At 71.7% G+C, this 112,622-nt stretch carries 103 protein-coding genes, 6 tRNA genes, 3 rRNA genes, 1 pseudogene and 1 riboswitch (2 of these 114 only partly in view); of the genes and pseudogenes, 52 read left to right on the forward strand and 61 right to left on the reverse strand.

What is annotated here, in order from left to right:
• Together ACP7TJ_RS14705 and ACP7TJ_RS14710 are read right to left on the reverse strand one after the other, a co-directional pair.
• On the reverse strand, positions 1-63 hold the 5' portion of the coding sequence (locus ACP7TJ_RS14705) for a hypothetical protein (RefSeq protein WP_093768611.1). It extends 537 nt beyond the left edge of the window; the window shows 63 of its 600 coding nt (coding positions 1-63); it begins with the start codon at positions 61-63; the stop codon falls past the left edge of the window.
• A 78-nt stretch (positions 64-141) separates the two neighbouring features.
• The gene (locus tag ACP7TJ_RS14710; protein ID WP_093768610.1) at positions 142-633 is read right to left on the reverse strand and encodes a helix-turn-helix domain-containing protein; all 492 of its coding nucleotides are present in this window, start codon (positions 631-633) and stop codon (positions 142-144) included.
• Positions 634-786: 153 nt separating this feature from the next.
• Between ACP7TJ_RS14710 and ACP7TJ_RS14715 the strand changes: the two genes are divergently transcribed.
• Entirely contained in the window at positions 787-1,863 is a 1,077-nt protein-coding gene (locus tag ACP7TJ_RS14715) for a MerR family transcriptional regulator (RefSeq protein ID WP_367448536.1), read from the forward strand.
• Between the two features lie 73 nt (positions 1,864-1,936).
• Positions 1,937-2,896 carry a GNAT family N-acetyltransferase gene (locus tag ACP7TJ_RS14720; RefSeq protein ID WP_427763453.1) on the forward strand — a complete coding sequence of 320 codons (960 nt, stop codon included), beginning with the start codon at positions 1,937-1,939 and terminating at the stop codon, positions 2,894-2,896.
• 23 nt (positions 2,897-2,919) lie between these two features.
• On the opposite strand, the gene ACP7TJ_RS14725 is transcribed toward ACP7TJ_RS14720, so the two are convergent.
• On the reverse strand, positions 2,920-3,270 hold the full coding sequence (locus tag ACP7TJ_RS14725) for a winged helix-turn-helix transcriptional regulator (RefSeq protein WP_093768608.1): 351 nt from the start codon (positions 3,268-3,270) through the stop codon (positions 2,920-2,922).
• Positions 3,271-3,314: 44 nt separating this feature from the next.
• Here ACP7TJ_RS14725 and ACP7TJ_RS14730 point away from each other — a divergent pair, with 44 nt between their 5' ends.
• On the forward strand, positions 3,315-4,202 hold the full coding sequence (locus ACP7TJ_RS14730; protein WP_427763455.1) for an NAD(P)-dependent oxidoreductase: 888 nt from the start codon (positions 3,315-3,317) through the stop codon (positions 4,200-4,202).
• Positions 4,203-4,314: 112 nt separating this feature from the next.
• Here ACP7TJ_RS14730 and ACP7TJ_RS14735 read toward each other — a convergent pair whose 3' ends face one another.
• Positions 4,315-4,851: a hypothetical protein gene (locus ACP7TJ_RS14735; RefSeq protein ID WP_427763456.1), complete on the reverse strand. Its 537-nt coding sequence runs from the start codon at positions 4,849-4,851 to the stop codon at positions 4,315-4,317.
• On the opposite strand from ACP7TJ_RS14735, the pseudogene ACP7TJ_RS14740 reads away from it, so the two are divergent.
• Positions 4,766-5,056: pseudogene (locus tag ACP7TJ_RS14740) on the forward strand (DUF664 domain-containing protein); the annotation flags it as partial. The gene ACP7TJ_RS14735 and the pseudogene ACP7TJ_RS14740 overlap by 86 nt on opposite strands.
• On the opposite strand, the gene ACP7TJ_RS14745 reads toward ACP7TJ_RS14740, so the two are convergent.
• The 4 genes from ACP7TJ_RS14745 to ACP7TJ_RS14760 form a co-directional block, all read right to left on the reverse strand.
• On the reverse strand, positions 5,057-5,893 hold the full coding sequence (locus ACP7TJ_RS14745) for a carbohydrate ABC transporter permease (RefSeq protein ID WP_093768604.1): 837 nt from the start codon (positions 5,891-5,893) through the stop codon (positions 5,057-5,059). It lies immediately after the preceding pseudogene.
• Positions 5,890-6,921, reverse strand: coding sequence for a carbohydrate ABC transporter permease (locus ACP7TJ_RS14750; protein ID WP_093768603.1), 1,032 nt, complete (start codon positions 6,919-6,921; stop codon positions 5,890-5,892). Before ACP7TJ_RS14750 ends, ACP7TJ_RS14745 begins: the two co-directional genes overlap by 4 nt.
• The gene (locus ACP7TJ_RS14755) at positions 6,918-8,213 is read right to left on the reverse strand and encodes an ABC transporter substrate-binding protein (protein WP_266398423.1); all 1,296 of its coding nucleotides are present in this window, start codon (positions 8,211-8,213) and stop codon (positions 6,918-6,920) included. The genes ACP7TJ_RS14750 and ACP7TJ_RS14755 overlap by 4 nt, the downstream gene beginning before the upstream one ends.
• 64 nt (positions 8,214-8,277) lie before the next feature.
• Positions 8,278-9,504, reverse strand: a complete 1,227-nt coding sequence (locus tag ACP7TJ_RS14760) for an aminotransferase class V-fold PLP-dependent enzyme (RefSeq protein WP_427763458.1) — start codon at positions 9,502-9,504, stop codon at positions 8,278-8,280.
• Positions 9,505-9,728: 224 nt separating this feature from the next.
• On the opposite strand from ACP7TJ_RS14760, the gene ACP7TJ_RS14765 reads away from it, so the two are divergent.
• On the forward strand, positions 9,729-10,424 hold the full coding sequence (locus ACP7TJ_RS14765; protein ID WP_093768600.1) for a FadR/GntR family transcriptional regulator: 696 nt from the start codon (positions 9,729-9,731) through the stop codon (positions 10,422-10,424).
• Positions 10,425-10,443: 19 nt separating this feature from the next.
• Here the strand turns inward: ACP7TJ_RS14765 and ACP7TJ_RS14770 are convergent, their stop codons facing one another.
• From ACP7TJ_RS14770 to ACP7TJ_RS14790, 5 genes are all read right to left on the reverse strand, one after another.
• Entirely contained in the window at positions 10,444-11,271 is an 828-nt protein-coding gene (locus ACP7TJ_RS14770; RefSeq protein ID WP_367534668.1) for a hypothetical protein, read from the reverse strand.
• Positions 11,272-11,398: 127 nt separating this feature from the next.
• Entirely contained in the window at positions 11,399-13,525 is a 2,127-nt protein-coding gene (locus ACP7TJ_RS14775) for a phosphotransferase (RefSeq protein WP_427763459.1), read from the reverse strand.
• A 256-nt stretch (positions 13,526-13,781) separates the two neighbouring features.
• Positions 13,782-14,657, reverse strand: coding sequence for a winged helix-turn-helix domain-containing protein (locus ACP7TJ_RS14780; protein WP_189911402.1), 876 nt, complete (start codon positions 14,655-14,657; stop codon positions 13,782-13,784).
• A 140-nt stretch (positions 14,658-14,797) separates the two neighbouring features.
• Positions 14,798-15,523: an HAD family hydrolase gene (locus ACP7TJ_RS14785; RefSeq protein WP_427763460.1), complete on the reverse strand. Its 726-nt coding sequence runs from the start codon at positions 15,521-15,523 to the stop codon at positions 14,798-14,800.
• Positions 15,524-15,552: 29 nt separating this feature from the next.
• Positions 15,553-16,437: a winged helix-turn-helix domain-containing protein gene (locus ACP7TJ_RS14790; RefSeq protein ID WP_093768596.1), complete on the reverse strand. Its 885-nt coding sequence runs from the start codon at positions 16,435-16,437 to the stop codon at positions 15,553-15,555.
• 209 nt (positions 16,438-16,646) lie between these two features.
• Between ACP7TJ_RS14790 and ACP7TJ_RS14795 the strand changes: the two genes are divergently transcribed.
• Entirely contained in the window at positions 16,647-16,835 is a 189-nt protein-coding gene (locus ACP7TJ_RS14795; protein ID WP_006133950.1) for a hypothetical protein, read from the forward strand.
• A 60-nt stretch (positions 16,836-16,895) separates the two neighbouring features.
• Here ACP7TJ_RS14795 and ACP7TJ_RS14800 read toward each other — a convergent pair whose 3' ends face one another.
• Entirely contained in the window at positions 16,896-17,810 is a 915-nt protein-coding gene (locus tag ACP7TJ_RS14800; RefSeq protein ID WP_093768594.1) for a FadR/GntR family transcriptional regulator, read from the reverse strand.
• A 175-nt stretch (positions 17,811-17,985) separates the two neighbouring features.
• On the opposite strand from ACP7TJ_RS14800, the gene ACP7TJ_RS14805 reads away from it, so the two are divergent.
• Positions 17,986-18,171, forward strand: coding sequence for a hypothetical protein (locus ACP7TJ_RS14805; RefSeq protein WP_093768593.1), 186 nt, complete (start codon positions 17,986-17,988; stop codon positions 18,169-18,171).
• A gap of 150 nt (positions 18,172-18,321) precedes the next feature.
• On the opposite strand, the gene ACP7TJ_RS14810 is transcribed toward ACP7TJ_RS14805, so the two are convergent.
• Both ACP7TJ_RS14810 and ACP7TJ_RS14815 read right to left on the reverse strand, forming a co-directional pair.
• Complete coding sequence (locus ACP7TJ_RS14810; RefSeq protein ID WP_189911398.1) at positions 18,322-19,578, reverse strand: GNAT family N-acetyltransferase; 1,257 nt, start codon at positions 19,576-19,578, stop codon at positions 18,322-18,324.
• A gap of 59 nt (positions 19,579-19,637) precedes the next feature.
• Complete coding sequence (locus ACP7TJ_RS14815; protein ID WP_367548033.1) at positions 19,638-20,273, reverse strand: aerial mycelium formation protein; 636 nt, start codon at positions 20,271-20,273, stop codon at positions 19,638-19,640.
• Positions 20,274-20,450: 177 nt separating this feature from the next.
• Here ACP7TJ_RS14815 and dtd point away from each other — a divergent pair, with 177 nt between their 5' ends.
• Positions 20,451-20,876, forward strand: coding sequence for a D-aminoacyl-tRNA deacylase (gene dtd, locus ACP7TJ_RS14820; RefSeq protein WP_093768590.1), 426 nt, complete (start codon positions 20,451-20,453; stop codon positions 20,874-20,876).
• A gap of 42 nt (positions 20,877-20,918) precedes the next feature.
• Here dtd and ACP7TJ_RS14825 read toward each other — a convergent pair whose 3' ends face one another.
• The 6 genes from ACP7TJ_RS14825 to ACP7TJ_RS14850 all read right to left on the reverse strand — a co-directional run bounded on the left by ACP7TJ_RS14825 (position 20,919) and on the right by ACP7TJ_RS14850 (position 25,575).
• Complete coding sequence (locus tag ACP7TJ_RS14825; protein WP_093768589.1) at positions 20,919-21,884, reverse strand: YgfZ/GcvT domain-containing protein; 966 nt, start codon at positions 21,882-21,884, stop codon at positions 20,919-20,921.
• A 9-nt stretch (positions 21,885-21,893) separates the two neighbouring features.
• Positions 21,894-22,331, reverse strand: a complete 438-nt coding sequence (locus ACP7TJ_RS14830; protein WP_019524010.1) for a Fur family transcriptional regulator — start codon at positions 22,329-22,331, stop codon at positions 21,894-21,896.
• A gap of 70 nt (positions 22,332-22,401) precedes the next feature.
• Entirely contained in the window at positions 22,402-22,977 is a 576-nt protein-coding gene (locus tag ACP7TJ_RS14835) for an FABP family protein (RefSeq protein ID WP_093768588.1), read from the reverse strand.
• 227 nt (positions 22,978-23,204) lie between these two features.
• Positions 23,205-24,059: a hypothetical protein gene (locus ACP7TJ_RS14840; RefSeq protein ID WP_427763466.1), complete on the reverse strand. Its 855-nt coding sequence runs from the start codon at positions 24,057-24,059 to the stop codon at positions 23,205-23,207.
• Entirely contained in the window at positions 24,056-24,850 is a 795-nt protein-coding gene (locus ACP7TJ_RS14845) for a hypothetical protein (RefSeq protein ID WP_401542367.1), read from the reverse strand. The genes ACP7TJ_RS14840 and ACP7TJ_RS14845 overlap by 4 nt, the downstream gene beginning before the upstream one ends.
• Entirely contained in the window at positions 24,847-25,575 is a 729-nt protein-coding gene (locus ACP7TJ_RS14850) for a hypothetical protein (RefSeq protein WP_376725693.1), read from the reverse strand. The genes ACP7TJ_RS14845 and ACP7TJ_RS14850 overlap by 4 nt, the downstream gene beginning before the upstream one ends.
• A gap of 98 nt (positions 25,576-25,673) precedes the next feature.
• Here ACP7TJ_RS14850 and ACP7TJ_RS14855 point away from each other — a divergent pair, with 98 nt between their 5' ends.
• Positions 25,674-26,036, forward strand: coding sequence for a DsrE family protein (locus ACP7TJ_RS14855; RefSeq protein WP_093768583.1), 363 nt, complete (start codon positions 25,674-25,676; stop codon positions 26,034-26,036).
• 5 nt (positions 26,037-26,041) lie between these two features.
• Here the strand turns inward: ACP7TJ_RS14855 and ACP7TJ_RS14860 are convergent, their stop codons facing one another.
• From ACP7TJ_RS14860 to ACP7TJ_RS14895, 8 genes are all read right to left on the reverse strand, one after another.
• The gene (locus ACP7TJ_RS14860; protein ID WP_093768582.1) at positions 26,042-26,302 is read right to left on the reverse strand and encodes a DUF3099 domain-containing protein; all 261 of its coding nucleotides are present in this window, start codon (positions 26,300-26,302) and stop codon (positions 26,042-26,044) included.
• Between the two features lie 70 nt (positions 26,303-26,372).
• Positions 26,373-26,660: a DUF1416 domain-containing protein gene (locus ACP7TJ_RS14865; protein ID WP_004986406.1), complete on the reverse strand. Its 288-nt coding sequence runs from the start codon at positions 26,658-26,660 to the stop codon at positions 26,373-26,375.
• Positions 26,661-26,692: 32 nt separating this feature from the next.
• Positions 26,693-27,538, reverse strand: a complete 846-nt coding sequence (locus tag ACP7TJ_RS14870; protein WP_093768581.1) for a sulfurtransferase — start codon at positions 27,536-27,538, stop codon at positions 26,693-26,695.
• 127 nt (positions 27,539-27,665) lie between these two features.
• Positions 27,666-27,773: a putative leader peptide gene (locus ACP7TJ_RS14875; protein WP_350328463.1), complete on the reverse strand. Its 108-nt coding sequence runs from the start codon at positions 27,771-27,773 to the stop codon at positions 27,666-27,668.
• Between the two features lie 180 nt (positions 27,774-27,953).
• Entirely contained in the window at positions 27,954-28,694 is a 741-nt protein-coding gene (locus ACP7TJ_RS14880; RefSeq protein ID WP_189911394.1) for an LmeA family phospholipid-binding protein, read from the reverse strand.
• Between the two features lie 162 nt (positions 28,695-28,856).
• Positions 28,857-29,918, reverse strand: coding sequence for a hypothetical protein (locus tag ACP7TJ_RS14885; protein ID WP_093768579.1), 1,062 nt, complete (start codon positions 29,916-29,918; stop codon positions 28,857-28,859).
• Position 29,919: 1 nt separating this feature from the next.
• Positions 29,920-30,174 carry a MoaD/ThiS family protein gene (locus tag ACP7TJ_RS14890; RefSeq protein ID WP_093768578.1) on the reverse strand — a complete coding sequence of 85 codons (255 nt, stop codon included), beginning with the start codon at positions 30,172-30,174 and terminating at the stop codon, positions 29,920-29,922.
• A 40-nt stretch (positions 30,175-30,214) separates the two neighbouring features.
• On the reverse strand, positions 30,215-31,102 hold the full coding sequence (locus ACP7TJ_RS14895) for an alpha/beta hydrolase (protein WP_367534672.1): 888 nt from the start codon (positions 31,100-31,102) through the stop codon (positions 30,215-30,217).
• Positions 31,103-31,347: 245 nt separating this feature from the next.
• Here ACP7TJ_RS14895 and ACP7TJ_RS14900 point away from each other — a divergent pair, with 245 nt between their 5' ends.
• The 6 genes from ACP7TJ_RS14900 (at position 31,348) to ACP7TJ_RS14925 (ending at position 36,904) form a co-directional block, all read left to right on the forward strand.
• Entirely contained in the window at positions 31,348-32,127 is a 780-nt protein-coding gene (locus ACP7TJ_RS14900) for a response regulator transcription factor (protein WP_093768576.1), read from the forward strand.
• A gap of 107 nt (positions 32,128-32,234) precedes the next feature.
• Entirely contained in the window at positions 32,235-33,257 is a 1,023-nt protein-coding gene (locus tag ACP7TJ_RS14905) for a LacI family DNA-binding transcriptional regulator (RefSeq protein ID WP_093768575.1), read from the forward strand.
• A 167-nt stretch (positions 33,258-33,424) separates the two neighbouring features.
• The gene (locus ACP7TJ_RS14910; RefSeq protein WP_427763471.1) at positions 33,425-34,405 is read left to right on the forward strand and encodes a S1C family serine protease; all 981 of its coding nucleotides are present in this window, start codon (positions 33,425-33,427) and stop codon (positions 34,403-34,405) included.
• A gap of 99 nt (positions 34,406-34,504) precedes the next feature.
• On the forward strand, positions 34,505-35,239 hold the full coding sequence (locus tag ACP7TJ_RS14915; protein ID WP_093768573.1) for a response regulator transcription factor: 735 nt from the start codon (positions 34,505-34,507) through the stop codon (positions 35,237-35,239).
• Positions 35,236-36,705 carry a HAMP domain-containing sensor histidine kinase gene (locus ACP7TJ_RS14920; protein ID WP_427763474.1) on the forward strand — a complete coding sequence of 490 codons (1,470 nt, stop codon included), beginning with the start codon at positions 35,236-35,238 and terminating at the stop codon, positions 36,703-36,705. The genes ACP7TJ_RS14915 and ACP7TJ_RS14920 overlap by 4 nt, the downstream gene beginning before the upstream one ends.
• A 13-nt stretch (positions 36,706-36,718) precedes the next feature.
• The gene (locus ACP7TJ_RS14925; protein WP_167743531.1) at positions 36,719-36,904 is read left to right on the forward strand and encodes a DUF1737 domain-containing protein; all 186 of its coding nucleotides are present in this window, start codon (positions 36,719-36,721) and stop codon (positions 36,902-36,904) included.
• Between the two features lie 50 nt (positions 36,905-36,954).
• Here ACP7TJ_RS14925 and ACP7TJ_RS14930 read toward each other — a convergent pair whose 3' ends face one another.
• Complete coding sequence (locus ACP7TJ_RS14930) at positions 36,955-38,766, reverse strand: bifunctional metallophosphatase/5'-nucleotidase (RefSeq protein ID WP_427763476.1); 1,812 nt, start codon at positions 38,764-38,766, stop codon at positions 36,955-36,957.
• 171 nt (positions 38,767-38,937) lie between these two features.
• Between ACP7TJ_RS14930 and mshD the strand changes: the two genes are divergently transcribed.
• Positions 38,938-39,864, forward strand: a complete 927-nt coding sequence (gene mshD, locus ACP7TJ_RS14935; RefSeq protein ID WP_427763478.1) for a mycothiol synthase — start codon at positions 38,938-38,940, stop codon at positions 39,862-39,864.
• A 60-nt stretch (positions 39,865-39,924) separates the two neighbouring features.
• Here mshD and ACP7TJ_RS14940 read toward each other — a convergent pair whose 3' ends face one another.
• The 5 genes from ACP7TJ_RS14940 to ACP7TJ_RS14960 form a co-directional block, all read right to left on the reverse strand.
• A complete protein-coding gene (locus ACP7TJ_RS14940) occupies positions 39,925-40,638 on the reverse strand; it encodes an ABC transporter (RefSeq protein WP_380796940.1) in 714 nt (237 codons plus the stop codon).
• A complete protein-coding gene (locus tag ACP7TJ_RS14945; protein ID WP_093768568.1) occupies positions 40,635-42,158 on the reverse strand; it encodes an ABC transporter permease in 1,524 nt (507 codons plus the stop codon). Before ACP7TJ_RS14945 ends, ACP7TJ_RS14940 begins: the two co-directional genes overlap by 4 nt.
• The gene (locus tag ACP7TJ_RS14950) at positions 42,155-43,015 is read right to left on the reverse strand and encodes an ABC transporter ATP-binding protein (protein ID WP_093768567.1); all 861 of its coding nucleotides are present in this window, start codon (positions 43,013-43,015) and stop codon (positions 42,155-42,157) included. The genes ACP7TJ_RS14945 and ACP7TJ_RS14950 overlap by 4 nt, the downstream gene beginning before the upstream one ends.
• A 71-nt stretch (positions 43,016-43,086) precedes the next feature.
• Positions 43,087-43,938, reverse strand: a complete 852-nt coding sequence (locus ACP7TJ_RS14955; protein ID WP_189911385.1) for a zf-HC2 domain-containing protein — start codon at positions 43,936-43,938, stop codon at positions 43,087-43,089.
• A complete protein-coding gene (locus ACP7TJ_RS14960; protein WP_028960247.1) occupies positions 43,935-44,486 on the reverse strand; it encodes an RNA polymerase sigma factor in 552 nt (183 codons plus the stop codon). Before ACP7TJ_RS14960 ends, ACP7TJ_RS14955 begins: the two co-directional genes overlap by 4 nt.
• A gap of 124 nt (positions 44,487-44,610) precedes the next feature.
• Here ACP7TJ_RS14960 and ACP7TJ_RS14965 point away from each other — a divergent pair, with 124 nt between their 5' ends.
• From ACP7TJ_RS14965 to pstB, 10 genes are all read left to right on the forward strand, one after another.
• Positions 44,611-45,036 (forward strand): GntR family transcriptional regulator, encoded by a 426-nt coding sequence (locus ACP7TJ_RS14965; protein ID WP_093768565.1) that lies wholly within the window; start codon positions 44,611-44,613, stop codon positions 45,034-45,036.
• Complete coding sequence (locus tag ACP7TJ_RS14970) at positions 45,033-45,920, forward strand: ABC transporter ATP-binding protein (RefSeq protein ID WP_167743537.1); 888 nt, start codon at positions 45,033-45,035, stop codon at positions 45,918-45,920. Before ACP7TJ_RS14965 ends, ACP7TJ_RS14970 begins: the two co-directional genes overlap by 4 nt.
• On the forward strand, positions 45,917-46,915 hold the full coding sequence (locus ACP7TJ_RS14975) for an ABC transporter permease (RefSeq protein ID WP_380873563.1): 999 nt from the start codon (positions 45,917-45,919) through the stop codon (positions 46,913-46,915). Before ACP7TJ_RS14970 ends, ACP7TJ_RS14975 begins: the two co-directional genes overlap by 4 nt.
• Before the next feature lie 281 nt (positions 46,916-47,196).
• Positions 47,197-49,431 (forward strand): RNA degradosome polyphosphate kinase, encoded by a 2,235-nt coding sequence (locus tag ACP7TJ_RS14980; protein ID WP_367548016.1) that lies wholly within the window; start codon positions 47,197-47,199, stop codon positions 49,429-49,431.
• Entirely contained in the window at positions 49,412-50,689 is a 1,278-nt protein-coding gene (locus ACP7TJ_RS14985) for a CHAD domain-containing protein (protein WP_404715863.1), read from the forward strand. Before ACP7TJ_RS14980 ends, ACP7TJ_RS14985 begins: the two co-directional genes overlap by 20 nt.
• A 21-nt stretch (positions 50,690-50,710) precedes the next feature.
• Positions 50,711-51,151, forward strand: a complete 441-nt coding sequence (locus tag ACP7TJ_RS14990) for an NUDIX hydrolase (RefSeq protein WP_193460581.1) — start codon at positions 50,711-50,713, stop codon at positions 51,149-51,151.
• Positions 51,152-51,359: 208 nt separating this feature from the next.
• A complete protein-coding gene (gene pstS / locus ACP7TJ_RS14995; protein WP_176710942.1) occupies positions 51,360-52,487 on the forward strand; it encodes a phosphate ABC transporter substrate-binding protein PstS in 1,128 nt (375 codons plus the stop codon).
• 130 nt (positions 52,488-52,617) lie between these two features.
• Positions 52,618-53,622 (forward strand): phosphate ABC transporter permease subunit PstC, encoded by a 1,005-nt coding sequence (gene pstC, locus ACP7TJ_RS15000; protein WP_189912795.1) that lies wholly within the window; start codon positions 52,618-52,620, stop codon positions 53,620-53,622.
• A complete protein-coding gene (gene pstA, locus ACP7TJ_RS15005) occupies positions 53,619-54,677 on the forward strand; it encodes a phosphate ABC transporter permease PstA (protein WP_401542387.1) in 1,059 nt (352 codons plus the stop codon). The genes pstC and pstA overlap by 4 nt, the downstream gene beginning before the upstream one ends.
• A 49-nt stretch (positions 54,678-54,726) precedes the next feature.
• On the forward strand, positions 54,727-55,503 hold the full coding sequence (pstB, locus tag ACP7TJ_RS15010) for a phosphate ABC transporter ATP-binding protein PstB (protein ID WP_006136313.1): 777 nt from the start codon (positions 54,727-54,729) through the stop codon (positions 55,501-55,503).
• A gap of 98 nt (positions 55,504-55,601) precedes the next feature.
• Here pstB and ACP7TJ_RS15015 read toward each other — a convergent pair whose 3' ends face one another.
• Entirely contained in the window at positions 55,602-56,600 is a 999-nt protein-coding gene (locus ACP7TJ_RS15015; RefSeq protein WP_093769289.1) for an inorganic phosphate transporter, read from the reverse strand.
• Positions 56,601-56,607: 7 nt separating this feature from the next.
• On the reverse strand, positions 56,608-57,228 hold the full coding sequence (locus ACP7TJ_RS15020) for a DUF47 domain-containing protein (protein WP_093769288.1): 621 nt from the start codon (positions 57,226-57,228) through the stop codon (positions 56,608-56,610).
• Positions 57,229-57,465: 237 nt separating this feature from the next.
• On the opposite strand from ACP7TJ_RS15020, the gene ACP7TJ_RS15025 reads away from it, so the two are divergent.
• Entirely contained in the window at positions 57,466-57,879 is a 414-nt protein-coding gene (locus tag ACP7TJ_RS15025) for a metal-sensitive transcriptional regulator (protein ID WP_427763485.1), read from the forward strand.
• 24 nt (positions 57,880-57,903) lie between these two features.
• Here the strand turns inward: ACP7TJ_RS15025 and ACP7TJ_RS15030 are convergent, their stop codons facing one another.
• Both ACP7TJ_RS15030 and ACP7TJ_RS15035 read right to left on the reverse strand, forming a co-directional pair.
• Positions 57,904-58,089 (reverse strand): hypothetical protein, encoded by a 186-nt coding sequence (locus tag ACP7TJ_RS15030; RefSeq protein ID WP_093769286.1) that lies wholly within the window; start codon positions 58,087-58,089, stop codon positions 57,904-57,906.
• A 117-nt stretch (positions 58,090-58,206) separates the two neighbouring features.
• The gene (locus ACP7TJ_RS15035; RefSeq protein WP_093769285.1) at positions 58,207-59,055 is read right to left on the reverse strand and encodes a hypothetical protein; all 849 of its coding nucleotides are present in this window, start codon (positions 59,053-59,055) and stop codon (positions 58,207-58,209) included.
• Between the two features lie 396 nt (positions 59,056-59,451).
• Here ACP7TJ_RS15035 and ACP7TJ_RS15040 point away from each other — a divergent pair, with 396 nt between their 5' ends.
• Positions 59,452-61,008 (forward strand): FAD-binding oxidoreductase, encoded by a 1,557-nt coding sequence (locus tag ACP7TJ_RS15040; RefSeq protein ID WP_427763488.1) that lies wholly within the window; start codon positions 59,452-59,454, stop codon positions 61,006-61,008.
• Between the two features lie 88 nt (positions 61,009-61,096).
• On the opposite strand, the gene ACP7TJ_RS15045 is transcribed toward ACP7TJ_RS15040, so the two are convergent.
• Entirely contained in the window at positions 61,097-61,804 is a 708-nt protein-coding gene (locus ACP7TJ_RS15045) for a phosphatase PAP2 family protein (RefSeq protein WP_093769283.1), read from the reverse strand.
• A gap of 210 nt (positions 61,805-62,014) precedes the next feature.
• The gene (locus ACP7TJ_RS15050; RefSeq protein ID WP_380873571.1) at positions 62,015-63,025 is read right to left on the reverse strand and encodes an NlpC/P60 family protein; all 1,011 of its coding nucleotides are present in this window, start codon (positions 63,023-63,025) and stop codon (positions 62,015-62,017) included.
• Positions 63,026-63,377: 352 nt separating this feature from the next.
• On the opposite strand from ACP7TJ_RS15050, the gene ACP7TJ_RS15055 reads away from it, so the two are divergent.
• The 6 genes from ACP7TJ_RS15055 (at position 63,378) to ACP7TJ_RS15080 (ending at position 70,496) form a co-directional block, all read left to right on the forward strand.
• On the forward strand, positions 63,378-63,686 hold the full coding sequence (locus ACP7TJ_RS15055; RefSeq protein WP_006136301.1) for a hypothetical protein: 309 nt from the start codon (positions 63,378-63,380) through the stop codon (positions 63,684-63,686).
• A 200-nt stretch (positions 63,687-63,886) separates the two neighbouring features.
• A complete protein-coding gene (locus ACP7TJ_RS15060) occupies positions 63,887-64,687 on the forward strand; it encodes a hypothetical protein (protein ID WP_167743547.1) in 801 nt (266 codons plus the stop codon).
• A complete protein-coding gene (locus tag ACP7TJ_RS15065; RefSeq protein ID WP_427763491.1) occupies positions 64,677-66,002 on the forward strand; it encodes a hypothetical protein in 1,326 nt (441 codons plus the stop codon). The genes ACP7TJ_RS15060 and ACP7TJ_RS15065 overlap by 11 nt, the downstream gene beginning before the upstream one ends.
• Positions 65,999-67,558 carry an SCO6880 family protein gene (locus ACP7TJ_RS15070; RefSeq protein ID WP_427763493.1) on the forward strand — a complete coding sequence of 520 codons (1,560 nt, stop codon included), beginning with the start codon at positions 65,999-66,001 and terminating at the stop codon, positions 67,556-67,558. Before ACP7TJ_RS15065 ends, ACP7TJ_RS15070 begins: the two co-directional genes overlap by 4 nt.
• Before the next feature lie 14 nt (positions 67,559-67,572).
• On the forward strand, positions 67,573-68,982 hold the full coding sequence (locus tag ACP7TJ_RS15075) for an ATP-binding protein (protein ID WP_093769279.1): 1,410 nt from the start codon (positions 67,573-67,575) through the stop codon (positions 68,980-68,982).
• 20 nt (positions 68,983-69,002) lie between these two features.
• A complete protein-coding gene (locus tag ACP7TJ_RS15080) occupies positions 69,003-70,496 on the forward strand; it encodes a type VI secretion protein (protein ID WP_427763494.1) in 1,494 nt (497 codons plus the stop codon).
• Here the strand turns inward: ACP7TJ_RS15080 and ACP7TJ_RS15085 are convergent.
• Positions 70,485-71,048, reverse strand: coding sequence for a GNAT family N-acetyltransferase (locus ACP7TJ_RS15085; RefSeq protein ID WP_189912800.1), 564 nt, complete (start codon positions 71,046-71,048; stop codon positions 70,485-70,487). The genes ACP7TJ_RS15080 and ACP7TJ_RS15085 overlap by 12 nt on opposite strands.
• A 91-nt stretch (positions 71,049-71,139) precedes the next feature.
• Between ACP7TJ_RS15085 and ACP7TJ_RS15090 the strand changes: the two genes are divergently transcribed.
• From ACP7TJ_RS15090 to ACP7TJ_RS15105, 4 genes are read left to right on the forward strand one after another with little or no spacing between them, the layout of a single operon-like run.
• Positions 71,140-72,063, forward strand: a complete 924-nt coding sequence (locus tag ACP7TJ_RS15090; RefSeq protein WP_367448446.1) for an ABC transporter ATP-binding protein — start codon at positions 71,140-71,142, stop codon at positions 72,061-72,063.
• Positions 72,060-72,842: an ABC transporter permease gene (locus tag ACP7TJ_RS15095; RefSeq protein ID WP_427763497.1), complete on the forward strand. Its 783-nt coding sequence runs from the start codon at positions 72,060-72,062 to the stop codon at positions 72,840-72,842. Before ACP7TJ_RS15090 ends, ACP7TJ_RS15095 begins: the two co-directional genes overlap by 4 nt.
• 32 nt (positions 72,843-72,874) lie before the next feature.
• Positions 72,875-74,113, forward strand: coding sequence for a sensor histidine kinase (locus ACP7TJ_RS15100; protein ID WP_367495919.1), 1,239 nt, complete (start codon positions 72,875-72,877; stop codon positions 74,111-74,113).
• Complete coding sequence (locus tag ACP7TJ_RS15105) at positions 74,110-74,772, forward strand: response regulator transcription factor (RefSeq protein WP_367448441.1); 663 nt, start codon at positions 74,110-74,112, stop codon at positions 74,770-74,772. Before ACP7TJ_RS15100 ends, ACP7TJ_RS15105 begins: the two co-directional genes overlap by 4 nt.
• 65 nt (positions 74,773-74,837) lie before the next feature.
• Here the strand turns inward: ACP7TJ_RS15105 and rrf are convergent.
• From rrf to ACP7TJ_RS15125, 4 genes are all read right to left on the reverse strand, one after another.
• Positions 74,838-74,954, reverse strand: a 5S ribosomal RNA gene (rrf, locus tag ACP7TJ_RS15110).
• An 84-nt stretch (positions 74,955-75,038) separates the two neighbouring features.
• Positions 75,039-78,161: ribosomal RNA gene (locus ACP7TJ_RS15115) — 23S ribosomal RNA — on the reverse strand.
• A 300-nt stretch (positions 78,162-78,461) separates the two neighbouring features.
• A 16S ribosomal RNA gene (locus ACP7TJ_RS15120) occupies positions 78,462-79,988 on the reverse strand.
• Together the 16S, 23S and 5S rRNA genes form the textbook arrangement of a ribosomal RNA operon.
• A 549-nt stretch (positions 79,989-80,537) precedes the next feature.
• Positions 80,538-81,086, reverse strand: coding sequence for a MarR family winged helix-turn-helix transcriptional regulator (locus tag ACP7TJ_RS15125; protein ID WP_093768560.1), 549 nt, complete (start codon positions 81,084-81,086; stop codon positions 80,538-80,540).
• Between the two features lie 122 nt (positions 81,087-81,208).
• On the opposite strand from ACP7TJ_RS15125, the gene ACP7TJ_RS15130 reads away from it, so the two are divergent.
• A complete protein-coding gene (locus ACP7TJ_RS15130) occupies positions 81,209-82,477 on the forward strand; it encodes an MFS transporter (RefSeq protein WP_093768559.1) in 1,269 nt (422 codons plus the stop codon).
• Between the two features lie 9 nt (positions 82,478-82,486).
• On the opposite strand, the gene ACP7TJ_RS15135 is transcribed toward ACP7TJ_RS15130, so the two are convergent.
• Both ACP7TJ_RS15135 and ACP7TJ_RS15140 read right to left on the reverse strand, forming a co-directional pair.
• Positions 82,487-84,142: an ATP-binding SpoIIE family protein phosphatase gene (locus ACP7TJ_RS15135; RefSeq protein ID WP_266398503.1), complete on the reverse strand. Its 1,656-nt coding sequence runs from the start codon at positions 84,140-84,142 to the stop codon at positions 82,487-82,489.
• A 169-nt stretch (positions 84,143-84,311) separates the two neighbouring features.
• Positions 84,312-85,691, reverse strand: a complete 1,380-nt coding sequence (locus ACP7TJ_RS15140) for an NAD(P)/FAD-dependent oxidoreductase (protein WP_427763500.1) — start codon at positions 85,689-85,691, stop codon at positions 84,312-84,314.
• 374 nt (positions 85,692-86,065) lie between these two features.
• Here ACP7TJ_RS15140 and ACP7TJ_RS15145 point away from each other — a divergent pair, with 374 nt between their 5' ends.
• Positions 86,066-86,800 (forward strand): TetR/AcrR family transcriptional regulator, encoded by a 735-nt coding sequence (locus tag ACP7TJ_RS15145; RefSeq protein WP_093768557.1) that lies wholly within the window; start codon positions 86,066-86,068, stop codon positions 86,798-86,800.
• 476 nt (positions 86,801-87,276) lie between these two features.
• Here the strand turns inward: ACP7TJ_RS15145 and ACP7TJ_RS15150 are convergent, their stop codons facing one another.
• Positions 87,277-89,400, reverse strand: a complete 2,124-nt coding sequence (locus ACP7TJ_RS15150; protein WP_266398506.1) for an asparagine synthase-related protein — start codon at positions 89,398-89,400, stop codon at positions 87,277-87,279.
• Positions 89,401-90,137: 737 nt separating this feature from the next.
• Here ACP7TJ_RS15150 and ACP7TJ_RS15155 point away from each other — a divergent pair.
• The 4 genes from ACP7TJ_RS15155 (at position 90,138) to ACP7TJ_RS15170 (ending at position 95,174) form a co-directional block, all read left to right on the forward strand.
• Complete coding sequence (locus ACP7TJ_RS15155) at positions 90,138-91,562, forward strand: MFS transporter (RefSeq protein ID WP_093768522.1); 1,425 nt, start codon at positions 90,138-90,140, stop codon at positions 91,560-91,562.
• Between the two features lie 65 nt (positions 91,563-91,627).
• Complete coding sequence (gene lhgO / locus ACP7TJ_RS15160; RefSeq protein ID WP_367463320.1) at positions 91,628-92,851, forward strand: L-2-hydroxyglutarate oxidase; 1,224 nt, start codon at positions 91,628-91,630, stop codon at positions 92,849-92,851.
• Between the two features lie 97 nt (positions 92,852-92,948).
• Positions 92,949-93,785, forward strand: coding sequence for a tRNA (guanosine(46)-N7)-methyltransferase TrmB (gene trmB / locus ACP7TJ_RS15165; RefSeq protein WP_189912620.1), 837 nt, complete (start codon positions 92,949-92,951; stop codon positions 93,783-93,785).
• 63 nt (positions 93,786-93,848) lie between these two features.
• Entirely contained in the window at positions 93,849-95,174 is a 1,326-nt protein-coding gene (locus ACP7TJ_RS15170) for a PrsW family intramembrane metalloprotease (RefSeq protein ID WP_167741471.1), read from the forward strand.
• 106 nt (positions 95,175-95,280) lie between these two features.
• Here ACP7TJ_RS15170 and ACP7TJ_RS15175 read toward each other — a convergent pair whose 3' ends face one another.
• The 5 genes from ACP7TJ_RS15175 to ACP7TJ_RS15195 all read right to left on the reverse strand — a co-directional run bounded on the left by ACP7TJ_RS15175 (position 95,281) and on the right by ACP7TJ_RS15195 (position 99,870).
• The gene (locus ACP7TJ_RS15175) at positions 95,281-96,303 is read right to left on the reverse strand and encodes a M23 family metallopeptidase (protein ID WP_189912621.1); all 1,023 of its coding nucleotides are present in this window, start codon (positions 96,301-96,303) and stop codon (positions 95,281-95,283) included.
• Positions 96,304-96,315: 12 nt separating this feature from the next.
• Positions 96,316-96,473: riboswitch (cyclic di-AMP (ydaO/yuaA leader) on the reverse strand.
• Positions 96,474-96,777: 304 nt separating this feature from the next.
• Positions 96,778-96,851, reverse strand: a tRNA-Met gene (locus ACP7TJ_RS15180).
• A gap of 63 nt (positions 96,852-96,914) precedes the next feature.
• Complete coding sequence (locus ACP7TJ_RS15185; RefSeq protein ID WP_427763504.1) at positions 96,915-98,048, reverse strand: dihydrofolate reductase family protein; 1,134 nt, start codon at positions 98,046-98,048, stop codon at positions 96,915-96,917.
• Positions 98,049-98,134: 86 nt separating this feature from the next.
• A complete protein-coding gene (locus ACP7TJ_RS15190; protein WP_093768528.1) occupies positions 98,135-98,794 on the reverse strand; it encodes a response regulator in 660 nt (219 codons plus the stop codon).
• A gap of 29 nt (positions 98,795-98,823) precedes the next feature.
• A complete protein-coding gene (locus ACP7TJ_RS15195; protein WP_093768529.1) occupies positions 98,824-99,870 on the reverse strand; it encodes a HAMP domain-containing sensor histidine kinase in 1,047 nt (348 codons plus the stop codon).
• 392 nt (positions 99,871-100,262) lie between these two features.
• On the opposite strand from ACP7TJ_RS15195, the gene ACP7TJ_RS15200 reads away from it, so the two are divergent.
• Positions 100,263-100,556, forward strand: a complete 294-nt coding sequence (locus ACP7TJ_RS15200; protein ID WP_093768530.1) for a DUF3040 domain-containing protein — start codon at positions 100,263-100,265, stop codon at positions 100,554-100,556.
• Positions 100,557-100,651: 95 nt separating this feature from the next.
• Here the strand turns inward: ACP7TJ_RS15200 and ACP7TJ_RS15205 are convergent.
• The 4 genes from ACP7TJ_RS15205 to ACP7TJ_RS15220 form a co-directional block, all read right to left on the reverse strand.
• Positions 100,652-100,724 (reverse strand) — tRNA-Lys (locus ACP7TJ_RS15205).
• A gap of 154 nt (positions 100,725-100,878) precedes the next feature.
• Complete coding sequence (locus ACP7TJ_RS15210; RefSeq protein WP_427763507.1) at positions 100,879-103,092, reverse strand: DEAD/DEAH box helicase; 2,214 nt, start codon at positions 103,090-103,092, stop codon at positions 100,879-100,881.
• A gap of 238 nt (positions 103,093-103,330) precedes the next feature.
• Positions 103,331-103,879: a hypothetical protein gene (locus tag ACP7TJ_RS15215; protein ID WP_427763509.1), complete on the reverse strand. Its 549-nt coding sequence runs from the start codon at positions 103,877-103,879 to the stop codon at positions 103,331-103,333.
• 73 nt (positions 103,880-103,952) lie between these two features.
• Complete coding sequence (locus ACP7TJ_RS15220) at positions 103,953-104,303, reverse strand: metallopeptidase family protein (protein WP_043502155.1); 351 nt, start codon at positions 104,301-104,303, stop codon at positions 103,953-103,955.
• A gap of 84 nt (positions 104,304-104,387) precedes the next feature.
• Here ACP7TJ_RS15220 and ACP7TJ_RS15225 point away from each other — a divergent pair, with 84 nt between their 5' ends.
• The 7 genes from ACP7TJ_RS15225 (at position 104,388) to ACP7TJ_RS15255 (ending at position 111,070) form a co-directional block, all read left to right on the forward strand.
• Complete coding sequence (locus ACP7TJ_RS15225) at positions 104,388-106,028, forward strand: metallophosphoesterase family protein (protein WP_427763511.1); 1,641 nt, start codon at positions 104,388-104,390, stop codon at positions 106,026-106,028.
• An 80-nt stretch (positions 106,029-106,108) separates the two neighbouring features.
• Positions 106,109-106,181, forward strand: a tRNA-Glu gene (locus tag ACP7TJ_RS15230).
• A 39-nt stretch (positions 106,182-106,220) separates the two neighbouring features.
• A tRNA-Asp gene (locus ACP7TJ_RS15235) sits at positions 106,221-106,295 on the forward strand.
• Between the two features lie 24 nt (positions 106,296-106,319).
• A tRNA-Phe gene (locus ACP7TJ_RS15240) sits at positions 106,320-106,393 on the forward strand.
• A 94-nt stretch (positions 106,394-106,487) separates the two neighbouring features.
• On the forward strand, positions 106,488-110,468 hold the full coding sequence (gene hrpA / locus ACP7TJ_RS15245; RefSeq protein WP_427763513.1) for an ATP-dependent RNA helicase HrpA: 3,981 nt from the start codon (positions 106,488-106,490) through the stop codon (positions 110,466-110,468).
• A gap of 91 nt (positions 110,469-110,559) precedes the next feature.
• Positions 110,560-110,634 (forward strand) — tRNA-Asp (locus tag ACP7TJ_RS15250).
• Positions 110,635-110,851: 217 nt separating this feature from the next.
• Positions 110,852-111,070 (forward strand): DUF6274 family protein, encoded by a 219-nt coding sequence (locus tag ACP7TJ_RS15255; RefSeq protein ID WP_167741464.1) that lies wholly within the window; start codon positions 110,852-110,854, stop codon positions 111,068-111,070.
• Between the two features lie 436 nt (positions 111,071-111,506).
• Here the strand turns inward: ACP7TJ_RS15255 and bldC are convergent, their stop codons facing one another.
• Together bldC and ACP7TJ_RS15265 are read right to left on the reverse strand one after the other, a co-directional pair.
• Positions 111,507-111,713, reverse strand: coding sequence for a developmental transcriptional regulator BldC (bldC, locus tag ACP7TJ_RS15260; RefSeq protein WP_003949541.1), 207 nt, complete (start codon positions 111,711-111,713; stop codon positions 111,507-111,509).
• 539 nt (positions 111,714-112,252) lie between these two features.
• Positions 112,253-112,622 carry the final stretch of a hypothetical protein gene (locus tag ACP7TJ_RS15265; protein WP_093768536.1) on the reverse strand. Its footprint extends 473 nt past the window's final position, so 370 of the gene's 843 nt are visible here — the last part of the coding sequence; the start codon falls outside the window, past its right edge; the stop codon is at positions 112,253-112,255.

Genomic DNA, 112,622 nt, shown 5'->3' on the forward strand with positions numbered 1-112,622 from the left:
GGCGGCGAAGTAGAGCGGCTTGGGGTCGCTGAGGGTCTTGCGCAGGTCGTCGGTGATGGCCATGGTGAGGGTCCTCCCGGATGTCGTTCTTCGGCTGAGGGTCTGTGTGGTCCGCGGCGCGCGGCCGGCGCCCTGGCCGGCTCAGCCGGCCGTCCGCCGCGGACCGCTGTCGTCGCCTTCGGCCTCGCGGCCGGGGCGCTCGGCGGGTCTGCCGCCCGTGCTGGTGGACGCCTCCGTACCCGGCTCGGGTCCGACGGGATCCACCTCACCGTCTTCGGTGCCCCCGAATCCGTTCTCCTTGCGGAAGGACTCGTAGATCTGGAGGAGCACCTGCTTCTGGCGCTCGGTCAGCGTGGGATCGGCGAGGATCACGGCGCGCGTCTCGACCTCGTCACGGTCGCGCTCGGCGTCGAGGATCCCGGCGCGGACGTACAGCGTCTCGGCGGAAATGCGCAGCGCCTTGGCGACCTGCTGGAGCACCTCCGCGCTGGGCTTGCGCAGCCCGCGCTCGATCTGGCTCAGATACGGATTGGACACCCCGGCGGCATCGGCGAGCTGCCGAAGCGACAGCTGCGCGTTGCGCCGCTGCTCGCGCAGATACTCACCGAGTCCGCCGACGTTCAGGGATGCCATACCCCCACCATGGCGCACCGCGCTAACAATTGCAAGCAACCTGCTTGCAAGAGTGTGCTTGCCCTCCGCGCGGCCCGCTGTTGACCTTCACCTTGGGGGAGCGCCCAGCATCGGTGGGGCCGGGCGACGGGCCCGGTACGAGGAGGGACACGCATGGAGCTGCTGACCATCGGGGCGTTCGCGAAGGCGTCCCGGCTGTCGCCGAAGGCGCTGCGGCTGTACGACGAGCTCGGTCTGCTGACTCCCGCCCGCGTCGACCCGGACACCGGCTACCGCCGTTACGCGCCCGGACAGCTGGAGCAGGCCCGGCTGGTCGCCTGGCTCCGGCGGCTGGGCATGCCGCTCGCCCGTATCCGGCGGGTGTGCGCCCTGGAGGCGGGCGAGGCGGCCGGCGAGATCCGCGCGTACTGGGCGCGGGTCGAGGCCGACACGGCCGCGCGGCGGGACCTGGCGGCCTTCCTCGTCGACCACCTGACCCGGAAGGACCCCACCATGTCCCGCACCACCGCACCCCTCGCGCTCCGTCACGCCGCCCTGTCCGACACCGGACGGGTCCGCGCGAGCAACCAGGACACCGCCTACGCCGGCTCCCGCCTGCTCGCCGTCGCCGACGGCTACGGCGGCGGGGGCGCCCCGGCCGGCGCGGCCGCCGTCGACGCGCTGCGGCGTCTGGAGACGGAGACCGTCCCGGCGGACGACCTGCTGGGCGCCCTGGAGGACGCCCTCGGCCGCGCCGAACAGGCCGTGCACGGCCTCGCCTCACCCGGCGACGACGACGCCGACGCGGGCACCACGCTCACCGCGATGCTGTGGACCGGCTCGCAGCTCGCCCTCGTCCACATCGGCGACTCCCGCGTCCATCTCCTGCGCGACGGGGAGCTGTTCCAGATCACCCACGACCACACGGTGGTGCAGTCGCTGATCGACGAGGGGCGTCTCACCCCCGAGGAGGCCGCCTCGCACCCGCAGCGGTCCCTGCTGCTGCGCGCCCTGGGCCGGGGCGCCGACTCCACGCCCGACCTGCGGCTGCACGACGCCCGCGCGGGCGACCGCTATCTCCTCTGCTCCGACGGCCTGTCCACGGTCGTGCCCGCCGGGGACATCCACCGCGTGCTCGCGGAGGCGCCCGGCCCCGAGGCGGCCGTCCGTGAACTCGTCGGCCTGGCCAACGCGTCGGGCGGTCCCGACAACGTGAGCTGCGTGGTCGCGGACGTGGTGGAACAGGGGTAGGCGTTCCGGTCACCCGTCGGCGGGATCGGCGCGAACCCCCGCACGCCCGGTCCCGCGTCCGGCACGATGAGGCATGCTCCCGGACCACTGGCATCTCACCACCGATGTCGAGGACTTCCTCGCCCGAACCGGCGGCTTCCTGCGCTCGCGCCCCGCCCTGCACACCACACCGCTGACGGACGTCGAGAAGCTGCGGCTCCCCGGCGCGGGCGACCGCGTCCTCGGCCGGCTGGAAAGGGAGGGCGAGGTCCGCGCGGTCTGCTACCTCACCCCGCGCGGCCGACTCGGCCTCACCCCGCTGACCGCCGGCGACGCCGGCGCCCTCGCCGCCCGCCTGGCCGCCCTCGGCCACTCCCCCGCCCAGGTCGTCGCCGACCAGGACACCGCCGACGCCTTCGCCTCGGCCTGGCAGGAGCACAGCGGCGCGGTGCCGAAGCTGTTCTGGCACACGCACCTCTACCGCCTCGGCACGCTCACCCCGCCCCGGCCGCATCCGGAGGGCCGGGCCCATGCAGCGGGGGCGGCGGACCGCGACCTCGTGGTGCGCCGGTGCCGGGAGTTCTGCGCCGAGGTCGGCGAGCAGCCCTCCATCGACCTGATCGATGCGGGCGCCTGGGACCGGTCCCGGTTCGGCGACCGGCACTTCACCTTCTGGCGGACCCCGGACGGCACCCCCGTCTCCATGGCGGCCGTCACCTCGGTCACCGGCGGCATGGTCCGCGTCGACCCCGTCCACACCCCGGCCCGCTTCCGCGGCCAGGGCTACGCGGGCGCGGTGACGGCCGCGGTGAGCCGGGCCGCGCTGGAGGCGGGCGCCACGGACGTCGTCCTCTTCGCGGACCCGGCCAACCCGACCAGCAACGCCCTCTACCAGCGCCTCGGTTACGTCCACCTCACCGACTGCGCCGGGTACCGGTTCACGTACGACGGCCCGGCGGCCGGACAGGGCGGGCAGCACCTCCGACGTACCCACTTTTTTGTGCGTACTTGGCAGGGCGGTGGCGGCGGGGAGAGCCTGGGCGAAGGCGGCTGACGCTTCGGAGGAGGTGGTGCGCGTCAGGAGGCCGGGCGGGACCCGGCCAGCTTCTCCAGGCGGCGATGCCCCCAGTCGGCGAGGGGCCCCAGGGCCTCGGAGAGCTCGCGGCCGAAGGCGGTCAGCGAGTACTCGGTCTTCAGCGGCAGCACGTCGTGCACCTCGCGGTGCACCAGCCCGTCCGTCTCCATCTCCCGGAGCGCCTGGGTCAGCACCTTCTCACTGAGGCCCGGCAGCCGCCGGCGCAGTTCACCGGGCCGCTGCGGCCCGGACTCCAGCAGCCACAGCAGCGCGGTCTTCCATTTGCCGTCGATCACGGCGATCGCGGCGGTCACCCCGCAGACATTGACGTCCCGGGCCCGACTGCGCCCCATGTCCACCCCTTTTGTTGCCTTTGTTCACATACAGGAGTCGCATCATGTCCATGCACCTCGAACAGTCTGCCGTCACCGTGCTCGGTCTGGGGCCGATGGGGCGGGCCCTGGCCGGCGCCTTCCTGGAGGCGGGGCTGCGCACCACGGTCTGGAACCGGACCCCCGGCAGGGACCGCGACCTGCTCGCCCGGGGAGCGTCCGGCGCCCGCTCGGCGGAGGAGGCCGTCGCCGCCTCCCCGCTGACCGTGGTCTGCGTGGTGAACTACGACGCGGCGGACGCCGTCCTGCGGCGTGACGCGGTCGCCGGTGCGCTCAAGGGGCGCACGGTCGTGAACCTGAGCGCCGACACCCCGGAGCGGGCCCGCGGCCTGGCGGACTGGGCGGCCGGTCACGGCGTCCGCTACCTGGACGGCGCGATCATGACGCCCACCACGACGATCGGGACGCCCGCGGCGGTGTTCCTCCACGCCGGCCCTGAGGACCTCTACGAGGAGCACCGGCCCGTGCTGGAGGCACTGGGCGGCACGCACACCCACCTCGGCGAGGAGATCGGCCGGGCGGCGGCCTACGACATCGCCCTGCTCGACATCTTCTGGACCGCGATGGCCGGCTACGCGCACGCCCTCGCGGTGGCGCGGGCGGAGGGGATCACCGCGCGGGAGCTGGCGCCCTTCGCCCAGGGCATCGGCGAGATCCTCCCGCCGATCTTCGAGCAGTCCGCCGAGGAGACGGACCGCGGCAGCTTCCCCGGCGACGGCAATCCGCTCACCTCCGCGGTGTCGTCCATGGCCCACATCGTCCACACCTCCGAGGCGCACGGCATCGACGCGGGCGTGATGCGCGCGGCGGAGGGCATGGCCCGCCGTGCCATCGGGCGGGGGCACGGGGCGGACGGCTTCCTCCGCGTCGCCGAGCTGCTCGGCCGCCGCTGAGGGATGCCTCCCAGGAGGCGGGGGAAAGCGGTGACCTCCGGCGCGGCGCCGGGACCAGACTTCCCGGGTGACGTCGCTGCCCTGGAGTACCGCGGACGCCTGGAGGCGATCCTCAGCTGAGCGCCGGAACGGACGCCCGCGCCCAGAGGACGAGGTCGCTGCTGGTGGCCACCGCGAGGGTCCGGCCGGAGGGCGAGAAGCCGGCGGTCCGGAACTCGGACCAGGAGGCGTGGTGGACGTGCCACCATGTGCCGCCCGGCTCGCCGCGGTGTCCTCCCCCGTCCGCGGAGAGGATCACGCGGTGGGCGGGCCAGTCGGGGCTGACGACGTCCAGGGCCCAGCCGTCGGCTGTGGTGTGGTGCAGGCCGCCGCCGAAGAGGCCCGCGATCCGCACCGGCACGCCCGCGACCGGACCGAGCCCGGGGCAGGCGAGGTCGGGTTCCGCGTCGGGGGTGTCCGTGTCCGGGTCGGGGTCCCGGTCCCGGGCGACGATCTCGCCGGTCGCCGCGTCGAAGAGGCCGTGGCCGGCGGACGACACGGCCATCACCAGGTCCTGACCGGTGCTGCCCCTGGACACGACCGGCACGGTGCCGTGGTGGCCGGCGGACCGCGCCGGGCTGACCCTGCACCACGCCGTGGTCCGCGTCATCGCCGACACCAGCCGGCACGCGGGCCATGCCGACATCCTGCGCGAGCGGCTGGACGGCGCGACGGGCGAGCGGCCGGGCGCCACCAGTCTGCCGTCGGACGATCCGGCCTGGTGGGCGGCCTACCGCGACCGGCTGGAGCGGGCGGCGCGGGAGGCCGCCGGAAACGGGACCGCCGACGGTCCCGGCACCCGCGCCGCCCCCTGATCAGCCCTTCACCGCCCCCGCCGTCAGCCCCTGCACGATGTGCCGGCTGGCGAAGGCGAACAGCACCATCGTCGGCAGGATCGTCAGCACCGCCGCCGCGGACATCGAACCCCAGTCGATGTTGAAGCTGGAGATGAAGCCGTTGAGCGCGGTCGGCACGGTCTTGTTCTCGTCGCTGTTCATCAGCGTCACCGAAAGGAACAGCTCGTTCCAGCAGTTGACGAAGTTGAAGATGAACGCTGCGACGATCCCCGGCCGCATCACCGGCAGCAGCACGCGCAGCAGCGCCCCGAGCCGGGAGAGGCCGTCGATCATCGCGGCCTCCTCCAGCGCGTCGGGGACGTTCTCGAAGAAGCCGCGCAGCATCACCGTGCAGAAGGGGATGCACACGGCGATGTAGACCAGCATCAGGCCGAGCCGGTTGTCGACCAGCCGGAGGTCGGTCATCAGCAGGTACAGCGGGCCCAGCGCGATGAACGACGGGATCATCTGCGTGACCAGGAACGCCATCAGCAGCGCGGACTTGCTGCGGAACTCGAACCGGGCGAGGACGTACGCCGAGAGCGTGGAGATGGCGGTGGCCACCGCGCCCGCGACGGTCGACACGACCAGGCTGTTCACCAGGTACGTGCCGAAGTCCGCCTTGCCGAACAGCCCTTGGTAGTTCTCCAGGGAGAACCGCTCGGGCCAGTAGGCGATCGGGAAGGAGAAGATGTCACCGGGGTCCTTCAGGGACGTGACGGTGATCCAGTACAGCGGGAAGAGGGAGAAGACGAGCCAGAGCCCGAGGAAGGTGAACTTCGTGGCCCGGCCGGCCGTGGTTTCCTTGCCGATCACGCCCGCACCTCTCGCTTTCCGGTCCGTCCGGCGCCCCGGCGGCCGCCGCCCCGCTCCCGCGTCGCCGTCAGGAAGAACACCGCGAACACCAGCAGCACCGCCACCACCAGCAGACCGAGCGCGGACGCCTTGCCGTAGTCGCCCTGCTGCGTGATCTTGATCATCCAGGTGGTCACGATGTGCGTCTCGTTGTTCGGGCCGCCCCCGGTCATGCCGAAGATCAGGTCGGGGAAGTTGAAGATCCAGATGACCCGCAGCAGCACCGTGAGCACCAGCGTCACGCGGATGTACGGGATGGTGACGCGGAACAGCGTCCGCGCCTTGCCCGCGCCGTCCAGCGCCGCCGCCTCGTACAGTTCGTCCGGGATCGACTGGAGCGCGGCCAGGATCATGATCGCGAAGAAGGTGACCCCGTACCAGACGTTGGCGACCAGCACGGCGACCATCGCGGTGTCCGGGTCGGCGAGCCAGGCGACCGGCTCGTCGATCAGGCCGGCCTTCTGGAGCAGGTCGTTGACGACGCCGAACTCGCTGTTGAACATCCAGCGGAACAGGATGCCGATGAGGAACCCGGAGATCGCCCACGGGAAGAAGATCAGCGCCTGGTAGAGCCCGCGGAGACGGAACCTGCGGCGCAGCCACAGCGCCAGCGCGAACCCGATCACCAGCTGCGGCACGATCGAACCGACCACCCACAGCGCGGTGTTGCCCAGCACCGTGCCCCACGCGGGGTCGGTGAAGACCTCCCGGAAGTTCTTGATCCCCACCCACGAGGTGTCCGTGAGGTCGGTCAGGTTCCAGTTCCGGAACGCCATCTGGCTGCCGGCGATCATCGGGTAGTACGTGAACAGCGCCACGAAGACCGCCGCCGGCGCCATGAACGCGGCGATGACCAGACCACGCCGGGTGGTGAACTCCCGCCGCCGGCGCCCCCCGGCGCCCCCGCCCCGGGGCGGGGCGCCCTCCTTGCGTACGGAGGGCGCCGCGGTCACGCCGGACGGGGGCGTGGACGTACCGGACATGGTCACTTCTTCCACTTCTCGGTCCAGTAGGCGTCCCAGCCGGCCAGCAGCTCCTTCGGCGTGAGCTTGCCGAGGATCATCTTCTGCACGTCCGTGTCGGCGCGCTGCTGCCACTCCGTCCACCACGCGACCCCGCGCGGCTGGGTGACGACCAGGTACGTGTCCGGGTTCTCCGTCATGGTGACGTAGCTGGCCCAGGGACCGGTGCGGTAGAACTCGTCCTCGGCCGCCGCCTTCAGGATGGGCACCAGGCTGTTCCCCTTGCTGAACCGCGTCGACGCCTCACCCTCCGAGAGGAACTGCACCAGCTTCACGGCCTCGGCCTTGTGCTTGCTGCCCTCCGCGACACCCCATCCGGCGGTCGCCAGCGGCTGCACGGTCTTCCCGCTCGGTCCGGCGATCAGCGGCGCGGTGCTCCACTGCTCGGCGTCGATCGACTTCGACTCGGAGACGGTGGCGATGACCTCGGGGTCCTGGAGCAGGAACGCGGTCGAGCCGTTGGAGAAGCCCTCCACCATCTCCGGGTAGCCCCACGCCACGGACGACTTCGGCGACGCCTGCTTGAACAGCTTCAGGTACATCTCCATCGCGTCCAGCGCCTCGGGCGCCGAGAAGATGGTCGTGCCGTCCTTCAGGAGGTAGCCGTTGGCCGGGTCGATCCGGTCGGCGACGTACGCCTCGATGGCGGCCGTGGCGTTGCTGTGCGCGTTGGCGCCACCGCGGAAGGCGTAGCCGTACCGGCGCGACGAGGGGTCGTGGATCTTCGACGCCTGCTCCAGCAGTTCCTCCCAGGTGGCCGGGGGCTTGTCGAAGCCGGCCTCCTCGATCAGGTCGGTGCGGTGGAAGAGGCTTAGCCCGTAGAAGCCGTACGGCACGAAGTAGGTGCGGCCCTTGTCGTCCTCGGAGGCGGCGACAGCGTTGTCGGTCAGCGCGTCCCAGCCCTTCCAGCCGGCCAGGTCCTTCTTCATGTCGTACAGCCAGCCGTTGTTCGACCAGGGGCCGACGGTGATGTCGCGGACCTCCAGGACGTCGACGCCGCTGCCCGACTGGAGCATCTGCTGGAGCTTCTGGTCGGCCTGCTCGGTGGGCGGCGAGACCAGGTTGACCTTGATCTTCGGGTTCTGCCGCTCGAAGTCGGCCATCAGCTCCTCGAGCAGGTCGGTGCGGGCGGGGTTGGTCAGGCTCTCCACCATGTTGAGGGTGACCGTTCCGCTCTCACCGGGGCTCATGGTGGAGCAGCCGGTCAGGACCATCGCGGCGGCGGTGCCGAGCGCGAGAGCTGCCGTCCTTCTTCTCATCGTGCTGACCTCTTCCTTGGGTGAACGGGGCGACGGGCGGGGGGAGGTGCGGAGAACGGGGGGATCAGGGGCGGGCGGCGCGGGCCCACTCGCCGAGCACGGGGACGCACCGCTCGGCGAAGTACTCGTAGTCCTCGGCGGTGTTGTAGAGGTGCGCGGACAGCCGTACGTAGCCGACGCCGCCGAAGGCGGTGAACGCGGCCTCGACGCCCAGCTCCGCGGCCGCCCGGTCGCGCAGCGCGTCCGCGGCGACCCGGCTGTCGGCCAGACCGTCCGGCAGCCGCACCAGCCGCATGCCGGGCACCGGCATCCCGACGTCCACGCGAGCGTCCTCGCCGGTCAGCGCGGTGACGGCGGCGGCCACGACCCGCTCGCCGTACCCGGCCAGCTCGTCCATGTGGCGGCGGGCCGCTTCCCAGCCCCAGGTGGTGTCGACGAAGTCCAGCGCGGTCTGCGCGGCCAGGTAGCTGGTGGCGTCGAGCGTGCCCTGCTGGTCGAACCGGTCCGGGTACGGGTCGGGCGCGCCCCAGGAGTCGATCAGGGGGTGGAGGCCGTCGCGGAGCGGGCCGCGGGCGACCAGGGCGGCGGTGCCGCGCGGGGCGCAGGCCCACTTGTGGAGGTTGCCCGCCCAGAAGTCGCAGGCCAGGCCGTCGAGGGGGGCGGCGAGCAGGGCGGGCGCGTGGGCGCCGTCGACGAGGAACGGCACACCGCGCCGGGCCGCCTCCGCGCCGATCCGCTCCACGGGGAGCCGGCGGGCGGTCGCCGAGGTGATCTGGTCGACGACCAGGAGGCCGGTGGCGTCGCCGACCTCGGCCATGACCGCCTCGTACGCCTCCTCCTCGTCCGCGTCGAGCGGCACCCGCGCGGTGCGCACCCGGCCGCCCCAGCGGCGGGCGAGGCGTTCGGCGCCCATGGTGACGGCGCCGTAGCCGTGGTCGGTGACGACGATCTCGCCGCCGGCCTTCGTGCCGAGGCCGGCGTAGACGACGCTGACGCCGGCGCTGGCGTTGGGCACCAGGGCGAGGTCGCCCGCGTCCACGCCGAGGAACGCGGCGAGTCCGGTCCGGGCCGCCGCGATCCGCCCCGGCAGCTCGGGGAACCACACGACCGGCGCCCGCTCCATCTCCGCCCGCAGCGCGTTCTGCCGCTCCTGGGCGACCAGCGGGACGGCGCCGAAGGAGCCGTGGTTCAGGTGGCGCAGGGCGGGATCCAGCGACCACGCGTCCGCCGCGGGCCGGCCGTCGGCCAGCAGCAGGGGGCGGGGCGCGGTGCTGACGTCGGTCTCGCTCACATGACTCCCATCCGCGAGGGACATCGGACCCCCGGGAGACCCGGAGGCCAAGACGTATGATGACTCGGGATGTTGGCATGGTGTTTTCGGCCATGACAAGACCTGTGAGCCACTAGAAATCAGATGACTCTGGAATGTTTCACCCAAGACATCTGATCTCTCGGCCCGCTACAGTGCACTCGGGCGGGGGCGCGGCGGACGCGGCCCGCCAGGGGAGGCAACGGATGTCGGCAGTCGACAAGGCGTTCCACGGCCTGCGCCACATGATCGCCACGGGGCGGCTCGGCGCCGGGGAGCGGATTCCGCCCGAGGCGGACCTCTGCGAGGAACTCGGCGTCTCCCGCGGCTCGTTGCGCGAGGCGGTCCGGATGCTGGCGGCGCTGGGCGTGATCGAGCCGCGCCACGGCTCGGGCACATACGTCTCGCAGCTCCGCCCCGAGGACCTGATCGGCAGTCTCTCCCTGACCCTGCAACTCCTGCCCCTGCCGGGCCTGCTGGAGGTCTACGAGATCCGCCGCGTCCTGGAGGCGCACGTGGCGGCGCAGGCGGCGGCCCGGGCCACCCCTGAGACGGTCGGGACGCTGTTCTCCCTCATCGAGGCGATGGAGGCCACGGAGGACCCGGCGGAGGCGTCCGACCTGGACCACCGCTTCCACGCGGAGATCGCCCGCGCGGCCGGCAACCCCACCCTCGCCTCCCTCCTGGCGGTCTTCCGCGCCCGCTCCCGCAAGTACCAGGTCTTCACCCTCCCCGAAGGCCCCGACCTGCGCCGCAAGAGCGACGCCGACCACCGCGTCCTCGCCACGGCCATCGCCGCCCACGACCCGGGCGCGGCGGCGGGCGCGGCGGAGGCGCATGTGGCGCAGACGGAGCGGTGGTTGCGGGCGCTGGAGCCGCCGGTGGAGGACGAGGACGCCTGAGCCGGGCTGTCCGGCCGGGTCACGCGGCCGCGCTGCGCCGCCAGCTGGGCACGGACGCGAGTGCCCAGAGGTCGTCGAAGTGCTTGTTCCACATCGTCACCACGGGGTCGGATGCGGCGGTGCCGGGCGAGCAGACGTTGAGGTCGGTGGTGTAGCCCTTGGGGTCGTAGTACTCGGGGCCGGTGCGCTGGAGGCGCATGCGTACGGAAAGGTCGTAGAAGCCGTGGAGCACCTGCACCCGGTTGAAAATGCAGATCTTCTGGCCGGGGATACCGGGGTAGAATCGGTATTCGCACCGGACGACCTGTCGTCCGTTCCGGTTGAGCTGGTCCGCAATACCCGACAGGACCCCTTCGTACTCCTCGCATCGTCGTAGCAGACGCTCGCGAAATGCCGGGTCGTCCACGTGCTGTCCATCAGGCCCGACCCGGGCGGGGACAGTCATGGGCTGTTCGAAGTCCGGCACAAGCATCCGTACCAAAACTTCGCGTGTCTGACCCGGGTTGACCGACAGAGCCCGCAGACGGTTGTAGAGCTCGTGTTGGAGTGTCTCCCCCGTGTAGCCGAGGAAACTGATCTCCACCTTGCGCGCCTTGAACGCTTCGCTGACGAAGCCTGCCAAATCGCCGGAGTTCACCAGAGCCGGCGCAGGTGGACGCACGGAGCTGGAGAGATCTTTCACCGCGTCGTACAGCACGTACCCGACCAGGCTGAGCAGAGCTCCGCCGAGGTACGCCTTCCCCTCTATGGCATCCCCCACCGGTGGCACGAATTGAGCGACCAGTCCGGTGACGAAGATTCCACCGAGTATGAAGCGTGTGATCAGCGGCTCGAAACGCTCCTGCATTCGGCGTAACCGCTGTGCCGCACCTCCGTCGGCCATTCAGCTCCCCCGCTCCGGTATGCCGAGCCCCCTCTGGGCATTCCGCTGAAGCCGCCGGCGAACAGACCCAACGGCCTTTGACATGTTCCCTCTAGACGAGAGTCCGAGCAAGGTGGCCGATCGTGACTGTGCGGACAGGAAGGCCGAGGGCGCCGTTGGCGATCGCAAGGGTCACCGTGTAGGAGTCGACCGCGCGGCGCACGTTGGGCGCATCGAGGCCCTCCCCGGTGACGATGCGGTCGAGGTCTATGTACGCGGAACGCACGACTTCCAGGCACCGGTACACCTGCCAGTCCTTCTGCCAGTCACGCGTGCACGCGGGCGGAAGCTTGCGTTCCCAGCGCCGGAACATGCGATCCCGGATCTCCGGGCGGGTCGGGGTGAGGTGCAGGTGCCGGACCAGGTCGTACAGGGGGTCACCGATCAGCGCCATCTCCCAGTCGATGATGCTCAGGCCACCGTCCCGGCGCACCAGGTTCCACGGATTGAGGTCGCCGTGCAGCAGGGACGATTCACGGTGGCTGACATCCTGCCGGGACAAGAGCTGGCGCAGCCGTCCGGCGTCCGGGAGTCCCAGCTGCCGGGCGAGCTGCTGTGTCGTCCTGGGTAGCTCGTCGACGAGGCGGACCAGTTGGTCCTTGAGCCAGCCGTGAAAGCCTGGCTCGACCGCCGTCGGGTCGAGCTGCCTGTAGTCCACCTGGGTCAGAGCGCACAGCTGGTCCACCAGCCCGTCCGCCTCGTGCGGCAGAAGGCCGTACACAGGGTGGTTCGGAGGGCGGTCGATGTCCTCCGGGCCCATGTATGTGTGGATCGCGAAGTGGTCGTTCGCATACGTCTCGCCCAGCGCCAGTACCTTGGGCGCGTTCACGGCGACACCCGCCCGCTCGATGCTGCGCAGCACGGCGTGCTCGCTCAGGAAGTGCGGCTCCCGCCTGGTCACGTCGGGCAGCCTGCGGCGTACAACGACAGGGTGAGGGACATCCGGCACGCGCACCACTGTGTTGAGATGAGCAGTGCCCTTGAAAACCTGGCCGGCCGGGGCCCCGCCTTCGACCGACAGCGCGTCGAGAACGGCCCGCTCGCCGAAGTCGTCCCGCAGCGGCAGACGCCGGTCCGGGACCCATCCGAAGACCTGCGTGCCACGCACCCCGTGCGACGCCAGCCAGCGGAACAGTGCCCGCTCGATCTCCTTCGGCCCGGGCACACTCCGCAGGCCGAGCGGACGCGCGGCCGCACGCAGCGCCCGGTCCACCTCTGCCGTCGCCTCGTCCAGGTTCTTCTGCGAGAACGCCTGCTCGAGGGACCGCGCGGCCCGCATGACGTCCGGGAACACGGACTGCGCGCGCTCGAAGTCGACGTAGTGCTGGAGGTCCTTGGCCAGCCCGTTGACGGCCGCCGGGCGGATGCGACGCATGGCCTCTTCCCAGGCGTCGATCACTTCGGACCACTGGTGATCCGGGTAGTGCATGCGCACCAGGTGGGTCGCCAGGTCGTGGAGGGGGTCGCCGTAGGTCGCCAGCTCCCAGTCGACGCAGATGAGAGGAAGCGTTTCGCCGTAGGTGACGATCACGTTGTCGCGGTGCAGGTCGGCGTGGAGCAGGCTGTACGGCCGCCGCGTCAGGGCAGGGATGCGGTCGGCCAGCCGGACCAAGGCGTCCTCCGGGATGCCCAGCGCCGCGAACAGTCCGCCGAATACAGACCAGTTGGGCCGGCGGATCTGCTCGTCCGCGAGGTGGGCGAGGGTCCGCAGGAACGCCTGGCTGTCGGTGTCGTTGCTCGGCCAGTGGGGCGGCAAGGAAGGCAGGGAGCTGCGTCTGACCCGGGTCATCTGGGCGAGCAGTCCGGCCAGTGCCCGCATGAGCAGGGTGTCCAGGGGCTTTCCGTTGGCGCAGATGCTGGACAGCGGCACGCCGTCCACATAGCTGTGGACGGCGAAGTCGGGGCCCTTGGCGAGGCATTGCGGCACGTGCGGCAACACGTCCTTGACCGCACCGAGGATCTCGTCCTCGTTGTGCCAGGTCCTGATCACCACCGGCAGCGCCTCCGCCCGGCGGATGCGCACCGTCACCGATGTCCCCGGCTCACGGCCCAGCAGGCGCGCCACGGATTCGTCGAGCTCCAGCACGTAGTTCTGGTTGTGATGGCCGCTGGTGGCCGTGCCGTGCTGGGTGGCGTGCCGCACGAAGCCGCGGAGCCGGTCGTCCGGAGAAGTGGGCACCCCGAGGGCCGGTCGGGGAAGAGGTGGTGCGCCCACTGGCCGCTCCGTGACGTACGAGGGAGACACAAATGACGGTAGGCATGCGGCCTCCGTTTCCGCATGCGGAAGTCAACCGCATGGCGTCTGGCGCCGGGCCGGGGGGTGTCACCCGAGTGCCCGAAGGGACGGAAGCCCGTTCCAGTCGCTGATGTGCTCCCTGGTACGAACGGAGGATGAGCTGTGCTCGATCGGTGGCCGGAATCGTACAGCACCACGGTCACTCGGCGAGGTGATTCCAAACCGAGTCGAACCACTGCTGGATGCTGTCCACGAACACGGTCCCGGGAGCCCCGGCATCGGCCGGATCCTTCACGTGGTGGGTGAGGGTCGCGCCCAGTCCCAGCACGTCCAGCGCCCTCACCACCTCACCGTCCCCCAGCTCCAGCCGCCGCTCGATGACCTCGTACATGCCGTGCAACGCCTCGACCGTGTTGAGCAGGTAGAGCTTGAAGGTCGGCGTGAGGGGGGCGTGCCGTACCTGGACGTCGACGGACGGGACCTGCGCCTCGGTCTCCAGGTCCCTGAGCACACCGACAAGGGAGGCCGTGTGCGTCTCGGTGATGGCCCGCAGCCGGGTCCGCATGCGGGAGTCGCTTGGATTCTCCTTCACCCGCGGATACGGCAGCGGAAGTGACGGGTCCGGAAGGAGCATACGGAGCGTGATGCGCTGGGGCGAGATGAAGCCACCGCGGATGCGTTCCGACTGGAGCCGGATGTGGGCGTCGAGGGACTCCGAGGTCAGCGTGTAGACGTCGAGCGTGACCTCCGGCTGCTCGAAGGCCTCGCTGATGAAGGGCGCCAGCGTCACCTGGCCGCGCACGCGTGTCGCCTTGGCCGTCGACGACTGGATGCGCTGCACCTTGACGACCCGCGAGCCGCTGCCGCGCCGCGACTCGATCCACCCCTCGTTCACCAGTTCCCGCAGCGCCCGCTGCACCGTGTCGCGGGAGACGCCCAGCTCCACGGCGAGGGCGCGCTGCGCCGGCAGGAAGGAGTGCAGGGGGTAGACGTGACCTATCCGCGCCCGCAACTCGTCGGCGACCCGCTGGGCCTCCCGCCCGCCGCCGCCTGACTCGCCACCCCGACCGGCCACGACCGGAACGTACCGCTTTCGGTCCACCGGCAAACCAACCGTCCACAACTCCCGTACTGACACAGCTGGTTGGTTAAGGGATCAACCGGGCAGGGCAGACAACCCTCAGGCCAAACAGTCCAATTGGACTGTGAGTTGATTCAGGCCTGACCGGCCTCCCGCACGCACCGCAGCACCGGCTCCAGCGAGTCCACGACGAACCCCGCCCCCGCCTCCCTCAACAGCTTGTTCTTCCGCTCGTTCCGCGCGTACCCCAGGAACGGGACCCCCGCCGCCCGCGCCGCCTGGAAGTCGGACGGCGTGTCCCCGATCATCAGGGCCGTCGGCGGGGCGGCGCCCATCGCGTTCAGCGCCCGGTGGATGCAGTGCGGATGCGGCTTCAGGTACCGGAGTTCCTGGGTGCGGCCGTAGATGTGCGGGGCAAAGCACGGCAGCAGGCCCCGGGACGTCAGGTACTCCCGCACCACCCGCGGCGAGTTGTTCGTGGTGACGGCCAGGCGGGCGCCCACCGCGGTCCAGGTGCGGACCAGCGGATCGGCGTACGGCGTCGGCCTCGCCGAGCCCGCGGCTCTCAGCTCCTCCTGGGTGAGACGTTCCTCAAGCTCCGCGACGAGGTCGCTGCCGGGGTGCCGGCGGTCCACGGCGCGCAGGACGACGTGCGGGTCGAGGGACTCGCGCTCGGACTCGTCGAGCAGCCCGTGCAGCCCCTGCCCCTCCAGCCAGTCCACCAGGTCCCGGGCCACCCGCTCGGCGGAGTGGCCCGCGAACAGCCGGCAGACGGGACCGTCGAAGTCCCACAGCACGACTCGGGCGCCTTCGATCAGGTTCCGCAAGTCCTCCGGTTCCGTCTCGGTCCCGGTGGTCACCGATTCAGTCTGCTGCGTCTCAGAAGTCACTAGGAGAGTGTCAGGTCCGTCGTGATGGTTTCCCAGAGGGCGTCGAACCACTTCTGGGATTCCTCCACGAACGCCTGGTCCCGCCGGCCCGCCCGCTTGGCGAAGGAGAAGAGGAGGGAGGCGGAGCCGAGGGCGTCGTACATCTCCAGGGTCTGGCTCTCCCACTCCTCCTCGCGCCGGGTCAGCATGTAGTAGCCGATCAGCGCCTCCTCGCCGTTGAGCAGGTACAGCTTCACCGGCGGGGTGAAGGGCAGCGCCCGGAAGGACACGTGCACGTCGATGCCGTGCGTGGCGCGCAGCGCCTGGAGGTTGTGCTGGAGCACGCGGGCCTGGGAGTTGCGCTGGGCCAGCCAGCGCTCGTGCACCGGGTCCTCCTCGCCCGCGTCGCGGCCGTCGACCGGCACGGGGAAGGCGAGGTTGATGCGCCGGGACGGCAGCATGATGCGGACGTCGATCGCCTCGGGCCGGATGCGGCCCTCATGGATGTGCCGGACCGGTTCGCCGACCGCCAGCATGAAGCTCTCCGCGGTGAGGCACACGGCGTCGATCCGCACCCGGGGCGTGGAGAACGCCTCCGTCAGCCGGGGCGCCAGTCCCACCATCGTCGGCTGGGGCTCCTCCCGCGCCGGTGCGGGCGCGGCGATCCGGGGCGGGCTGCCCTTGCTGACGTTGCTGAGGAGTCCGTCGTCCTGGAGGGCGCGCAGGGCCTGACGGACGGTGCCGCGCTCCACGCCGAACTCCTCGGCCAGCTCGGCCTGCGTGGGCAGCCGGTCGCCCGCCTTCAGTTCACCCCCGCGGATGCGTTCCCGCAGGATGTCGGCGATCTCCTGGGCCGAGAGCCTGCTGCTGCCGTTCACTGACACGTTCTCCTGGGCCACGACCAAACGCTACAACTTTGATCCATCTAACGGCAGTTGTTTGAAAGTTGTTTATGAGTAGGAGCCAAGTGGGGACAACTCAAGTGGAGTTGGTTGCCAACTTGGCGGAGTTGGCGGAAGTTAGCGTTCCGTTCGTCCGGCCGCCGGCCGTCACCGCCACCGGGCCGCCCGCCCCGTCGCCCCGTTCCACCGTCTCTGCCCGAAGGGGGTCCACCATGCCCGTCATCGCCCTGATCTCCGCCGTCGTCGTCGTCACCGTCGAGCAGCTCGTCCAGTGGAGGTACGGCGCGGCCGGCCTCCTCGGCCTGCTGCTGGTCACCGTGGGCATCCACGCGAACCGGCCGGGCGTCAGCTCCGCCGGAGCGGTGCTGCTGGCGCTGCTCGTGGCCCGCCCCGCCCTGTGACCGGGCCGCCCCGGCCGCCACGGGACCGTGGACGGCCCGACCCGACCCCTGTGGGAGACGTCAGTCCGTGAGCTCCAGCTCCGAACTAATCGTCTCCCACAGTGCGTTGAACCACAGATGGGACTGCTCCACGAAGGTCGTGTCGCGCAGGCCGGCGCCCTGCTCGAAGGCGAACAGCATCGACCGTACGCCCTGCGCGTCGTAGGTCGGCAGGCTCTCCTGGCCGATCAGCGCCTCGCTGCGGGTCACCGTGTAGTAGGCGAACAGCGCCTCGGCGTGGTTGAGCAGATACAGCTTCACCGGCGGGGTGAAGGGCAGCGCCCGGAAGGTCACGCGCACGTCGATCCCGTGCGTCGCGCGCAGGGCGAGCAGATTGTGGCGGAGCACCTGGCCCTGGGCGTTGCGCTGGGCCAGCCAGCGCTCGTGCACCGGGTCGTCGTCCCCCTGCCGCCCGCCGACCGGCACCGGGAAGGCCAGGTCGATGCTCCGGCTGGGCAGCAGCACGCGGACGTCGACCTTGGCCGGTTTCAGTCGCCCCGCGTAGATCTGCCGCAGCGGCTCTCCGATGGCGAGGGTGAGGGACACGGCGGTGAGGCAGACGGCGTCGATCTCCACGTGCTCCGCCTCGAAGGCGGAGGCTATCCGGGGTGCGAGCGCCACCGTGGTGGGCAGCGGCGGTGCCGCGGGGCCCACCGGGGCACGGTCGGCCCGGTCCGCGACGGTCGCGGGCGCCCCTTTGGAGATGTTCGTCAGCAGATGCTCCGACTGCAGGATGCGCAACGCGCCCCGCACGGCCTGCCGCTCGACGCCGAACTCGGCGGCCAGCTGCGCCTGTGTGGGCATGCGCTGGCCCGGCCGCAGCACTCCGGACCGGATCCGGGCGCGCAGCTCGTCGGCCACCTCACGATGCGTCCGCTGTGGCCGCTGTGGCTTCTTCCGTCCATTGACGGAGGCGTGTTCCGGCTCCACGGCCAAACACTACAACTTCTCGCCATCTTGCGGCAGTTCAACGGAGGGTGGTTATAGGACTCTTCCAAGTGGAGATAACTAAGAACAAGTTGGTCACCAACTCGCCCAACCTGGCAGATCCACACAGGGGTTGGCTCACCAGGAGGGCGGCGGGGAGGCCACCGGACAAAGGGGGACCGCCATGCCGCTCATCGCCGTCGTCGTCGCCGCCCTGGCCATCGGGTTCGAGCAGCTCGTCCAGTGGAAGTACGGCCCGATGGGGATCATCGCCTTCGTCGCCCTCACGGTGGGCATCAAGGCGCGCAACACCGTGATCAGCGGCATCGGCGCGGTCATCCTCGTGATGCTGTTCGCCCAGTCCGGCTGACGGCACTCCGCACGGACCGCCGGCCGGGTTCCCTTCCGGAGGGGAGCCGGGAGCCCGCCGACGGGCACCACCACAACCACAACTGAACAGCTCGCTACGGATGCACCAACGCCCACCCGTCACCGGCGGAAGGAGCAAGCGACAGCGCACTCAGAAGATGTCCGGGCACCACGGTCGCCTGGACGTACGCAGCAGGGCGTCGGCCTGACGGGCGGCGCCCGCTCGTTCTTCCCGGACCCGGCCCAGCGCCGCGAGCCGCACCGCCGACTCGTCCCCGAGCCACAGCGTCGCCAGATCCGCGACGTCCAGGGAGAGATCCGGGTGCCCGGCCGTCGGCGCACAGGTCCCGGCGCCGTCCGCCGACGCCTCCAGCCGGTACCGCCCGCCGGTCAGCCCGCTCGCGTCGGCCACCTCCAGCACCAGCGATCCCGCCGTCCCGTACGTCCGCGCCTCCAGCGCCCGGACGACGTCCAGGACGCGCACCCACAGGAAGTCGGCCTGCGTCGTGACGGCGGCGGCGCGCGGGTCGGGCAGGAAGTGCGGAAGCAGGTCGTCCGGGGCGCGGTAGCCGGTCCTGACGGCGACCACCCAGTCGATCGAGCACAGGTACCGCCACAGCGCCCGCTCGGCGGCGGGGGTCACCCCGGTCAGCCACTTCACCTTGGCGGTGTTCAAAGGCTGCTTGGCGTCGCCCCACCGGTCGTCCGTGGTGTAGGCGGCCATGCCCGCGACCTCGCCGTCGGCCGAGCGGTACACCGCGAAGAACGGCTCATGGAACCCCGGCAGGAAGCGCACGGCGCCGGTGGTGAGCTGCCACCACAGCTCGTCGCGGCTCACCGCGCCCGGCTGGGACCGGCGCAGCCGCTCGTGCAGCTCGGGACCGAGCTTGCGGACGTCCTCGGCGTCCACCAGATCGATCCGGCCGCCGTCCTCCGGGCCCGCCCAGCGGGGGTCGAGCCCGGCGCGCGGCACGTCGATCGTCCACTCGGTGGCCCAGGTGGCCGGGCCGAAGCCGTACCGCCCGTAGATCGGGTACTCGGCGGCGATCAGGGTGGCGACGACGTCCCCGCGCTCCTTCGCCGCTGCCAGGTCCTGCGCCATCATCCGGGTCAGCAGCCCGCGCCTGCGGTGGGTCGGGGAGACGGTGACGTTGGTGACCGCGTCGGCCGGCACGACCGCCCCGCCGACCACCGTGAGCTCCTGCGCGAAGGAGCGGAAGGTGGCGACGCACCGCCCGTCGTCGAAGGCGCCCACCGTGCGGCCGGGCGTGAACTGCGCCCGGCGCGCCTCGAGGAACTCCTCGCTCGTGGTCGGCTCCCGCAGGAACCCGATGTTCATGGCCCGGCTCCAGTCGGCGAACTCGGATTCGTCGATGGGGCGTACGTCGATGTCGGCACGGGAGGTCATGGGCCTCACGTTAGGTCGGCGCCCGGGCGGGTGTCGACGCGGTTTCCCCGCCCTCCGCGTCACACCAGCAGGTCGTCGACCTGCGCCTCCCCCTCCCGGTAGCGCCGGGTGATCTCCGCCCCGCACGCGTCGGCGGTGCGCTGCAGCCGCTGCCGCCGGCGCGACACCTGCTGCTCGTACCCCACCAGCCGGCCCATGGCGGCGCGCAGCTCGCCGTCCGTGCGGGCCCCCAGGTCGGAGAGCTCCACCTCGGCGAGCATCTCCGCGGCCAGCCGCCGGTACTCCTCGCTCCGCGGTGTGCCCAGCGTCAGATGGCGGGCGGAGGACCGGTGGCGCGCGGGGGTGTCCCGCAGGATCTCCGGCAGCCGCTTCACGACGGAGGTCTCCCCCGGCGCGACGGCCGCGGGCGCCCCGGCCGGCAGGTCACGCCGGGCCAGCTCCGCGCGCAGGATGTCGATCCGCCCCTGCAGCAGCCTCCGTACATAGCTGAGGTCGGCCTCGTCGCGCTGCGCGTCCCGCCGCCTCGCGCGCAGCTCGGCCAGGCTCAGCCCGGTCAGTCCGTCCTCCGCCCCGTCCACGGGCAGCGCGGGGCTGTCCGTGCGCTGTGTGGGCGGCCGGCGGAACTCCCGCTCCCCGGCGCCCCCTTGGGTCAACGCGACAGCCGCGGACGACTGCCCGGTCCCCGGTGTGCTCATGTGCCTCAACCGTCCCCTCGACCGGCATGTGCCAGCATCGTGCCACCCCGATCGGCCACAATGTGAGCGAGTGGCCCCGATCCGCCCCAGATGGGCGCTAAGGAGTAAAAATAGCCCGACCGGGGTGGATCGCGGGCCGCCGTCGGGCGTCTGTTCGCGGACCGGCATCATGGGCGTATGCGTGCAGTGGTGCAGAGGGTGGACGGCGCGAGCGTCGTGGTGGACGGCGAGACCGTGGGGGAGATCGAGGGCGAGGGCCTGTGCGTCCTGGTCGGCGTCACCCACGAGGACACCAAGGAGAAGGCGGCGCAGCTCGCCCGCAAGCTGTGGTCGATCCGGATGCTGAAGGACGAGAGGTCCTGCAGCGACATCGGCGCCCCGCTCCTGGTGATCAGCCAGTTCACCCTCTACGGGGACGCCCGTAAGGGCCGCCGCCCCACCTGGAACGCGGCCGCTCCCGGCGACCTCGCGGAGCCGCTGGTCGACGAGGTGGTGGCGCAGCTGCGCGCGCTGGGCGCGACGGTGGCGACGGGCCGGTTCGGCGCGCAGATGCGGGTGTCGCTGACGAACGACGGCCCGTTCACCGTGCTGCTGGAGATGTGAGCCTTCGGACGGGAGCCGCACGGGCCTCGCGGGCCGGGCGGCTCAGGGCTCGACGACCGTCTCCTGTGCGGCGGCCGTGTCGCCTGCGAGCAGCCGGGCGTCCACCGGGACGTTCCGCTTCACCAGGGCGAGGGCGACCGGGCCCAGCTCGTGGTGGCGTACGGAGGTCGTGATGAAGCCGATCTTCCGGCCGTCCGGGCCGTCGTCCGCCAGGCGCAGCTCGGTGCCCGGCACGGGCAGGTGCACCTCGCTGCCGTCCAGGTGCAGGAAGACCAGCCGGCGCGGCGGCTTGCCCAGGTTCTGCACCCGGGCGACCGTCTCCTGGCCGCGGTAGCAGCCCTTCTGCAGATGCACGGCGGAGCCGATCCAGCCCAGCTCGTGCGGGATGGTGCGGTGGTCCGTCTCGAAGCCGAGCCGCGGGCGGTGCTGCTCGACGCGCAGCGCCTCGTAGGCGAGGAGCCCGGCGGCGGGGCCCGTCTTCCGCGCGTACTCCTCCAGGTCGCCGCGGGGCAGGAACAGGTCCCTGCCGTACGGCGTCTCGCGCACCGCCACGCCCTCGGGCACCTCGGCGATGGACCCGGCGGGCAGGTGCACCACCGCGATGTCCGCGGTGCGGTCGGCGACCTCGACCCGGTAGAAGAACTTCATCGACTCCAGGTACGCAACCAGCGCCTCCTGGGTGCCGGGCTCGACGTGCGCCCAGGTCGTCTCCCCGTCGTCGACCAGGTAGAGCGCGTGCTCGATGTGGCCGTTGGCGGACAGGATCAGCGCCTCGGTGGCCTGGTGCGGCGGCAGCTCCTGGACGTGCTGGGTGAGCAGCAGGTGGAGCCAGCCGAGCCGCTCGGGGCCGGAGACGGTGACGACCCCGCGGTGGGACAGGTCGACGAAGCCGGTGCCGTCGGCGAGGGCGCGCTGCTCACGGAACAGGTCGCCGTAATGGGCGGCCACGCCTTCGTCCACGCCCTCGGCGGGGACGGCGCCGGGCAGGGTCAGCAGGGGGCTTTTCATACGCCTAGCCTACGACTCGGTAGTTGAAGTCTTCAGGGAACAGTCCTGGCACCGGCCGAAGATCGCGAAGTGCTTCATGTCGGTGTCGAACCCGAAGGTGTCCCGCAGCTTCTCCGTGAACTCGGCGGCCACCTCCACGTCCGCCTCGATCACCTTGGTGCAGTCACGGCAGACCAGGTGCAGGTGGTGGTGGCGGTCGGCGAGGTGGTAGGTCGGCGCGCCGTGCCCGAGGTGGGCGTGGCTGACCAGGCCCAGCTCCTCCAGCAGCTCCAGCGTGCGGTACACGGTGGAGATGTTGACCCCCGACGCCGTCTTCCTCACTTCCACGAGGATGTCGTCGGGGGTCGCGTGCTCCAGGGTGTCGACGGCTTCGAGCACGAGCTGGCGCTGGGGCGTCAGCCGGTACCCGCGCTGCCTGAGGTCGCTCTTCCAGTCGGTGCTCACCACACCACGAGTCTAGGGCCTGGCCCCCGGAACGCTCCGGGGCCGGACGGCCCTGCCCCGGACGCCGGCGTGCCTACTTGAAGAACGCGATGCCGTCGTCCGGCATGTCGTCGGGCAGGGCCTTGGCCCAGCGCTCGACATCCTCCGGGGTGACGACCTTCTTCAGGTGCGCCGACATGTAGGGGCGCAGCTCGACCTCGGGGGTCTGCTTCTCGCCGACCCACATCAGGTCGCTCTTGACGTAGCCGTACAGCCGCTTGCCGCCGGAGTACGGGCCGGAGGCGGCGGTGCGCGCCACGGCGTCCGTCACCAGGTCGATCTGCGGCTTCTTGTCGGCCATCTCGCCGTACCAGATCTCGACGACGCCGTCGTGGCGGACCATGGTCACCTCGACCTTGCGGTCGGCGTCGATGCGCCAGTAGCCGTGCTCCGACTCCAGCGGGCGGACCTTGTTGCCGTCGCCGTCGAGCACCCAGGTGCGCGAGGTGTACTCCAGGAAGTCCCGCCCGTCGTGGGTGAAGGTGACCTCCTGGCCGAAGTTGCACTTCTCGGCGCCGGGGAAGTCGTGCACACCCGCACCTGCCCAGTTGCCGAGCAGGAACGCGAGCGGGACGAGGTCCTTGTGCAGGTCGGACGGGATCTCGATCATGAGGGGTACTTCCTGGTTCGCGGTCAGCGCTGGCCCTGGAACAGCTTCTTCACGGTCAGTCCGGCGAAGGCGAGGACGCCGACGCAGACCAGGACCAGCAGGGCTGAGAAGAAGATCTCCACGGGGTGCTCCTTGAGCGGGGGTGCGAGGGTGTGCACAGGGCCGGCCCCCAGCTTACGCGGCCGGATACGGCACCCGTCGTGCGAGGTGCCGCACCCCCGCGCGGCTCAGCCCAGCAGCTGGCTCTGCAGCACGACCGTCTGCCGGAACGGCACCGCGTGCGCGGTCCCCTTCCGGGACTGCAGCACGACGGCGAGCACGTCGCCGGAGACGAGGTACGCCTGCCGGTCGTGCTCGGCGCCGCGCGGCTCGGCCTCGTCGTACACGGTGCGCTGCACGCCGGCGACCGTGGCAGCCTCCGGGAACGTCTCGTCGCCGACCACGTTCTCCGTCCCGGTCACCCGGTGGGCGGGGCCGCTGTACGGGAACAGCACGCCGTGGAACCGGTCGTCCGCCACGGCCGCGGTGTCGAACCGCAGCAGGTAGATCCGGGTGCGGGTGCCGTCCTCGGTGGTCCAGCCGCGCGCGGCGATGTGCCGCAGGCCCCAGTCGACGAGGCGCTGCCGGAACTCGTCCCGGTCCTCCTTCTCCGCGATCTCCTTCAGGAAGACGTCCGCAGGCAGCCACCCCTGCCCGCCGCGCAGCGCCCTGTTCTCCTTCGCGCCCTTCGGCGCGGGCAGCAGGAGGGCGCGCAGATCGGCGTGGTGGGTGCCGGCCGGGTTGGACTCGGCCTGCGGACCGGGGCTGCCGGAGGGCAGCGGCGGCTTCGTCAGCGGCGGGTAGTCCCAGCGCCCGTCGGACTCCGTCGCCAGGCCGGGCACGTCCGTGCGTTCCATGCGCGTGATCCCGTACGCCGTGCCGGCTGCGGCCACGGCGAACACGACGACGGCGGCGGACCAGCGCAGGGCGGCGCGGAGCCCTCGGCGGTCCTTGCGCAACGCGGGCGGCGCGGCCGGTTCGGCGGGGACCTCCGGCGGCTCGGCCGGCGGGTCCGCGACGGGGGTCTGCTGCTGCTCGGTCATACGGCCTTCCCCGGTTCCTCGATGCGGTCGAGCTGCTCGCGGACCAGGGCGGCGACGCTCTTGGCGTCGATCGGCGCCACGGCGCGCGCGGTAACGGTGACCAGGACGTCACCGACGTGGGCGGTGCAGAACATGGCCTCGATGTCCCGGTCGTCGTCCTTGGGCGGCAGGAAACACGCCGCGTCCTTGTGGCCCTCGATCCTCGGCCCCTTCCGCAGGACGTCCAGGGCCTCGAGGAACTCGGCCTGAGACCGTGCGAGACCGCGCACGGCGGACCGGTTGTCCATCTGCGAGAGCACGACGCTCGCCGTGTAGACGTCGTTCTGGTAGAGGCTCGCCGCCCCGCTGACGTAGCTGCGCATCGCCATGCCGGTGATGCGGCGCCGGTCGATCTCCTTCTCCAGCCGCTTGCGCTGGGAACGCGGCAGACCCTGCAGCGCCTCCTTCTGCAGTGCGGTCGCGCGGGCGCCGCTGAGCTGCGCGTCCGCGCCGAACTCGCCGATGTCGGGCCCCCGCATCCGGCCGTCCTCCCCGTACGGGAGGAGCAGCGAGGCGAGGCCCTGCGGCGCGGGCGGCTCCCCGTCCGCGGGAATGGTCCTGGGCAGCCGCCACGACGGCGCTCCGGGGTCCCGGTCGGCGTTCGCCACGGTCACGGCGGTGATGCCCGTACCGGCGGCGACGGCGCCGGTCAGCAGGACGCCCACGGCCACGAAAACGGCTCGGCGGCGCCGTGACACGGCAGGGCGGTCCGGCTGCTGCGGCCGGCCGGATTCGTCGAGGGTCTCGCTCACAACCGCTCCATCTGCCGCTCGGCCACGTCCATGATCCTCTTCTTGGGGACGGGCTCGCGCCCCGTCACCCACACGCTCATCGCGATGTCCCCGCGCCAGGCGTGCGCCTCGGCGCTGTACTCGGGTGCGAAGCCGGGTTCGATCCCGGGTTCGGTCATGACGTAGGCCCGGCCGTTACCGGTGCCGGGTATCGCCCAGCTGTCGTTCGGCCGCACCTCCGCCCAGCGCTGGGCGTCGTCGGCGGCGTCCGTGGCCGCCGTGTACTCCTCCTGACGAAACTGGGTGAGACGGATCACCACGGTGTATCCGTCGTCCTCCCAGACCGTCATGACCGACCGCCGGAACTCGTCCATGACGAGATCGCCGAACGCCTCGCCGGGCTGTGTCCAGGTCTCGGCGAGGGCGGCGATGTCCAGCCAGCGGACGCCCTCCCTCAGCCACTCCGTGTGCTTCGCACCACGCGGTTTCTTCAACAGCAGCTCACGCAGGTCGCCGTCGGTCCTCACCCGCCGGTCCTGCGAAGCGGGCAGAGGCGCCGGCCCTTCACCCCGGGCCTGTGCGAGCACCGGCTGCGACAGCGGCGGCAGCGGGGTGGGCTCACGTCCGGCCTGGACGAGATAGCCGGTGCAGGTCCCGGCGACCAGGCCCAGCACCAGGGCGGTCCCGATCAGCGCGGTGGTCCGCCCCCTGCGCCGCCGGCCGGCTTCTTCCTCGGTTCGTTCCAAGACGTCCCCCACAAAGAGTGAACGCGCGTTCGGTCCGCGCGCACAGGAGACTCACAGCCGGTGACCGGAGTTGCGGCGATCATGATTACGATTCGGTCATGGCGAAGAAGCTCGTGATCAAGGTGACCGCCGGGGCCGACGCACCCGAGCGCTGTTCTCAGGCGTTCACGGTGGCCGCCGTGGCCGCGGCCAGTGGGGTCGAGGTGTCGCTGTGGCTCACCGGGGAGTCGGCGTGGTTCGCGCTGCCGGGGCGGGCCGCCGGGTTCGAGCTGCCGCACGCCGCTCCGCTGCCGGACCTGCTGGACTCGGTGCTGGCGGCCGGGCAGGTCACGCTGTGCACGCAGTGCGCGGCGCGCCGGGACATCACGGAGAAGGACGTGATCGAGGGCGTGCGGATCGCGGGCGCGCAGGTCTTCGTGCAGGAGGCCATGGCGGACGGCGCCCAGGCCCTCGTGTACTGACGGGCCTACCGGGGCCCCTTCCTGCCGTCCAGCTCGTCCCACCACTCGTCGGACTGCGGGTCGCCGGAGGGGGCGTCCCACCAGCGGTCGTCGGGTCCGCGCCGGTTGGCGACCACCGCGGCGACCGGCGGGATCACCATGGCGACCAGGCACATCGCCACGGCGGCGGGCACCGACCAGAGGCGTACGACGCCCCAGGCCAGGACGAACAGCCCGATGCAGCCGCCCATCAGCACGAAGTAGGCGTGGCGCCTGCGCGCGTACATGTCTCCAGCGTAGGTCCGGGCATGCCGAAGGGCCGCGTCCAGAAGGACGCGGCCCTTCGTACGGGCCTGCTCAGACCGCGATCGCGACCTCGGCCAGGCCGCCCTGCTGGGCGACGACCGTGCGGTCGGCGGTGCCGCCGGGCACCAGGGCGCGGACGGTCCAGGTGCCCTCCGCCGCGTAGAAGCGGAACTGTCCGGTCGCGGAGGTGGGGACCTCCGCGGTGAACTCGCCGGTCGAGTCGAGGAGACGGACGTATCCCGTCACCGGCTCTCCGTCACGGGTCACCTGACCCTGGATGGTGGTCTCACCGGGCTTGATCGTCGAGGCGTCCGGGCCGCCGGCCTTCGCACCGCACATGTCTTACTCCTGAGAGGTCGGTCGGGGTGGGATTACTTGCCGGAGCCGAGCTCGATCGGCACGCCGACGAGGGAGCCGTACTCGGTCCAGGAGCCGTCGTAGTTCTTGACGTTCTCCACGCCGAGCAGCTCGTGCAGCACGAACCAGGTCAGCGCGGAGCGCTCACCGATGCGGCAGTAGGCGATGGTGTCCTTGGCCAGGTCGACGTCCTCGCCGGCGTAGAGCTCCTTGAGCTCCTCGTCGGACTTGAAGGTGCCGTCGTCGTTGGCGTTCTTCGACCACGGGATGTTCTTGGCGCTCGGCACGTGGCCGGGGCGCTGCGACTGCTCCTGCGGCAGGTGGGCCGGGGCGAGCAGCTTGCCGGAGAACTCGTCGGGCGACCGCACGTCGACCAGGTTCTGCGCGCCGATGGCCTTCACGACGTCGTCGCGGAAGGCGCGGATGGACGTGTCCTGCGGCTTGGCCTTGTAGTCCGTCTTCGGGCGCTCCGGCACCTCGTCGCCGGCGACCAGCTCGCGCGCGTCGAGCTCCCACTTCTTGCGGCCGCCGTCGAGGAGCTTGACGTTCTCGTGGCCGTACAGCTTGAAGTACCAGTACGCGTACGAGGCGAACCAGTTGTTGTTGCCGCCGTAGAGGACGACCGTGTGGTCGTTGGCGATGCCCTTGTCGGACAGGAGCTTCTCGAAGCCGGCCTGGTCGACGAAGTCACGGCGGACCGGGTCCTGAAGGTCCTGCGTCCAGTCGATCCGGATGGCGTTCTTGATGTGGTTCTTGTCGTAGGCGGACGTGTCCTCGTCCACCTCGACGATCGCGATGGTCGGGTCGTCCAGGTGTTCCTGGAGCCAATCGGCGTCGACCAGGACGTCGCTGCGAGCCATGCTGTTCTCCTCCGGGGCAGTTGCGGGGGGCGTGCGGGTATGAGGGTGCGCACGCGCCCAGGCCGGGGCGGCGCACGGGTTCCCTCGGCGGGAACGGAGCGGGAATGCGGACGGAAGACGCGTCCGCTCAGAAGGTGCGACAGAGCATGGCGGCGACACGGCACAGGTCCACTGCCCGCCGCTTCGTGAGATCCGCCTGTCCCCTCGGACGGAGGACGCTCGTCTGACACTGCATGGGGACGATCGTAGGGACGGACGAGGGGCCCTGTCACCGGCGTGTCGCATACTGAGACGAGATCGTCCAGCACTCGATACGACGAGCGGGAAAACCGCCCGCCCGAGCGTCCCGAGCCTCCATCGCCCGGCCGCTCCATCTGTCCAGCGGACGTCCCCGTCTCGCCCACCGGACACCCGCCTACCCGGCCAGACGTACGTCCTTCCCCGTCACCGTCACGTCCACGCCGTCCGCGGCCGCCTGGACCTTCTCCAGGCTGATCCCGCCGGGCAGTCCGTCGATCCTCTGCTCGAAGTCGGTGATCCGCCGCACCCGCGACTCGGCGATCTCCACCCCGCCCAGCACCGGCAGCGCGTCCGCCCGCACCCGCACGGTGTTCCCGTCGACGACGGTCACCGAGCTGAGCACGGACACCGGCTCGGGCAGCCTGGTGCCGAGCACGGTGGTCTCCAGTGCGACCTTGATCTTCCCGTTGCCCCCGTCGGACAGCGCCACCACCTCGGCGGTGATGCCGGGCGCCACCTGCGTGGGCTCGGCCTCGGAGGCCCTCAGCAGCTCGTCATAGGCGATGGTCGCCGTGCCGGTGGCGCTGTCGGCGACGGCGGAGCCGAAGTCGCCGGCGAACTCGACGCCGCGCAGGTCGGCCCGGAGGTCGGCGATGCGGAGGGTCCTGCCTCCCTCGCCGGCGCCGGCCTCGTAGTCCGAGATGCCGACCCGCACCTCGTCGAACGAGCCGCCGAGCACCTGGGTGAGGAAGGGGAAGCCCTGGATGTCCACGTCGGGGGTGGAGGCCAGGCCCTCCGAGGCGCGGACGCGGTCGGCGGCCTCGCCCTCGGCGAAGTGGACGGCGACACGGTCGACGATGACGAAGATGCCGCCGAGTACCACGGCGATGACGAGCAGTATTCGCAGTGCGCGCATGCGGAGTCCCCCACCTGTGGTGTGCCCGACGACCGACGGCCGCCCTCACGCGAGCGTAGTGCGGGTGCGGTGGGGGAGCCGGGGATTGTGGATCACCTGTGACAGGGACGCCTCAGGCGACACCGGGCACCGGCGGAGGGCGCCGGACCTCAGCCGAGGACCTCAGCCGAAGACGCGGCCCAGCGCGTAGACGACCGGGCCCGCGGCCGCCAAGGGCAGCGCGACTCCGGCCGTGAAGTGGACGAAGCGGGACGGGTAGTCGTAACTGGCCGCCCTGTGGCCGATCAGCGCGCAGACCGCCGCCCCGGCCCCCATCAGCGCCCCGTCCGACGCCATCCCGCCGACGGCGTACCCCGCTCCGGCCGCCGCCGCCAGCGCGACCACCACCGACACCGCCGTCGCCACCGGCAGAGCCCGCGCGACCGTCGCCGCCGCCACCGCGACCGCCCCCACGACCACCGCGTCCGCGTCCGCCGCGAGATATCCGCCCGCCGCGATCGCCAGCGCCGCCGCGACCACCGTCGCCATCAGGCCGTAGATCCGCTCGTCGGGATCCGCGTGCGAGCGCAGCTGCAGCGCCAGCGACAGCAGCACCCACACGCCCAGCGCCCCCAGGATCACCCCGGGCGACCGGTCCGCGGCCAGCATCGCCGCGTCCGCGACCAGCGCCCCCAGGAACCCGAGCGCGATGCCCTGCCGCGCCGGCCACATCCCGTTGAGCCGGAACCACCCCGCCGCGGTCACGCCCTGCAGCACCACCAGCGGCACGAGCAGCGCGTACGTGCCCAGCGCGGCGCCGCCGGCCAGCAGAAGGCCCAGCACCGCCGTCAGCAGCGCGGGCTGCATCCCGGGCTCGATGACCGGCGACCGCCCCTCGGCACGGGCCCGCTGCGCGTCGGTGACGCGCGTGTTCCCGGCGAGGGTGGCGGGGCCGTACTCCGGCTCCGGTTCCGCGCCGGCGGCAGGAGCCGGCTCCGGGACCCGCACGGGAGCCACGTCCTGGGGCGGCAGGTACGACGTCTCCTCGGCGGCCGCCACCGGCGGCTGCATCTGCGTCTCCCACGTCTGCCCCTGCCACTGCTGCGTGTGCTGCTGATCCGCGTACGGATCGTCGTACCGCTGCCCGGGCCACGCCTGCGGCTGTGACTGCGGCTGCTGGTACGGCGTGAGCGGCGGCTCCTGCGCCCCGTACCCGTAACCCCCGCCGTACGGCTGGTTCGTCATCTCACCCTCCTGCGAACGGCGGAAGCACCTCGACCGTGCCGCCGTCGGCCAGCCGTACCGTCTCATGCGCGCGCTTGCCCACGGGATCACCGTCGACGAGGTACGAACACCTCAGCAGCACGCGAGCGAGCTCGCCGGGATGCCGCTCGCGCACGGCGGCGAGCGCGTCGGCGAGCGTGCCCGCCTCGTACGGCTCCTCGGCCACCCCCGCCGCGGCCTTGGCGGCGGCCCAGTACCGCACCGTGACCTTTGCCATCTGCTGGTTCCTCGATCGGTTGACGGTGAACACGGTCAGGCTAGCCCGCCCGGGCGACCGCCCAGTCCCCGATCCGCCGCAACAGCGGTTCGGGCGCCGCGTTCTCGGCGTGCCCCATGCCGTGCTCGACCCACAGCTCCCCGTGCTCCCCGGCGGCGTCCGCCAGCATCCGGGGATGGTCGAGCGGGAAGTAGGCGTCCTGGTCCCCGTGCACGACCAGCAGCGGCGTCGGCGCGATGCGGGGCACGGCCTCGACGGGGGACAGCGGCACGGGGTCCCACCGGCGGTGGTGGATGCGGGTGCGCAGCCCGTACCGCCCGACCAGCCGTCCGGCGGGCCGGGTCACCAGCCAGTGCAGCCGCCGCATGGGCGCGGTCCCGCGGTAGAACCACCGCGCCGGCGCGCTCACCGAGACGACGGCGTCCACGCCGCCCGCGTCCAGCGCCGCGTGCCGCAGCACGACCGACCCGCCCATGGAGAACCCCACGGTGACCACCCGCGTGTGGCCGAGCTCCCGCGCCCACGCGACCGCCGCGGCCAGGTCGAGCACCTCCCGGTCGCCCACGGTGGACCGTCCGCCGGACCGCCCGTGCCCCCGGAAGGAGAAGGTGACGACGGCGCCGTACCGCGCGAACGCCTGGGCGACGCGCCGCACATGGGGGCGGTCGACGTCCCCGGTGAACCCGTGCGCGATCACGAGAACGAGCCCGCGGGAAACACCGGGTATCCCCATTCCGGAACCGTTTCCCGCACCCTCGCCCGACGGGTCGTATACAACGCCACCCGGTTCGTATACGGAGTCGATCGCCACCCCGTCCGCCGTGCGCAAGAACGTCCGCATGGGCGCGCCGTCCCGTGTCACATTCCGCGTCTCGGAATATGGACGAAGGGTGGATCGCGCCACATGACCTGCCGCATCGGTGCCCATGTCGGCTATTCTGCTGCGAAGAGGACTCGGGCAGTGAAGCCCCCGGGTCCTTTTGTGCTTTCGGAAGCGTTGTATACGAAGGCGGGAAACCGCCGGGTGTACGGGCCGTCGATCGCACGCAGCAATGCCGTAAACGTCCTCGCAGGGACCGAGGAGGAACCAGACGTTATGGGCGAGCTAACCGTGCACGAACGCAGGACGGCCGCGTTCCGGGCGGCCACCATCCGAGCAGGTGAGGCGACCCGATGAGTTCCCTCCTGCTCCTGACCAACGCCCTCCAGCCGTCGACGGAGGTGCTCCCCGCCCTCGGTCTGCTCCTGCACAACGTCCGGGTGGCGCCCGCGGAGGGCCCGGCGCTGGTGGACACCCCCGGCGCCGACGTGATCCTCGTCGACGGCCGCCGCGATCTCCCGCAGGTCCGCAGCCTGTGCCAGCTGCTGCGCTCCACCGGCCCCGGCTGCCCGCTCGTCCTGGTCGTGACCGAGGGCGGCCTCGCCGCGGTCACCGCGGACTGGGGCATCGACGACGTGCTGCTGGACACCGCGGGACCCGCGGAGGTCGAGGCGCGGCTGCGGCTGGCGATGGGCCGCCAGCAGATCGTCAACGACGACTCCCCGATGGAGATCCGCAACGGCGACCTCTCCGTGGACGAGGCGACGTACTCGGCGAAGCTGAAGGGCCGGGTCCTGGACCTGACCTTCAAGGAGTTCGAGCTGCTCAAGTACCTCGCGCAGCACCCCGGCCGGGTGTTCACCCGTGCCCAGCTGCTCCAGGAGGTCTGGGGCTACGACTACTTCGGCGGCACCCGAACGGTCGACGTGCACGTCCGCCGTCTGCGCGCCAAGCTCGGCCCGGAGCACGAGTCGCTGATCGGCACCGTGCGGAACGTCGGTTATCGATTCGTTACGCCGGAGAAGGTGGAGCGCGCGGCCGAGGAGGCGAAGGCGAAGGGCGTCCGGCAAAAGGCGGCGGAAGCGGACGAGACGGCCGCGCAGGCGGCCGACGGCGCCCGGGCGAAGGCCTGAGGGTCGCACGCATGAGCGTCGCGTTCGCGCAGACGAGCCGTTCTCCCGCTGTTCATCCCCTCCGGCACGCCCTGCCCGGAGGGGATATATCCGCGTAGACTCCGCGCGTGGCCAAGGTAACCAGGGATGACGTGGCGCGACTGGCGGGAACGTCGACCGCGGTCGTCAGCTATGTCATCAACAACGGACCCCGGCCGGTCGCCCCGGCCACGCGCGAGCGGGTGCTCGCAGCGATCAAGGAGCTGGGGTACCGGCCCGACCGCGTCGCCCAGGCGATGGCGTCCCGGCGCACGGATCTCATAGGTCTGATCGTGCCGGACGCCCGCCAGCCGTTCTTCGGCGAGATGGCGCACGCGGTGGAACAGGCCGCGTCCGAGCGCGGGAAGATGGTGCTGGTCGGGAACTCCGACTACATCGGCGAGCGCGAGGTCCACTATCTGCGCGCCTTCCTCGGCATGCGGGTCTCGGGCCTGATCCTGGTCAGCCACGCGCTGAACGACCTCGCCGCGGCGGAGATCGAGGCGTGGGACGCCCGGGTGGTGCTGCTGCACGAGCGGCCGGAGGCGATCGACGACGTCGCCGTCGTCACCGACGACCTCGGCGGCGCGCAGCTCGCCGTGCGGCATCTGCTGGAGCACGGCTACGAGTACGTCGCCTGTGTCGGCGGCACGGCGGAGACCCCCGCCGTCGGCGACCCGGTCTCCGACCACGTCGAAGGCTGGCGGCGTGCGATGGACGAGGCCGGCATACCCACCGAGGGCCGCCTCTTCGAGGCCCCGTACAACCGCTACGACGCCTACCGGGTCGCGCTGGACATCCTGTCGGGGCCCAGGCGGCCGCCCGCGATCTTCTGCTCCACCGACGACCAGGCCATCGGTGTGCTGCGCGCCGCGCGTGAGCTGCGCATCGACGTGCCGGGCGAGCTGGCGGTCACCGGGTTCGACGACATCAAGGAGGCGGCGCTCGCCGACCCGCCGCTGACCACGGTCGCCTCCGACCGCCCGGCGATGGCCCGCGCGGCGGTCGACCTGGTCCTGGACGACGGCCTCCGCGTCAACGGCTCCCGCCGGGAGCGGCTGAAGGTCTTCCCGTCCCGGCTGGTCCTGCGCCAGTCCTGCGGCTGCGCGTAGCCGCCGTTGCGCCCGGTGCGGGTCGTCCGTGGCTGAGCGCGCAGTGCCCCGCGTCCCTGAGGGGCGTGCCACCCAAGGCGCGTCCTTATATCGGGCATACACACTTCTGCCGGGCTTCTCAGCCATCCCTCAGAAAGCTCTCATCGTCGGGCGGGACGCTCAACTGCATGAGCGAGAACTCCCGCCCGAGTGGCGTCCCCGAGTACGGTCCGCACCAGGTGAACCCCGAGTGGCCGCCCCCGCCGGCCCACGCTCCGGCCGCCCCGGCGCACCGGCGGCAGCGCGGCCCCGCCAAGCTGCTCGTCGCCGTGGCGATCGTCGCCGCCGCCGTCGGCGGTACCACCGCCTACGGGGTGCAGGAGCTGACCGGCGGCACCTCCGCCGGCGTCACCGCGTCCTCCGCCGCCGGGACCGACGTGGTGCCGGCGTCCCTGAAGGGCACGGTCGCCGGGGTCGCCAAGGCGGTCAGCCCGAGCATCGTGGAGATCAAGGCGGCCTCGTCGTCCGGTTCGGCCACCGGGTCCGGTGTGATCGTCACCGAGGACGGCGAGGTCGTCACCAACAACCACGTGGTGGCCGGCGCCTCGCAGATCCAGGTGCGGACGAACGACGGCAAGAGCTACAGCGCGCGGGTCGTCGGGACCGACAGCGGCAAGGACCTGGCGCTGATCAAGCTGGAGGACGCCTCCGGTCTGAAGGCCGCCACCCTCGGCGACTCCGACGGCGTGCGGGTCGGTGACCAGGTCGTCGCGATCGGCTCGCCCGAGGGCCTCACCGGCACGGTGACCAGCGGCATCGTCTCCGCCCTCGACCGGGACGTCACGGTGTCCACGGACGAGAGCCAGGGGCAACAGCAGCAGCGCGGCGGCGGCTGGCCGTTCGAGTTCGGCGGGCAGGAGTTCAACGGCGACACCGGCGGCTCCACGACCACGTACAAGGCCATCCAGACCGACGCCTCGCTGAACCCGGGCAACTCCGGCGGCGCGCTGATCGACATGAACGGCGACATCATCGGCATCAACTCCGCGATGTACGCGCCGAGCGGCGCGGAGTCGTCCACGGCGGGCAGCGTGGGCCTCGGCTTCGCCATCCCGGTGAACACGCTCAAGGCGGATCTGCCGGACCTGCGGGCCGGTGCGGGCGGCTGACGCACGGGCCGGGAAACGTGCGAGGCTGAAGATCCGACAGCCCCTCCCCTCCCCCGCCGCGCCCCCCGCGCGGCGCGCAGACGAAGGACCCGCCAGCCGATGAGCCCCGCAGACGGCGACCGTGCCCCGCAGCGCATCCTGATCGTCGACGACGAGCCGGCGGTGCGCGAAGCACTCCGGCGCAGCCTGGCCTTCGAGGGATACGACACCGAGGAGGCCGTCGACGGCGTGGACGCCCTGGAGAAGACGGCGGCCCGCCACCCCGACCTCCTCGTCCTCGACATCCAGATGCCCCGGATGGACGGTCTGACCGCCGCCCGCCGTATCCGCGCCACCGGCGACACCACGCCGATCCTGATGCTGACGGCCCGGGACACCGTGGGCGACCGGGTGACCGGTCTGGACGCCGGGGCGGACGACTACCTGGTGAAGCCGTTCGAGCTGGACGAGCTGTTCGCCCGGATCAGGGCGCTGCTGCGGCGCAGCTCGTACGCGGCGGCGGTGGCCGCGTCCGCCGGGACCGACGACGTCCTCACCTTCGCCGACCTGACCATGAACCTGGCCACGCGGGAGGTGGCCCGCGCCGGACGCCCGGTGGAGCTGACCCGCACGGAGTTCACGCTGCTGGAGATGTTCATGGCGCACCCGCGCCAGGTGCTCACCCGCGAGCAGATCCTCAAGGCGGTCTGGGGCTTCGACTTCGAGCCGTCGTCCAACTCGCTGGACGTGTACGTCATGTACCTGCGCCGCAAGACCGAGGCGGGCGGCGAGCCGCGCCTGGTGCACACGGTGCGGGGGGTGGGGTACGTGCTGCGGCAGGGCGGCGCGGAGTGACCGGACCGGTGCGCCGATTCCGCGCCCTGCCGATCCGGGCGCGGCTGTCGCTGCTGGTCGCCGCGGCCGTGGCGTTCGCGGTGGCCGCGGTGTCGGTGACCTGCTGGTTCATCGTGCAGGGCAAGCTGTACGAGCAGGTCGACGAGGATCTGAAGAAGGCGACCGTGCTGCAGGGCCCGCAGCGGGTGGACGAGATCCGCAGCGCCCTCACCGACTGCACGGACACCCCCCGCGACAGCGGCGCGGGCGGCTTCCAGTACACGTACTCGCAGGTGGTCAAGGACGACGGCACGGTCTGCCTGTTCCCCAGCTCGGTGGGGAGCGTGAAGGTCACCGGGCCGGACCGCAGGGTGATCGAGAACGCGGGCAGCGGGTCCCGCGGCATCTTCCGCGACGGCACCGACCAGGACGGCGACGCCGTCCGGGTGCTGACCCTGCCGCTGGTCATCAACGACCCCTCCACGCTGACCAGCACCCATGCGGCCGTCATCGTGGCGGTCCCGCTGGAGGGCACCCTGTCCACCCTGAACGACCTGGCGCTGATCCTGCTGCTGGTCTCCGGCGTCGGGGTGCTCGGCTCGGCCGCCGCGGGTCTCGCCGTGGCCCGCACCGGACTGCGCCCGGTCGACCGGCTCACCGAGGCCGTGGAGCATGTGGCCCGCACCGAGGACCTGGGCGTCCGCATCCCGGTGGAGGAGGAGTCGGAGGACGAGATCGCGCGCCTGTCGCGCTCCTTCAACTCCATGACGTCCGCGCTCGCCAGCTCCCGCGACCTCCAGCAGCAGCTCATCGCGGACGCCGGGCACGAACTGCGCACGCCGCTCACCTCGCTGCGCACCAACATCGAGCTGCTGACCCGCAGCGAGGACACCGGGCGGCCCCTCCCGCCGGCCGACCGCAAGGCGCTGCTCGACTCGGTGAAGGCGCAGATGACGGAGCTGGCCGCGCTGATCGGGGATCTCCAGGAGCTGTCCCGCCCCGACCCGGATCAGCAGACGGGCCGCGTGGAGATCGTCGCCTGGCAGGACGTGGTGGAGGCGGCCCTGCGCCGGGCCCGGCTGCGCGGCCCGGAACTGACCGTCACGGCCGACCTGCGTCCCTGGTACGTGCGGGCCGAACCGGCGGCGCTGGAGCGGGCGGTGGTCAACGTGCTGGACAACGCGGTGAAGTTCAGCCCGCCGGGCGGCACGGTCGAGGTGCGGCTCGCCGACGGCGTGCTCACCGTGCGGGACCACGGCCCCGGCATCGCGGCCGACGAACTCCCGCACGTCTTCGACCGGTTCTGGCGCTCCCCCGGCGCCCGCGCCCTGCCCGGCTCCGGTCTCGGGCTGTCCATCGTGGCGCGCACGGTGCAGCAGGCGGGCGGCACGGTCGCGCTCACCCCGGCCGAGGGCGGCGGCACCACCGCCACCATCCGCCTCCCGGGCGCCCCGACCCCTCCGCCGGAGGTTCCCGGCGCCCCGTGACACGCTGGGAGGCATGGCGAATCCCCCGGACGGGCTGCCCGTCTACCGCGTACTGACCGGGCCCGACGACTCCGCCTTCTGCCGGCGGGTCAGCGAGGCGCTGGACCTGGGATACCGGCTGCACGAGGGGCCGTCCGTGACGTTCGACGGGGAACGGGTGATCGTCGCGCAGGCGGTCGTGTGGGACGTCGAGGGCTGAAACACCAAGGAGGGCCGGTGCACGGCACCGGCCCTCCTTCGTCGTGCGGGTTACTTCACGATCGTGATGCGGTCCGCCGCCGGCGGGGCCAGCGGGGAGCCGGCCGAGGAGTGGGCGGTCAGGTACTGCTCCAGGGCCGCCAGGTCGTCGTCGCCGACCAGGTCGTCGGCGCCCTGGCCGAGCGTGGTGAAGCCGTCGCCGCCGCCCGCGAGGAAGCTGTTCGTCGCGACGCGGTAGCTCGCCGACGGGTCGATCGGCTCGCCGTTCAGGCGGACGGAGTCCGTGACGACCCGGTCGGCGCCGGACTTGGTCAGGTCCAGCGTCCAGGTCAGCCCGTCGGACACCTGGAGGATCTTCGGGGCCGCCTCGTTGGAGCCGCTGACCTGCTCCTTGAGCGCCTGGATCAGCTGCGCGCCGGTGAAGGTCTGCAGGTTGACCGTGTTGGCGAAGGGCTGGACCGTGAAGGCCTCCGCGAAGGTGACCACACCGTCGCCCTCACCGCCGCTCGCCGCGTAGGTCAGGGAGGCGCGGATGCCGCCCGGGTTCATCAGGGCGAGGTCGGTCTCCGGGTCCAGCGTGCGGGCGTACGCCAGTTGCGCGTCGGCGATCAGGTCGCCCAGCGGGGACTCGGTGCCGTCCTTGACGATGTCGCCGGAGATGTAGCCGATCGGGCGGCCGCCGATCGGGGCGGCGAGGGTGTTCCACTTGTCGATCAGGCGGGTGATGTCGGGCGCCTTGCGGACGTCCCGGGACACCACGTGGTTCGCGGACTTCACGGCCGTACGGGCGATGTCGCCGGTCCAGCGGTCGTAGGTCAGCGTGGTGTCGGTGTAGAGGCGGCCGAAGGACGCGGCGGAGGTGACCGTGCGGGGGTTGCCCGCCGGGTCCGGGATGGTACAGACGTACGCGTTGTGGGTGTGGCCGGTGACCAGCGCGTCCACGTCGGGCGAGACGTTCTCGGCGATGTCCGCGATGGGGCCGGAGATGCCGTCGCCGGCGCCCGGGGCGTCGCAGTCGTAGTTGTAGCTCTGCGAGGCCGGGAAGCCGCCCTCGTGGATCAGCGCCACGATGGACTTCACGCCCTGGCGGCGCAGCTCCTCGGCGTACTTGTTGATCGTCTCGACCTCGTCCTTGAAGACGAGGCCCTTGACGCCCTCGGCGGACACGATGTTCGGGGTGCCCTCGAGGGTCACGCCGATGAAGCCGACCTTGACGTCCTTCTTCTCCCACACCCAGTACGGCTCGAGGAGCGGCTTCTCGGTCTTCTCGTCCAGGACGTTGGCCGCCAGGTACGGGAAGTCGGCGCCCTGGAACTCCTTGGCGGTGTAGCAGCCGTCCGTCGGGTGGCAGCCGCCGTTCTGCAGGCGGGACAGCTCCGCGGCGCCCTCGTCGAACTCGTGGTTGCCGACGGAGGTGACGTCCAGTTCGAGCTTGTTCAGCGCCTCGATGGTGGGCTCGTCGTGGAACAGGCCCGAGAGCAGCGGGGAGGCGCCGACCATGTCGCCGCCGGCCGCGGTGATGGAGTACGCATGGCCCTTGCGGGCCTGGCGCAGATGCGTCGCCAGGTAGGCGGCGCCGCCCGCGTCGACGGTCTTCGTCGTGCCGTCCGGCTGGAGTTCGGTGACCCGGCCGGAGGAACCGGTGGGCGGCTCCAGGTTGCCGTGCAGGTCGTTGAAGGACAGCAGCTGCACGTCCTGGTAACGGCCCGGCAGGCGGCCCTCGCCGTGCTGCTCGCCCGCGCTCGCCGACCCGGGCAGGGCCGCGGCGGCCAGCGCACCGACGGTGAGGGCACCGGCGGCGGTCGCGAAGAGACGGTTCGTACGGCGTCTGCGGCGCGGGTGCGCCGGGGATGAGGCTGGCATACGCCCCCCTGTCGGTGCGAGTGGGTACCGGCGCAGCCTAGAGTCAACGCGCGTAGCGCGACAGGGGCTTCCGGGTTACAGCCTGGTTTATCTTTCGCCGCCGCTGCCGCCGCGGTCCGTGCGCGGCACGCTGCCGCCCCCTTGTCGCGCCGTCCCCTTACCCTCGTACGCATGACCAGCGACGCGTTCTCCCGGCCCGGCCGCCCCCGTTCGCTCCAGACGTACACCGCGCTCGACCAGGCGCAGGTCGACGCGGTCCTCGCGCTGCTCGACGAGGCGGCGCGCTCCGACGGCCGGCAGGCCGTGTCCGAGCAGGGCCGGCTGCAACTGCGCGGCGGCGAGCGGGAGGGCGTCTCGCATCTGCTGCTGACCGTCGACGAAGAGCTCGTCGGGTACGCCCAGTTGGAGGACACCGACCCGGTGGAGCCGCCCGCCGCCGAGCTGGTGGTGCACCCCTCGTACCGCGGGCAGGGGCACGGGCGTGCGCTCGGCACGGCGCTGCTCGCCGCGTCGGGCAAGCGGCTGCGGGTGTGGGCGCACGGCGGGCACTCCGCCGCCCGGCACCTGGCCCAGGTGCTCGGGCTGACGCTGTTCCGCGAACTACGGCAGATGCGACGCCCGTTGGCGGACCTGGACCTGCCCGACCCGGCGCTGCCGGAGGGCGTCACCGTGCGCACCTTCGCGCCGGGCCGGGACGACGCGGCCTGGCTCGCGCTGAACGCCGCCGCGTTCGCCCACCACCCCGAACAGGGCTCCCTCACCCAGCGGGACCTCGACGACCGCAAGGCCGAGCCGTGGTTCGACCCCGCGGGCTTCTTCCTGGCGGAGCGCGACGGACGGCTGGTCGGCTTCCACTGGACCAAGGTGCACGCCGAGGAGGGCCTCGGCGAGGTGTACGTCCTCGGCGTCGCCCCCGACGCCCAGGGCGGCGGACTCGGCGGGTCGCTGACGACGATCGGCCTCAGGCACCTGGCGAACCAGGGCCTGCCCACCGCGATGCTGTACGTCGACGCCGACAACAAGGCGGCGGTGTCCGTCTACGAGCGGCTGGGCTTCGTCACCCATGAGACGGACCTGATGTACCGGACGGAGACCTGAGCGGGTGGGAACTCGTCCTCAAACGCCGGACGGGCTGGAATCGCCGGACCGTCAGGTCGTTCAGTTCCGCGTCTCCCGGGAGGTGGCACCAGCTCTTCGAAGCGTCCGCCTGCGGGCCGGTTCCGTGCAGCACACCGCGGCCGCCAGGAGCGCCGCGCACAGCAGCAGCCGCCAGTGTCCGTGGCCGTCCGCCCAGCGCGGGTCGCCGGGCACGGTGAACAGCGCCCAGTCGGCGGGGGTCAGCAACGGCGCCAGGACGCCCGTCACGAGCAGGGACGCGGCAACGCCCTGACCCGGCCGGTCGGCGCCCAGGCGGCGCACCGCGAAGGCCGCGCCGGCCAGGGCGAGCGCGAGGGCCGTCGCCGCCTCCACGGTGACGTCCCCGGCCGGGGGGCGCGCCTCCTCCGGGACCAGCAGCACGGCCGCCGTCCACCACGCGGCGGCGGGCGGAAGCACGAGCGCGCACCGCAGCGCGTGCCGCAGGACGCGGCGCACGGGCACGGCGGCGGTGGTCTGCCGGGCCGGGTCGTCCAGCAGGAACGCGGCGCCCAGCGCGCAGCACAGGGCGGCGGCCCGCAGGGCGTTCACCCCGGCCCACGGGGTGACCTCGCCGCCGGACAGCCGGGGCACCGCGGCCGCCAGCAGCCCGAGCGCCCCGCCCGCGGCCAGCGCCCGCCAGGGCACGGTGCGGGCGACGGGGCGGACCAGCGTGAGAAGGGCGCCCCGCCGGGCCTCGCGCACCGGGGTGTCCCCGGCCGCCCGGATTCCGGTCACCGGCACTCGTTCTCCCCCTCCGGCTTCTCCAGGCCCAGCACCTGCGCCACGCGGTCCGTCGTCACCTTCGGGGCGGTCAGCTCGGCCCAGCCGGCCTTGACCTTCGCGGCGGCCCTGTCGCGGGGCAGCTCCAGCAGTTCGCGCAGCAGTTCCGTCTGAGCGGAGGTCATCCGCAAGGGCTCCGTCCGCGAGACGACGATCGCCGAGCCGGTGTCGCTGTCGTCGATCCGCACCCGGCGCAGGTCCGCGACCGGGTCGGGCCGGCCGGCGAGGGCCAGCCACATCACGGTGACCGTCCGGCCGTCGCACAGCTCGCCCGCCGTGGCCTCGGACCCGGTGACCAGCACACCGGCCACCGCCACCGCGAACTCGGGCACCCGGTTGCCGCCCCAGGCCGTCCCGACGGTCACCTCGCCGGGGCGGGTGAGCGGGGCCAGCGTCGCGTCGGCCTCCAGGCCGTAGCGCGCCTCGACCCGCTGCCGTACGACCAGCGGGCGGTGCCGCGCGTCGCCCCCGGCCAGGGCGCGCACGTCGTCGACGGCCGCCGCCCAGGCGCCGGTGCGCGGCTCCCACTCGGGGAAAGCGCAGTACGTCGTGGCGTCCCGTTCGACGCAGGTGTGGAGCTTCTCGGGAGTGACCGAGGCTTGTACGCGCGCCTCGGTGACGGTCTCCGGCACGCCCCGGGACTGGCCCACCGCGCCGACCAGGGTGAGCGCCACGGCCCCGGCGGCCGCGGCCCGCGCGGTGCGCAGCCGGGCGCCGCCGGACAGCAGCACCGCCGCCGCCATCAGGGTCAGCGCGAACCCGCCCAGGTACAGGGCGTGCCACGCGGCGGGGCGGCCGATCAGGTCGGAGGGCAGGGTGACGACGCTGTACTCGCCGACGGACGGCATCAGCCACCGCGTCCAGCCGTCGGGGGTGAAGCCGGTGAGGAACGTGGCGAGGAAGAGCAGCAGGACGATCAGCAGCGGCGCCGCGAAGGGCGCGGTGACCAGCAGGGCCAGCAGCACCCCGAACCCGCCCAGGAGCAGCACGGACAGCGGGCCCACGAGGAGTTCGGCCGGCGAGCCGTGCCCGACCGCGCCCGGCTTGAGCGCCTCCCAGGCGAACTGCCCGCCCACGCACACCGCGGTCACCAGGGCCGCCGCCCCGACGGACAGCAGGTGCGCGACCGTGCGCCCCCACCGCGGGAGCACCAGCACGGCGAGGTGCCGTTCGGTGTCGTGGCGCCGGGAGCGCAGTACGGCCTGGTTGACGCTCAGCAGCACCGCCAGGCCGACCAGCAGCGGCCCGTCCTGGGTGGCGCGGTCGGCGTCCTGCAGCGCGGGGAAGCCGTCGAAGGAGACACGGGTGCGCCACACGGTCCACGCGACGTACACCGTGAAGGCCACGAGCACCGGCACCCGGGTGAGGAGCTTGCGCGTCTCGAAGCGGGCGAGGGCGGACACGGCCGCCCAGGAGGCGCCGGGCGGGGACGTCACGGGGGCCGGGGCCGGCGCCGTGGTGGTGGCCGTGGTCATGCGGTCACCTCCGCGGCCGCGCCGTCCAGGGTGAGCAGGTAGCCGTCCTCGAGGGTGGGTTCGAGGAGGTCGGCGCCGGGGGGCGGGTCCCCCACGTTGCGGAAGGTGCCGAGTCCGGTGCGCCAGCCGGCCAGGGCGCCGGGGTCGCGGCCCTCGCTGCTCCACACGCGTCCCGCGGCCCGTGCGGTCAGCTCGGCGGGGGTGCCGTCGAAGCGGACGGTGCCGCCCGCGAGAACGACGACCCGGTGGCAGAGCATCGCCACGTCCTCGGTCTGGTGGGTGGACAGCAGCACGGTCCGGCCCTCGCCGGCGGTCGCGATCAACTCGCGGAACCGCATGCGCTGTTCAGGGTCGAGGCCGACGGTGGGCTCGTCGAGGACGAGGAACGCCGGGTCGCCGGCCAGCGCCGCCGCCAGCGCCACCCGCTGCCGCATGCCGCCGGACAGCTTGCGGATCCGCTTGCCGCGCACGTCGCCCAGGCCGACCTCGTCGAGCACCCGCCGCACCTCGCGGTGGCGGGCGGCGCGGTCGGTCAGCTCCTTGAGGATCGCCACGTAGTCGACGAACTCGAAGGCGGTGAAGTCCGGGTGGAAGCCGGGTGTCTGGGGCAGATAGCCGAGCCGGCGGCGCACCTCCTGCCGGCCGCGCGCGGTGCCGGGGTCGTGGCCGAGCACGGTGAACGCGCCCCGGTCGGCCGGCACGGCGGTGGCGAGGACCCGCAGCAGCGTGGTCTTGCCCGCGCCGTTGGGGCCGAGCAGCCCGGTGACGCCCGGGGACAGCCGCAGCGACACGTCGTCCAGGGCGCGGGTCGCGCCGTAGCGGAGGCTCAGCCCGGAGGCCGAGACGGTGGGGGACATGGGGAACTCCCGTGGCAGGTTGCGGGGGCCGGGGCGGTGGTGCGCCCCGGCCGGGGGGAAGCCGGGCGCGGTCAGACCGCGGGGTCCCGGCACAGGTCGAAGCGGTCCCGGTGCAGGACCAGCAGTCCGGCGGCGAGCACGGCGACGGCCGCCGACACGCCCTGTCCGGCCGCGGTGAACGGGGCGAGCGTCTCCGGTCCGCCGGAGCCGACCGCGTCCGCCGTGACCAGCAGCGCGACCCAGCCGCCTGCGGTCAGCGCGGGCGCGAGGACGGGCCCGAGCCGGGCCGACAGCGCGAGCGCCGTGGCGGTGAGGGCGAGCGCGGGCAGCAGCCAGCCCAGGGCGAGCAGCCCGTACCCGGGCAGGGCGAGCGTGGCCAGGCCGTTCAGGCCGAGCCCGGCGGTCAGCACGGCGACCGTGCGGATCATCAGCAGCCGGAACCCGTGCATCGGCGCGACCACGGCCATCTCGTACGTCGGGTCCATCCGCGGCCCGTACGACAGCGCCACCCCGGCGAGCGGCAGCAGCGGGGCGAGGGCGAGGAAGAGGGTGGGCCGGCCGCCCTCGGTGTGGCCGACGGTGACGGCCACGGTGAGCAGCAGCACCGCCGTCACCGCGCCCAGCCAGGAGCGGCGCAGCGCGGGGGTGGCCGCGAGCAGCCGGGCCGTGTGGTCGCGGACGCCGATCCGGAGCAGCAGCGACTCCAGCAGCCCGGGCCGGGGCGCGTCGAGCTCGGCGTCCAGCCGCTCCCAGCCGGCGTCCAGGGCGACGGGGTCGCCGAGGCCCGCCAGGACGGAACGGCAGTGCGCGCACGCCGTCAGATGGGTGTCCGCCGACCACAGCGCGGGCGCCTCGAGACCGCCCCGCGCGTAGGCCCGCAGGTCCTCCTCCGGCACATGCCAGCGCCTGTCCTCGTACGTCATGCCAGCGCCTCCCGGAGTTGCCTGCGGGCGCGCATGGCCCGCGTCTTGACCGTGCCCGGCGGGATGCCGAGCAGGACCGCGGCCTCACGGGTGGTCAGCCCGTCGACCACGGTCGCCTGGAGCACCGCGCGCAGTTCCGGCGACAGCCGCACCAGGGCGCCGGCGAGGTCCCCGTGCTCGACCCCCGCGAGCACGCGCTCCTCCGCCGACACCTCGTCCCGGTGGCGCAGCCGCGCCAGCGCCTGCCGCAGCCGCCCCCGCGCCCCGGCCCCGCGCAGCGCGTCGACCAGCCGGCGTGAGGCGATCCGCCACAGCCAGCCGGCGGCGTCCGCGCCCGCCGCGTCCTCACGCCAGCGGGCCGTGCCGCGCCACACCGCGAGGAAGGTCTCCTGCACGACGTCGTCGACGAGGGCCGCGTCGGCGCACCGGGTGCGCATGCGCGCGGTCAGCCACGGCGCGTACCGCCGGTACAGCTCCTCGAAGGCGCGCCGGTCGCCGTCGGCCGTGACGGCGCGCAGCAGCTCGCCGTCGCTTCTCATCTCGCTCACGTCTCCTCATCGGACGGGCGGTGCCGATCGGTTCACGGATCCGCGGCCGGATTCCCGGGTTTGACTTTCGCACCCCCCTTGCACCACCCTTTCACTACTCAATTAGTGAAAGGGTGGTGGCCGAGTGGTCGACTACCGCATCGACCGGCGCAGCGGCGTGGCCACCTACGTCCAGATCGTCCAGCAGACCAAGCAGGCGATCCGCCTGGGCCTGCTGGCCCCCGGCGACAAGCTGCCCACGGCCCGCGAGGTCGTGGAGGCCACCGCCGTCAACCCGAACACGGTGCTCAAGGCGTACCGGGAGCTGGAGCGCGAAGGCCTGGTCGAGGCCCGGCGCGGCCTCGGCACCTTCGTGCGCCGCACCCTCGGCGCGGCCCCCGCCGACTCCCCGCTGCGCGCGGAGCTGGAGGACTGGGCCGCCCGGGCGCGGGAGTCCGGCCTGGAGCGGGAGGACGTCGCCGCGCTGTTCACCGCCGTACTCGAGACGCACTACCCGGAGCAGGCCGCGCACCCCGCGCCTGCGCACACCCCACAGGGAGACCCGTCATGACCGTCCCGGCCCTCGAGGCGGACGCGCTCGGCAAACGCTTCGGCCGGCGCTCCTGGGCGCTGCGCGACTGTTCCTTCCGGCTGCCCGCCGGACGCGTGTGCGCCGTCGTCGGCCCCAACGGCGCCGGCAAGTCCACCCTGCTCGCGCTCGCCGCCGGACTGCTCGCGCCCACCGAGGGCACGGTCCGCGTACTCGGCGCGGCCCCGGCCGCCGTCCGCCCCCGGGTGGGCTTCGTCGACCAGGACAAGCCGCTGTACCAGCAGCTCACGGTCGCCGAGACGCTGCGCATGGGCGCCGACCTCAACCCCGGCCACTGGGACGCGGACACCGCGCGCCGGGTCGTGGCCGGCGGCGACCTGGACCCGGACCGGCGGATCCGCGCCCTCTCCGGCGGCCAGCGCACCCGCGTCGCGCTCGCCCTCGCCCTGGGCAAGCGGCCCGAACTGCTGCTCCTGGACGAGCCGATGGCCGACCTCGACCCGCTGGCCCGGCACGAGCTGATGGGCCTGCTGATGGGCGAGGCCGCCGCCCACGGCACCACCATCGTGATGTCCTCGCACGTCGTCGCCGAGCTGGAGGACTCCTGCGACCACCTGCTCCTGGTCGGCGGCGGCCGGATCCGGCTCTCCGGCGAGATCGACGACCTGCTGGCCGCCCACACCCGGGTGACCGCCCCCGCCACGGCGGACCTCGCCCCGCACGACGTCGTCGAGTCCCGCACCACCGGCCGCCAGCTCGGCGCGCTGATCCGCCCGGCCGGCCCGCTGCCCGCCGACTGGCGCACCGGGGCGCCGTCCCTGGAGGACCTCGTCCTCTCCTACCTGCGCAACCCCACGGCCCCCGCCCTGGCACCCGCGCCCGAGACCACGGAGGCCGCCGCATGACCGCCGCCCTCACCACCCCGGCCGCCCCCGCCGCCGCCCGCGTCCCCCGCCAGTGGCGCTGGCTGGCCCGGCTGCACCGCCCGGCCCTGATCTGCGGCGGCACGCTGGTCCTGCTGACCGCGGCGGCGCTGGTGTGGCTCGGCGGGCCGCTCACGGATGCGTCGGCGGCGGCGTGGAAGGCGTACAACGCCTGTGCGTGGGACAAGGTGTGCCGCTACGACCAGGACGCGATCCTCCTCTACAAGGAGGTCTACACCTGGACGACGGCCGCCGTGCTGGCCGTGCCGTTCCTGGTCGCCGCCTGGGCCGGCGGCGCGCTGATCGGCCGCGAGACGGAGTCCGGCACGACCCGCCTGGCCTGGACCCAGGGCGTCTCCCCGACCCGCTGGCTGGCCTCCCGGCTGGCCCTTCCGGCCCTGCTCGCCGTCGCCGGGAGCGGACTGCTGTCCGGGCTGCACCGCTGGGCGTGGACCGCGGCCGACGGACGGGTCGACACCGCCAAGTCCTGGCACAGTTCCGCCACCTTCCTCGCGGGCGGCACCGTCCCCGTGGGCCTGGCGCTGGCCGGTCTGGCGGCGGGCGTCCTGGCCGGGCTGCTGCTCCGCCGCGCGATGGCCGCGCTGGCCACCGCCGCCGTCGCCGTCGGGGTCCTGTGGGCGGGCGTCCACGCGGCCCTGCCGTACCTGTGGCCCTCCGTGACCCGGGTCAGCAGCCTGCGGGAAGGACCGCTGGGGAGCGGCATGCACGTCGGTGAGGGCGTGCTGACCGCGGGCGGGGGCCGGGCCACGGCCCCGTGCTTCACCGGCCGCCTCCCCGACTGCCGTGAGGACCTCGCCGACCTGGGCGCGACCGCCTTCTACCGCGACGTGCACCCCGCAGCGCACTACTGGCCGCTCCAGCTGGTCGCCACGGGCATCCTGCTCGCCGTCGCCGCCCTGCTGGCGTACGCGGCCTTCCGCGTGGTGCGCGGCACGACCGGGACGGCGCGCGGCTGACGCGTACGGGGCCGAGGGGGGGCGTGCCCGTCGAGGGCACGCCCCCCTTGCCGTGTCCCCGGCCGGAACACCCCGCGGGCCACCACCCGCTGTCCCGGACGTCATGTCGCCGTAACCACGGATTCAGACAGCCTTGCGACGCTCGGTGAATGCATCCCGCCGCGGCAGAGCCCTCACCCCGCAGGGTGAACGGGAGGTACGGGAGCGCCTCAGGGCCACCATCGCTCCCACCCGCGCATTCCGACGCGCCCGTGGCGCCCTCGGCGCGGAACAATGGGGTCATGAGCCAGCCCAACACCCCGGCACAGGTCCAGCACTCGCAGCCCTCCGTGGGCTCCATCGCCGCGCACCGGCCGCACACCGTGGCCGGAACGGTGTCCGATCTGGAACCCGACATCGACGCCGACCTGGACGGCTACGAGGAGGCGCTCACCGACGGCGCCACCCCGCTGCCGCAGGGCCGTTTCCTCGACCGCGAGCGCAGTTGGCTGGCGTTCAACGAGCGGGTGCTCGAACTGGCCGAGGATCCCGAGACCCCGCTGCTGGAGCGGGCGAACTTCCTCGCGATCTTCGCCAGCAACCTGGACGAGTTCTTCATGGTCCGGGTGGCCGGCCTCAAGCGGCGCATAGCCACCGGCGTGGCCACCCGCTCCGCCTCCGGCCTCCAGCCGCGCGAGGTGCTGGAGATGATCTGGGCCCGCTCCCGCGAGCTGATGGCCCGGCACGCCGCCTGCTACCACGAGGACGTCGCCCCCGCCCTCGCGGAGGAGGGTATCCACCTGGTCCGCTGGAACGAGCTCACGGAGAAGGAGCAGGCCCGCCTCTTCACCCTGTTCCGGCACCAGATCTTCCCGGTGCTGACCCCGCTCGCGGTGGACCCGGCGCACCCCTTCCCGTACATCTCGGGGCTGTCGCTCAACCTGGCCGTCGTGGTGCGCAACCCGGTGACCGGGCACAAGCACTTCGCCCGGGTGAAGGTGCCGCCGCTGCTGTCCCGTTTCCTGGAGTGCTCGCCCGGCCGCTACGTCCCCGTCGAGGACGTCATCGCCGCGCACCTGGAGGAGCTGTTCCCGGGCATGGAGGTGCTGGAGCACCACGCCTTCCGGCTCACCCGCAACGAGGACCTGGAGGTCGAGGAGGACGACGCGGAGAACCTCCTCCAGGCCCTGGAGAAGGAGCTGATGCGGCGCCGCTTCGGGCCGCCGGTGCGGCTGGAGGTGGAGGAGTCCGTCGACCGCGAGGTGCTGGACCTCCTCGTGCGCGAGCTGAAGATCTCCGAGGCCGAGGTGTACCCGCTGCCCGGCCCGCTCGACCTGACCGGCCTGTTCCGCATCCACGGCCTGGACCGGCCCGAGCTGAAGTACCCGAAGTTCGTCGCCGGCACCCACCGCGACCTCGCCGAGGTGGAGTCCGCCTCGGCGCCCGACATCTTCGCCGCCCTGCGCAGCAGGGACGTGCTGCTGCACCACCCCTACGACTCCTTCTCGACCTCCGTGCAGGCGTTCCTGGAGCAGGCGGCGGCCGACCCGGACGTGCTGGCCATCAAGCAGACGCTGTACCGGACCTCCGGCGACTCCCCGATAGTCGACGCGCTCATCGACGCCGCCGAGTCCGGCAAGCAGGTGCTGGTGCTGGTGGAGATCAAGGCCCGCTTCGACGAGCACGCCAACATCAAGTGGGCGCGCAAGCTGGAGGAGGCCGGCTGCCACGTCGTCTACGGCCTGGTCGGCCTGAAGACGCACTGCAAGCTGTCGCTGGTGGTCCGCCAGGAGGGCGAGACGCTCCGGCGGTACAGCCACGTCGGCACCGGCAACTACCACCCGAAGACGGCACGGCTGTACGAGGACCTCGGGCTGCTCACCGCGGACCCGCAGGTCGGCGCGGACCTCTCCGACCTGTTCAACCGCCTCTCCGGCTACTCGCGGCGCGAGACCTACCGCCGGCTGCTGGTCGCCCCCAAGTCGCTGCGCGACGGCCTGATCTCACGGATCGACAAGGAGGCGCAGCACCACCGCGCCGGGCGGCCCGCGTACGTCCGCATCAAGGTCAACTCGATGGTCGACGAGGCCGTCATCGACGCCTGCTACCGGGCGTCCCAGGCCGGTGTGCCGGTCGACATCTGGGTGCGCGGCATCTGCGCGATCCGGCCCGGTGTGCCGGGGCTGTCGGAGAACGTGCGGGTGCGGTCCGTCCTCGGCCGCTTCCTCGAGCACTCGCGGGTGTTCGCCTTCGGCAACGGCGGCGAGCCCGAGGTGTGGATCGGCAGCGCCGACATGATGCACCGCAACCTCGACCGGCGGATCGAGGCGCTGGTGCGGGTCACCGACCCGGCGCACCGGGCCGCCCTCAACCGGCTGCTGGAGACGGGGATGTCCGACACCACGGCGTCCTGGCACCTCGGCGAGGACGGCGAGTGGACCCGGCACTCCACGGACGCGGACGGCCAGCCCCTGCGCAACATCCAGGAGATGCTCATTGACGCCCGGAGGCGCCGGCGTGGTACCGCAGCACCCTGATCCGGCGGACGTCCTGGCCCGCCATCTGCGGGCGAGGGCGACCGAATTCCTCCGCGCGCTGCGCCTCCACCGGGGCGCGGCGGCGCCGGAGGACTCCGCGGAGGCGGCCCGCGCACTGAGGCGCGCGGCCCGCCGCATCAGCGCCGCCCTCTACACCTTCCAGCCGGTGCTGGACCCCGCCTGGTCCCAGACCCTCGGTCCGGAACTCGCCTGGGTCTCGGGCACCCTCTCCCAGGAGGACGCCTGCGCCACCCGCCTCACCCGCCTCCTGGAAGCCCTCCACCGCCTCTCGGGGCCGGCCGCCCCGACGGCACCCCCGGCCGGCGCCCGGTCCGCGCCCCGCACCCCTGGAGCCCCCGCGCCCGCCGACGGCGCCCCGCCGGACGCGCCCCGTCCCGCCACCCCCGTGCCCGGCGCCCCGGCCCCCGCCCGCGCCTCCCGCGCGACCGGCGCGCCCCCCGCCACCGCCCGCCGCACCCCCACCGCGACGGTGACCGCCACCGTCCCGGCCCCCGGCGACCGCCGCGCGGAGGACGAGCCCGGTGCCGTCGCCGGTCGCCTGCGCGCGGAGGACGTCGCGCGTACCCCCGGCCAGGGCCCGCGTCCCGAAGGCCGCTCCGGCGCCGGCGGCGGCCGAGCCCCCCTCGCCGTGGGCGCCGCCAAGGCCGGCGCGCTGCTCGAGCGGCAGCTCACGCTGGCGCGGACGCGGGCGCATTCGGCCGCGTTGCAGGCGCTCGGGTCCGCGCGGTTCCATGCCGTCGCCGACCAGGTGGCCGTGCTGGCCAGCGAGGTCCCGCTGGCGAAGGCCGCCGGCGGTGTCGACCTGCGTCCGCCGGCCGACACCGCACGCGAGCGGCTCGTGGCCGCCGTCGCCGCGTTGCCGCTGGTCACCGCGGGGAGCCCGTACAACGCCGAGGCGCTGATGCACGGCCTGTCGCCCGACCCCGCCCCGCACCCGCAGGACGCCCCCTGGCACCAGGTACGGCTCCTGCTCCGACTGCACCGGTACGCCCAGGAGGTGCTGGACCCCGCCGCGGGCGACGACCCCGGGCTGCGCGCGGCCGGCGAGGCGCTCGACCGGCACCGGGACGCCGCCGAGGCCGCGGCCGCCGCGGCGCAGGCGGCCCGCACACCGAGGATCGCGCCGGCCACGGCGTACGCGCTGGGCGTGCTCCACGCCGGCCAGCGGCATGAGGTGGAGGCGGCGCGGTACGCGTTCCAGCGTGCCTGGCAGAAGCCGCCCGCCGGCACCCCGTAGATCGGACCAGGGAGGCACCCGGTGTCCACCACCCGACCCGCCAGGAACGGCGCCCTCACCGTCGAGGCGGCCGGCTGCGTCCTGTGGCGCCGCTCGCCCGTCACCGGCGAGCTGGAGCTGTGCCTGGTCCACCGGCCCAAGTACGACGACTGGTCCTGGCCGAAGGGCAAGCTGAAGCGAGGCGAAGACGCGCTCGCGGGCGCCCTGCGCGAGGTCGCCGAGGAGACCGGGCACACCGCCGTGCCGGCCGCCGAGCTGCCCAGCACCCGCTACCTCGCGCACGGCCGCCCCAAGCGGGTCCGTTACTGGGCGGCCGAGGCGGTCTCCGGCTCCTTCACCCCCGGCGACGAGGTCGACCGGATCCTCTGGCTCCCCCCGGACGCGGCCCGCCGCCACCTCACCTCGCCGATGGACGCCGGACTGGTGGACGCCCTCCTCGCCACCCTCCGCCCGGCCCGCTGACAGCGCCGCGCCGCCGCCTCACCGCACCGTCCTCAGGGGTTCACCCCTCGTTCATGTACGCCCATCGGCAGCTTCACCTCTTCTGCCTAATTTCGGCCTTACGCGGTGCGGATCGCCCGTACACGAGCCCTTACAGGACGAGGCGACCCGCCTCACCACACTTCGCACGCCGCCGAATTCAGGACGGCGGCCACTGGAAGGAACACAAGTGAAGCTTCAGCGCATGAACCGGCGGGCCCTCGCTCTCGGTGCTCTCGCCGTCACCGGCGCCCTGGCCCTCACGGCGTGCGGCTCCGACGAAACCGGCGGCGGCGACGGCGGCGACGCCTCCGCGACCGCGCAGGCCGGCAACATCGACTGCGGCGACGCCAAGGGCCAGCTCCAGGCGTCCGGCTCCTCCGCCCAGAAAAACGCCATCGACGCCTGGGTGAAGCAGTACACCGCGGCCTGCAAGGACGTGCAGATCAACTACAACCCGACCGGTTCGGGCGCCGGCATCACCGCGTTCACGCAGGGCCAGACGGCGTTCGCCGGCTCGGACTCCGCGCTGAAGCCCGACGAGGTCGAGGCGTCGAAGAAGGTCTGCACCGACGGCCAGGGCATCGACCTGCCCATGGTCGGCGGCCCGATCGCGGTCGGCTTCAACGTCCCCGGCGTGGACACCCTCGCCCTGGACGCCCCGACCCTCGCGAAGATCTTCGACAACAAGATCACCAAGTGGAACGACCCGGCGATCGCCAAGCTCAACTCCGGCGCCGACCTCCCCGACCTGAAGATCCAGGCCTTCCACCGCTCCGACGAGTCCGGCACCACGGACAACTTCACCAAGTACCTGAAGGCCGCCGCGCCCAAGGACTGGAAGTACGAGCCGGGCAAGTCCTGGGAGGCCGAGGGCGGCCAGTCCGCACAGGGCTCCTCCGGCGTCGCCCAGCAGGTGAAGCAGACCAACGGCGCCATCTCGTACTTCGAGCTGTCCTACGCCGCGGACGGCATCAAGACCGTCGACATCAAGACCGAGGCCACCGAGCCGGTGAAGGCGACCATCGAGAACGCCACCGCCGCCATCGGCGCCGCCAAGGTGGTCGGCACCGGCAAGGACCTCGCGCTGGAGCTCGACTACACCCCGTCCGCCGAGGGCGCCTACCCGATCGTCCTGGTCACGTACGAGATCGTCTGCGACAAGGGCAACAAGGCCGACACCCTGCCCGCCACCAAGTCCTTCCTGGGCTACATGGCCTCCGAGGAGGGTCAGGCCAGCCTGGCCGACGCCGGCTACGCCCCGATGCCGCAGGAGATCATCACCAAGGTCCGCGAGACCGTCGCCGGCCTCAGCTGACCCGAGTGTGCGGCCCGCGCCCGGTCCCGGGCCGGGCCGCACCGTCCGGTGCACCGCCAACAGGAGCTCTCGGCCCCTGCGGCTCCGACGGAGCCGCCCGGCCCGGCGGCTCCGCAGACCGGAGAACCCGATGGACACCACCACGCAGAAACCCCTCGCACCGCCGGCGCCCGGCCCGGCCGCGCCCGTGGACAGCAGCGCCGCGCGCGGCGTCACCCGCCCCGGCGACCGGATCTTCCTCGGGCTCTCCCGCGGATCCGGCATCCTCGTCCTGGTCCTGATGGCCGCCATCGCGGCCTTCCTCACCTACCGCGCGACGCTCGCGATCTCCAAGGACGAGGCCAACTTCTTCACCAGCTTCGAGTGGAACCCCAGCGGCTCCCCGCCGGAGTTCGGCATCGCGGTCCTGGCCTTCGGCACCGTCGTGTCGTCGGTCATCGCCATGGCCATCGCCGTACCGGTGGCCGTCGCGATCGCCCTGTTCATCACGCACTACGCCCCGCGCCGCCTCGGCGGCCCCATCGGCTACGTGATCGACCTGCTCGCCGCCGTCCCGTCCATCGTCTACGGCCTGTGGGGCGCCCTCGTCCTGGTGCCGCACCTGGACGGCCTCTACGGCTGGCTCGACGACTACCTCGGCTGGACCGGCATCCTCGAGTGGAACGACGGCGCCCCGCGCTCGCTGTTCACCGTCGGCATCCTGCTGGCGGTGATGATCCTGCCGATCATCACCAACGTCAGCCGCGAGGTCTTCCGCCAGGTCCCGCAGATGCACGAGGAGGCCGCCCTGGCCCTCGGCGCCACCCGCTGGGAGGTCATCCGCATGTCGGTGCTGCCGTTCGGCCGCTCCGGCGTGATCTCCGCGTCGATGCTGGGCCTCGGCCGCGCCCTCGGCGAGACCATGGCCGTCGCCATGGTCCTGTCCCCGAGCTTCACGATCAACGCCAGCCTGCTCGACCCGGGCGGCGGCACCTTCGCCCAGAACATCGCCAGCAAGTTCAACGAGGCCACCGAGATGGGCCGGGACGCGCTGATCGCCTCCGGTCTCGTGCTGTTCGTCATCACGCTGCTGGTCAACGGCGCGGCCCGGCTGATCATCGCCCGCCGCAAGGAGTACTCGGGGGCCAACGCATGAGCCACGCACTCAACGACACCCGCCCGTCCGGCTCGCTGCGCGGGGCGACCCTGCCGAAGTGGTTCCCCTGGGCCGTCGCCTGCGCCTCCGCCGCGCTCGGGTACGGCGTCAGCGCCGCGGCCGGGCTGCACAGCGACATCCAGTGGGCGCTGATCGCGGCGCTGCTGTTCGTCGGCGGCTCGTTCGCCGTGTCCGCCAAGGTCGAGGGGCGCCGCCAGGCCCGGGACCGCACCGCGACCAGCCTGGTGTGGGTGGCGTTCCTGCTGGCGGTCATCCCGCTCGCGTCGCTGACCTGGGAGACGGTCAAGCGGGGCATCGAGGTCCTGGACGGCTACTTCCTCACCCACTCCATGGGCGTGGTCGCCGACACCGAGCCCGGCGGCGGCATCTACCACGCCCTGCTGGGCACGCTGGAGCAGGTCGGCCTCGCCACCGCGATCTCCGTGCCGGTCGGCGTGCTCACCGCGATCTACCTGGTCGAGTACGGCCGGGGCCGGCTGGCGAAGGCCGTGACCTTCTTCGTCGACGTCATGACGGGCATCCCGTCCATCGTCGCGGGCCTGTTCGTCCTCAGCCTGTGGATCCTGATCCTCGGCATGGGCTACTCGGGCTTCGCCGGCGCGATGGCGCTGTCCATCCTGATGATCCCGGTGGTGGTGCGCTCCACGGAGGAGATGCTCAAGCTCGTCCCCAACGAGCTGCGCGAGGCGTCCCTCGCCCTCGGCGTCCCCAAGTGGCGCACCATCCTCAAGGTGGTCCTGCCGACCTCCGTCGGCGGCATCACCACCGGCGTGATGCTCGCGATCGCCCGCATCACCGGCGAGACGGCCCCCGTGCTGCTCCTGGTATGGGGCACGAACTTCATCAACGCCAACCCGTTCCAGGACCCGCAGGCCTCCCTGCCGATGTACATCTACCTGCAGTACACCAACGGCTCCGAGGCGGCGTACGACCGTGCCTGGGCGGCGGCCCTGACGCTCATCGCGTTCATCATGATCCTCAACCTGGTGGCCCGCGGCATAGCCCGCTGGAAGGCCCCGAAGACCGGTCGCTGACCGGCTCCCCCACACAGTCGTCAGCGACCCGAAAGAAGCAGTGATACCCATGGCCAAGCGCATCGACGTCAGCGGCCTCAACGCCTACTACGGATCCTTCCTGGCCATCGAGGACATCTCGATGACCATCGAGCCCCGCTCCGTGACGGCCTTCATCGGCCCCTCCGGCTGCGGCAAGTCGACCTTTCTGCGCACCCTCAACCGCATGCACGAGGTGACCCCGGGCGGCCGCGTCGACGGCAAGGTCATGCTCGACGACGAGAACCTGTACGGCGCGGGCATCGACCCGGTGGCCGTGCGGCGCGAGGTCGGCATGGTCTTCCAGCGTCCCAACCCGTTCCCCACCATGTCGGTCTACGACAACGTGGCGGCGGGCCTGCGCCTCAACGGCAAGTACAGGAAGTCCCAGCTGGACGACGTCGTCGAGAAGTCCCTGAGGGGCGCCAACCTGTGGAACGAGGTCAAGGACCGGCTGAACAAGCCCGGCTCGGGCCTCTCCGGCGGCCAGCAGCAGCGTCTGTGCATCGCGCGGGCCATCGCGGTCGAGCCGAACGTGCTGCTGATGGACGAGCCCTGCTCCGCCCTGGACCCGATCTCCACCCTCGCCATCGAGGACCTGATCGGCGAGCTGAAGGAGCGCTTCACGATCGTCATCGTGACGCACAACATGCAGCAGGCGGCGCGCGTCTCGGACCGCACGGCGTTCTTCAACCTCGCGGCGGTCGGCAAGCCCGGCAAGCTGATCGAGATCGACGACACGGAGCGGATCTTCTCCAACCCGTCGGTCCAGGCCACCGAGGACTACATCTCCGGCCGCTTCGGCTGATCCGGCTCCTCGCGACGCTGCATGGCGGTGCCGCCGCGAGGCCGGAAGGGCCCGCCCCCTCAACGGGGGCGGGCCCTTCCACGTGCTGGGGCGCGGGTCTACAGCGCGACGAGATGCACCAGCCCGAAGCAGGCCGCGGCCACCAGGGCGGCGGCCGGCATGGTGATGAACCAGCCGAGGACGATGTTCTTCGCGACGCCCCAGCGCACCGCGTTGACACGCTTGGTGGCGCCCACGCCCATGATCGCGGAGGTGATCACATGGGTGGTGGAGATCGGCGCGTGGAAGATGAACGCCGAGCCGAACATGATCGAGGCGCCGGTGGTCTCGGCGGCGAAGCCCTGCGGCGGGTCCAGCTCGATGATCTTCCGGCCGAGGGTGCGCATGATGCGCCAGCCGCCCGCGTAGGTGCCGAGGGACAGCATCACGGCACAGGCGATCTTCACCCACACCGGGATCGGGTCGCCGTAGTCCTCGACGTCGGCGATGACCAGGGCCATCACCACGATGCCCATCGTCTTCTGGGCGTCCTGGAGACCATGGCCGAGGGCCATGCCGGCCGCGGACACCGTCTGGGCGATGCGGAAGCCGCGCTTGGCCTTGTGCGGGTTGGCCCGCCGGAACATCCACATGATCGCCGTCATCACCAGATAACCGGCGATCAGACCGACCACCGGCGACACGAACATCGGGATGACGACCTTGTCGACGACGCCGTGCCAGTACACCGTCGTCCCGCCGGCCAGAGCGGCGCCGACCATGCCGCCGAACAGGGCGTGGGACGACGACGAGGGCAGGCCGAAGTACCAGGTGATCAGGTTCCAGACGATGGCGCCGATCAGGGCGGCGAAGAGGATTCCCATCCCCTTCGACCCCTCGGGCGTCTGGATCAGCCCCTCACTGACGGTCTTGGCGACCCCGGACCCCAGGAAGGCGCCGGCCAGGTTCATCACGGCCGCCATGGCGAGCGCCGCGCGGGGCGTCAGCGCACGCGTGGAGACGGACGTGGCGATCGCGTTGGCCGAGTCGTGGAACCCGTTGGTGTAGGTGAAGAAGAGCGCGACCCCGATGGTCAGGATCAGAGCGAAGGTGTCCATGAAAGGCTCAGGACTCCTTGACGGCGATGGTCTCCACCGTGTTCGCCACGTGCTCGAAGGCGTCCGCCGCCTCCTCCAGTACGTCCACGATCTGCTTGAGCTTCAGCACCTCGATCGCGTCGTACTTGCCGTTGAAGAGGTGGGCGAGCAGCTTGCGGTGGATCTGGTCGGCCTGGTTCTCCAGCCGGTTGACCTCGATCCAGTACTCGGTGAGGTTCTCCATGGTGCGCAGGTGCGGCATGGCCTCCGCGGTGAGCTCCGCGGCCCGCGCCAGGACCTCGATCTGCTGCTCGACGCCCTTCGGCAGTTCCTCGACGCTGTAGAGGACGACCAGGTCGACGGCCTCCTCCATGAAGTCCATGATGTCGTCGAGGGACGACGCCAGGGCGTAGATGTCCTCACGGTCGAACGGCGTGATGAACGAGGAGTTCAACTGGTGGAAGATCGCGTGCGTGGCGTCGTCACCGGCGTGTTCCGCGGCCCGCATACGCTCTGCGATCTCGGCCCGGGCGGAGGTGTCCGCCCCGAGCAGTTCCATCAGGAGCTTGGAGCCGGTGACGATGTTGTCCGCCGACGCGGCGAACATGTCGTAGAAGCTCGTCTCCCTGGGGGTCAGACGAAAGCGCACGTGGGGTCCTCGGTATGCGTCGGTTTCGGTCAGGCTGATGCTAGGCACATCATCCGGCCACCTGTAACGGCCGCCCCCCAGTGTCGCCCATCGGGCAGAGTGATGGGTACGGGGGCGGCGGCTGCGCCTCCCCGGATCCGGCGAGCGGCGCGAATCGGCCGTCCGCGGACCGGCGAAGTTCGGTACCATATACCCACCAGGGGTATATAGCGCCCATCAGGACACCAGGAGGACGCGATGACCACCACCGGAACCGGCGCGCACGCGCCCTCCTCCCCGGACGCGGACGCCGCCGTCGGCACCGCGCCCGCAGCGGACGCGTCGGGTGTGACGGACGTAACGGGCATCGTGACCGATCACGACCGCGGGACCCACGGCTACCACCACCAGAAGCAGGAGCACCTCAAGCGGCTGCGCCGCATCGAGGGCCAGATCCGCGGACTGCAGCGGATGGTCGACGAGGACGTCTACTGCATCGACATACTCACCCAGGTGTCCGCCTCCACGAAGGCGCTGCAGTCGTTCGCGCTGCAACTGCTGGAGGAGCACCTGCGCCACTGTGTCGCGGACGCGGCCGTCAAGGGCGGCGACGAGATCGACGCGAAGGTCAAGGAGGCCACGCAGGCCATCGCCCGCATGCTGCGGACCTGACCGGCCGACCGGGGGCCGGGGCCGTCAGGCTCCGGCGGGGTCCGTCCGCGCCTCGGCCACCCGCAGCACCTCGTCGATGCTCTCCAGGCTCAGCCGGTCCTCGGCGTTGGACGCGGCGATGATCAGCTCGCCGCACAGCTCGATCTCGGCGAGCGCCACGTGATCCTGGACCGGAACCGTCCCTCTCCCGAGCGGAGCCACGCGCCTCACCTCACTCTATCGTCACCGACTTCCTAGAGTAGGGAGCGCCCTACGGACCGCGCATGGCACGGAAGGGCTAGTTCGGCCCGGCCACCGGGGGTCCCCTTCCCGGCCCGCCGGCGCCGCTCACTCCTGGGCGATCCGCCCGGCGTAGATGTCCTCGTCCGCGGGAAGCCGCACGTCGGCGGGGGCGCCGAAGCCGTACAGCAGGGTGGTGGAGGCGACCGCGACGGGCTCCTGCCGCTCGCCGTTCACGAAGCTGAACCGGTGCCGGATCTTGCGGATCCGCCCCTCGTCGTCGAGGTACACGTCGAACGGCACCCGCGCGGTGGCGAACCCTTTCGCCGCCGCGCCCAGCGGCCCCCGGTTGACCTCCGACGCCGCGGCCGAGGCCGCCTCCAGGTCGGCGGTGCCCCGGTAGTGCCGCACCCGCGCCCCCGCCACCTCCGTCCGCCCGACGAACGTCGCCGAACGCGTCCCGCGCAGCACCTCGGCCGCGGCGAACGGATCGGTCGCCCCGCCGGTGACCAGGTTCCCGTCGGACAGCGTCGCGGTGTCCACCCGCACCCACTTGTCGGCGGGCACCCCGGCGCCCCGGTTCTTCATGTACAGCGCCCCGGGGGCGAGCAGTTCGGTGATCGGCCGGCGGTCGGCGGCGCCCGCGGGGTCCTGCGGCAGCAGCAGCTTCAGCCGCCCGAGCCGCTTGCGGTAGTCGTAGACCCCCTCGCCCCGGATGGTGACCCGGGTGCCTCCGGTGGCCATCTCCAGCGAGGTGCGCGTCTGCGAGCTGCCCGCCTCCACCAGCGCGTCGGCCGCCGTGCGCAGCACCCGCACCGGATCGCCCGCGGGCGGCCCCTGGGCGACGGCGTCGCTGCGCGCGCACCCGGCGGCCCCGAGCCCGAGACAGCAGACGACCCCGGCCGCGGCCAGGGCCGTCACGCCGTGCGTCCGCCTGTGCTGTCGCCGTCGCGCCATCCCTGCCTACCCCCGCTCCGTCACACGGGCCGCTGTCAGTGGCGTTAACGAACGGTCAAGGGCCCCGTCACGCGGCGCGGCGGGCGTTACCGTGGGCCGCGTGCCCCATCAGGACGACGCGCCGGAGCCCCCGCCTCACCTCACGACCACCACCGAGCAGGGGCCCTTCTGCACGGCCCGCTGCACCTGCGGATGGCGCGGCCCGGCCCGCAGAGCCAGAAGCCTGGCCCGCCAGGACGCCGAAAACCACACGGGGGAGTGACGCGACCCCGGCGGGGTGCCGAGAATGGCCCGGCACCCGGTCCCCCGGCGGACCGTCCGCCCTGGGCCCCGGACGGCCGTCCCGCCCGGGCGCCGTGACAGGCCGCCCCCCACCCGACGTCCGGAAGGCCGCCCGTGAACCGCCGCACCTTCGTCGCCGGCGCCGCCGCCGCGCTCACCACCGCGGCCGTGTCCTCCGCGTGCACCTCCCCGGAGCCCCGGCCCGCACCCCCCGCCTCGCGGGTCCCGTCGTCCCGCGCCCCCTCCAGGACCCCCCGCCCCGCGACGCCCGCCGACTGGACCGCCCTGGCGGGGCACCTCGACGGCCGCCTGGTGCGTCCCGGCGACGCCGACTGGACCACCGCGCACCGCCTCTACAACACCCGCTTCGACACCCTCCGGCCCGCCGCCGTCGCCTACGTCCGGCACGCCGACGACATCCGCACCGCCCTCACCCACGCCCGCGAGCACGCCGTCCCCCTCGCCATACGCAACGGCGGCCACTCGTACGCGGGATGGTCCTCCGGCGACGGGCGCCTGATCGTCGACGTGTCCGACATGGCCCACATCCGGGTCGAGGGGGACACGGCCGTCATCGGCGCCGGAGCCAAGCTGATCGACGTCTACCGCTCCCTCGCCGCCCGCGGGCTCACCGTCCCCGGCGGCTCCTGCCCCACCGTCGGCATCTCCGGCCTCACGCTCGGCGGCGGCCACGGCGTCACCTCCCGCGCCTACGGGCTGACCTGCGACCACCTCACCGAGGTCACCCTGGTCACCGCCGACGGCAGACAGCTCACCGCCTCCGACTCCCGGCACCCGGACCTGTTCTGGGCGCTGCGCGGCGCGGGGAACGCCCAGTTCGGCGTCGTCACCGAGTTCCGCTTCCGCACCCGCCCCGCGCCGCGGAGCGTCACCGGCCACCTCACCTGGCCGTGGGAGCGGGCGGCCGCCGTGGTCGCGGCCTGGCAGCAGTGGGGCCCGGACCAGCCCGACGAGATCTGGTCCGCCCTCCACCTGGACCACACCGGCGGCGGCCCCTCCGTCTCCGTCACCGCCTTCTCCCTCGGCGCCTACGGCGAACTGCAGAACGCCGTCGACCGGCTCGCCGACCGCATCGGCGCCTCCGCGAGCAGCGTCCTGCTGCGCCGCCGCTCGTACCAGGAGTCGATGGAGCTGTACGCGGGCTGCACCTCGTTCGCCGGCGACGCCTGCCGACTGCCCGGCACGGCGCCCGGCCGCAGCCCCGGGGGCGCCCTGGCCCGCGAGACGTACGCGGCCCGCTCCGACTTCTACGACCGCCCCCTCGACGACGCCGGGATCCGGACCCTGCTGGACCGGATCCGGGCGGCCCGCGGCGGCTCGGCGAGCATCGCGCTCACCGCCCTCGGCGGCGCCGTCAACCGGGTCGCGCCCACCGCGACGGCGTTCGTGCACCGCCGCTCCCGCGTACTCGCCCAGTACCTCGCGTCCTGGCACCCCGACAGCACCGACGGCACGGCGGTCCGGGCCTGGCTGACGGCCACTCACCAGGCGCTGCGCCCGCACGCGTCCGGCGCCGCCTACCAGAACTACACCGACCCCGGCCTCGCCGGCTGGCGCCGCGCCTACTACGGCGACGCCGCCCCGCGCCTGTCCCGCCTGAAGCGGCGCTACGACCCGGACCGCGTCTTCACCACCCCGCAGGCCCTCTGAGCCCCCCGGGACAGACCGAGGGCCCGCGACCACCCGCCCCTCGGGGGGAACGGAGATCGCGGGCCCTCGCCGTGCCGTTGTGCCGCCGTCAGGCCGCCAGGTCACGCTCCTCGGGTCCGGCGCCCGCGGCCCTGCCCCGGCTGCGCTCGGCCACCCGCCGGCGCTGGCCCTGCGGCCGGGCCGCGACCAGCCAGCCGGCCTTCGGCGACCGCTCCACCGCCCGCATCAGCGGCGTCAGCAGCGCCATCGCCAGCGGCGACAGCAGCAGCGCGACCGCGGTGCCCAGCGCCAGTCCGCCCACCACGTCCGTCGGGTAGTGCACGCCCATGTAGACGCGGATGAAGCCGCCGATCAGCCCCAGCACCAGCGCGACCAGGCCGAAACGCCGATTGGCCAGGAACAGACCCACCGCGAGCGCCATGCAGAGCGTCGCGTGGTCGCTCACGAAGGAGAAGTCGTTCTTGCCGTCGACGAGCACCTCGAGCCCCTCGTGGTCGTTGAACGGCCGTGGCCGCTCGACGAATCCGCGGATCGGCACGTTCACCAGGACCGCGACGCCCGCCGCGAGCGGGGCCCACACCAGGGCCGCCACCGATGACGCCGCGTCAGGTCCGCCCCGCTTGCGCACGCCCCACCAGCACCACAGCACCATCGCGACGAGGCCGAAGAGCACCCCGTACTCACCGACGAACTCCATGACGTGGTCGAACCACGGCGGGGCGGCCTTGGCCAGGCCGTTGATGTCGTAGAGCAGGTCGACGTCGGGGTTCGACCCGGAATCGGCGAGTCCAGCCATGGTGCTGCGGCCCCTTCGTCATGTCGTCCGGCGCGCGGACGCGCGCCGTGTCTGCCACCCCCGTGGTCTGTAGATCCGCTCGTCCGCTCGGCTACGAGAACAGGAACGCACGGGCCCCGCCGATACGTTCCACCCTCCACCGAAAGATCACGCAGACGTTATCGAAGAGAGATGCGTCGTCGCAGCTCAGAAGGGCGTTTGTCGCTCCGCTCACACCGTCGTGGGGAGCGCTTTCGCGCCATCTTCCGTGACCCGGGTGGCACCAAAGTAGTCAGGAGTGTCGACCGGGTCGAATCGGATCACCGCACCGGGCCGCGGCGCGTCGATCATGTACCCGCCGCCGACATAAATACCCACATGCCGGATGGCCCGCGAATTGGTGAGGTCGTCCGAGAAGAACACCAGATCACCTGGCAGCAGCTCGTCCCGGTCCGGATGCGGACCCGCGTTGTACTGGTCGTTCGCCACCCGCGGCAGCGTGATCCCCACACTCTCGTACGCGGCCTTCGTCAGACCCGAGCAGTCGAAGCGTCCGCCCTGGTCAGCGGTGCCGTTGCCGCCCCATAGATAGGGGGTGCCGAGCTTCTTCTGCGCGAACGCGATCGCCCCGGCGGCCTGCCGCGACGGATCCACCCGCCCCACGGGCGCCGCGAAGCTCTTCTCCAGCTCGCGGATGCGCTTCACATAGTTCTGCGTCTCCTCGTACGGCGGCACACCCCCGTACTTGATGACCGCGTACGCCCCCGCGTTGTACGAGGCGAGCATGTTTTCGGTCAGATTCCCGCCGACGTCCTCCACATAGGACGCCAGCGTGCAGTCGTAGGTCGCCGCGGACGGGATCGCGTCCGCCGGGTCCCACACGTCACGGTCCCCGTCCCCGTCCCCGTCGATCCCGTGGGTGGCCCAGGTGCCGGGGATGAACTGCGCGATGCCCTGCGCCGCGGCATGGCTCTGCGCCCGCGGGTTGAACCCGCTCTCCTGGTACAGCTGGGCGGCCAGCAGCGCCGGGTTGATGGCGGGACAGAGATTGCCCCACCGGGAGACGAGCTGCTGATAGGCCGCCGGCACACTGCCCTTGGCCAGGGACTTGGCGGCCCCGCCGCCCACCCCGTTGACCAGGTTCCCGGCGACGACGTACACGCCGACGACGAGCAGCATCACGAAGGCGACCGTGGCTCCGACGGCAAGAGTCGCACCGACCCAGAGCTTACGCACCGTCAACCACCCCTCACCGTCCGGCAGTCCGCCGCCGCCCGACAGTGTAGAGGCGCGACGGCCGAACGGAAGTGATCAGATACGACGACATGCACGGTCCACGCCGGCGGGGGGCGAGCCGCGCTTCATTGCCCGACGTTACCCAGCGTGATACACAGAGTGACGATACGACTCTTCACCCTTCGGAGCGCGCCCCTCCCGGAGTCCGGCGCGCGCCGGTGGCAAGCTATTCCCACGAAACCCGCCAACAGATGACGTCAAGTCGACATACGACAGCGTCATCGTCGGCGACAATGAGGCCTGACCTCTGCACCCCCGCAGAGGATGCGGAACTACCCATACAGGGGCGGTGACTTACATGCTCTTTGCGGCCGACGAGGGAGACATCAACACCATCATCGGCGGGATCGCTCCGGACTGGGGCCCCTTCGGCAGCCTGGGCAACGAGGCCAAGGTGATGATCGAAGTGGTCATGGCCGTCGCCATCCTCATCTGCCTCGGCATCGCCATCTGGGGGGCGGCCAAACAGCGCATCGGCGCCACCGCGTTGAGGGACACCTTCAGCGCCGAACAGGGCAAGGGCCTCATCATCGCGGGGCTCACGGGCGTCTTCATCATCGGTTCGCTCGGCACCCTGTTCACCATCGTGTACGGCATGGCCGTCTGATCCCGCACCATCGGTCCCGACCGGGCACGCCCGGCATCCCCTCCATCCCACCCGCCCGTCGTGCCCACCGGCTGAGGTTGCGTTTCCCTGATGTCCAGTCACCACACCACGCCCGAGCGGCGGCCGGTACGGCTACCGTCGTACGTGGAGTACACGGAGTACGAGGTGTTCCCGCACGACGCTGAGGGGGCGTACGCGGCATGAGTCTCGGAGACGACACGGGCCGGACCCGCACCCGCCTGCCCGAGGCGGGCGGCGACCCGTACGGCGGCGCGCGCAGAAACGGCCGGTCCTCGTCGCGCAGCCTGGTCACCGTCGTCGGCGTGGTGGTCCTCCTCATCGCGGCCATCGCCTTCGCGAACCGTGGAGGCGGGGATTCCGGCGCGGAGGAGGGGGCGGACTCCCCGAAGGCGGCGGCGACGGCGCCGACGGGCGAGAAGCCCGTCCCGGCGGGCGCGTCCGGCATCCCGGCGGGCTTCGCCCACGACAGGCAGGGGGCGGAGAGCGCGGCGGCCAACTACGCGGTGGTACTCGTCTCCGCCGACATCCTCAAGCCGGACCGGCGCGCCGAAATCGTCCGCCAGGTGTTCGTGGCCGACAAGCAGGCGTCCCTCGAGGACCGCTTCGAGAAGGCCTACTCCAAGGAGTTCCTGAGCACCATCGGCCTGGACGAGAACGGCAACGCCGCTCCGGGCGAGACATACGTGTCCCGCACCATGCCGATCGGCACCAAGGTCACCGGCTACTCGGACACGGACGCCACCGTCGACGTCTGGTGCTCCGGTGTGTTCGGCACGGCAGGGGAGAAGACGACCAACCCGGTCACCAGCGACTGGTTCACCATGACGTTGCAGCTGCGCTGGGCCGACGGCGACTGGAAGGTCGACAGTTTCGCGCAGAAGGACGGCCCCGCGCCCGTCCCCGGGGACGACAAGGCGTCCACCGCCGAGGAGATGGCCAAGGCCGTCCAGGAGTACGGAGGCTTCACCTATGCCCGGTAGCCCGCGCCGCGTACTCAAGCTGGCCACGGCCGTCACAGCCGTGCAGGCCGCACTGCTCATGACGGCCACCCGCGCCACGGCGGCGCCCACACCCTCGCCGACCCCGTCGGACGACAACTGCGACCTGATCGTCGGCCCCGCCAAGGACTACTGCGAACGCGGTGAAGGCGGCGGATCCTCCGGAGGAGGACGGTCGGGCACGTTCAGCGACCCCACCTCCGCCCTCGACCCCCTCGCCTCCCTCGCCCGCGGCTGCGCCGACGCCGCGTCCTGGACGGTCAAGCAGCTCAGCGCCGCCGTCGAGGACACCGCGAAGGTGGACTTCACCAACGACACCTTCCTCCAGCAGTACGCCGTCGTCTTCGCCGCGTCGACGATCCTCACCCTTCTCCTCTGGCTGCTGGCGGTGGCCAAGCGGGCCGTCCGCGGCGTGCCGCTCACCACCGCCCTGTCCGAGGCGATCGGCTTCCTCTGGCTGACCGTCCTCGCCTCCGCCTTCACCCCGCTGATCCTCTACACCGTCGTCTCCGCGACCGACGGCGTCACCGACGTGCTGGCGAAGGCGACCGGTGACCAGACGGACACGTTCTTCGGGACGTTCTCCGCCGCGCTGGAGAAGGGCGACGACATCGGCGGCGGCCCGATCATGCTGATCGTCGTCTCCCTGGTGTCCATCCTCGCCGCCGGCGTCCTCTGGCTGGAGCTGGTGATCCGCGCCGCCCTGCTCTACGTCGGCGCCCTCCTCGGCACCGTCGTCTACGCGGGCCTGGTCGACAAGAACCTCTGGGGCCACGTCCGCCGCTGGGCGGGCATCATGATCGCCGTGATCATGGTGAAGCCGGTCATCGTGATCGTGCTCGGCCTGGCCGGCGCGCTCTCCGCCGACGACGGCCCGGACGCCTTCTCCGCCGTGGTCTCCGGCCTCGCGATCATCCTGCTCGCCATCTTCGCCTCGGCGATGATCTACCGCTTCGTCCCCGGCTTCGGCGACGAGATCGCCGGGTCCCGCAGCAACCGCATCATGCAGGGCGCCGAGGGCAAGGCCGCCGCCGTCATCAGCTCCCCGGCCACCCTGGTCGCCCAGGGCATCAAGACGCACAGCACCCGCGCCGACAACCACGGCGGCGGCCAGTCCTCCGCCCCCCGCCCGTCCAACCCCGCCTCCGGGGGAGTCGCCGCGCACAGCTCCCGCCCCTCGGGCGGCGGATCCGTCCCCTCCGCCGCGCCCCCGCCCCGGACGGCCAGCCCGGTGAACACCCCGCACGCCAGCACACGCAACAGCAGTACCAACCGCACGGGAGGTGAAGGGCGTTGACGACCGAGTCCCATCTGTCCCCCACGGTCACGCCCCGCCGTACGTATCTGATCGGCCGCGCCCGGCCGAACGCGATCGTCGGCCGCAATCGCGAGACCGGTGAGATCGCGCTCATCGTCATCGGCGCGTTCCTCGGCATGATGTGCGGGCTCCTCGTCCCCGTCCTGTCCGTCCGGATCGTGCTGCTGGCGGGCCTGCCGATGCTCGCCCTGGCCGCCGTGTACGTGCCGTACAAGCACCGCACGTTCTACAAGTGGTTCGAGATCAACCGCAGTTACAAGCGCACCCTGCGCCGCGGCGCCACCTACCGCTCCGGCGTCATCGAGGCGGGCACCCGTCTCGACGGCCGCGAGGTGGAGGTCGGCCCCCCGCCCGGCATCGGCAGGATCACCTGGCTCTCCGCGCCGTTCGGCCCGGACGAGATCGCCGTGCTGCTGCACGCGGACCGCAAGACCGTCACCGCCGCCATCGAGATCGAGGGCCCCGGCGTCGGCCTGCGCGACTCCGAGGACCAGGAGGCCCTCGTCGACCGCTTCGGCACGCTGCTCAAGCACGTGGCCAACGGCGACGGCTTCGTCACCCGCATCCAGATGCTCGCCCGCACCCTGCCCGCCGACCCCGACGCGCACGCCAAGGACGTCACCGTCCGCGGCGACGACAAGGCCCCCGCCTGGCTCCAGCAGTCGTACGACCAGCTCCAGTCGATGGTGTCGACCAGCAGCGAGCAGCACCGCGCGTACCTCGTCGCCTGCATGCACTACAACCGCGAGCTCGCCGCCGAGGCCGTCACCATGGCCCGCGCCATGCGCAGCCAGGGCGGCGGCCGCGTCGACCGGGACGCGGGCCTCGCCGTCGTCATGGCCCGTGAGCTGACCGACATCTGCTCCCGGCTCCAGGAGGCCGACATCCGCGTACGCCAGCCGCTCGGCCAGAGCAGGCTGTCCTCGCTGATCCACTCCATGTACGACCCGGACCACCCGATCGACCACATCCAGGCGATGTCCCAGCGCAACGCCTGGCCGGCCGAACTGGACGCCATCGAGCCCACGTACCTCCAGGCCAAGACCCGCGAGTCCGCCACCCGCGCCCCCTGGTGCCACGCCACGGCCTGGGTGAAGGAGTGGCCGATGACCCCGGTCGGCGTGAACTTCCTCGCGCCGCTGCTCGTCCACACCCCGGACGTAATCCGCACGGTCGCCGTCACGATGGACCTCGAACCCACCGAGGTCGCCATCGAGCGCATGCTGACCGAGAAGACCAACGACGAGGCGGAGGCGTCCCGCGCCGCCAAGATGAACCGCACCGTCGACCCCCGCGACGTCGCCGCGCACAGCCGTCTCGACCAGCGCGGCGAGGACCTCGCCAGCGGCGCCGCGGGCGTCAACCTGGTCGGCTACATCACCGTCTCCTCCCGCACACCCGAGGCCCTGGCCCGCGACAAGCGGACGATACGGGCCTCGGCCGGAAAGTCGTACCTGAAGCTGGAGTGGTGCGACCGCGAGCACCACCGCGCGTTCGTGAACACTCTCCCGTTCGCCACCGGCATTCGTAGGTAGGGGCTGAGCTGAAGATGCGGGATCCGCTGTCCGTCGTCACCGACGCCTTCACGTCCTTCCTGTTCGGGAAGGTCGAGACGACCCGGCTGCCGGTGCGCACGTCCACGGGCCAGGCGCAGGCGGTGTACCTGCCGACCGCCGCGCCCGGCCTCGGCGACTCCGGCGTCATCATCGGCCGCGAGGTCTACTCCGGGAAGGGCTACATCTACGACCCCTTCCAGCTCTACGGCCAGCAGCTCCCGGCCCCCCACTGGCTGGTCCTCGGCGAGTCCGGCAACGGCAAGTCGGCGCTGGAGAAGACGTACGTCCTGCGCCAGCTCCGTTTCCGCGACCGCCAGGTCGTCGTCCTGGACGCACAGGGCGAGGACGGCGCCGGCGAATGGAACCTCATCGCCCAGGAGCTGGGCATAACCCCCATCCGCCTGGACCCGATGGCCGCGCTCGACCAGGGCATCCGGCTCAACCCGCTGGACCCGGCGATCACCACCACCGGCCAGCTCGCGCTGCTGCGCACCATCATCGAGGTCGCCATGGGGCACGGCCTCGACGAGCGCTCCGGCTTCGCCCTGAAGGTCGCGCACGCCTACGTCAACGAGACCATCGTCGAACGCCAGCCCGTCCTGTCCGACATCGTCGAGCAGCTCCGCCACCCCGAACCGGAGTCGGCGGAGGCGATGAACGTCGCCATAGACGACGTCCGGGCGTGGGGCCTGGACGTGGCGCTGGTCCTCGACCGCCTGGTCGACGGTGACCTGCGCGGCATGTTCGACGGCCCGACGACCGTCGGCATCGACCTGGACGCCCCGCTCATCGTCTTCGACCTGTCCCACATCGACCGCAACTCCATCGCCATGCCGATCCTCATGGCGATCGTCGGCGTGTGGCTGGAGCACACCTGGATCCGCCCCGACCGGAAGAAGCGCATCTTCCTGGTCGAGGAGGCCTGGCACATCATCAACAGCCCCTTCGTGGCGCAGTTGTTCCAGCGGCTGCTGAAGTTCGGCCGGCGCCTCGGCCTGTCCTTCGTCGCGGTCGTCCACCACCTGTCCGACGTGGTGGACGGAGCGGCGGCGAAGGAGGCCGCGGCGATCCTGAAGATGGCCTCCACCCGCACCATCTACGCCCAGAAGGCGGACGAGGCGCGGGCCACGGGCCGGGTGCTCGGCCTGCCCAGGTGGGCCGTGGAGATCATCCCGACGCTCACCCCCGGCATCGCGGTCTGGGACGTCAACGGCAACGTCCAGGTGGTCAAACACCTGGTCACCGAGACGGAACGCCCCCTGGTCTTCACCGACCGCGCGATGACCGAGTCGTCCGCCGACCTCGCCGACGACGCCCTGCGCGCCGCCGAACTGGAGGCCGAGGAGCGGGCGGCGGCCTTCGTGGAGCAGCACGTCGGGGACTCCGAGTCGACGGTGGCGTAAGAGCGGCAGGAGGGGGACGCGTGAGAGCGGACGAGCGGCGCGGGCACAACGGCGGCATCCCGGACGGACTGCTGGTCGGGGTGCTCGCGTTCCTCCTCGGCATGACGGCGATGGTGTGGACGGCCACCGGCCTCGCGGGCCTCTTCGCCCACGGGAGCTGGCCGTCCGGCCTCTCCTTCACCCGCACCCCGCTCGCCGTGCGCCACCTCGTCGCCGCACCGCAGGACATCCCCGGCGCCTGGCCCGGTGTCCCGCCCGGCGACCTCTCCGGGTACGGCCTCTTCTGGGGCCTGCTCATCGGCCAGCTGATGATCGTGGTGGTCCTCACCGCGTTCGTCCTCGGCACGGTGGCCCGCTGGCGGGCGGTACGGGCGCGGCGGCGCGCGGAGGGAGGGGTGACGGAGGCGCCCTCGCCCCGGAAACCGATGCCGGAACCGGAGCGGATGCCGGAACCGGTGAGGGAGCCGATGCGGGAGCCCGAGCCGGCCCGGACGCCCGAGCCGGCGCCGACCCCGACGCCGGTGCACGAGGTCCCCGCCCCGAGGCCCCCCGAACCCGCCCCTGCCCCTCAGCCGGCCGCGGAGACGACCGCCCCGGGCCTCCACTACGGCCCCCCGGCCACCCGCCACACCGCCGCCGCGCAGGCCGTACGCGACGCCGAGGGACCCGCCCTCGTCCTCACGTCCAACCCGACCCTCTGGTACGACACCAAGGACGCCCGCGCCAAGCTCGGCCCCACCCACCTCTACGACCCGACGCACCTCTGCGACACCCCGGCCCGCCTCCACTGGTCGCCCACCGCCGGCTGCGAGGACAAGCACACGGCGACCGCCCGCGCGGCGGCGCTCCTCGCCCCCGTCCGCCCCACCTCACGGCTCGACCAGCAGCTCGGCGACACCGCCGAACTGCTGCTGCGCAGCTATCTGCACGCGGCCGCCGTCGACGGCCGCACCGTCCGCCACGTCCACCGCTGGGCCCAGGGCCTCCAGATCCAGGACGCCGTACGCGTCCTGCGCACCCACCCCAAGGCGGCGCCGGGCTCCGCGGGCGAGCTGGAGGCGGCGCTCACCGCGCACCCCGAACGCCGGGACATGGCCCAGCAGCTGACGGCGCGTGCGCTGGCGGCCCTTTCCACGGTCAACGTCCGGGAAGCCTGCACTCCCCACCGAAGTGATGCCCTCGCCCTGGATTCCTTCATCCACGAAGGGGGAACGCTCTATGTCGTGGGCGAATCCATCGAGGATCCGCGCACCGGTCCGGGCGCCATGCCTCTGCTCACGGCGCTCGTCTCCTACGTGGTCGAGCACGGCCGGCGCATGGCCGGACGGTCATCCTCCGGTCGGCTCGACCCACCACTCACCCTCGTCCTGGACGACGTGGCGGCAGTGGCCCCTCTCCCTCAGCTCCCGGAGCTGCTCACGGCCGGCCCGGAGCGCGGCATGCCCACGGTGGCCCTCCTCCGCTCCCGCGAACAGGCCCGCGCCCGCTGGCCGCACGCGGAACTACAGGTCTGACTCCGGGTCCGGCCGCTCCACGGCCAGCTCCAGCTCCCGCTCGTCCGGGGCGGGACCCAGCGTCGTGGTCACCCCGGTCTCGACGAAGCCCGCCTTGCGATAGGCCCGCAGCGCCCGCGCGTTGTCCTCGTGCACGAGGAGCCGCACCCGCTCGGCGCCCTGCGCCCACGCCCACTCCAGCGCGGCGTCGAAGAGCACCTCGGTGAGCCCGATCCCCCGGTGCCCCGGCTGCACGTACACCCCGACCAGATGCCCCTGACGCCGCTCGACGGGCAGTCCGGCCCAGTCCGTGGTGCCGGCCTCCTCCATCACCACGGTGACCGTCCCGACCCACTCCCCGTCCGGCCCCGCGGCGATGATCTGCTGGGTTCCGGACGCCCCTTCGGCCCGGCGCTCGGACAGCTCCTGCCAGTAGGAGTCGGGCCTGGCGACGGCGGACTCGTAGGTCTCCATGAAGGCGATGGACGCCACCGGATCCCGAAGGGCCTCCAGCCGCAAGGCCTTGGCCCGGGGCCACTCGTCGGCGTGCAGGGAACGGACCGTGTAACTCATGCGGCCACGGTAGTACCGGGGTACCACGGCCTCACCTGAAATAAGGCCGCCGTCCGACGCCCGCCGCCCCCGCGCCGACGAGCATCGACCCATGATGACGGCACAGCACCTCACCAAACGCTACGGCGGCAGGAACGGAAGGACGGCCGTCGACGACCTGTCCTTCACCGTCCGCCCCGGCACCGTGACCGGCTTCCTCGGCCCGAACGGCGCCGGCAAGTCCACCACCATGCGGATGATCCTCGGCCTGGACGCCCCGACGTCGGGCCGGGTCACCGTCGGCGGCCGCGCCTACGCCGCCCACCCCGCGCCCCTCACCGAGGTCGGCGCCCTGCTGGAGGCCCGCTCCGTCCACCCGGGCCGCACCGCCCGCCACCACCTGCGCGGCCTGGCCCTCACCCACGGCCTCCCCGGACGCCGCGTCGAGGAGGTCCTGGACCTCACCGGCCTCACCGAGGTGGCGGACCGCCGGGTCAAGGGCTTCTCCCTCGGCATGGGCCAACGCCTGGGCATCGCCGCCGCGTTGCTCGGCGACCCCGCCACCCTCGTCCTCGACGAACCGGTCAACGGCCTCGACCCCGAGGGCGTCCGCTGGATCCGCACCCTCCTCAAGTCCCTCGCCGCCGAGGGCCGCACGGTCCTGGTCTCCTCCCACCTGATGAGCGAAATGGCCCTGACTGCCGACCACCTGATCGTCATCGGCCGCGGCCGCCTCCTCGCGGACACCACGGTCGCCGACTTCGTACGGGACTCCGGGGCAGCCACGGTCCGCGTGGTCACCCCCGACCCGGACGCCCTCACCGCCCTGCTCCGGGCCCCCGGCGTCGACTTCCGGGACACCGCCGGCGCGCTGGAGATCCGCGGCACGACCGCCGAACACATCGGCCGCACCGCCGCCGCCCACGGCATCCCCCTCTTCGAACTCACGCCGTCCCAGGCCTCTCTGGAGGACGCCTTCATGACCCTGACCCACGACGCGGTCGAGTACGCCGGCCCGGAGGGAGCAGCCGCATGACCACCACCGCCCACCCTTACAAGGTCACCCCGGCCCGCGTCCTGCGCTCCGAGTGGCACAAGCTGACGACGCTCCGCTCCACCTGGATCGGCCTCGGCCTCACCGTCGTCCTCACCCTCGGCACCGGCCTGCTCATCGCCGCGAGCTACGAGGGCGGAGGCGGTGACGACGACATCGACACCGTCCTGATGGTCCTGCTCGGCATGCAGTTCACCTACGTCGTGCTGGGCACCCTCGGCGTCCTGACCACGGCCGGCGAACACTCCACCGGCCAGATCCGGGCCACCATGACCGCCGTACCCGACAGGCTGCCGGTGCTCTGGTCCAAGGCGGCCGTGCTGGCCGGCGTCGGCTTCCTCACCGTGCTCGCCGCCAACTTCGTCACCTTCCCCCTTGCGCAGGTCTTCCTCGCGGACACCGCGCACGCCGCCTCCCTCACCGACCCCGGCGTGGTCCGCGCCCTCGTCACCAACGCCGCCGGCCTCGCCCTCCTCGGCGTCCTCGCCCTGGCGCTCGGCTCGATGCTCCGCTCGGTCCCGGCGGGCATCGGCGCACTGATCGGCCTCACGATGATCCTGCCGGAACTCCTCCCACTGATCCCCTACGACGTCGTCGACGACGCCGCCCGCCACTTCCCCAGCAGGGCCGTCGAGGCACTCACCCACGCCACCCCTCGGCCCGGCATGCCCTCACCCGGCACGGCCCTCCTCTCGATGGCCCTGTGGACGGCGGGAAGCCTCGCCTTGGCGGCCCTTCTGCTCAGGCGACGGGACGTATGACGGCCTTCCGCACGAGCCGCGCGGCCAGCACCATGGACCGCGTGCCGGAGGAACAGACAGCGGAGCCGATCACCCAGTACCTCCAGCGGACCGTGCAGCGGGTGCGCGCCGTCGACCGGCGCCGCCCGCTCCTCTGGGACCTGCACCTCACGGCCTTCTGGACGACCGCCGCGCTCATCGACCTCTACGGCGGCGGCTGGACCCGCATCACCCGGAACCCCGACGTCCCCGAGGGCCTGGTCCTCGCCCTCAGCCTCGCGCTGACCGTCCCTCTCCTCCAACGCCGTGCCCGCCCCCGCACGGTGCTGCTGGTGATGACGCCGGCCCTGCTGGCCAACGCCTGGACGGGCGCCCTGCTCCAGGCGGCCCTCCTCCACCTGCTCGTCGTCTTCCACATCACCCTGCGCCGCCCGCTGCGCTCCCTGTGGTGGGTGGCCGTGGTGTCGACGGCCCCGGTCGTCCTGACGGTCCTGCGCCATCCGAGAGGCCCCGCCGACGAGGACCTGGGACCGCACCTGATGTCCCTCCTCGTCGCGGTCGCCGTCGGCGTCACGGTCCGCACCCGCCGCGACCACACCGTGGCCCTGGAGGACCGCGCACGCCGCCTGGAGATCGAACGCGACCAGCAGGCACGCCTCGCCGCCGCCGCCGAACGCACCCGCATAGCCCGCGAGATGCACGACATCATCGGCCACAACCTGTCCGTCATCACGGGTCTCGCCGACGGCGGCCGCTACGCCGCCGCCAAGTCCCCCGAGCGCGCCGCCCAGGCCCTGGACGCCATCGCGGGCACCAGCCGCCAGGCCCTCACCGAGCTGCGCCGCCTGCTGGACGTCCTGCGCGACGACGAGCCCGCCCCCGCCGACCTCACCCCTCAGCCCGCGCTCGCCGACCTCGACCGTCTCCTCGACGGCGTCCGCCGGGCCGGACTGCCCGTCCGGGCGACCGTCCACGGCGACCCCGCCATCTCCCCCGGCCGCCAGCTCACCCTCTACCGCGTCATCCAGGAAGCCCTCACCAACACGCTCAAGCACGCAGGCCCGGACGCCACCGCCGGCGTCACCCTCTCGTACGCGACCTCAGGTGCCGTGACACTCACCGTCACCGACACCGGCCGCGGCGGTGCACCGACGACGCACAGCGGACGGGGACTTACCGGAATGCGCGAACGCACGGCCCTGTACGGCGGCACCCTGGAAGCCGGCCCGCGCCCGCACCCGGAACGCGGCTGGCGCGTCCACCTGCGTCTCCCGGAGGAATCCGCACCGTGACCACCGTCCTCATCGCCGACGACCAGCCCCTCCAGCGTTTCGGCTTCCGCATGCTGCTGGAGAGCCAGGACGACATGACGGTCCTGGACGAGGCGGCGAACGGCACGGAAGCGGTCCGCAAGGCCGCGGACCTCAGACCGGACGTCGTCCTTATGGACGTCCGCATGCCCGGCATGGACGGCATCGAGGCCACCCGCCGCATCACCGCCTCCGGAGACCGCACCCGTGTCCTGATCCTCACCACCTTCGACCTGGACGAGTACGCCTACGCGGGCCTCCGCGCCGGTGCCTCCGGCTTCCTCGTCAAGGACGCCCAGCCGGAGGACCTCCTCTCCGGCATACGAGCGGTCGCCTCCGGAGACGCCGTGGTGGCTCCCGGCCTCACCCGCCGGCTCCTGGACGCCTACGTCCACCATCTCCCGGCCGGCACCCCGGAACCCACGGCGCTCGACCCCCGGCTGGCCGCACTGACGGACCGCGAGCTCGAGATTCTGACGGTTCTCGGAAAGGGCTGGACGAACACGGAGATCGCCACGCGCCTCCACCTCGCCGAATCCACGGTGAAGACCCATGTGGGCCGCGTCCTGGCGAAGACGGGTTCGCGGGACCGGGTGCAGGCGGTGATCTGCGCGTACGAAACGGGGCTGGTGCAGCCCTAGAAAAAGCGCCGTGAACGCAGAAAGCCCCCGTGCCGAATGGCACGGGGGCTTTCTATTCAAGAATTGTTCGGCGGCGTCCTACTCTCCCACAGGGTCCCCCCTGCAGTACCATCGGCGCTGTAAGGCTTAGCTTCCGGGTTCGGAATGTAACCGGGCGTTTCCCCTACGCTATGACCACCGAAACACTATGAAACAATCAACCGCACCATGTGTGGCACATGGGGTTGTTCGTGGTTTCAGAACCAACACAGTGGACGCGAGCAACTGAGGACAAGCCCTCGGCCTATTAGTACCGGTCAACTCCACACGTTACCGTGCTTCCATATCCGGCCTATCAACCCAGTCGTCTACTGGGAGCCTTACCCTCTCTAGGAGGTGGGAGTCCTCATCTCGAAGCAGGCTTCCCGCTTAGATGCTTTCAGCGGTTATCCCTCCCGAACGTAGCCAACCAGCCATGCCCTTGGCAGAACAACTGGCACACCAGAGGTTCGTCCGTCCCGGTCCTCTCGTACTAGGGACAGCCCTTCTCAAGACTCCTACGCGCACAGCGGATAGGGACCGAACTGTCTCACGACGTTCTAAACCCAGCTCGCGTACCGCTTTAATGGGCGAACAGCCCAACCCTTGGGACCGACTCCAGCCCCAGGATGCGACGAGCCGACATCGAGGTGCCAAACCATCCCGTCGATATGGACTCTTGGGGAAGATCAGCCTGTTATCCCCGGGGTACCTTTTATCCGTTGAGCGACGGCGCTTCCACAAGCCACCGCCGGATCACTAGTCCCGACTTTCGTCCCTGCTCGACCCGTCGGTCTCACAGTCAAGCTCCCTTGTGCACTTACACTCAACACCTGATTGCCAACCAGGCTGAGGGAACCTTTGGGCGCCTCCGTTACCCTTTAGGAGGCAACCGCCCCAGTTAAACTACCCATCAGACACTGTCCCTGATCCGGATCACGGACCCAGGTTAGACATCCAGCACGACCAGACTGGTATTTCAACGACGACTCCACCCGAACTGGCGTCCGAGCTTCACAGTCTCCCAGCTATCCTACACAAGCCGAACCGAACACCAATATCAAACTGTAGTAAAGGTCCCGGGGTCTTTCCGTCCTGCTGCGCGAAACGAGCATCTTTACTCGTAGTGCAATTTCACCGGGCCTATGGTTGAGACAGTCGAGAAGTCGTTACGCCATTCGTGCAGGTCGGAACTTACCCGACAAGGAATTTCGCTACCTTAGGATGGTTATAGTTACCACCGCCGTTTACTGGCGCTTAAGTTCTCAGCTTCGCCTGGACGAATCCAAGCTAACCGGTCCCCTTAACGTTCCAGCACCGGGCAGGCGTCAGTCCGTATACATCGCCTTACGGCTTCGCACGGACCTGTGTTTTTAGTAAACAGTCGCTTCTCGCTGGTCTCTGCGGCCACCCCCAGCTCAGAGCGCAAAGCTCATCACCGGATGTGGCCCCCCTTCTCCCGAAGTTACGGGGGCATTTTGCCGAGTTCCTTAACCATAGTTCACCCGAACGCCTCGGTATTCTCTACCTGACCACCTGAGTCGGTTTAGGGTACGGGCCGCCATGAAACTCGCTAGAGGCTTTTCTCGACAGCATAGGATCATCCACTTCACCACAATCGGCTCGGCATCAGGTCTCAGACTCAATGGTGTGCGGATTTGCCTACACACCGTCCTACACCCTTACCCCGGGACAACCACCGCCCGGGATGGACTACCTTCCTGCGTCACCCCATCACTCACCTACTACCAGCTCGGGTCACCGGCTCCACCACTCCGACCTCGTCCGAAGACTCAGCCGGCGGCTTCACGGGCTTAGCATCACTGGATTCGATGTTTGACGCTTCACAGCGGGTACCGGAATATCAACCGGTTATCCATCGACTACGCCTGTCGGCCTCGCCTTAGGTCCCGACTTACCCTGGGCAGATCAGCTTGACCCAGGAACCCTTAGTCAATCGGCGCACACGTTTCTCACGTGTGAATCGCTACTCATGCCTGCATTCTCACTCGTCAACCGTCCACAACTCGCTTCCGCGGCTGCTTCACCCGGCAGACGACGCTCCCCTACCCATCCATACACCCGTTGGGGCTGTTGTATGAATGACACGACTTCGGCGGTACGCTTGAGCCCCGCTACATTGTCGGCGCGGAATCACTAGACCAGTGAGCTATTACGCACTCTTTCAAGGGTGGCTGCTTCTAAGCCAACCTCCTGGTTGTCTGTGCGACTCCACATCCTTTCCCACTTAGCGTACGCTTAGGGGCCTTAGTCGATGCTCTGGGCTGTTTCCCTCTCGACCATGGAGCTTATCCCCCACAGTCTCACTGCCGCGCTCTCACTTACCGGCATTCGGAGTTTGGCTAAGGTCAGTAACCCGGTAGGGCCCATCGCCTATCCAGTGCTCTACCTCCGGCAAGAAACACACGACGCTGCACCTAAATGCATTTCGGGGAGAACCAGCTATCACGGAGTTTGATTGGCCTTTCACCCCTAACCACAGGTCATCCCCCAGGTTTTCAACCCTGGTGGGTTCGGTCCTCCACGAAGTCTTACCTCCGCTTCAACCTGCCCATGGCTAGATCACTCCGCTTCGGGTCTTGAGCATGCTACTGAATCGCCCTGTTCGGACTCGCTTTCGCTACGGCTTCCCCACCCGGGTTAACCTCGCAACACACCGCAAACTCGCAGGCTCATTCTTCAAAAGGCACGCAGTCACGAGAACAAGGCAAGCCTTGTTCCGACGCTCCCACGGCTTGTAGGCACACGGTTTCAGGTACTATTTCACTCCGCTCCCGCGGTACTTTTCACCATTCCCTCACGGTACTATCCGCTATCGGTCACCAGGGAATATTTAGGCTTAGCGGGTGGTCCCGCCAGATTCACACGGGATTTCTCGGGCCCCGTGCTACTTGGGTGTCTCTCAAACGAGCCGCTGACGTTTCGACTACGGGGGTCTTACCCTCTACGCCGGACCTTTCGCATGTCCTTCGCCTACATCAACGGTTTCTGACTCGTCCTGTTGCCGGCAGACAACAGAAGAGAGATCCCACAACCCCGTATGCGCAACCCCTGCCGGGTCTCACACGCATACGGTTTGGCCTCATCCGGTTTCGCTCGCCACTACTCCCGGAATCACGGTTGTTTTCTCTTCCTGCGGGTACTGAGATGTTTCACTTCCCCGCGTTCCCTCCACTTGCCCTATGTGTTCAGGCAAGGGTGACAGCCCATGACGACTGCCGGGTTTCCCCATTCGGACACCCCCGGATCAAAGCCTGGTTGACGACTCCCCGGGGCCTATCGTGGCCTCCCACGTCCTTCATCGGTTCCTGGTGCCAAGGCATCCACCGTGCGCCCTTAAAAACTTGGCCACAGATGCTCGCGTCCACTGTGCAGTTCTCAAACAACGACCAACCACCCATCACCCCCGGACAAACCCGGAGTTCACTGGGGCCGGCACTGAAGGAAGATCATTCCCTCAGACACCCAACAGCGTGCCCGACACCCTCGCCCCTCGTGGTCCGCGTTCCACGCTCCGAAGAGCAGTACTAGCAACCCGAGTTGGCTGAAGATGCCGAGTAGTCAACGTTCCACCCATGAGCAACCAGCATCAGACGTTCGCTGATGTACTGGCCTCTGGACTGCCGAGGCAGCCTAGAAGTGCTCCTTAGAAAGGAGGTGATCCAGCCGCACCTTCCGGTACGGCTACCTTGTTACGACTTCGTCCCAATCGCCAGTCCCACCTTCGACAGCTCCCTCCCACAAGGGGTTGGGCCACCGGCTTCGGGTGTTACCGACTTTCGTGACGTGACGGGCGGTGTGTACAAGGCCCGGGAACGTATTCACCGCAGCAATGCTGATCTGCGATTACTAGCGACTCCGACTTCATGGGGTCGAGTTGCAGACCCCAATCCGAACTGAGACCGGCTTTTTGAGATTCGCTCCACCTCGCGGTATCGCAGCTCATTGTACCGGCCATTGTAGCACGTGTGCAGCCCAAGACATAAGGGGCATGATGACTTGACGTCGTCCCCACCTTCCTCCGAGTTGACCCCGGCGGTCTCCCGTGAGTCCCCAACACCCCGAAGGGCTTGCTGGCAACACGGGACAAGGGTTGCGCTCGTTGCGGGACTTAACCCAACATCTCACGACACGAGCTGACGACAGCCATGCACCACCTGTACACCGACCACAAGGGGGCGCCCATCTCTGGACGTTTCCGGTGTATGTCAAGCCTTGGTAAGGTTCTTCGCGTTGCGTCGAATTAAGCCACATGCTCCGCCGCTTGTGCGGGCCCCCGTCAATTCCTTTGAGTTTTAGCCTTGCGGCCGTACTCCCCAGGCGGGGCACTTAATGCGTTAGCTGCGGCACGGACGACGTGGAATGTCGCCCACACCTAGTGCCCACCGTTTACGGCGTGGACTACCAGGGTATCTAATCCTGTTCGCTCCCCACGCTTTCGCTCCTCAGCGTCAGTATCGGCCCAGAGATCCGCCTTCGCCACCGGTGTTCCTCCTGATATCTGCGCATTTCACCGCTACACCAGGAATTCCGATCTCCCCTACCGAACTCTAGCCTGCCCGTATCGACTGCAGACCCGGGGTTAAGCCCCGGGCTTTCACAACCGACGTGACAAGCCGCCTACGAGCTCTTTACGCCCAATAATTCCGGACAACGCTCGCGCCCTACGTATTACCGCGGCTGCTGGCACGTAGTTAGCCGGCGCTTCTTCTGCAGGTACCGTCACTTTCGCTTCTTCCCTGCTGAAAGAGGTTTACAACCCGAAGGCCGTCATCCCTCACGCGGCGTCGCTGCATCAGGCTTTCGCCCATTGTGCAATATTCCCCACTGCTGCCTCCCGTAGGAGTCTGGGCCGTGTCTCAGTCCCAGTGTGGCCGGTCGCCCTCTCAGGCCGGCTACCCGTCGTCGCCTTGGTGAGCCATTACCTCACCAACAAGCTGATAGGCCGCGGGCTCATCCTGCACCGCCGGAGCTTTCGAACCGCTTGGATGCCCAAGCGGGTCAGTATCCGGTATTAGACCCCGTTTCCAGGGCTTGTCCCAGAGTGCAGGGCAGATTGCCCACGTGTTACTCACCCGTTCGCCACTAATCCCCACCGAAGTGGTTCATCGTTCGACTTGCATGTGTTAAGCACGCCGCCAGCGTTCGTCCTGAGCCAGGATCAAACTCTCCGTGAATGTTTACCCGTAATCGGGTGCACACATCACGAAAGCGGAACATCGGGAGGAATAATCCCGACGTTCACAGCGTCCTCGCTGTGTTTTCTTCAAAGGAACCTCGACCATCCGAAACCGGATGGACGGGGTATCAACATATCTGGCGTTGACTTTTGGCACGCTGTTGAGTTCTCAAGGAACGGTCGCTTCCTTTGTACTCACCCTCTCGGGCTTTCCTCCGGGCGCTTCCCTTCGGTCTTGCGTTTCCGACTCTATCAGATCTTTTTCTCGACCTGACCCCCGGTCAGCGGGGTTTGTCTTTCCGGCCGTTGCGGGCCGTTCCGACGTCTCAAACCTTAGCGGACTCTCTCCGTGTTTCCCAAATCGGGAGTGTGGAATTGAATTCAGGCATGCGGGCATACCGAAGTCGTTCCCACTGGGAGGTCGTGCTGAGGTTTGTTGCCGCTCTCGCGGCGGAAGTGCTGCCGGAGAACCGTTACGTCCCCGTGGCAACCCGAAGAACCTTACGGATCGTCCCGGGCCGCGTCAAGTGGCAGCGCCCAAGATCTTTCAGTCCAGGTCGGTGAGGCGTCCGCCGGCGTCCGGCTGGGCGTCCTCCACCCGGCGCAGCAGGCGGGTGAGCACCTCACCCAGGGCGGTCCGCTCCTCCGGGCTGAGGTCCTGGAGGAGGTCCGTCTCGAAGACGGTGGCCATCCGCATGGCCTCCTGCCACTTCTCCCGGCCGGCCGGGGTGAGCTCCACGATGACGCGGACCCGGTTGTTCTCGTCCCGCTCCCGGGTGACCAGACCCTCGGTGACCATGCGGTCGATGCGGTGGGTCATGGCGGCCGGGGTCAGGCCCAGGCGCTTGGCGAGGTCGCTGGGGCCCATCCGGTAGGGGGCGCCGGAGAGGACGAGCGCCTTGAGGACCTCCCAGTCGGCGTTGGTGATGCCGAGCTCGGCGGTCTGGCGGCCGTAGGCGACGTTCATGCGGCGGTTGAGCCGGGACAGCGCGTTGACGATCTTCTCGACCTGGGGGTCGAGGTCCTGGAACTCGCGCTGGTACGCGGCGATCTGCTCTTCGAGGGTCGGCTCGTCCAGGCCGGGGGTGTCGCCCATGCCCGCAGTATGGCACGCCCCTTCTTTGCCTTGAAGTCCTTCTCTGTGTACTCTTTAGCATCGAACTTTAGCTTCTAAGTCTTCACTCCTAACTAGTGAGAGAGGTGAACGTGACCAGGGCGATGGGCGCAGCGATGCGCCGGATCCACGTGGGCAACGCACTCAGCGCTTTCGGGCTGGGCTTCACGGTCCCGTACCTGTACGTCTACGTGGCGCAGGTGCGCGGGCTGGGGTCGGTGACGGCGGGGCTGGTCCTCGCGGTCTTCGCCGTGGCCGCGCTGATCGTGCTGCCGCTCGCCGGGCGGGCGATCGTCCGGCGCGGCCCCCTTCCGGTGCTGCTCGCCGCCCTGCTCACCGCCGCGATCGGCTCGCTGAGCCTGGGGCTGTCCGCGAGCGCCGCGACCGTGCTGCTGTCGGCCGCGGCGCTCGGCGCCGGACAGGCGGTCATGCAGCCGGCCCTGGCCACGATGATCGTGGACTGCTCCGGTCCGGAGACCCGGTCGCGGGCGTTCGCCATGCAGTTCTTCCTGCAGAACCTCGGGCTCGGCGTCGGCGGCCTCATCGGCGGCCACCTCGTCGACCCGACGAAGGCCGGCTCCTTCACTCTCCTCTTCACCATCGAAGCGGTGATGTTCCTGCTGCTGGTCGTCGTGATGTCGACGGTGCGGATGCCGCGCTCACCGCGGATCGACGGCACGCCCGCGCAGTCGGCCAAGGGCAGCTGGAAGCAGCTGCTGGGCAACCGGGCCATGGTGCAGCTGTGCGTGCTGGGCTTCGTGCTGTTCTTCGCCTGCTACGGCCAGTTCGAGTCCGGCCTGAGCGCGTACGGCGTCGAGGCCGCCGGGATCTCCACCTCCACGCTGGGGACGGCGCTGGCGGCGAACACGCTGGTGATCGTCGTCGCGCAGTTCGCGGTGCTCCGCTTCGTGGAGCGGCGCAAGCGGTCGCGTGTGATCGCGTCCGTGGGGCTGATCTGGGCCGTGGCGTGGGCCGTGGCCGGGTACGCGGGGCTCGGCGGCGCCGGCCAGGAGATGGCGACGGCCGCGTTCGTCTCGACGTACGCGCTGTTCGGGCTCGGGGAGGCGATGCTGTCGCCGACCCTGGCGCCGTTGGTCGCCGACCTGGCGCCGGCCGGGATGGCCGGTCAGTACAACTCGGCGTTCGCCCTGGTGAAGCAGCTCGCGCTGGCCGTGGGTCCGGCGGTGGGCGGGCCGATGGCGGCCTCCCTGCACGCGCCGTACATCGTGGTGTTCCTGCTGTTCTCGCTGGGGATCACCGTGCTGGCCCTGCGGCTCGGGCGGCAGCTCACCGCCGTGCAGGACCAGCCGTCGGCCGCGGGCAGCCGGGTCGTCGCGCAGGGCGGCGCGGAACAGGCCCCGGCGCGCGCCTGACCGCGCGCGTCACACGCCGACGCCGGCGGTCTTCGGCAGCAGGAACTCGCACCAGACGGCCTTGCCGCCGCCCGGGGTGCGTCTGCTGCCCCACGCGGAGGCGATCGTCGCGACGATGGCGATGCCCCGGCCGGACTCGTCGCCGGGCTCCGCGCGGCGGCGTCTGGGCAGATGGTCGTCTCCGTCGGTGACCTCGATGATCAGACGGCGGTCGGTGCGGCGCAGACGCAGCCGCATCGGGGGTGTGCCGTGCTGGAGGGAGTTGGCGACCAGTTCGCTGGCCGCCAGGACGCCCAGGTCGTGCAGCTCGGCGGGGAAGCGCCAGCTGGTGAGGACGCCGGACGCGAAGGCACGCGCGCGGGGAGCCGCCTCGACCCCGCCGAGCAGTTCCAGCGCGGCGTTGCGGAACAGCTCGCTCTCCGCGCCCGAGCGCGCGGGGTGCTGGAGGACCAGCACGGCGACGTCGTCGTCGTGGTCCGGGGTGACGCCGGCCGAGCGGACCAGGCGGTCGCAGACGACCTGGGGGCCGCCGGTGGCTCCGGCCAGGGCGCGCTCCAGTGCGGCGATGCCCTCGTCCAGGTCCGCGTCGCGGCGCTCGACGAGCCCGTCGGTGTAGAGGACGGCGGTGGATCCGGGGCCGAGCGGCACGGAGCCCGACGCGTGCATCCAGCCGCCGGTGCCGAGCGGGGGGCCGGTCGGTTCGTCGGCGCGCCGGACGGTGCCGTTCTCGTCGCGCACCAGGATGGGGAGGTGCCCGGCGGAGGCGTACACCAGGCGGCCCTCGTTGGGGTCGTGGATGGCGTAGACGCAGGTGGCGATCTGGTTGGCGTCGATCTCCATGGCGAGGCCGTCGAGCAGCTGGAGCACCTCGTGCGGCGGGAGATCGAGGCGCGCGTACGCCCGCACTGCCGTACGGAGCTGGCCCATGACCGCCGCCGCGCGCACCCCTCGTCCCATCACGTCGCCGATGACCAGGGCGGTACGGCCGCCGCCGAGGGTGATGACGTCGTACCAGTCGCCGCCGACGGCCGCCTCGGTGCCGCCGGGGTGGTAGGTGGCGGCGACGCGCAGGTCGTCGGGCTCCTCCAGCTCCTGCGGGAGCAGGGAGCGCTGGAGGGTGACGGCGGTCTCGCGCTGCCGGCGCTCGCTGGCGCGCAGCCGCTCGGCGGCCTCGGCATGATCGGTGACGTCGGTGGCGAAGACCAGCACCCCGCGGCCGTCACCCTCTCCCGCCGGGGTGCAGGTGAACGTGTACGAGCGGCCGTCAGGGGCCTTGCGCGACTTGACCGTCCTGGGCCTGCCGCTGCGCAGGACCTGGTCGAGGAGGGGCAGCAGGCCCAGTTCGTCGAGCTCCGGAAGCGCTCCTCGGGCGGGCGCGCCGGCGGGGCGGATGCCGAAGGCGGCCGTGTAGGCGTCGTTGAGGTAGGCGATGCGGTGGTCCGGGCCGTGCAGCAGGGCGACGAGGCAGGGGACGCGGTCCAGGACCTCGCGTACCCCGAGCTCGTCGACGGCCGGCACCGGCCGGTCCCCGTCGGTGAACCTCTCCGCGCGGGCCGCGGGCACGGAGCCCTCTCCCCGCCGGTCCGGGGATGCCGTGTGCTCGGTCCGCGCTGCGGCGCGGCGCTGCGTTCCGGGGAGCCGGGCGCTCCAGCGCGTGAAGTTCACGAATCCTTGCCTCGTGTAGTTGTCGGCGGCCGGATACCGGAACCGGCCGGGGCCCGGGGGCCGCACCGGGGCGGGCCCTCCCGTCCGCGGTGGTGGACCAGTGTGGCAGGGTCCGGCCGGGCCGACACCCGCTAGACGCCGGTCCGGCCCCAGGAGTTCCTGGGTCCGGTCAGGACGACCCCTTCGGGTTGTGCGGTGGATCGTGGGAAGGCTTTCCACCGGCCGCCAGTTCGAACTCCGCCCGAGGATGTTCGAGTGATCCGAGCGAGACGATCTCCCGCTTGAAGAGGCCCGCGAGCGTCCACTCCGCGGCCACCCGCGCCTTCCGGTTGAAGGTCGGCACGCGGCTGAGGTGGTACGTCCGGTGCATGAACCAGGCGGGGTAGCCCTTCAGCTTGCGTCCGTAGATCTGGGCGACCCCCTTGTGCAGCCCCAGGGAGGCCACCGATCCGGCGTACTTGTGGGCGTACGTCTCCAGGGGTTCGCCGCGCAGGGAGTGGACGACGTTGTCACCGAGCACCCGGGCCTGGCGCAGGGCGTGCTGCGCGTTGGGGGCGCACTCGCGGCCCTCCTCGCGCGCGGTGACGTCGGGTACGGCGGCCGCGTCCCCGGCGGCCCAGGCGTGGGGGACGCCCTGGACGGCCAGTTCGGCGGTGCAGCGCAGCCGGCCGCGCTCGTTCAGCGGCAGGTCGGTGGCGGCCAGCACGGGGTGCGGTTTCACTCCGGCGGTCCACACGACGGTCCGCGTCGGGAACCGCGACCCGTCGCTCAGCACGGCCACACGGTCGGCACAGGACTCCAGGCGCGTCTCAAGACGGACGTCGATGTTCCGCCGCCGCAGCTCGGTGACCGTGTAGCGGCCCATCTCCTCGCCGACCTCGGGCAGGATCCGGTCCGAGGCCTCCACCAGGATCCACTTCATGTCCTCGGGGCGGACGTTGTGGTAGTACCGCGTGGCGTAGCGGGTCATGTCCTCCAGCTCGCCGAGCGCCTCCGTGCCCGCGTAGCCGCCGCCGACGAACACGAAGGTCAGGGCGGCGTCCCGCACCGCCGGATCACGGGTCGACGAGGCGATGTCCATCTGCTCCAGCACGTGGTTGCGCAGCCCGATGGCCTCCTCCACCGTCTTGAACCCGATGGCGTGGTCGGCGAGGCCCGGGATGGGCAGGGTGCGCGCCACGGACCCGGGGGCGAGCACCAGCTCGTCGTACTCGATCCGCCTGCCGTCCGTCCCCTCCTCCTCGGTGGCCGGCGTGCGGACGGTGGCCGTGCGCGCGGCGTGGTCGACGGCGGTGGCCTCCCCGATGACGACGCGGCACCGGTCGAGGACACGACGCAGCGGTACGACGACATGACGAGGGGAAATGGCACCGGCGGCCGCTTCGGGCAGGAACGGCTGGTACGTCATGTACGGGTCCGGCGTGACGACCGTGATCTCGGCCTCGCCCCGTCCGAGCTCCCGTTTCAGTCTCCGTTGCAGACGCAGGGCCGTGTACATCCCGACGTAGCCGCCGCCGACAACGAGAATGCGCGCACGTTCCTTCACCATCCCATGACGCACCCGTCGCTTCCGTTTGTCCACAGCCCCGACGAATTGTGTGACCGTAGGACGCCCACGCCGGTGGTTGGCCGAATTACCGACCCACACCCGATCACCGCAGGTCACCCCGTATGATCAGCACCCTCGCGACGGCACATTCAGGACGTATACGACTCGTGCTCCGATCGAGGGGCGCTCCGTGCGGAACGTGCCCCTTCTGAATTGACCCCCGCTCAACTATGTTCATGTGTCGACGGGGTGCAGGGGGATGTGCTCATCGGGTCCGCGACGGGTGGGACCGACAGGCCGGTCCCGTTTCCACGCCCCGGACGTCAATGGCGGGGAGAGTCTCCGGGGGGAGACGTCATTACCGGGGGATACACATGCATGTTCAGGACTCTCGATGGTCGTCCGCTGTCGCCTCTGGCGCGACGATGAGCGCCGCCTCCGGCGGGCGCCCGGACGGCACACGCACCACACCGCTGCGCGTCGACGCCCAGCGCAATCTGGAGCACGTGCTGCGTGCGGCGCGTGAGGTCTTCGGCGAGCTGGGGTACGGCGCGCCGATGGAGGACGTGGCGCGCCGGGCACGGGTCGGCGTCGGCACGGTGTACCGGCGGTTCCCGAGCAAGGACGTGCTCGTACGCCGGATCGCCGAGGAGGAGACGTCCCGCCTGACCGAGCAGGCGCGCGCCGCTCTGGGGCAGGAGGACGAGCCGTGGTCGGCGCTGTCGCGCTTCCTGCGCACGTCGGTCGCCTCCGGCGCGGGGCGGCTGCTGCCGCCGCAGGTGCTGCGGGTCGGCGTCGCGGAGGAGCGGGAGCTGCCGGAGCACGCGCGGCTGCCGCAGCAGCGGACGCAGCCGGCGGGGGAGCTGCGGCTCGTGCCCGAGCAGCGGGCGGAGGACGACGGCGGGGCGGCAGAGCTGCTCGATGTGGTCGGGCAGCTGGTGGAGCGGGCTCGGGCGGCGGGGGAGTTGCGGGCGGACGTGTCCGTGTCCGACGTGCTGCTGGTCATCGCTACGGCGGCACCGTCCCTCCCGGACGCGGCCCAGCAGGCGGCCGCCTCCGCCCGCCTCCTCGACATCCTTCTGGAGGGCCTCCGCAGCAGGCCCTCCTGACCTGCGGTCACTTCTCGACGGCGCAGGCCGGTGCCCGTGCGGCAGGGGTGCCGGCCTTACCCGTGCGGGGAGCTTGCCGGGGGGCGGGGAGTTGCACACACGGTGCCTGCAACACGCCCGGCGTGGGTGCGGGCCGGGGGAGTTGACGCACCTCGGCGCCAACGAGGTGCCGCCGCGCCCACCCGTGCCGCCCCAGCGGCACGAATGCCCGCGGTTGGCGACACTTGCGGCCGCCGCCCGGCCGCGCGCCCGCGGATGGCGGGGGCGGCGCCCGCCACCGGGGCCGTGCAGGCGCCCACGGCGGGGAGGGGACGGGGTGGGGGTGGGCGCCCGCAGCGGCTGGCGCGTCAACGCCCTGGACTTCTCCAGCACGCACTCTCGCGCCAGACCGAGGACGACCACCCCCATCGCGGCCCCGCACCACCACCCCACCCCAGGCGCTACGCCCGCCCCCACCGCACCGCAACCCCGCGACCTCAGCGGGACCCCGCCGCCCCCGCCCCCAGCGCCCCCCGCTGCGGAGCGATACCCGCCGGCACCGCCCGTTGCCGCGCAGGCGTCCCCGTCCAGCACGTCCCCCGGCGCGCCAGCAGCCTCCGTAGCCACACCTCCAGCGCGACCAGGTCCGCCAGCCCGTCCAGCGGCAGCGGCTCCCCCTCCGCCGCCCCCCGCAACGCCTTCCGCACGACCCGCGCCTCCACCAGCCCCGCCTCCGCCAGCAGCGGCGTGTCGAACAGCGCGATCAGCGACCCCGCCGCCACCCGCAGCCCCGTCCGCGCGGCGGCCGCCGAGGCCGTCGCGCCCGGCGCCCCCCACCCCGCCGGCAGATCCCGCACCCCCGCGCCCTCCAGCACGGACCGCAGGATCTCCGCCCGCGCCCCGGGCCGTACCCGCAGCGCCTCCGGCAGGGCCCTGCACGCCCGCACCACCTGGTTGTCGAGGAACGGCGTGTGCAGCCGCTGCGAGCGGATCTCCGCCGCCTGCTCCAGCACCCGCACGTCCGCCGCGTACCGCGCCAGCGCCGCCCGTGCCCGGAAGTCCCCCGGCCGCTGCCCCGGCCCGACCTCCGACCGCCAGGTCGACGCCTGGAGGCGAACCGATACTTCAGCCAGCGCCTCCCCGGTCAGCCACCGCGCCGCGGGCCCGGGCCGGCCCCAGGTCAACGCGGCCAGCGAGGCGTCCGCGGCGCCCCCGGGCCCGTCGTCGTCCAGCTTCCTGTGCAGCAGCCGCTGCGCAAGGGACTCCAGCCCCGTGCGGTACGGCGTCCGCGCCAGCCTCCGCGCGGCCGCGTACACCCGCGCGGGCACCATCACGGATCCGTCCGCCTTGGCCAGAGCGGCCACCGGCCGCACCAGATGCCGCCGCTTCCGGTCCATCAGCAGGTCGGCCAGCCGCGCAGGATGAGCGTCGAGCACCTGCTTGGCGCCGTATCCCGTGAAGTGGTCCGCGCTGCCCGCCGCCAGCCGCGCCCGGTGCCGCGCCGCGGCGACCAGCGACGGACCCGGCTCGTCCGTCAGCGGCACGTCCAGTTCGACGTACGGAAGAGTCGACTCCTCACCGGCGACCACCACGTGGTGCAGCCGGGGGTTGGCGGCGAGTGCGCCCGCCCGCTCCAGTTCGCCCTCGTCCCGCCCCCCTGCCCCGCCGGCGGCGAGGTCGTTGAAGGTGACGGCCAGCAGCCGCTCCCCCGCGCCCGTGCCGTGTCCCAGCACGGTGCCGGGTCTCCCGGGCAGCCCGGCGGCCAGCAGGGCCAGAGCGCCCGACGCGGGCCCGCCGGACAGATCCGCCCCGATCCCCGCCACCGGCGTCCCCCGCGCCGCACGCCGTTCCGCGGGTCCCATGCCCGGCACCGGACCGGGGTCTATGTCGGCCCCGGGGACGTGACGCGGCGCGGCGAGCCGTGTCCGCACGGCCTCCACCAGCGCGTCCCGCACGGCGTCCACCGCGTGGCCGGGGTCGGCGGGCGGGGCGGCGACGGCCAGCGAGGCGACGGGTTCGTACCCGGCGATCTCCCGGGCCCCGGCGCGCAGGATCAGCGCGTGCCCCGGCGGAACGCGCTTCACGCCCTCGTACGGGGTGGAGTCCTGGAGCGCGGCGGGCACGTCGGGCGCCGCGAGCAGCGCGGCGAGGTGTCCGAAGTCGAGGTTGGCCTCGACGAGGTCGGCGAGCGGCAGGGCGGCGGTGGCGTAGGCGACGCCCCGCTCGAAGGGGGTGTAGAAGACGGGCCGGGCGCCGGCGAGGTCCCCGCACACCGTGATCCGGCGTCCGACCTGGACCACGGCCGTGTAGCTGCCCGGCCAGGCGGTCAGGTGCCGCAGAGCGCCGCCGCGCGCGGCGAACAGCGCGACGCGCAGCTGTTCGTCGGAGGCGCCGCAGGTGCCGAGGACGGCGATGCGGGTCTGCTCGTCGGCGGAGACCACCCGCACCTCGTCGGGGCGCCAGTCGCCGACCGCCCACAGCGGGTCGGGGTCGCCCCACAACAGGTGGGAGCCGACGGGCTGCAGGGTCTCGCCGTCGACGCCGGTGGAGCCGGCGGTGCCGACGGGGCCGTATCCCCCGGCCGCCGCGGCGGTGCTGCTCCATCCCACCAACCACCGCATCGCCGCCTCCACAAGCTGTGGACAACCAGTGCACCGTACGAACCGGTTCCCCATGCTGCCATGAAGGCGGCGCCCGGTAACGCCGCTGGAGCGGTGTGTGCTCCGTCGAATGCGCCCCGGCGGATACACCCACCCTCCGCGGGCGTTGACCCCGCGCAAGCCCGAACACCCGCCCGAGACACGGAGATCGACTTCTGGGCGGTCCCCACTCGCCAGGCCGCTTCGACGCGAATGCGCCCCCGTAGCGCGCCCCTAAAACCACCAACGCGCCCTCAACTACCTGGATAGAAGCGCGGATACACCAAAACGAGTGGCGTCGATTTTCAGCCAAATCGAAGCGGTGAGATCATACTCGAACACGCTCCGTACAGGCTTTGCGCACCACCGCGGGCGTACGGTCCGGGAGGCGGAGCACGCCTCCCGGACCGTTCCGCCGCCCGCGGGGATGAAGGCGGCGGTGTTCCCCCAGCCCACTGGATCCAGTACAGCGGGCCGACCCACGCACGGACCATGGAACCGCTCCCGGGATGGCCGGAGAAGAGCGCACGCACAGGCGCACGGCCACACACCGGGAGCACGCCGCAACTGCGCGTATCGGACCCGTACTTCAGTACGGACCACAATCCCGCCATCCGGAAGAATGCCCCTTAACGCTTGGGATGCGGCGAACTACGCTGGGTTTACGAATGCCGCGTGGTTATGCCAGAGCGGCAGCCGTCTGTGTCGAGGGGTGGCGCATGTCCAGGGAGCAACGCGGGCCGAACGAAAAACTCGGCGCCGTTCTCGCCCTCGCGGGAATCAGCAACGCCGGCCTCGCGCGGCGCGTCAACGATCTCGGCGCCCAGCGAGGACTGACGCTTCGCTACGACAAGACGTCGGTGGCGCGCTGGGTGTCGAAGGGCATGGTGCCGCAGGGCGCCGCCCCGCATCTGATCGCCGCCGCCATCGGCCAGAAGCTGGGCCGCCCCGTGCCGCTGCACGAGATCGGCCTGGCGGACGCCGATCCCGCGCCCGAGGTGGGTCTCGCCTTCCCGCGCGACGTCGGCCAGGCGGTGAAGTCCGCGACCGAGCTGTACCGGCTGGACCTCGCCGGCCGCCGGGCGGGCTCCGGCGGCATCTGGCAGTCGCTCGCCGGGTCGTTCGCGGTGAGCGCGTACGCCACACCCGCCTCACGGTGGCTGATAACCCCGGCCGACAGCTCGGTGGCGCGCGAGGCGGGTCCGTCCGACGGCTCCGGCGCACCGCTCAAAGTCGGCCACAGCGATGTGCGGAAACTGCGGGAGGCCGCGGAGGACGCCCGGCGCTGGGACTCCAAGTACGGCGGCGGCGACTGGCGTTCGTCGATGGTCCCCGAGTGCCTGAGGGTCGAGGCGGCCCCGCTGCTGCTCGGCTCCTACTCCGACGACGTCGGCCGCTCCCTCTTCGGCGCGGCGGCCGAACTCACCCGTCTCGCGGGCTGGATGGCGTTCGACACCGGCCAGCAGGAGGCGGCGCAGCGCTACTACATCCAGGCCCTGCGCCTCGCCCGCGCGGCGGCCGACGTGCCCCTCGGCGGGTACGTCCTCGCCTCGATGTCCCTCCAGGCGACGTACCGCGGCTTCGGCGACGAGGGCGTGGACCTCGCCCAGGCGGCGCTGGAGCGCAACCGCGGCCTGGCCACCGCCCGCACCCTGAGCTTCTTCCGCCTGGTGGAGGCACGCGCGCACGCACGCGCCGGAGACGCGCAGGCGGCCGGCGCCGCGCTGAAGTCGGCGGAGAGCTGGCTGGAGCGGTCCCGGCCCGGCGACAGCGACCCGACCTGGCTCGGCTTCTACTCCTACGACCGGTTCGCCGCCGACGCCGCCGAGTGCTACCGCGACCTGAAGGCGCCCCGCCAGGTGCGCCGCTTCACCGAGCAGGCGCTGTCGAAGCCCACGGAGGAGTTCGTGCGCTCGCACGGACTGCGCCTGGTGGTCTCCGCGGTCGCCGAACTGGAGTCCGGGAATCTGGACGCGGCCTGCGAGCAGGGCGTCCGGGCCGTGGAGGTGGCGGGCCGCATCTCCTCCGCGCGCACCACGGAGTACGTCAGGGACCTGCTGCACCGGCTGGAGCCGTACGGCGACGAGCCGCGCGTGGTCGAGCTGCGCGAGCGCGCCCGCCCGCTGCTGATGACCACGGCCTGACCCGTCCCGCCCCGCCCTTGGTTTGAAGCCGTTGTCAGTGGCGCAGTGCACTATCGACGCGGGAGGTGGCGCAGGTGGTGGCGGGGCCGTACGACTGTGACGTGGTGGTGATCGGCGGCGGGATCGTCGGCCTGTCGACGGCGTATGCCATCGGGCGGGCGGCCCCGGGCACGCGGGTGACCGTGCTGGAGAAGGAGCAGGGCACGGCCCGGCACCAGACAGGCCGCAACAGCGGGGTGATCCACAGCGGCATCTACTACCGCCCCGGCTCGCTGAAGGCGCGGTACGCGGTGTCGGGCGCGGCCGAGATGGTCAAGTTCTGCGCCGAGTACGACATCCCGCACGCGGTGACGGGCAAGCTGATCGTCGCCACGGAGCGCGAGGAGCTGCCCCGGCTGCACGCCCTGGTGCAGCGCGGCCGGGAGAACGGCCTGGCGGTGCGCGAGCTGTGCGGCGCGCAGATCGCGGAGTACGAGCCGGAGGTCGAGGGCCTCGCCGCGATCCACGTCGGCACCACCGGCATCTGCGACTACGGGGCGGTGGCCCGCCGGCTCGCGGAGGCGTCAGGGGCCGATCTGCGGCACGGGGCGGAGGTGGTCCGCGTCGACCGCCGGCCCGACCGGGGCGTGGCCGTCCTGACGGCGGCCGGCGACATCGTCCGCGCCCGCGTGATGGTGAACTGCGCGGGGCTGCACTGCGACCGGATCGCGCTGCTCACGGGTGACGAGCCCGGCGCCCGCATCGTGCCGTTCCGCGGGGAGTACTACGAGCTGGCCCGCCCCGAGCTGGTGCGGGGCCTGGTCTACCCGGTGCCGGACCCGGCGTTCCCGTTCCTCGGCGTCCACCTCACCCGGGGCACGGACCAGAGCGTGCACGTGGGGCCGAACGCGGTCCCGGCGCTGGCCCGCGAGGGGTACGACTGGCGGACGGTGCGGCCGCGCGAACTGGGCGCCACCCTGGCCTGGCCGGGCTCCTGGCAGCTGGCCCGCCGCCACTGGCGGTACGGCGCCGGGGAGCTGCACCGCTCGCTGTCCAGGCCCGCCTTCGCGCGGGCCGTGCGCCGGCTGCTGCCCGCCGTGCGCGACGAGGACCTGGTGCCGACGCAGGCCGGGGTGCGGGCGCAGGCGGTGCTGCGCGACGGCACGCTGGTCGACGACTTCCTGATCCGGGAGGCGCCCCGAGCGGTGCACGTGCTGAACGCCCCCTCGCCCGCCGCGACCGCCTCGCTGCCGATCGGCCGGGAGATCGCCCGCCGGGCGCTGGCCGGCCTGGCCGAGAGCGAGCGGTGAGCGCGCGTGGCGGGAGCGGTCGTCGGGCCGGTCCGCGCGGCCGGGCCGCCGTGCGCGCCGTCCCCGTAAAATCGAGGGCACTGTGTCTGATTCCGTGATGAGCACCCCCGAAGCACCGCACGCCGAGCGGACCGCCGGCGAGCCGGCCCCCCGCGCCCGCGCGAAGGGGGAGCCGCGCTTCCCCGACGGTCCGAAGGCCGACCCCGCCGGGTCGCACTTCGAGCGCCGGATCCGCAGCTTCCAGCCCCGCCGCAGCCGCGTCACCGCAGGTCAGGCGGACGCCTTGCAGCGGCTGTGGCCGGTGTGGGGGCTCGACATCGACGGCAGCCGCCGGCTGGACCTGGCCGAGCTGTTCGGGAACGACCGGCCGGTCGTCCTGGAGATCGGCTTCGGCATGGGCGAGGCCACCGCGGAGATGGCCGCCGCCGACGCGGGGACGAACATCCTCGCCGTGGACGTCCACACCCCCGGCCAGGGGCATCTGCTGCACCTCGCCGAGGAGCGCGGACTGGCCAACGTGCGCGTGGCGAACGGGGACGCGATCATCCTGCTGCGCGAGATGCTCGCCCCGGACGCGCTGAGCGGGCTGCGCGTGTTCTTCCCCGACCCCTGGCCGAAGAAGCGGCACCACAAGCGGCGGCTGATCCAGCCGGAGTTCCTGACCCTGGCCGCGTCCCGCCTGGCGCCGGGCGCGCTCCTGCACTGCGCCACCGACTGGGAGCCGTACGCGGAGCAGATGCTCGAGGTGCTGAGCGCGCACCCCGGCTTCGAGAACACCCGGGCGGACGGCGGCTTCGCGCCGCGTCCGGAGTTCCGGCCGCTCACCCGTTTCGAGCGGCAGGGGCTGGACAAGGGTCATGTGGTGAACGACCTGCTCTTCCGCCGCGTACCGCACGACGACCGCGCCGGGCACCGGGACGGGGACCCCGCCTGACGTCCCCAACCCCCCTCCTGAGCCGGCACGCAGCCCTGCCCCTTTCTCGTTAGGGTCGAATCCGTGGCCAGCAGCCCTCCGTACCCGCCGTACCCCGGCGCAGCTCCCGGCGGCACGCCGCGGCACCCGCACTGGTGGCAGCGCCCGGCGGTCCGCTACGGAGCGATGGTCACGCTGCTGGCCCTGTCCGGTCTGGTGATCCTCGCGCTGGTGCGGGAGCAGACGGGCACGCGGGGCTTCCTGGTCGGTCTGGGCCTGGCCGTGCTGCCGGTCCCGCTGCTGCTGGCGGCGTTCCGCTGGCTGGGCCGGGTGGAGCCCGGCCCCTGGCGGAACCTGCTGTTCGCGTTCGCCTGGGGAGCCTGCGCGGCGGCACTGATCGCGATCGTGGCGAACAGCTTCGCCACCCGGTGGATAGCGACGGCCACCGCCGACCCGGCCGGCGCCGACACCCTGGGCGCGACCGTCATAGCGCCGGTGGTGGAGGAGACGGCGAAGGCGGCGGCGGTGCTGCTGCTCTTCCTGTTCCGCAGACGCGACTTCCACGGGATCCTCGGCGGCGTGGTGGCGGCCGGGTTCACCGCGACCGGTTTCGCGTTCACCGAGAACGTCCTCTACCTCGGCAACGCCTTCGGCACCGACCAGCTCACCGGAGGCAGCGGCATCGCCTCGGTCACCGCGGCGACCTTCTTCGTCCGCATCGTCATGTCGCCCTTCGCGCACCCCCTGTTCACCGTGCTCACCGGCATCGGTTTCGGTGCGGCCGCGCTGGCCGCCGACCGGCAGCGGGTGCGGCGCGTGCTGCTGCCGCTCGCCGGGCTGCTCCTCGCGATGGGCATGCACGCGCTGTGGAACGGCTCCGCCACGCTCGGCCAGTTCGGCTTCATCGCGGTGTACGGGGCCTTCATGGTGCCGGCGTTCGGGCTGCTGACCTGGCTGGTGGTGTGGACGCGGCAGCGGGAGCTGCGGACCGTGCGCACGGAGCTGCCCGCGTACGCGGTGGCCGGCTGGCTGCGCCCGGCGGAGCCGTTCGCGCTGGGCTCGATGCGCGCGCGGCGCCTCGCCCGGAAGTTCGCCCGCGAGCACGGGGGCAGGCCCGCGGCGAGGGCGGTCGCCCAGTACGAGGCGTACGCGACGTCGCTGGCGTTCCTGCGTCACCGGGGCCGCGCGGGGAAGGCGGGGGCGGACTTCGTGACGCGGGAGCGGGAGCTGCTGCTGGAGCTGTGGCGCCGGCGCGCGGCGGCCCGCCCGGCGCTGGAGCACGCGGCCCGGCTCACGGCGCCCCCGGTGCCGTACGGCGCGGGATGGGCGTACGGGCCCGTCCCCGCACGGTGGCCGGCGCAGGGGCAGCCGCCGTATCCGGCGTACGGGGAGAACCCCTACCGCCGCTGAGCGGAGCCCCGGACATGCGGAACCGGCAGCCCTGACGTCGGGGGGTCGTCGTCGGGGCTGCCGGCGTTCACGGCGTCGGCGGCCGGGACACGGCCGCCGGGGTGGTTCAGATGCTGAGGCCCTTGCCGGCCAGCCAGGCGGCCGGGTCGACGCCGCCGGAGGTGCCGGCGGGGTGGACCTCGAGGTGGAGGTGGGCGCCGGTCACGTTGCCGGTCGCGCCGACGCGGCCGATCACGTCGCCGGTGTTGACCTTCTGGCCGACGCTGACGTTGATCGACGACTGGTGCGCGTACCAGACCTCGGTGCCGTCGTCGAGGGTGAGCACGGTCTTGTAGCCGTACGAGCCGTCCCAGCCGGCGGAGGTGATCGTGCCGGTGTGGACCGCCTTGATCAGGGTGCCGGTGGGGGCGGCGAAGTCCAGGCCGGTGTGGTAGCCGGAGGACCAGTAGGCGCCGGCCTGACCGAACGTCGAGGTGATGGTGTACGAGGAGGTCGGCAGGGCGTACTGCTTGGCCAGCTCGGCGAGGCGCTCGGCCTCGGCCTTCTTCGCGGCCTCCTCCTCCGCCTTCTTCTTGGCGGCCTCGGCCTTCTCCTTGGCCTCCTGCTCCGCCTTGGCGGCGGCCTCGGCGGCCTCCTTCTCGGCGGCGGCGAGGGCGGCGGCCTGCGCCTTGCTCTGCGCCTGGCCCTGCTGCTGCTCGACCTGGGCCATGATGCGGGCGCGCAGCGCCTCGCCGGCGTCGGCGGTGGCGCCCTCCTCGGCGTCGGCGGTGACCATGCCGATGTCGCTGAGGGGGGTGCTGGAGCCCTTCGGCGTTTCCTCGTCGGAGATGAGGGAACCCACGTTGGGGAGGTCGGGCATGGAGATGGAGACGGGCGGCTTGCCGGTCTGGGCGCTGGCCATGCCGCCGGCGCCGACGGCGGCTATGACGCCGACGCCCAGGACGGTGGAGCTGCGGGCGAGTCCGCCTCCGCGCTGCTTGGCGACGCGGTGCCGGCCACGCACGGGCCGCACGGACTCCGCGGTGGGGTTCCACTCCTCGAAGGGCCCCTCGTCGGCACCGGGGGCGCCGTAGGCGAAGGTGTCGCTCGGCTTGAACGGGGCCTCGGGGGCAGGCGGGTTGGACGCCACGTGGGCGCGCTCCTTTCCTTCCTTCTTCGCCTACCGGGTTAGCTGACGGGTTCGGAGCAGGAAGGTCTCCTACGCGCGTATACGAACCGTGACGTCACGGCGGTATCCGCCCGATTCACCCCATGGTGGTGGTTCCCCGGTTCCCTTGCGGGATTCGGCGCGTGCGCACGGAGCCGACGTCTGTGACGGCTGGGACGACCGCGCTGCGTTATCGAACGTTAATAGACGCAGGGGCCGGATTCCAAGCCGTTCCTCTTGATCGTTAACGATTTCCGCACGGACTTAAGCGCCATCAGCGGGCGAAAACGGGCGAGTTGACTGCGCCTCGGGCGACCGGTCGAACCTGACGGGGCGCCAGTTGCCATGCACTGCGGGGCCGTTCGCTCACTGTGCGTGAAGGGCGGGGGAACGAGTGCCGTCAGGGAGAAACACCGAGGGCCGGAACCCTTTCGGATTCCGGCCCTCGGCCTTCAGTAGCGGGGACAGGATTTGAACCTGCGACCTCTGGGTTATGAGCCCAGCGAGCTACCGAGCTGCTCCACCCCGCGTCGGTAGACACCAGTGTACGGCATCCGCGGGGTCCTCCGCACACACCTTCCCCGCAGGCGCGTTCAGCGGCCCAGGAGGTGCCCGTTCGGCGCCTTGGCGCGCTGCTCGAACTCCGGCAGGACCAGCACCGTGGCGCCCCCGTCGGCCAGTACGGCGCTGCCGTCGGCGTCCGTCACGAAGGTGTCCGGCTCCCGCCAGGCCGTGACCACCCGGCGCACCCCCGCGTCCAGGATCAGCCGCGCGCAGGGCGCCGGCCGGGACGCGCGGCGGGCGCACGGCTCCAGGCTGGAGTAGACCGTGGCGCCGGCCAGTCGCGGGTCGGTGGGGTCTGCCTTGGCCAGCGCGGCCTCCTCCGCGTGCACCACGGGGTCGTCGCCCTCGCGGGAGTGGCCCCGCGCCAGCTCGGTGCCGTCGGCGGCGACCACGACCGCGCCGACGCTGAACGCGGTCTCGGAGGGCGGGCACCGCGCGGCCAGCTCGCAGGCGAGGGCGAGCCAGTGGCGGTCGGCCGCGGACGGCAGCGCGCCGGCGCCGGGCGCGGTGGGCTCGTAGCGCATCAGGACGACGTCGCCTACGGGCCGGGTCTCGACCAGGCGCAGCCGCCCGCCCTGGTAGCTGCCGGGACCGAACAGACGGGGGGCGTCCGGGTCGCCGACGAACAGCGGGGCGAGGACGAGCTGCAGCTCGTCGGCGAGGCCCTGGGTCATCAGCTGGGTGTGGATCCGCCCGCCGCCCTCCACCATCAGCCGCCGCACCCTGCGCACGTCGTGCAGGTGCTCCAGCAGCCGCCGCCAGTCCAGGGCGTCGCCGAGCGGCACGACGTCTGCGGCGATGCCCAGGGCGCGGGCCCGTTCGGCGCCCTTGCCGGTGGTGTACAGGACCTTCTCGCCGCCGGTGTGCCAGAAACGGGCCGTCGGGTCCAGGTCGCCGGAACCGCTCACCGTGACCTTCAGCGGGTACTCCGGGCGGCCGTCGGCGATCCGGGCGGAGCGGCGCTCGGGCGAGTTGACCAGCAGCCGGGGGTTGTCGGCGCGGATCGTGCCGGCGCCGACCAGGATGGCGTCCACGGACGCCCGTACCTCGTCGACCCGGTCGAAGTCGGCCGGGCTCGACAGCAGCAGCCGCTCCGGGCCGGTGTCGTCCAGGTAGCCGTCGAGGGAGACGGCGGCGGACAGCAGGACGTACGGGTACGGCATCGGCGGGCTCTCCCGGGTGCGGGCGGCGGCGGGACCGCTGCGCGGTCCGGCTCCAGTCTGGCAACCCGTGCGACCGGGAGCGGAGGTCAGGGCTCGATCAGGCCGACCCGGATGGCGTACCGGGTGAGCTCCAGCCGGTCCCTGAGGCCCAGCTTGGCGAGCAGGTTGGCGCGGTGCCGCTCCACCGTCTTGGGGCTGATCACCAGCATGTCCGCGATCTGCTGGGAGGTGTGGCCCTCGGCGACGAGCTTGAGGATCTGCTCCTCGCGGTCGGTGATGGCCTTCGCGGGCAGGGTCCGGCCCTCCCGCGCCAGGTCGAGGTAGTTGTGGATGAGGGCGTTGACCGCCCCCGGGTAGAGGAAGGGCTCGCCCCGCATGGTGGCGTGACAGGCCTCGACGAGGTCGCGGTCGGCGACCGACTTGAGGACGTAGCCGGAGGCGCCGGCGGCCAGGGCCTCGAAGAAGAACTGCTCGTTGTCGTACATGGTCAGCACGAGGATCCGGGTCTCCGGCAGGGTGCGGGAGAGTTCACGGGCCGCTTGCAGACCGGTCAGGCGCGGCATGGCGATGTCGAGGATGGCCAGGGCGGGGCGGTGCTCGCGGGCCAGCTCGAGGGCTTCCGCGCCGTCGGCGGCCTCGGCCACCACGGTCAGGTCCGGTTCGCCGTCCAGGATGAGACGGACCCCCCGGCGGACCAGCGCGTGGTCGTCGGCGAGGAGGATGCGGGTGGGGGCGGCGTCGGTCATGGTTCAGCGTTTCCGGTCGGGGACGTCGGTCACGGGGGCGGGGCGTGCGCGGGCGCGGACCGGCGCACGGCGGCGGGGGTGGTCGAGGGGACGGACGTCCGCACGGGCCGTACGGGAACGAGGACGTGCGCGGGGAAACGCGCGGGGACGGGCACGGCGAGCCGCAGCTCGGTGCCGCCGCCCGCGCGCGGCTCCACGGCCAGCTCGGCGCCCACCAGCAGCGCCCGCTCCCGCATGCCGCGGATGCCGGCGCCCTCGTCCGCGCCGCCGATGCCGCGGCCGTCGTCGCGGACCCGCAGCCCGACCCCGCCGGGCGTGCGGCGCAGGGCCAGCTCGGCGCGGCGCGCCCCCGCGTGCCGCGCGATGTTGGTGAGGCCCTCCTGGGCGACCCGGTAGAGCACCAGCTCCGACTCCCGGTCCAGCTCGGGCAGGTCGGGGTCGAGGCAGTGCTGCACGGTCAGTCCGGGCCCGCCGAACTCGGTGGCGAGCGCCTTGAGGGCACTGGCCAGGCCCAGCTCGTCCAGCACGCCGGGGCGCAGCCGGCGCGCGATCCGCCGGATCTCCTCCAGGGAGGCGCGGGTGGTCTCCTGCACCTGGCGCAGCTCGTCGCCGAGCTCGGCCGGGGCGTGGTCGGCGGCCCGCTTGAGCTGCAGCAGCACCGCCGTCAGCGACTGGCCGACCTCGTCGTGCAGCTCGCGGGCGATGCGGCGGCGCTCCGCCTCCTGCGCGGACAGGGCCCGCGCGCTGCTGGTGGCCCGCTCGTCCTCCAGCCGGTCGAGCATGGTGTTGTACGTGGTGATCAGCTCGGCGATCTCGCCGCGCCCGCCGACCGCGGTCCGGTGTCCCGGGCGGAGCAGGTCGGTGGCGTTCATGGCGCGGGTGAGGCGCTGCAGCGGGGCGAGTCCCACGCGCAGCAGCAGGGCGTTGGCGACGAGCATGGCGGCCAGCCCCACGGTGAGCACCGCGGCCTCGGTGAGCAGCACCGGCGTGGACACGGTGACGGGTCCGAGGAGCAGGGCGGTGGCGACGATCAGCACGACGGCGTTCAGCAGGAAGATGCGCCAGAACAGAGGCACCTGGTTCCGCCTCCTCGCCGTCGGTGTGCTCAAGGCTCCGACAGCCCGCGACCGGGGGCGCGGCGCGGGCCGTCACCGTCCAGCCTCCGCCCCTCACCGGGGGCGGCGCCATCGGTGACAGTCCCCATTTTCCGGCGTGGACGGGCCCCTGCCCGTGGTCCCGTGCGTACCGGTCCCCCCTGGAGTTGGGGGGCGCGACGGATGGCTCCGGCCGTGCGCCCCGGGCGACCCTGGGGGACCGTACCGGGCGGGTGACGACCTTCGCACACGGGCAAACTCCTGGAAGACCGGCCCGAGTTCGCGGCAAGCCGGCGGTTCGCGCACGTCCCGGTGCCCGGAGCGACGGCCGTCGACGGTGTGACCGGGCGGCCACCCCCTGGGAAGGAGGAGCCGTGCCCCAGTCCGACGACGATCGCCTGGTCGACCTCGCGGCCCGAATCGAGCACGAGGACCCCCGTTTCGCCCGTTCCCTCACCAACGGCCGCCCGACCCGCCCGCGCGAGTACCGGCGGACCGGCGCCTGGTGGGTGCTGATCGCCGGGCTGGGCATGCTGGTCGCGGGCATCGTCGTCCCCGACGGGCTGCTGATCGCGGCCGGCCTGGTGACCAGCGGCATCGGCGTGCAGCTCATCGACCCCTACCGGCGCCCGGACGAGGACGACGCCCGGCGCCCGTCACCCCGCTGATCCGCGCCTTCGCGGACACGCGAACGGCGCTCGTGCCGGCCGCGGCCGGTGCGAGCGCCGTTCCGCGCGTCGGGGTCTCCCCCTCGCGCGCGAGGTAGGCCCTGTGGGACTCGAACCCACAACCAATGGATTAAAAGTCCACTGCTCTGCCAATTGAGCTAAGGGCCCCTGGCGATGTTGCCTCCCCGAGCATAGCCGGACGCGGCCGGAGAGCCGATCGGGTATCGGGCAGGCGCGTTGCGGCCGGAGGGGGCTCGTATGCGCGAGGGCCCGCGCGACGCGTGTCGTGCGGGCCCTCGGCGGTCACTTCGGTGAGGCGGTGTCAGCCGTTGCGCTTCCAGCGCGGCTTGTCCTCGCGGCGCTGGAACGAGCCGCCGCCACGGTGGTCGTCACGTCGGCCGTACGGGCGGTCATGGCCGCCGGAGCGGAAGCCCGGGCGGTCGCCCTGACGGTCGCGGTTGAACGGGCGGTCGCTGCCCCGGTGGCCGCCGGGACGGTCGTCACGGCGGAAGCCGCCGCGGTCACCGCCGTCACGGCGCTCGAAGGAACGGCCCCCGCGGTCGCCGCGGTCGTCACGGCGCTCGAAGGGACGGCCGCCCCGGTCGTCACGGCGGTCGTCCCGACGGAAGCCGCCACGGTCACCGCGGTCACGGTTGAAGCCACCCCGGTCGCCCCGGTCACCGCGGTCGTCACGGCGGAAGCCGCCGCGGTCGTCCCGGTCCTCACGGCGGAAGCCGCCGCGCTCGCCGCCGTCACGGCGCTCGAAGGAACGGCCGCCCCGGTCGTCACGGCGGTCGTCACGGCGGAAGCCGCCACGGTCACCACGGTCACGGTTGAAGCCACCCCGGTCGCCCCGGTCGTCACGGCGCTCGAAGGGACGGCCGCCACGGTCACCCCGGTCGTCACGGCGGAAGGTGCCACGGTCACCGCGGTCGCCCCGGTCGTCGCGGCGGAAGCCACCGCGGTCGTCCCGGTCGTCACGGCGCTCACGCCGCTCGTACGGCGCCGAGGCCGCCGGGCGCTCGACGCGCTCGGTCCGCTCGACCTCCCGCGCGGTCGGCTGCTCCGGCAGCGTCACCTCGGCCTCGGCGACCACGGCGGCCGCCTCGGCGATCACGGCCTGCGGGTCCTCGCCCCGCTCGCGCGCGGCGCGGGCCAGCAGCCGGTCGGCCTCCTCGCGCAGCTCGGTGGCGCGGCGCTGGGCCCGCTCCAGCTCCTTGGTGAGCTGGGCGACCTCGCGCTCGGCCTGCTGCGCGGCGTTGCCGGCGGACTCGGCCTGCACCTCGGTCATCGACCGGGCGCCGGTGATCTCGGCGACCTCCGGTTCGAAGGCCGCGCCGCCCTGGATGATGTGGCGCGTGGCGTCGACGCCCGCGTCCTCCATCAGGCGGAAGATCTGGCGCCGCTGGTGCGGCAGCGACAGGGAGACGACCGTGCCGGTGCGTCCGGCGCGCGCGGTGCGGCCGGCGCGGTGCAGGTAGTCCTTGTGGTCGCCGGCCGGGTCCACGTTCAGCACCAGGTCGATGCCGTCGACGTGGATGCCGCGGGCGGCGACGTCGGTGGCGACCAGGACGTTGACGTAGCCGTCCTTGAAGTCGGCGAGGGTGCGGGTACGGGCGCCCTGGGTCATGCCGCCGTGCAGCGCGTCGGCCTTCACGCCGGAGTCGCGCAGCTGCTCGGCGACGCGGTCGGCGCCGAGCTGGGTGCGGACGAAGATGATGGTGCGGCCCTTGCGGGAGGCGATGGCCGCGGTGACCGGCGCCTTGTCCTTGGGCTTCACGACGAGGATGTGGTGCGACATGGTCGTCACCGCGCCCTGCGCCGCGTCCACCTCGTGCGACACCGGGGAGTCGAGGTAGCGGTCGACGAGGGTCTTGATCTCGTTCTCCATGGTGGCGGAGAAGAGCATGCGCTGGCCGCCCGCGGGGACCTGGTCGAGCAGCTCCGTCACCTCGGGCATGAAGCCGAGGTCGGACATCTGGTCGGCCTCGTCGAGGACCGCGATCTCCACGTTCTCCAGGGAGCAGGCGCCGCGGTTGATGATGTCGCGCAGCCGGCCCGGGGTGGCGACGAGGACGTCGACGCCGCGCTCGAGGGCGTAGATCTGGTTGCCCATGGAGGTGCCGCCGCAGACGACCTTCATCTTGAGGCCGAGGACGTCGCCGTAGGGCTGGAGGGCGTCGGCCACCTGCATGGCCAGCTCGCGGGTCGGCGTCAGGATGACGGCGCGCGGCTTGTGCTTCTCGGTGCGGCCGCCGGCGAGCTGCGCCAGGGTCGGCAGACCGAAGGAGAGGGTCTTGCCGGAGCCGGTGCGGCCGCGGCCGAGGATGTCCTTGCCGGCCAGGGCGTCCGGGATGGTCGCGGCCTGGATCGGGAAGGGGCTGGTCACGCCGTTCTGCGCGAGCTTGCGCACGACGCCCTCGGGCAGGCCGAGGTCGGCGAAGGTGAGTTCGGGGGCCGCCGTCTCGGCGGCCGTGGTGTCGGTGTCCTCGATGTTCTCGGGCACGACGACGTGATCAGTACTGGCGATGGGCATACGAATGCGAAACCTTCCGGAGTCTCTTCGGCACGCGCCCGTCAACTCCGTGATTCGCAGTTCGCAATTACGACCGCCTCAATGCGGTCCACCACGGCAAGGGAGAGAGTACGCGCCACACGGCGCGCTCTGTTGTGGCGCCGGGCAAATAGGATCAAACGATCTGCCACCATACGCACCCCGACCCCTCGGATGCAAATCAGCAGGTGAGAAGCGTGCGACGGGGCCGCGGTGACCGCTAGGCCGGCGCCCCCGCTCTCGGCGCGGGCTCCCGCTGCGCGAGCTGGGGGTCGGGCGGCTGGTGGGCGGACGAGGACGGCTCGGCCTGGGTCGGCTCGGACGTCGGCCCCGGGTTCTGCGGCGGGTCCGAGGGCTGCGGGTCCGGCGTCCGGCTGGGCTCGGGCGGGTCGGGGCGGTCGTCGGGGGTCGGACGGGTGGGCTCGTCCGGGCCGCCGCCGTCCGGCGCGGGATGGCTCGCCCCGGTGGACGGCCGGTCGCCGGACGGGGACGGGCGCTTGCCCTTCCGCTTCTTCTTCTCGTCCTTCCCGCCCTTGTCCGCGTCGCCGTCCTCGCCGTGCCGGCCGTCCACCCCGGCCGCCCCGTGGCCGGCCTTGCCGCCCACCCGGTCGGTTCCGCCGTCCGGGGCCTCGCCGCCCGAGCGGCCCGCGGAGTGCGACGGCCCGGCCTTCCCCCCGGCGTCGTCGTCACCCACGCTCACGCATCCGGCGGCAGCGGCGACGGCCACGACCATGGCGGCCAGGCGGACGGGTACGTACAAGCGGCGCACGGGGCCACCTCCGGTTGGAGTGCAGGGTCGACAACCCCAACTCCCGTCACCCGCAAGAGGACACGCGAACGGCCTATCCGTAGCCGAGCGCGTGCAGCCGGGCGTCGTCGATCCCGAAGTGGTGCGCGATCTCGTGCACCACCGTGATCTCGGTCTCCGCGACCACGTCCTCCCGGGACTCGCACATCCGCAGGGTCGGCCCCCGGTAGATCGTGATCCGGTCGGGCAGCACCCCGGCGTACCACTCCCCCCGCTCGGTCAGCGGCGTCCCCTCGTACAGCCCGAGCAGCTCCGGGTCGTCCGCCGGCGGCTCGTCCTCCACGAACACCGCGACGTTGTCCATGAGCCGCGTCAGCTCCGGGGGGATCCGGTCGAGCGCCTCGGCGACCAGCTCCTCGAACTCCTCGCGCGTCATCTCCAGCACGAAGCCATTGTCGGGGACGATCGGTCCGTACGAGAGGCGGGCGGCGCCCGCATATCCGGCCGCCCGTGCGGGCATAGGGGATCAATGGCCCGCGTCCCGACTGCCGTCCTGAACCTGATCCACCGCTTCCCACGGCTCCCGCAGGCCCTGACCCGCCGCCACCGCTCCGGCACCCGGCCCCCGGCCGCACCGGCCCTCGCCCCCGGCGCACGGCCGCGCCCCTGGGTGCGCGCCCTCGGACTGGTCGCGGTGGTGATGCTCGGCGCCTGGCTCGGCCTGCTCGTCGTCGGCAACGTCCGTGTGCCGGTCGGCCCGATGGACACCACCATGACCCTGCGCCCGTCCTTCACCGGCGGCACGAAGATCAACGTGTCACCCCTGGGCGCGCTGCAGCTCGACAGCCACATCGCCCCGGTGCGCCTCGACGTCAACGTCGACCAGCTCGACCCCGAGCGCGCCCGGGCCCTCGTCGACCACCCCGAGCGCCTCTCGGGGCTCCAGGACGAGGTCACCGAGGACATCGCCCGCGGCACCGCGGACCTCGCCGTGCGCTCCTGCGTCGCCGTCGTCACCGGCGCCGCCACGCTCGGGCTCCTCGTCTACCGCCGCCCGCGCCGCGCCCTGGCCGCCGGAGGGCTCGCCCTCGGCCTGCTGGCCGCGTCCGGCGGCACGGCGTACGCGACCTGGAACCCGGACTCGGTGCTGGAGCCGAAGTTCTCCGGCCTGCTCTCCTCCGCGCCCTCGCTCGTCGGCGACGCGCGCAGCATCGTCACCGAGTTCGACGTCTACCAGAAGGAGTTGGCCCGTCTGGTCACCAACGTGACCAAGCTCTACGACGCCACGTCCACGCTCCCCGTCTACCAGCCGGACCCGACCACCATCCGCGTCCTGCACGTCTCCGACATCCACCTCAACCCGGCGAGCTGGAAGATCATCGCCTCGCTGGTGGAGCAGTACCGGGTGGACGTGATCGTCGACTCCGGCGACACGATGGACCACGGCACGGCCGCCGAGAACGGCTTCCTGGACCCGGTCGAGGACCTGGGCGCCCCGTACGTGTGGGTGCGCGGCAACCACGACTCGCTCGTCACCCAGCGCTACCTCGACCGGATGAGGAACGTGCACGTCCTCGACGACGGCCGGGCGAGGACCATCGCGGGCCTGCGCTTCGCCGGCATCGGCGACCCGCAGTTCACCCCCGACCGCACCCAGAGGACCGGGGCCGAGCAGTCCCAGGAGCTGGCGGGCGCCCGGCTCGCCTCCGCGATGCGGGACCAGAAGCGGGCCGGCACCCCCGTGGACGTGGCGGTCGTCCACGAGCCCTCGGCGGCCCGCGAGGTCGACGGCACCGTGCCGCTGGTCCTCTCCGGTCATCTGCACCGCGAGGACACCGAGGTCATGCGGTACGGCACCCGGCTGCGCATCGAGGGTTCCACCGGCGGCAGCGGCCTGCGGGCGATCGAGGGCACGTACCCCGACCCGATCGAGACGTCGATCCTCTACTTCGACCGGGACACCAAGCGTCTCCAGGCGTGGGACTCGATCGAGCTGGGCGGCCTCGGGCTCACCACGGCGGAGGTCAGCCGGCACCTGCCCGAGGAGAACCAGCCGGGCGCGGACCGTTCCCCGTCCCCCTCCGAAACCTCCTCCGCGTCCCCCTCCGGCAGCCCGTCGGGGACCACTCCCTCACCCGCCTCCGCCACGCCGTCGCGACCCCGCTCGTAAACCGTTTTGGCGAACCATCCCGCCATCCCATATGCTTCTCACGTCCCCGACGCGCTGAGAAGCGCCCAGGCGGGCCGATAGCCCTCATCGTCTAGCGGCCTAGGACGCCGCCCTTTCAAGGCGGTAGCACGGGTTCGAATCCCGTTGGGGGCACGCACCACCCTGTGCGACACTGTCGTACGACACAAGCTTGGTCCTGTGGAGCAGTTTGGAGTGCTCGCCACCCTGTCAAGGTGGAGGCCGCGGGTTCAAATCCCGTCAGGACCGCTGGTGTTTCACGTGAAACACCGCGGCTGGGTAGCTCAGTTGGTACGAGCGTCCGCCTGAAAAGCGGAAGGTCGCCGGTTCGACCCCGGCCCCAGCCACAGCAAAGGCCCCGATCTCTGATCGGGGCCTTGTTGTGTGCCCCGGCAAAATGGCTCGCCGCGTTTTTCCGCGGTCTGAGATCCTGGAGTCCGTATGTCTACGCACTCTGCCCCCGCCCTCGGCTCCCTCGCCTCCCGTCTCTCCGAGCTGTCACTGCGCGATGCGCACCGGCTCGGGCGGCGGCTCGAGGGCGCCCGCAAGATCCGTAAGCCGGAGGCCCGCGCCGCGGTGCTCGGTGAGATCGAGGCGGAGGTCGCCGCTGCAGAGGAGCGGATGGCCGCGCGCCGGGCCAGGGTGCCGCAGGTCAGATACCCCGAGCAGTTGCCCGTCAGCCAGAAGAAGGGCGCCATCGCCGAGGCCATCCGTGATCACCAGGTGGTGATCGTGGCGGGTGAGACGGGCTCCGGCAAGACCACGCAGATCCCGAAGATCTGCATGGAGCTGGGACGCGGCGTCCGCGGCATGATCGGGCACACCCAGCCGCGCCGGATCGCGGCCCGCACGGTGGCCGAGCGGGTCGCCGAGGAGCTGGACACCCCGCTCGGCGAGGCCGTCGGCTGGAAGGTCCGCTTCACCGACCAGGTGGACCCGGAGGCCACGTTCATCAAGCTGATGACGGACGGCATCCTGCTCGCGGAGATCCAGACCGACCGCGAACTGCGCGCCTACGACACGATCATCATCGACGAGGCGCACGAGCGGTCCCTGAACATCGACTTCCTGCTCGGCTATCTCGCCCAGCTGCTGCCGAAGCGTCCCGACCTCAAGGTCGTCATCACCTCGGCGACCATCGACCCCGAGCGCTTCTCCCGGCACTTCGGCGACGCCCCGATCATCGAGGTCAGCGGGCGGACGTACCCGGTGGAGGTTCGGTATCGGCCGCTGCTGGAAGAGGACTCCGAGGACGCCGACCGGGACCAGATCACCGCGATCACCGACGCCGTCGAGGAGCTGATGGCGGAGGGCCCGGGCGACATCCTGGTGTTCCTCTCCGGCGAGCGGGAGATCCGGGACACGGCGGACGCGCTGAACAAGAAGCGGTACCGCTCCACGGAGGTGCTGCCGCTGTACGCCCGGCTGTCGCACGCCGAGCAGCACCGGGTGTTCCAGCCGCACGGCGGACGCCGGATCGTCCTGGCCACCAATGTGGCCGAGACCTCCCTCACCGTCCCCGGCATCAAGTACGTCATCGACCCCGGCTTCGCCCGTATCTCGCGCTACAGCCACCGCACCAAGGTGCAGCGGCTGCCGATCGAGCCGGTCTCGCAGGCCAGCGCCAACCAGCGCAAGGGCCGCTGCGGCCGTACCTCGGACGGTATCTGCATCCGGCTGTACAGCGAGGACGACTTCCTCTCCCGTCCCGAGTTCACCGACGCGGAGATCCTGCGGACCAACCTCGCCTCGGTCATCCTCCAGATGACGGCGGCCGGCCTGGGCGAGATCGAGAAGTTCCCCTTCATCGACCCGCCGGACCACCGCAACATCCGCGACGGCGTCCAGCTGCTCCAGGAGCTCGGCGCGCTGGACCCCACGCAGAAGGACCCGCGCAAGCGCCTCACCCAGACCGGCCGGAAGCTGGCCCAGCTGCCGGTGGACCCGCGTCTCGCCCGCATGGTGCTGGAGGCGGACCGCAACGGCTGCGTCCGCGAAGTCATGGTCATCGCGGCGGCCCTGTCCATCCAGGACCCGCGCGAGCGGCCCGCCGACAAGCAGACGCAGGCCGATCAGCAGCACGCCCGGTTCCGCGACGAGACCAGCGACTTCCTCGCCTTCCTCAACCTGTGGCGGTACATCCGCGAGCAGCAGAAGGAGCGCGGCTCGTCGTCGTTCCGGCGGATGTGCAAGCAGGAGTACCTGAACTTCCTGCGCATCCGCGAGTGGCAGGACATCTACGCCCAGCTGCGGACCGTCGCCAAGCAGATGGGTCTCCATCTCAACGACCAGGACGCCCCCGCCGACCGCATCCACGTCTCCCTGCTGTCCGGTCTGCTCTCGCACATCGGCATGAAGGACGTGAAGGAGTCCAAGGACTCCGGGCAGGGCGGCGGCCGGCGCGACGGCGGGCGCAACGAGTACCTCGGCGCGCGCAACGCCAAGTTCGCCGTCTTCCCGGGCTCCGCGCTGTTCAAGAAGCCGCCGCGGTTCGTGATGTCGGCGGAGCTGGTGGAGACGTCCCGGCTGTGGGCGCGGGTCAACGCGAAGATCGAGCCGGAGTGGGTCGAACCGCTCGCCGAGCACCTGCTCAAGCGCACCTACAGCGAGCCGCACTGGGAGAAGGACCAGGCGGCCGTGATGGCGTACGAGAAGGTCACGCTGTACGGCGTGCCGATCGTGGCGCAGCGGAAGGTGAACTACGGGCGGATCGACCCGGAGCTGTCCCGTGAGCTGTTCATCCGGAACGCCCTGGTCGAGGGCGACTGGCGCACGCACCACAAGTTCTTCGCGGACAACCGCAAGCTGCTGACCGAGGTCGAGGAGCTGGAGCACCGGGCGCGGCGCCGGGACATCCTGGTCGACGACGAGACCCTCTTCGACTTCTACGACCAGCGGATCCCCGACCATGTGGTCTCGGGGGCGCACTTCGACTCGTGGTGGAAGCACAAGCGGCGCGAGCAGCCCGACCTCCTCGACTTCGAGCGGGAGATGCTGATCCGTGAGTCGGCGGACGCGGTCACCAAGGCCGACTACCCCGACACATGGCGCCAGGGCCCGCTGAAGTTCCGTGTGACGTACCAGTTCGAGCCCGGGGCGGACGCGGACGGCGTGACCGTCCACATCCCGCTCCAGGTGCTGAACCAGGTCACGGACGAGGGCTTCGACTGGCAGATCCCCGGGCTGCGCGAAGAGGTCGTCACGGAGCTGATCCGCTCCCTGCCCAAGCCGATCCGGCGCCACTACGTGCCGGCGCCGAACTACGCGAAGGCGTTCCTGGAACGCGCGGTGCCGCTGCAGGAGCCGCTGACCGTCACCGTGGCCCGCGAGCTGAAGCGGATGGTCGGGGTGCCGTTCGAGGCGGACGACTTCGACTGGTCCCGCGTCCCCGACCACTTGAGGGTGACGTTCCGGATCGTCGACGAGCGGCGCCGCACGCTCGCCGAGGACAAAGATCTGGAGGCGCTGAAACTCACGTTGCGGCCCAAGGCGCGCAAGGCGCTGTCGCAGGCGGCCGCCGCCACGGCGCAGCGTCAGGGCGGGGAGTCGCTGGAGCGCACGGGGCTGACGGACTGGACGATCGGTTCGCTCACCCAGGTGTTCGAGACGCGTCGGGCCGGCCAGCCGGTGAAGGCGTATCCGGCGCTGGTGGACGACGGCGACTCGGTGTCGGTGCGGCTGTTCGACTCGGAGGCCGAGCAGGCGGAGGCGATGTGGAAGGGCACCCGGCGGCTGATCCTGCTGGGCATCCCGGTCAACCCCGCGAAGTTCGCGTCCGAAAAGCTGACCAATCCTCAGAAGCTCGCCCTGTCCGCCAATCCGCACGGCTCGGTGCAGGCGCTGTTCGACGACTGCGCCATGGCCGCGGCGGACAGGCTGATCGCGGACTTCGGCGGCCCGGTGTGGGACGAGGAGTCGTACCGGAAGCTGTTCGACAAGGTGCGCGCGGAGATCGTCGACACGACGGTCCGCGCGGTCGGCCAGGTGCAGCAGGTGCTGGCCGCCTGGCAGGCCTGTGAACGCCGTCTGAAGGGCGTCCGCAGCCCCGCGCTGCTGCCGAACCTCCAGGACGTCCGCACGCAGCTGGACGGTCTGGTGAAGCCGGGCTTCGTCACCGAGGCGGGGCTGCGCCGGCTGCCGGACCTGATGCGGTACCTGGTGGCCGCGGACCGGCGGCTCCAGCAGATGCCGGCGAACGCGCAGCGGGACACCACGCGCATGGCGAAGGTCCACGAGATGCGGGACGAGTACGCCTGGCTCCTGGAGCAGATGCCGCAGGGCCGGCCGGTGCCCCAGCAGGTGCGGGACATCCGCTGGATGATCGAGGAGCTGCGGGTCAGCTACTTCGCCCACGCGCTGGGCACGGCGTACCCCGTGTCGGACAAGCGGATCGTGAAGGCGATCGACGCCGCTGCGCCGTGACGGTGCCCGCACACAGGGTGAGTTCGACCCGGGGGCTCCTGCTCCTGTACAGTCCTTCTCGCAGCGCAACGCAGGAAAGCGCCGCGAATCTGGTCCTGTGGAGCAGTTTGGAGTGCTCGCCACCCTGTCAAGGTGGAGGCCGCGGGTTCAAATCCCGTCAGGACCGCATACCGGAAGGCCCGCCCCCCGTAAGGGATGGCGGGCCTTCCGCATGTGCAGACCCGTCCGGACACCTCAGGGCCGCCCGGAGGGCTTTGTGGCAGGCCGTGGGCCCGCAAGGGCGCTCGAGCCCTCGTCCCGGGCCCGTGCGCCGTCTTGACGGCCTCCCGGCCCCTCGGTACTCCAGGAACAGGGAACGTGTCCGCGGGGACCGGAGGTGGCGCATGACGGCATCGGCCAGGCACGAGACACGGGCACTGCTCCGCGCGCATCTCGCGGCCGCGTCGTCGTACCGGCATCTCACCCGTCACTGCCCGGTCTGCCGCCGTCTCCAGCGTCTGGCGATGGACTCGGCGCCCTTCGACGGCACCGAGTCTGTCGAGCCGTCAGAACCCGCCGAGGGTCCACAGGAACAGGCCGTCGTCAACGCGCGTTCCGTCTAGCGCATATGCCGTCGGCTCAACAACCCAGTCGGTATGTGACGGGTGTCACCGCATGAGTTTTCGCAGGGGCGGAACTTACACCTCGCTTACCACTGGTCAATTTAATATGTGCAATTGCACTCCCCTGGGCCCTCCGCCCCGGCCCTTCCGGGGCCGACCCCACAGGCGTCCTCAGACTCCGACAAGCCCGCGCACAGAAGGCCGTTGAGGCCGGCCCGGCCCGCACGCGGACCCACCACCGGCGCACAAAAAAGATCGCGCTGGACCCGGCGGAGTCCAGCGCGATCGACGACGCACCCGGTGTTCAGTTGGCTGTGACGCTCTGATTCGGTGGGGCCAGAGGGCTGTTGGGGCAGTCCTCGCGTCGCTTGGAGCTAAAGTTCCCGGGCGTCGCGACCGGTGGGGGACCAGCCGGTTCTGCCCGGTTCATGCAGGTTCAGGCCTCGCTGCGCTGCTGCGGGATGCCCGCGAGCAGTGCGCGGACCTCGGCCTCGCGGTAACGGCGGTGCCCGCCGAGCGTGCGGATCGACGTGAGCTTGCCGGCCTTCGCCCAGCGCGTGACCGTCTTCGGGTCGACGCGGAACATGGTGGCAACCTCAGCGGGGGTCAGCAGCGGCTCGGCATCAGGGGTGCGAGCGGTCATGAGCGGCCTCCTCGGGAGAACCGAACCTTCTCGGTTCTTTCCTCTAAATTCTGCACCTTGACCCGCGTTGCCCGAAATGGCGGACGCGAGTCGAGTCGGTTATAGGACGAACGGCTTGTCCTCGGCACTACAACTACACCATCTGTCCAGCCACGTCGGCCAAACCGATGGAATTGCCCTCCCAGGTGTTCATCAGCCGCGGAAGCCGATGGACCATGCCATAGCGGACAGTCACGCCCCTGTGACGATCAGTCACAGCAGCATGCAGGAGTCACCGGACCCCCCAAAGCGTGCAATGCTGAGATTCCGCCCATAGTGGAGCACAGCAGGACGGAGGAGTCCTCCCCGGACTCCTTGTCCTATTTTGGCATGAGGAGGGGCAAGGGACGCAAGGGCCTTGTACGTGCGGTCCGTCACGCTTGACACGCTTGGGACTTACGCCCGGAACAGCCGCTACGTCCGATGTCGCATCCGGATTGACGCGACTTCAACCACCTCAGGGCGAAGACAAAACCCCAAGAAGGGCGCCAGGTCAAACGTCAGTTCGCCGAGCGCAGGTCACGGACCGCGCGCCAGCGCTCGACGAGGCGCCCGTAGGCATCCGCCGCGCCCCCCTCGTCGCCCCTCCGCAGCGCCGCGATCCCCTCGCCGACGTCCGCCGCCGAGTGGTCGCCCTCCAGGGCGCCGGCCGGCAGGGCGTGCACCAGCCCCCCGTAGTCCAGCTCGACCAGCGACCGCGGGTGGAACTCCTCCAGCCAGCGGCCGACGTCCACCAGACCGTCGATCAGCGGGCTCTCGTCCACGGCGTCCCGCAGCGCCCGCAGCCCCCGCGCCACCCGGCGCCGCGCCTGGACCATGGGCGTGCGGTAGCGCAGGACCGGGACCTCCCCGGCGGAGCCCTTGGCGTAC

The sequence above is a fragment of the Streptomyces sp. DSM 41931 genome (genome assembly GCF_050271085.1).
GTDB classification, from domain to species: Bacteria; Actinomycetota; Actinomycetes; order Streptomycetales; family Streptomycetaceae; genus Streptomyces; species Streptomyces albogriseolus.

Bases quoted from the DNA above. Each gene is read 5' to 3' on its own strand.
- ACP7TJ_RS15065 (WP_427763491.1), top strand. From the start codon at position 64,677: ATGCCCGGTAGCCCGCGCCGCGTACTCAAGCTGGCCACGGCCGTCACA.
- ACP7TJ_RS15095 (WP_427763497.1), top strand. From the start codon at position 72,060: ATGACCACCACCGCCCACCCTTACAAGGTCACCCCGGCCCGCGTCCTG.
- ACP7TJ_RS14735 (WP_427763456.1), bottom strand. From the start codon at position 4,851: ATGACGCGGACCACGGCGTGGTGCAGGGTCAGCCCGGCGCGGTCCGCC.
- ACP7TJ_RS14900 (WP_093768576.1), top strand. From the start codon at position 31,348: ATGAGTTCCCTCCTGCTCCTGACCAACGCCCTCCAGCCGTCGACGGAG.
- ACP7TJ_RS14915 (WP_093768573.1), top strand. From the start codon at position 34,505: ATGAGCCCCGCAGACGGCGACCGTGCCCCGCAGCGCATCCTGATCGTC.
- ACP7TJ_RS15125 (WP_093768560.1), bottom strand. From the start codon at position 81,086: ATGGGCGACACCCCCGGCCTGGACGAGCCGACCCTCGAAGAGCAGATC.
- ACP7TJ_RS14835 (WP_093768588.1), bottom strand. From the start codon at position 22,977: ATGATCGAGATCCCGTCCGACCTGCACAAGGACCTCGTCCCGCTCGCG.
- ACP7TJ_RS15100 (WP_367495919.1), top strand. From the start codon at position 72,875: ATGGACCGCGTGCCGGAGGAACAGACAGCGGAGCCGATCACCCAGTAC.
- ACP7TJ_RS14770 (WP_367534668.1), bottom strand. From the start codon at position 11,271: ATGCAGGAGCGTTTCGAGCCGCTGATCACACGCTTCATACTCGGTGGA.
- ACP7TJ_RS14945 (WP_093768568.1), bottom strand. From the start codon at position 42,158: ATGACCACGGCCACCACCACGGCGCCGGCCCCGGCCCCCGTGACGTCC.
- ACP7TJ_RS14895 (WP_367534672.1), bottom strand. From the start codon at position 31,102: ATGGGCACCGATGCGGCAGGTCATGTGGCGCGATCCACCCTTCGTCCA.
- pstA (WP_401542387.1), top strand. From the start codon at position 53,619: ATGAGCCACGCACTCAACGACACCCGCCCGTCCGGCTCGCTGCGCGGG.
- ACP7TJ_RS15225 (WP_427763511.1), top strand. From the start codon at position 104,388: ATGGCCCGCGTCCCGACTGCCGTCCTGAACCTGATCCACCGCTTCCCA.
- ACP7TJ_RS14730 (WP_427763455.1), top strand. From the start codon at position 3,315: ATGTCCATGCACCTCGAACAGTCTGCCGTCACCGTGCTCGGTCTGGGG.
- ACP7TJ_RS15185 (WP_427763504.1), bottom strand. From the start codon at position 98,048: ATGCCGTACCCGTACGTCCTGCTGTCCGCCGCCGTCTCCCTCGACGGC.
- ACP7TJ_RS15150 (WP_266398506.1), bottom strand. From the start codon at position 89,400: ATGCGGTGGTTGGTGGGATGGAGCAGCACCGCCGCGGCGGCCGGGGGA.
- ACP7TJ_RS15015 (WP_093769289.1), bottom strand. From the start codon at position 56,600: ATGGACACCTTCGCTCTGATCCTGACCATCGGGGTCGCGCTCTTCTTC.
- ACP7TJ_RS15090 (WP_367448446.1), top strand. From the start codon at position 71,140: ATGATGACGGCACAGCACCTCACCAAACGCTACGGCGGCAGGAACGGA.
- ACP7TJ_RS14955 (WP_189911385.1), bottom strand. From the start codon at position 43,938: ATGACGTACGAGGACAGGCGCTGGCATGTGCCGGAGGAGGACCTGCGG.
- ACP7TJ_RS14710 (WP_093768610.1), bottom strand. From the start codon at position 633: ATGGCATCCCTGAACGTCGGCGGACTCGGTGAGTATCTGCGCGAGCAG.
- ACP7TJ_RS15190 (WP_093768528.1), bottom strand. From the start codon at position 98,794: ATGACCGACGCCGCCCCCACCCGCATCCTCCTCGCCGACGACCACGCG.
- ACP7TJ_RS14925 (WP_167743531.1), top strand. From the start codon at position 36,719: ATGGCGAATCCCCCGGACGGGCTGCCCGTCTACCGCGTACTGACCGGG.
- ACP7TJ_RS14885 (WP_093768579.1), bottom strand. From the start codon at position 29,918: ATGACGAACCAGCCGTACGGCGGGGGTTACGGGTACGGGGCGCAGGAG.
- ACP7TJ_RS14880 (WP_189911394.1), bottom strand. From the start codon at position 28,694: ATGCGCGCACTGCGAATACTGCTCGTCATCGCCGTGGTACTCGGCGGC.
- pstC (WP_189912795.1), top strand. From the start codon at position 52,618: ATGGACACCACCACGCAGAAACCCCTCGCACCGCCGGCGCCCGGCCCG.
- ACP7TJ_RS14865 (WP_004986406.1), bottom strand. From the start codon at position 26,660: ATGTGCGGTGCGAAGGCCGGCGGCCCGGACGCCTCGACGATCAAGCCC.
- ACP7TJ_RS15155 (WP_093768522.1), top strand. From the start codon at position 90,138: ATGTCCAGGGAGCAACGCGGGCCGAACGAAAAACTCGGCGCCGTTCTC.
- ACP7TJ_RS14725 (WP_093768608.1), bottom strand. From the start codon at position 3,270: ATGGGGCGCAGTCGGGCCCGGGACGTCAATGTCTGCGGGGTGACCGCC.
- ACP7TJ_RS15075 (WP_093769279.1), top strand. From the start codon at position 67,573: ATGCGGGATCCGCTGTCCGTCGTCACCGACGCCTTCACGTCCTTCCTG.
- ACP7TJ_RS14950 (WP_093768567.1), bottom strand. From the start codon at position 43,015: ATGTCCCCCACCGTCTCGGCCTCCGGGCTGAGCCTCCGCTACGGCGCG.
- ACP7TJ_RS14755 (WP_266398423.1), bottom strand. From the start codon at position 8,213: ATGAGAAGAAGGACGGCAGCTCTCGCGCTCGGCACCGCCGCCGCGATG.
- ACP7TJ_RS14840 (WP_427763466.1), bottom strand. From the start codon at position 24,059: ATGACCGAGCAGCAGCAGACCCCCGTCGCGGACCCGCCGGCCGAGCCG.
- ACP7TJ_RS14810 (WP_189911398.1), bottom strand. From the start codon at position 19,578: ATGACCTCCCGTGCCGACATCGACGTACGCCCCATCGACGAATCCGAG.
- ACP7TJ_RS15145 (WP_093768557.1), top strand. From the start codon at position 86,066: ATGCATGTTCAGGACTCTCGATGGTCGTCCGCTGTCGCCTCTGGCGCG.
- ACP7TJ_RS15025 (WP_427763485.1), top strand. From the start codon at position 57,466: ATGACCACCACCGGAACCGGCGCGCACGCGCCCTCCTCCCCGGACGCG.
- ACP7TJ_RS14715 (WP_367448536.1), top strand. From the start codon at position 787: ATGGAGCTGCTGACCATCGGGGCGTTCGCGAAGGCGTCCCGGCTGTCG.
- ACP7TJ_RS14805 (WP_093768593.1), top strand. From the start codon at position 17,986: ATGCCGCTCATCGCCGTCGTCGTCGCCGCCCTGGCCATCGGGTTCGAG.
- ACP7TJ_RS14970 (WP_167743537.1), top strand. From the start codon at position 45,033: ATGACCGTCCCGGCCCTCGAGGCGGACGCGCTCGGCAAACGCTTCGGC.
- ACP7TJ_RS15140 (WP_427763500.1), bottom strand. From the start codon at position 85,691: ATGGTGAAGGAACGTGCGCGCATTCTCGTTGTCGGCGGCGGCTACGTC.
- ACP7TJ_RS14765 (WP_093768600.1), top strand. From the start codon at position 9,729: ATGTCGGCAGTCGACAAGGCGTTCCACGGCCTGCGCCACATGATCGCC.
- ACP7TJ_RS14795 (WP_006133950.1), top strand. From the start codon at position 16,647: ATGCCCGTCATCGCCCTGATCTCCGCCGTCGTCGTCGTCACCGTCGAG.
- ACP7TJ_RS15085 (WP_189912800.1), bottom strand. From the start codon at position 71,048: ATGAGTTACACGGTCCGTTCCCTGCACGCCGACGAGTGGCCCCGGGCC.
- ACP7TJ_RS15130 (WP_093768559.1), top strand. From the start codon at position 81,209: ATGGGCGCAGCGATGCGCCGGATCCACGTGGGCAACGCACTCAGCGCT.
- ACP7TJ_RS14910 (WP_427763471.1), top strand. From the start codon at position 33,425: ATGAGCGAGAACTCCCGCCCGAGTGGCGTCCCCGAGTACGGTCCGCAC.
- dtd (WP_093768590.1), top strand. From the start codon at position 20,451: ATGCGTGCAGTGGTGCAGAGGGTGGACGGCGCGAGCGTCGTGGTGGAC.
- ACP7TJ_RS15055 (WP_006136301.1), top strand. From the start codon at position 63,378: ATGCTCTTTGCGGCCGACGAGGGAGACATCAACACCATCATCGGCGGG.
- ACP7TJ_RS15060 (WP_167743547.1), top strand. From the start codon at position 63,887: ATGAGTCTCGGAGACGACACGGGCCGGACCCGCACCCGCCTGCCCGAG.
- trmB (WP_189912620.1), top strand. From the start codon at position 92,949: ATGAGCACCCCCGAAGCACCGCACGCCGAGCGGACCGCCGGCGAGCCG.
- ACP7TJ_RS14855 (WP_093768583.1), top strand. From the start codon at position 25,674: ATGGCGAAGAAGCTCGTGATCAAGGTGACCGCCGGGGCCGACGCACCC.
- ACP7TJ_RS15255 (WP_167741464.1), top strand. From the start codon at position 110,852: ATGACGGCATCGGCCAGGCACGAGACACGGGCACTGCTCCGCGCGCAT.
- ACP7TJ_RS15210 (WP_427763507.1), bottom strand. From the start codon at position 103,092: ATGCCCATCGCCAGTACTGATCACGTCGTCGTGCCCGAGAACATCGAG.
- bldC (WP_003949541.1), bottom strand. From the start codon at position 111,713: ATGACCGCTCGCACCCCTGATGCCGAGCCGCTGCTGACCCCCGCTGAG.
- ACP7TJ_RS14975 (WP_380873563.1), top strand. From the start codon at position 45,917: ATGACCGCCGCCCTCACCACCCCGGCCGCCCCCGCCGCCGCCCGCGTC.
- pstB (WP_006136313.1), top strand. From the start codon at position 54,727: ATGGCCAAGCGCATCGACGTCAGCGGCCTCAACGCCTACTACGGATCC.
- mshD (WP_427763478.1), top strand. From the start codon at position 38,938: ATGACCAGCGACGCGTTCTCCCGGCCCGGCCGCCCCCGTTCGCTCCAG.
- ACP7TJ_RS14890 (WP_093768578.1), bottom strand. From the start codon at position 30,174: ATGGCAAAGGTCACGGTGCGGTACTGGGCCGCCGCCAAGGCCGCGGCG.
- ACP7TJ_RS14875 (WP_350328463.1), bottom strand. From the start codon at position 27,773: ATGCAGTGTCAGACGAGCGTCCTCCGTCCGAGGGGACAGGCGGATCTC.
- ACP7TJ_RS14930 (WP_427763476.1), bottom strand. From the start codon at position 38,766: ATGCCAGCCTCATCCCCGGCGCACCCGCGCCGCAGACGCCGTACGAAC.
- ACP7TJ_RS14860 (WP_093768582.1), bottom strand. From the start codon at position 26,302: ATGTACGCGCGCAGGCGCCACGCCTACTTCGTGCTGATGGGCGGCTGC.
- ACP7TJ_RS15035 (WP_093769285.1), bottom strand. From the start codon at position 59,055: ATGGCGCGACGGCGACAGCACAGGCGGACGCACGGCGTGACGGCCCTG.
- ACP7TJ_RS14980 (WP_367548016.1), top strand. From the start codon at position 47,197: ATGAGCCAGCCCAACACCCCGGCACAGGTCCAGCACTCGCAGCCCTCC.
- ACP7TJ_RS14720 (WP_427763453.1), top strand. From the start codon at position 1,937: ATGCTCCCGGACCACTGGCATCTCACCACCGATGTCGAGGACTTCCTC.
- ACP7TJ_RS14870 (WP_093768581.1), bottom strand. From the start codon at position 27,538: ATGGCTCGCAGCGACGTCCTGGTCGACGCCGATTGGCTCCAGGAACAC.
- ACP7TJ_RS14825 (WP_093768589.1), bottom strand. From the start codon at position 21,884: ATGAAAAGCCCCCTGCTGACCCTGCCCGGCGCCGTCCCCGCCGAGGGC.
- ACP7TJ_RS14815 (WP_367548033.1), bottom strand. From the start codon at position 20,273: ATGAGCACACCGGGGACCGGGCAGTCGTCCGCGGCTGTCGCGTTGACC.
- hrpA (WP_427763513.1), top strand. From the start codon at position 106,488: ATGTCTACGCACTCTGCCCCCGCCCTCGGCTCCCTCGCCTCCCGTCTC.
- ACP7TJ_RS15045 (WP_093769283.1), bottom strand. From the start codon at position 61,804: ATGGCTGGACTCGCCGATTCCGGGTCGAACCCCGACGTCGACCTGCTC.